This window comes from Microbacterium oxydans, from assembly GCF_000956525.1.
In the GTDB taxonomy this organism is placed as follows: domain Bacteria; phylum Actinomycetota; class Actinomycetes; order Actinomycetales; family Microbacteriaceae; genus Microbacterium; species Microbacterium oxydans_A.
This window is the reverse complement of the sequence record NZ_JYIW01000017.1, coordinates 1-112,955: the sequence shown is the minus strand read 5'-3', so window position 1 is coordinate 112,955 and position 112,955 is coordinate 1. Positions and strand designations below refer to the sequence as shown.

Genomic DNA, 112,955 nt, shown 5'->3' with positions numbered 1-112,955 from the left:
CGAGCTCAGCCTGCGCTACCCGAACGACGAAGGCAGGGCCAAGGTGCTCGCGAGCGTCGAGCGCATCGTCAGGGCCGAGGCCGCAGCATCCGGGGCGGAGCGCGAGCCGGAGATCCGTACCGACCACACGCTGCCGCCGACCATCAATGACGACGAGGCCACGGCCCGCGTGACCGCGGCACTGCAGCGTGTGCTCGGCGAGGCCGCGGTCATCGATCCGGGTATGTTCACGGGCAGCGAGGATGTCTCGTGGTTCGCCCGCGACACCGGGGCTCCCCTGGTGTTCTGGTTCTGGGGAGGCGTCGACCCGACCACGTTCGCCGAGTCGATGGCCGCCGGGACGCTCGACAAGGACATCCCGACGAACCACTCGCCGTTCTTCGCGCCCGAGATCCACCCGACGATCGAGGTCGGGGTCACCGCGCTGTCGACGGCAGCGAGGGAATTCCTGGGCTGAACCCGGCCAACCCACACCGGCACCCGCGTTCACAATTCAGCAAGAACGGCACAGTTCTGGGCTGGACTGCGCGCCAGCGGCCCCGCATCGACCGTTCTTGCTGAATTGTGAACGACCGGCGAGCGAGACGCGGCCGAACGCACGCGGGGCGGTCAGCCGCCGATCGCGTTCATCCCGCGGGCCGGCTGCAGGAACGATGGGTCGTTGATCGCGTGCCCGGGCAGCTTGCCGTGCACGCAGGACCGCAGCATGTCGGCGATCCCGTCGGAGCGCCCGCCGGGCGTCGCCCCCTCGCCGCGCAGCACGTCGATGAGGTCATACTCGGCGTTCGAGAACAGGCAGTTGCGCAGCTGTCCGTCGGCGGTCAGCCGCAGGCGGTCGCACGCCCCGCAGAACGGCGCGGTCACCGAGGCGATCACGCCGACCTCATGCGGGCCGCCGTCGATGCGCCACTTCTCGGCCGGCGCACCGCCGCGTCCTGGCACCGGCTCGAGGTCCCAGCGCTCGCCGAGCGATGCGAGGATCTCTTCGCGCGTGACCATCGTCGAGCGGTCCCAGGTGTGCCCGGCGTCGAGGGGCATCTGCTCGATGAAGCGCAACTGCGCACCCACGTCCATCGCGAACGCCACGAGGTCGACGAGCTCATCGTCGTTCACTCCGCGCATGGCGACCGCGTTGAGCTTGAGCGGTCGGAGTTCGGATGCCGCGGCCGCAGCGATCCCTTCGAGCACGTCGTCGAGCCGGTCGCGCCTGGTGAGATCCGCGAAGCGCTGGCGGTTGACCGTGTCGATGCTGATGTTCAGGCGGGTGAGCCCCGCGTCGATCAGCTCCGGCAGCTTCTTCGCGAGCGTGATGCCGTTCGTGGTCATCGCGACCTCGACGGGCCCGTCGGCTCCCTCGATCTGCGAGACGCGGCGCACGACGTCGATGATGTCGGCGCGCAGCAGCGGTTCCCCGCCGGTCAGGCGGAAGGTGCGGATGCCGAGGGATGCGGCCACCTGGGCGATCTCGACGATCTCGTCGGTCGACAGGATGCTCGTGCGAGCGAGCCATTCGTTGCCCTGCTCGGGCATGCAGTACGTGCAGCGCAGCGAGCAGCGGTCGGTGAGCGAGATGCGCAGGTCGCGGTGGACGCGGCCGTGCGTGTCGACCAGGGCGCTGGCATCGGCGGGCGGCGGTGCTGCGTGTGCGGCGCGCATGCCGATCACGACCGGTACGGCCGTCATGGCGTCCCCTCGCTGCCCGTCATCTTCCGAGACTAACCCGCGGGTCGACGGCAGGGGTCGCCAGGCCGCGACGACCGGCATATTGCCAGCGTCCGGCGGACGCGTCCGGCGCATCCGACTACGCCGCGGGGCTGTCCCGCAGGGAGTGGATCATGCTGCGCAGGATCTTCAGCGCACCCGCCTGCTCCTCGTCGGTCATCCCGGCCAGCATCCGCACCTCGACAGAGCGGACCGCAGCGCTCGCCTGCTCGCGACGCGTTCGGCCGAGTGGCGTGAGTCGGGCCGGCAGCACCTTCCCGATCGCCGCTTCGGCGGGACGCGTCACCGAGCCGTCGCGCTCCAGCGCCTGCAGCAGCACGTTCATCGACTGCCGGGTCACGAATGTGCCGCGAGCGAGCTCGGAGTTCGACAGACCCGGTCGCTGTGCCAGCAGTTCGAGGCAGGAGTAGTGCGTCACGGTCATCCCGAGCGGGCGCAGCACATCTTCCATGGCGGAGCGAAGCGCGCTCGATGCCTCCTTCAGGAGGTAGCCGAGCGAGGTCTCGAGGTCGATGCGATCTCCATCTTGACTCATGTCAGTATTCTGACATAGATTGATGCATGTCAGAAAACTGACACAAGAACAGGAGTCACACCATGCCCGTCACCGGTCCCGATTTCATCTCGCTCCAGGTCAGCGATCTCGATGCATCCCAGGCGTTCTACGAGCAGTACCTGGGCCTCGTCCGCTCGCCGGCCGGACCGCCGCACGCCGTCGTCTTCCAGACCGAACCCATCGCCTTCGCACTGCGCGACATCGTGCCGGGCACCGACCTCGCGTCCGTCGAGCGCCCCGGCATCGGCGCCGCGATCTGGCTGCACGCCACCGATGCGCAGGAGATCCACGACGCGCTGGTCGCCGACGGCCGCACCATCGTGACGGCTCCGATCGACGGCCCGTTCGGCCGCACCTTCACCTTCGCCGACCCCGACGGCTATCACGTGACGCTGCACGACCGCGCCTGAGCGCCCGTGGCCCAGGTTCGACCCCGCGGCCACGCGACAGCATCCCAAGCCCCAGACCCCAGGTCCCTAGGTCCCAGACCCGGACCCCAGGTGTCACAGATGGCCGCGTCGCCCCGCGCGAAGCGGCCAGCTACGCCCCCTCCCCTGAGGCAGGTGCCGCAGATGGGCGCCTCAGAATGCAGGATGCGGCCATCTGCGACCCCTCCCCCGGGCACCGGGCCCCAAGCACCAAGCTCCCTCCCCCCGGCTCCAGCCCAGACTCAGGCTCCCATGCCCCCAGGCCCCAGGCCCCTAGGTCCCAGGCCCAGGTGTCGCAGGCGGCCGCATCGCCCCGTGCGAAGCGGCCAGTTGCGTCCCATCCCTTGAGGCAGGTGCCGCAGATGGCCGCCTCAGAATGCAGGATGCGGCCATCTGCGACACCTGCCCGGGCACCACAGCACCACAGCACCACAGCACCACCGCACCACCGCACCCGCGACTGCATCCGGTCACCATGCAGACGTGGGGTCAGCGGGTCGGATACCTTGTCGATCCAGAAGGCAGCCCAACCACACCTCCCCGCGCACAGCCCGCAGCCCGACTAACCACCCACCGGCACGAACCGCACACCGGCGGGGTCGACGCGCAGGTGCACCTCGTCGCCCGGGGCGATCACGGCGGCATCCGTCAGCGAGACGTCGACCTGGCAGAGCTCGGTGTGCACGCGGATGCCGGCAAGCGTGGCCTCGAGCCGGGTGACCCGAGTGCGCCAGGCGTCCGCGGAGTCAGCCGACACGATGCGCACGTCTGCCGGGCCGAACACCGCCGCGAGCGCACCACCGTCGACTGCAGCGAGCGCGCGGGATGCGGCATCCGAGCTCTGCAGCCGAACCTCGCCGTTCCGCAACGCCCCGGTGTCGGCGACCCCGACGACCCGGTTGACGCCGGCGATCGAGGCGACGAATGCGGATGCCGGTGCCGCCAGCACCTCGCGCACGGGTCCGCGCTGCGTGACGCGACCCGACTCAACGATCAGCAGCCGCCCGGCGAGGGCGACGGCATCCGCCGCGTCGTGCGTGACGGCGATCGTCGTGACGGGCACCCCTGTGGTCGTGCCGGCGAGCTGGTCGCGGAGCATCCGCCGGATCTCGCCCGCCGTCGCCGGGTCGAGCGCCACGAGCGGCTCGTCGAGCAGCACCGCACGGGGTGATGCGGCGAGCGCACGAGCGATCGCGACGCGCTGTCCCTCTCCACCGGAGAGCTCGCGCGGCATCCGATCCCCCGACCCCGGCAGACCGACACGGGCGAGCCATTCGTCTGCCGCGTCGCGCGCCGCCCTGGCGTCGACGCCGGCGGCACGGGGGCCGAAGGCGACGTTCTCGCGCACGGACAGATGTGGGAAGAGCCTGGCGTCCTGTCCGAGCAGCACGATGCCTCGGCCCATCGGCGGCGTCTGCACCCGCGGTGCGATGGCCCGATCGACGACCCGCCCGTCGATCGTGATCTCGCCGGCGGTCAGCGGTTCGAGCCCTGCCAGCGCCTGCAGCAGCGTCGACTTGCCTGCGCCGCTCGGGCCCATCACGGCCACGGTCTCACCTGGCGCGACCTCGACGGTCACGTCGACCGCGAAGTGCTCGCGCTCCACCACGACGTGCGCGTGCAGCCCGCCGCTCATCGTGCGGCTCCCGGCCGCCAGCCGCGCACGAGCAGCAGCACTGCGATCGCGGTGGCGAGCAGGAGGAGCGCGAGGGCGACGGCGGCGCCCTGGGTGACGCCTGCCCCATTGAACGCCGTGTAGATCGCGAGCGGCATGGTCTGGGTGACGCCGGGTCGATTGCCGGCGAAGAGCGCCGTGGCGCCGAACTCGCCGATCGCCCGCGCGAAGCACAGCACGACCCCTGCGACGATGCCGGGAGCCGCGAGGGGCAGCGTGATGCGGCGGAGGATCGTCCAGCGTCCTGCGCCGAGCGCTGCGGCCGTGCGTTCGTAGTCGACGCCCGAGGTTCGCACGGCCCCCTCGACCGCGAGCACGAGGAACGGCAGCGCGACGAACGTCTGCGCGAGCACGACCGCCGGGGTGCTGAACGACAGCCCGAGTCCGCCGAACCAGCCTGCACGGCCGAACAGGTAGAGCAGGGCGACGCCGCCGACCATCGGGGGCAGCACGAGCGGCACGGTGACCGCCGCACGCAGCACCGCCGCGAGCCTCGGCCCCGACCGCGCGATGTACAGGGCCAGCGGCACACCGACCACGATGCACAACAGCGTCGCGATGAGGCCGGTGCCGAGCGACAGCGCGAGCGCGGAGAGCGCGGCCTCGCTCGTCACGTCGGCGAGGAACGTCGACCACTGCACGCGCGCGACGAGCGCGGTGAGCGGCAGGATCAGGAAGGCGAGTCCGATCGCGGCCGGGATCGCGAGCGCGCGCGGAGCGTAGCCGCGCCCGCCGGTGCTCACGGCTTCCCGAATCCGAAGTCCGCCAGGATGCTCTGACCGGCGTCCGAGCGCACGAACTCGACGAAAGCCGCGGCGGCATCCGGATTCCGGGCATCCGTGAGCGCTGCGATCGGGTAGTGGTTCACGACCTCGTCGGCGTGCTCCGGCACGATCACCTCGATGTCGTCTCGACCGATCACGTCGGTGGCGTAGACGAGTCCGGCATCCGCTTCGCCTGCGGCGACCTTCGTCAGCACCGCGGTCACGTTCTGTTCGAGACTGGCCGGTTCGACGGTGACGCCGGCAGCATCGAGGAGCTTCGCGGATGCCGCGCCGCACGGCACCTCGGGGGCGCACAGCACGGTGGTGACGTCGGCCAGATCCGCGAGCGTCTCCACGTTGCCCGGGTTGCCTGCCGGGACCGCGATCACGAGCGTGTTCGAGGCGAAGAGCTCGGGGTCGATCGCGGCATCCGTCACCTTCTCCATGTTCGCCTCGTCGGCGGAGGCGAACACGTCGGCGGGAGCACCCTCGAGGATCTGCGTGACGAGCGTCGAGGAGCCGTCGTAGACGCCGCTGAACTGCACGTCCGGGTTCTCGTCGGTGAACGCCGCGCCGATCTCGTCGAAGGCGCCGGACAGCGAGGCAGCCGCGTAGACCGTGAGCTCGCCGGTCAGGGTGCTCTCCGCGGCGGTCGAGGTCGCGGAAGGCGATGGTGCGGATTCCGTCGCGCCGGCGCACCCGGTGAGGGCGAGGACGGCGACGGCGAGGAGCGCGGTGGCGGATCGGCGGATCGTGCGGTGCATGGTCAGCCCTTCGGGACTTCGACGACGACCTGGGTCGCCTTGACGGATGCGGTGGCGAGTGAGCCCACCTCGAGGTGCAGCTCGCGAGCGGCCTCGGCCGACATCAGCGAGACGACGCGGTGCGGACCCGCCTGCAGATCGACCTGCGCCATCAGCCCGTCGATCTGCACCCTGGTCACGATCCCGACGAACCGGTTGCGGGCGCTGGAGAGGATGTCGTCCGCGGCCTTCGCCTCTGCGGCGAGCGCGATCGCGCGGGCGGCGAGCGCATCGCCGGGGATCTCCGCCGGCACGGCATCCGTCACCGGCAGGTGTCCCTGGTCGATCCAGCGGCGCACGGTGTCGTCGCTCACCCCGAGCAGCGCTGCGGCGCGGGCGATCCGATAGGTCTGCATAGCGCCGAGACTACCGCAGATGCGGATCCCTGCGAAGGAATCCGCCGCAACTGCGTCGCGAACAGGGTCATCCTCCCCGCGGACCTCCGCGCGGGATACGGTGTGACTCACACCAGACGCGACCGTGGGGGGACCTCGATGGCGAGACCGGATGAATCGACGGACGAGCTGTCCGAGTTCGCTGAGCTGCTGACGCATGAGCAGGAGTTCACGCGCGCTCGCGATCGGATCGCCCCTGAGGTGCGCCGCAGACGCCGACGCCGGGGCCTCATCATCACCGCGATCTGCGTCGTGCTGCTGCTGGCCGCGGCGGGCGGGTACATCGGGTGGGCGCTCACGGCGCCGGTCGATCAGCCAGCGGTGACCACCCAGGCCCCGCAGGCCCCGGCCGTCGATCCGGCTGTCATCGCGACGCCTCTGTCGGGAGCCTCGGCGATCAGCGTCGCGGGCGCAGACGCGTATCTGGGCGAGGGAGCGAGTGGGGTGTGGTCGTCGAGCGGCACTGGCGACCCCCTCCCCATCGCGAGTATCAGCAAGCTCATCACGGCGCTCGTCATCCTCGACAGGGCGCCGCTCGCCTCCGCCGACGATCCAGGCCCGACGATCACCTTCACGAAAGCCGACCACGACCTCTACGACAGGTACTACGTGCAGGGCGCGACCATCGCCCCTATGCCCACCGGCACCTCGATGTCGCTGCGTGATGCCCTGGCCGCCATGCTGATCCCCTCGGCGAGCAACTACGCGGAGGCACTGTCGTCACGGATCTTCGGATCCCAGAGCGCCTTCCTCGGTGCGACCCGCGACTGGCTCGCCGCGCACGGACTCACCGGCACCACGATCACCGAGCCCACCGGCATCAGCCCTCGCAACACGAGCACCGCAGCCGACCTCCTGGCGATCGGAAAGCTCGCCGCCGCGAATCCGGCGATCGCGCAGATCGTCGCGACCCCGTCGATCTCGCTCCCGGGGGCCGGCCAGCTGAACAACACCAACGGCCTCCTCGGCACCGCCGGGATCACGGGGATGAAGACCGGCACGCTGGGCGAGGGCACGGTCAGCCTGCTGTACACCGCGACCCTCGATGTCGGCGCCGCCGAGCCGCTCGCGGTGACCGGCGTGCTGCTCGGAGGCGCTTCGCGCGACTCGGTCAACGCCAGCGTGATCGGCGCGTTGGACAGCATCCGCAGCGGATTCCACCAGGTCTCCGTCGCGACATCCGGCCAGGAGGTCGGCACGATCTCGACGCCCTGGGGCTCGAGCGCCCGCCTCGTGATCGGACAGACCGCGTCGATCTTCACCTGGTCGGACACTCCGATCACCCTGAGCATGGACATCGCGACCCCGCCGACCTACCAGGACGGCACGGTCGTGGGCAGCGTCACCTGGACAGCCGGGCCGAACACCGTCACCGCTCCCGTGAAGATCGAGGGGAGCATCGACCACCCCTCCGAGTGGTGGCGGCTCACGCACCCGTCCGAACTCGGATCGCCGCTGGATGCCGCGGGCTGATCCCAGCTCCCCCTGATCACTGGACAGCAGGTGGCGCACAGTGCCGCATCTCGCACGAGGAAGCGGCCATCTGCGACACCCGGTCGGATGCAGGTGACGCAACCGGTCGCATCCGACGAGACGAAGCGGCCATCTGCGACACCCGGTCGGATGCAGGTGGCGCAACCGGTCGGTACGGATGCCGAGGCCGGCCGCGACCGGGCGGACGAGGATGCCGCGGGCATACGCTGAAGCCATGCAACCTCTCGTCGATCCGGCGCCGGCTCTGGAGCCGACCGAACTCGTCCGCACCGCTCGTCACGCCGTGCTCACCGGCATCGGCGAGGAGGGCCAGCGCCGCCTGAGCGCCGCACACGTCGCCGTCGTCGGCGCCGGCGGCGTCGGCTCCCCCGTACTGCTCGCGCTCGCGGCTGCCGGTGTCGGCGCGATTACCGTGATCGATGACGACGTCGTGGAGCTCACCAACCTGCAGCGGCAGCTCGCGCACCGCGTCGACGACATCGGCACTCCGAAGACCGACTCCGCGGCTCGCGCGATCACGGCCCTCGCCCCGCAGACCACCGTGACCCGGATCGCCGAGCGTCTCGACGCCGGCAACGCCGATCGTCTGTTCACCGGCGCCGATCTCGTGGTCGACACGAGCGACTCCTTCGCCACCCGCCGCGACGTGGCCGCTGCGACCGAATCGCTCGGGCTGCCGCTCGTGTGGGGCGCCGTGCAGGAATGGCACGCGCAGGCCACGGTGTTCTGGTCGCGCCCGACCGAAGGAGACCCCGTGGTGCTCACCGATCTCTTCCCGCTCGGCACCGAGGGCGAGCCGCCGAGCTGCGCGCAGGTCGGCGTGCTCGGGGCGCTGTGCGTACAGGTCGGCGGGATGCTTGCCGGCGAGGCGATCAAGCTCATCACGGGAGCGGGTGAACCGCTGCTCGGCCGCCTGGCCATGATCGACGCGCTCACCGGCCGGCAGCACGAGATCGCGATCCGGTCGGCTGCCACAGCGTCGGCATCGGCGGTGTCCGCATGAGCGGCCGCAGGACGGTCGAGGAGCAGCTCGTGCGCGTGCTCGAGGCCGTGCAGGTGCTCGAGGCCGAGACGCGTGCGATCCGGGATGCTGCGGGACGCACCCTCGCCGATCCGGCGACCGCCGCCCACGACATCCCCCTCTTCGACAACTCGGCGATGGACGGCTTCGCGGTGCGCGCAGTGGATGTCGCCGGGGCATCCGAAGAGCATCCGGTCACCCTGCGGGTCGTCGCCGACCTCCCAGCCGGTGTCGCGACCGACCCGGCCCTCGGCCAGGGCGAGGCCGCGCGCATCATGACCGGCTCACCGACCCCGACGGATGCCGACGTGATCGTGCCCTTCGAGGACACCGCCGGCGGGCTCGCCGATTCCCTCGGCGAGGTGCGGGTGCTGCGCGCGCCGGCCAAGCCCGGAGTCTTCGTGCGGCGCCGAGGCGCGGATCTGCATGCGGGAGACGAGGTCGTGCTCGCGGGCGAACGCCTCGGGGCCTTCCAGGTCGCGGCGGCCGTCGCGGCCGGCATCGCCGAGGTCACGGTGACGCGTGCGCCTCGGGTGGCCGTGGTGTCGACGGGCAGCGAGCTGCTCGCCCCCGGCGAGTCGCCTGAGCGCGGCCGCATCCCCGACTCGAACGGGCCGCTGCTCGAGCAGCTGGTGGCGGATGCCGACGCAGAGGTCGTGCTGGTCGCACGGGTCACGGACGACGCGGACGCCGTGCGGATCGTCACCGCGGAGGCCGTCGCCCTTGGCGCAGATGTGATCGTGTTCACGGGCGGCGTCAGCGCCGGCGCCTACGAGCCGGTGCGCGGCGCCTTCGACGGCGGCGGCGAGGTCGAGTTCTCCAGTGTCGCCATGCAGCCGGGCAAGCCGCAGGCCTTCGGCGTGCTGGCCTCCGGCGCGCTCGTCTTCGGCCTCCCGGGCAACCCGGTCAGCGTCGCTGTCTCGTTCGAGGTGTTCGTGCGTCCGGCGCTGCTCGCGATGCAGGGTCGCACCGGCATCCACCGAGCCATCGCCTCATTCACCGCGGATGCCGCGTGGACCACACCCCCCGGCCGTCGGCAGTACCTCCCCGCGATCGTCGACCTCGCGGCGCGCACCGTGCGCCCGGCGACCGCCGGCGGGTCGGGCTCGCACCTGGCGGGCTGCCTCGCCCGTGCGCACGCCTTCGCGATCGTGCCGGCCGAGGTCGAGGCCGTCGCCGTGGGCGACGAGATCGATGTCATGCTGGTGGGATGAGCTTCACGCATCTCGACGCCGCCGGCCACGCACACATGGTCGACGTGACGTCGAAGCAGCCGACCGTCCGCACGGCGACCGCCCGCGGCTTCGTCCGCTGCAGCGCCGACGTGATCGCCGCGCTCCGTGACGGCACCGCGCCGAAGGGTGACGTGATCGCGGTCGCCCGCATCGCCGGCATCCAGGCCGCCAAGGCGACACCGTCGCTCCTGCCGCTTGCTCACGTGATCGGCGTGCACCGGGCGAGCGTCGAGCTCGACATCGTCGACGACGGCGTGCGCATCGAGGCGACCGTCGGCACCGCCGACCGCACGGGCGTCGAGATGGAGGCGCTCACCGCCGTGTCGGTGACCGCGCTGGCGATCGTCGACATGATCAAGGGCATCGACCGTGCGGTCGTGATCGAAGACGTGCGGATCGTCGCGAAGTCGGGCGGACGCTCCGGCGACTGGGTGCGCCCTGGCGAGACCGCTCCCGAGAGCGCCCGATGATCCGGGTGCGCTACTTCGCCGCAGCGGCGGCCGCAGCGGGCACCGATGCGGAGGAGCGCGGCGAGCGCACGCTCCTCGACCTGCGGGCGGCGATCATCGCGGAGCATCCGGCCCTCGTCGACATCCTGCCCCGCTGCGCCATGATGGTCGACGGCGTCCGCACCGATGCCGACCGTCCGCTCGACGACGTGCAGCTCATCGACGTGCTGCCGCCCTTCGCCGGCGGCTGATCCCGCGCGACCTGCAGGACCGATCGCCGCGTGCAGGATCGATCCGCGGCGTGTCGTCCTGCAGGTCGCGAGATCTCCTGCGGATGGCGGGTCAGCAGGCTGCTCAGCCCCCGATGCCCTTCCACGACGTCGAGCCGTCGGATTCGAGCTGACGCTTCCACACCGGCAGGTCGCTCTTGATCGTCTCGATGACCGCGCGGCAGACCTCGAAGGCCTCGGCGCGGTGCTCGGAGGCGACGGCGATGATCACGGCCGCGTCCCCCACGGCCAGGTTGCCGACGCGGTGACTCACTGCGACCACTGCGGGCGCACCGGCACCGGCGCCCGCCGTCTCGGCGATCGTCCGCAGCGTCGCAGCGGCGTCCGGGTGCGCGCTGTATTCGAGGCCGATCACCGGCGTCTCGGCATCCGGATCGTTGTCGCGCACGCGTCCGACGAAGGTCGTGACCGCGCCGAGCCGAGGGTCTTCGACGGCCTGCAGATGCACGTCGAGGTCGAGGTGCTCTTCGCTGATCGCGGCGATTCGTACGTCGTTCATGAGTGGTCTCCGCCCGCTACCTGATCGATGATGTGCGCGGCGACGCCGAGCACGATGGGAACTCCGGATGCGACGGCGCGCGTCGACCCAGGAAGGTTCACGACGAGGGCGCCCTGGGGGTCGATGATGCCGGCGAGTCCGCGAGACAGCACCGAGAGCGGGGTGTCGGCGAGTCCGCTGCGGCGGAGTTCCTCGGCGATGCCCGGCACCTCGCGGGTGATCACCGGACGAGTGCCCTCAGGGGTCTGATCACGCGGCCCGACGCCGGTGCCGCCGGTCGTCAGGATCAGCCGCACGCCGCGTGCCGCTGCGCGGCGCAGGGCGTCGGAGACGGAGCTCACGCCATCGGGGATGATCTCGGCATCCGGGCAATGCCACCCGGCATCCCGCAGCAGCCCCACCGCGATCGGTCCGCCGCGATCCTCGCGCTCACCGGCGAACGACCGGTCGGAGACGGTGATCACACACGCGGGGAGCGACGTCATGGCTCCACCCTATGGGCTGGGATCAGGCGCCGCACCGGCTCAGTTGACGCGGACCAGCGAACGCTGCCATCCGGACGAGCCGTCCGGCGCGATCGGCGCACGATCCTCGATCTGCAGGTCGCCGTTCTTGTTGATCGCCCGCACTGCCACGTAGTGCGTGCCGGGGGTGGCATCCCACTCCATGAACCACTGCACCCAGGTGTCGTCGTTGATCGGTGCCGAGAGCGTCGCAGGCACCCAGTCGCCGTTGTCGATGCTCACCTCGACGCTCTGGATGCCGACGGACTGCGCCCATGCGACGCCGGCGATCGGGATCTTCCCGGCAGCGACGGCCTCGCCGATCTTCGGGGTGTCGACGCGCGAGGAGAACTTGATCGGCGCCTCGGCGCTGTACCCGCGGGGGGTCCAGTACGCCTCGTCGGCGGCGAAGGTCGTGACCTTGAGCTCGGTGAGCCACTTCGTCGCCGACACGTAGCCGTAGAGTCCCGGCACGACCATGCGCACCGGGAAGCCGTGCTCGAGCGGCAGCGGTTCGCCGTTCATGGCGACCGCGAGGATCGCGTCGAGGTTGTCGTCGGTCAGCGCCGAGAGCGGTGTGCTCGCGGTGTATCCGTCGACACTCTTCGAGAGCACCATGTCGGCGCCCGACTTCACGCCGGCCTTCTTCAGCACGTCTCGCAGCGGCACACCCAGCCACTTCGCGTTGCCGACGAGCTCGCCGCCGACCTCGTTCGAGACGCAGGTCAGGGTGATCGCATACTCGTCGAGCCCCATGTCGAGGATGTCCTGGAAGCTCATCTCGACCCGCTGGTCGACCATGCCGTCGATCACGAGACGCCAGGTCTCGGGGTCGATCGACGGAACGGTCAGCGCGGTGTCGACGCGATAGAAGTCCTTGTTCGGCGTGAAGAGCTTGCTGAGTCCCGGGATGTCGAGCTCGGCACCCTCGGGGACCGTGACCGTGCTGCGCGGAGACGGGATCTTCAGGGCGTCGCGGATCGACTCGACCGAGGAGACGGTCATGCTGACGGCACGAGAGGCGACGCCGACGATGACAGCGGATGCTCCGGCGATCGCGGTGAGCACGAAGAAGCGGCGGCGGTCGATGCCGGCCGGGGCAGGCGTGCCGTCCGCGGTCGTGGCCTTCGCTCCCTTGGCCTTCGCGGCCTCGGTGGGTGTGGGCTTCGTGATCGGCGGGGTTGCCGGAGCATCCGCCGTCTTGCCGCCCGACGCCGTGGCCGGGAGCACCGAACCGCGCCATGCGCGCAGGCGACGGATGAGGAGCACGAGGATGAACGATCCGACGATGGTGCCGAGCACCGGGGGCACGAAGGCGAGCGGCTGCACACCGGCGCGGGTCACGATCGCCGCGGTCGAGAGCGCACCGGCGATGACGAGCGCGATCACGCCGAGCGGCGGTCGCACCAGCTGCAGGATGCCGGCGATCGCCGAGGCGATGACCACGGCCAGACCGAGCCCCGCGAGCAGGGCGACCTTGTCGTTCTCACCGAAGGTCGCGATCGCGAACTCCTTGAACGGCTGCGGCACGATGTCGATCACGAACCCGCCCACGGCGAGGATGGGGCTGGCCGCGCGGGCGAACACCAGCGCGAAGACCTCAGCGGTGGCGAGGAAGACGGCACCGCCGATCAGGCCCGCGAGGGCTGCCCATGCGATGAACCGTTTGCCACTGCTGCGCTGCGCCATGGTCGTCTCCTCCCACACCGGTGCGGTGTGCTCGCCTCTTGTTCGGAGACGATGCCCAAACGGATGTGACGAGCTTGCCGGGGGTCGCCGAGCCTCGGTCAGAGGCGACGCGCGGTGATGGCCTCGCGGCCCTGGATCTGACGCAGCGTACGCATGCACCGCGAGCACAGGATCTCGACCCGACGCGGGTGACCTTCCCCGCAGACGCAGTCGACCGTCACGCGCCACTTCGCGGTGCGTCCGCACGGCTGGTAGCCCTCGTCATCACCGTGATCGCACTCGCAGATCTGCCGCCCACGGTCGACACCCGCGAGTTCGTCGACGCCGCGGTCGGCCTCAACCGGCACTGCTTCCTGCGTTCTCACCACCTGCCGATGCTCCCAGGGCCGCGGCGGCCTCGCAACATCGCGCTGGATCGCCGAGCGGACATCACCGCCCGGAGCGAGGCGTCAGACGCCGACGATTCGAGGAGGCGGCGGCGGGGCGAGCTGCCTCCTCGGCACGCCATGGGCCTCGCGGTGCAGGCGCTCCATGCGGGTGTCGAGTTCGGCGGCGGCCGCCGCGGCATCCGTCAGGCTGTCGACGAGGTGCGAGGGGACCTGGTTCGAGAACTTGTAGTAGATCTTGTGCTCGAGGCTGGCCCAGAAGTCCATCGCGATGGTGCGGAACTGCACCTCGACCGGCACCGACAGCGGGCCGGTGGAGAGGAACACCGGCACCTCGATGATCGCGTGCAGGCTCTTGTACCCGTTGTCCTTCGGCTCTGCGATGTAGTCCTTCACGACGCGGACGGTCACGTCGTCCTGCTGCGTCAACAGGTCGAAGAGCTGGTACACGTCTGCGACGAAGCTGCAGGTCACGCGCACACCGGCGATGTCGGTGATCTCGGCACGGATGCGGTCGAAGTCGGGCTCGTCGATCCCCTTGCGGGCGATCTTCTCGACGATGCTGTCCGGCGTCTTCAGCCGACTTTTCACGTGCTCGATCGGGTTGTATGCGTGGTCGTGCGTGAACTCGTCGCGGAGGATCGAGATCTTCGTCTCGACCTCGCGCATCCCGAATTCGTACTCGCGCAGGAACCGCTGGAACTCGTCACGCAGTTCGCGTGTCTTGCGGATGGAGTCTTCGGTGACCTGAAGGGTCGTCATGTCATCGACGGTACGGCTTCGTGATCGGAAATCGCTGTGGATCCTCGATGTGAGGGAATCGACGTGAGGATTCCGTGAGGGGTGCACCGACCGGGCGTAGGGATTCCGTAAGGATCGCGTAAGGAAGGCGTCTGTGGGGGTAGTGTCGCCGGACGTGTCAGAAGAATTCCGAGACGGCGCGGACGCCCCGCTCGCCAAGCGCATCCTGATCGGCGACCCCCTCACGAGCCAGCAGGTCGACGACCAGCTGCTCCCCAAGCGGATGGCCCTGCCGATCTTCGCCTCCGACGCGCTGAGCTCGGTCGCGTACGCGCCGCAGGAGCTCGTGATGATCCTCCTGATCGGCGGGCTCACGTTCCTGTCGTTCACGCCGCTGGTCGCTGTGGCGGTCGTCGTGCTGCTGGTCGTGGTGGTGCTCAGCTACCGCCAGCTGATCAAGGCGTACCCCTCCGGCGGTGGCGACTACGAGGTGGCTTCGAAGAACCTCGGCGAGATCCCCGGCGTGGTCGTCGCGGCAGCGCTGCTCGTGGACTACGTGCTGACCGTCGCCGTCTCCGTGGCATCCGGCGTCGACAACATCATCTCCGCGCTGCCCGGACTCGATCCGTTCCGGGTCGAGCTCGCTGTCGGCTTCGTGATCCTGATCATCATCGTGAACCTGCGCGGCGTGCGCGAGGCCTCGCTGGTCTTCGCGATCCCCACCTACGTCTTCATCGCCTCTGTCGGGTTCATGATCGTCACCGGCCTGATCCGCACGTTCCTCGGCGACGCCCCGATCGCATCGAGCGCGGACTTCTCGGTGCAGGCGGAGAACCTCAGCCAGGCCGCCGTCATCCTGCTCATCCTCCGTGCATTCTCGAGCGGATGCTCCGCCCTCACCGGCGTCGAGGCCGTGTCGAACGGCGTCCCCGCGTTCCGAGCCCCGAAGGTGCGCAACGCGCAGTCCACGCTCGTGCTCATGGGGTCGATCGCGGCGTGCCTGTTCGCCGGGCTCACCGCTCTCGCGCTCATCACCGGCGTGCACTACGCCGAGAACCCCTGCGATCTCGTCGGCTTCGACTGCACGACACCGCAGCCCAGCCTGATGGCGCAGATCGCGAGCGCGACGTTCGGCGGCGGCAGCATCCTGTTCTTCGTCGTACAGGCGGCCACCGCGTGTGTGCTGCTGCTCGCCGCGAACACGGCCTTCAACGGATTCCCCCTGCTCGGCGCGGTGCTCGCGCGCGACGGCTACGCCCCGAAGTCGCTGAACACCCGCGGCGATCGTCTCGTGTTCTCGAACGGCATGATCCTGCTCGGCATCGGCGCGATGATCGTGCTCGTCGTCTTCCAGGCACGGCTCACGACGCTGATCCAGCTGTACATCATCGGCGTCTTCGTGTCGTTCTCGCTCGGCCAGATCGGCATGGTGCGGCATTGGCGGCGCGTGCTGCGGGGCCCCACGGAGGACAGTGCTGGCTCCGGGGTGGACGGCGCCTCGGCATCCGATCGTCGTTCGGCGAAGATCGGCCTCATCATCAACTCGACCGGCGCGGTCATGACCGTGCTCGTGCTGGTGATCGTCACGATCACGAAATTCACGCACGGCGCGTACCTGGTGTTCTTCGCGATCCCCATCCTCGCCTTCCTGATGCTCGGCGTGAAGCGGTACTACCGCGATGTCGACCACGAGATCGCGATCGACGACACCACCCGATTCGGCGCGACCGGTGACGTCGCGATCGTCATGGTCAGCCGTCTGCAGAAGCCGGTGGTGAAGGCCGTCGACTACGCGGTCGCCGCCAAGCACGGCAAGACGATCGCGGTGCACGTCGCGGTCGATGCGGATGCCGCGACCGAACTGCAGCAGCAGTGGGCCGACCATCTGATGCCGATCCCGCTCGTGATCGTCGAGTCGCCGTACCGATCGTTCGCGCAGCCCGTGGCGCAGTTCATCAAGCAGTACCGCGAGAAGCACGGCTCCTCGGTCGTGACCGTCTACCTGCCGCAGTACATCGTCGGCCACTGGTGGGAGTCGTTCCTGCACAACCGTCGCGCACGCCGCATGGCCAACCAGCTCATGCTGATCCACGGCGTCTCGATCACGCTCGTGCCCTGGCTGCTCGACTCCTCCGAGCTCATCTACGGTCGACGCTCACGCCCGCTGCCCGGTCAGGAGCGCGCCGGACGCCCGGTCGTCGTGAACGGCCGGCGGGCGCACCGACCGGCCGGGCCGCCGAAGGAGTAGCCGCGGGGGCGTTGCCCCGCGGCCGCTCCCGTTCGCCAGGGGCCGCACATGGCCGCAACCCAGCGGCCGAGGCGGCCATCTGCGACCCCTCCATTCGAGCGGATGTCGCAGATGGCCGTCTCCCCCGGCCGGAAGCGGTCAACTGCGACACCAGCGGCGTGCGCCCGGATGCCGGGAGACGAGCTCGTGACACATGTCACCGGTCGCGGTGACGAGTCGACACTTCCTCGAGATGCGCGGGTCGGATGGACTGGAGTCCAGACGCGGAACCCGATCCGCCGCTCGAGAAAGAGAACAATGCGCAAGCCCTGGCGAATCGCCCTCATCACCATCGGCGCCATCGTGGCGGTGCCCGTCCTGGCCCTGGCCACGACCAGCATCGTGAACGTCGTGGCCACGAACATCGAAGCAGGGGAGATCACCCCCTACGGGCAGAAGGTGCCGGTCGACGGCAAAGAGATGAACGTGCTGGTGAGCGGCACGGGCGACGAGACGATCGTGCTGCTGCCCGGCCTCGGCACCGCAGCACCGGCGCTCGACTTCCAGCCGCTGATCGCCGAGCTCGACGACACGTACCGCGTGGTCGCGGTCGAGCCGTTCGGCACCGGACTGAGCGATCAGACCGACGTCCCGCGCACCGCCGAGAACATCACCGGCGAGATCCACGAGGCGCTGCAGCAGCTCGGCATCGACCGCTACACGCTGATGGGGCATTCGATCTCCGGCATCTACGCGCTGACCTACACGGCGGCCTATCAGGACGAGGTCACGGCCTTCATCGGCATCGACAGCAGTGTGCCCGACCAGCCGGGATCCGACGAAGCGATCCCGACGTCGGTGGTCGTCACGCTCGGGAACCTCGGCATCACCCGCATCCTCTCCGGCATGGCGGCTGACCCGTACGACGGTCTCCCCTACGACGAGGCGACCAAGACGCAGATGGCGCTGCTGACGAACCGGAACGCGTCGGCGCCGACCCTGGTCGACGAGATGGATCACACGCCCGCGAACTTCGCCGCCGTCAGCGGTGCGACCTTCCCGGCATCCCTCCCGCTGCTCCTGTTCGTGGCGACCGAGGACGCCGATGTCGATGGCTGGCTGGCGCTGCACGAGGCGCAGGCCGCGAGCGTCGACCACGGTGAGCTCATCGAGCTGGCTGGTGGCCACTACCTGCACCACACGCTCTCGGCGGAGCTCGCGCAGGGCGTGCAGACGTTCCTCGCCGGCATCCCCGGGCGCTGATCCCCGGGCTCCCGCCCCCGCGAGAGGTCATGAACCGCCGCTCTCTCGGGGGCGCGAGGGTCAGCCGGCGACGAGCACCAGCGCGAGCGTCGCGACGAGCACGGTCGGCACCGCCACGACGAGGCCCCAGAGCATGAAGCGTCCCCACTTGAGCTCGACGCCGAGCTTCACGATCCGGTGATGCCACAGCAGCGTCGCCAAGGAGGCCCACGGCGTGACGAGCGGACCGAGGTTCACGCCGATCAACAGCGCCATCAGCGCGACCGGGTCACCGGCCGCCGGCTCGAGGATCAGATACGCCGGGAGGTTGTTCACGCCGTTCGCCGTGAGCGCACCGACCGCTGCGAGACGCAGCAGCTCACCCGGGTCATGGCCGCCCGACGCGAAGGACAGCAGGAAGTCGAGGATGCCGTTGGCGTGCGCGGTCTCGACCAGCACGAACAGCGCGGCGGCGAGCCCGAGCGCCTGCCACGGCACGAGTGACAGTCGCAGCACATGCCGCCGACGCACCGCGAACAGCACGAGCATGAGCACGGCGGCGGCCGTGGCGGGGATCCACACCTCGTGGGTCACCGTGAGCAACGGAAGCAGCACGATCAGCACCCCGGTGGCACCCCAGAACAGGATGCGGTCGGATGCCGCGCCTGGCGCCGGCACGCGGTACGAGCCGAACAGGGTGCGGCGGTGCACGATCGTGAGGATCGCGACCGGGATCAGCACGCCGACGAGCGTCGGCGCCCAGCTCAGCGCGAGGAATGCTGCGGGTTCAGCGCCGATCGCCGGCGCGGCGAGCAGGTTCGTCAGGTTCGAGACCGGCAGGGCGAGGGATGCCGTGTTCGCCAACCACACCGTGGCGAGCGCGAACGGCAGCGGGGAGACGCCGATGCTCTGCGCCAGCACGACCACGACCGGGGTCACGATCACGGCCGTCGTGTCGAGCGAGAGGAACACCGTGCTCACCACGGCGAGCGCGACGACCGAGGCCCAGAGCGCGACGACGCGACCGCGTCCCCACCCGGCGAGGCGCTGTGCGAGCACGTCGAATACGGCCGCCTCACGGGCGAGCTCGGCGACGATCGTGATGGCCACCACGAAGCCCAGCACCGGCGCCGTGCGCAGCCCCAGCGCGCCGGCATCCGTCGTCGGCAGCAGCCCGCTGAGCACGCACACCGCGGCGACGACGATGAGCGCGAGGACGATCCACGTCCCCGCGCCGATCCGCCGTCGCGTCGCACCCACTCCGAGAGCATAGATCCACCGCGACCTGCTCCGGTCGCAGTTGGCGGGGCCGGCCCGTGTTCCGGTCGCAGTTCGCGCCGCTCCCCCGGCGCTCAGTGCGGCAGCAACTGCGACCGGAACGATGGAAGATGATGCGACCGGAACGAAGGAGGATGCCGCGGCGGGAGGGCACCGGCGACCGGAACCGGGGCGGACGCCGTGAGCGATCCGCATGGGTTCGGCGAGGACGCGTAGGGGAACCGTGAGGATCGACGTCACGGATGCCGTGGCGGAGTTGTATCGGATCCGTGCTCGACATCATCTACCTCGCGCTGACCCTCGCGCTCTTCGCCCTCGTCTCGCTGATCGCGACGGGGGTGGAGAAGCTGTGATCGTCTTCAGCATCATCGCCGCCGCCCTCGCGCTGGCCGCCATCGTCTACCTCGTGGTCGCCCTCGTCGCACCGGAGAGGTTCTGATGACCCCCGAGATCTGGTTCGGCATCCTGCAGCTCACGGCGGTCGTCGTCGTGCTCGTGCTCCTCTACCGCCCACTCGGCGACTACATCGCCCACGTCTACACGTCGGGCCGTGACCTGCGCCTCGAACGCGGCATCTATCGCCTGATCGGCGTCGACCCGCGCTCCGAGCAGACCTGGCGCGCCTACGCACGCAGCGTGCTGGTGTTCTCCGTCACGGGCCTCATCCTCGTCTACGCCCTGCAGCGGCTGCAGGCCTTCCTGCCGGAATCGCTCGGGCTGCCCGCCGTACCGGAGGGACTCGCGTTCAACACCGCGGCATCCTTCGTCGCCAACACCAACTGGCAGTCCTACTCGCCGGAGCAGACCATGGGCTACGTCGTGCAGCTCGCCGGCCTCACGGTGCAGAACTTCGTGTCTGCTGCGGTCGGACTCACGATCGCGATCGCACTGATCCGCGGACTCGCGCGCCGCGGATCCACGACGATCGGCAACTTCTGGGTCGACCTGTTCCGCGGACTCGGACGCCTGCTCCTACCGATCGCCCTGATCAGTGCGGTCGCACTGCTCGCCGGCGGCGTGATCCAGAACTTCGCCGGCTTCACCGACGTCACCACGATCTCGGGCGGAACGCAGACGATCCCCGGCGGCCCAGTGGCCTCGCAGGAGGCGATCAAGCTGCTCGGCACGAACGGTGGCGGCTTCTTCAACGCGAACTCCGCGCATCCCTTCGAGAACCCCACCGGATGGACGAACCTGCTCCAGGTCCTGCTGATCCTCGTCATCCCGTTCGCGCTCCCCCGCACCTTCGGGCGCATGATCGGCGACCACCGACAGGGATACGCGATCGCGGCCGTGATGGGCACGATCTTCCTGATCTCGACATTCGCCCTCTCCGCACTCGAGCTGGCCGGTCGCGGAACGGCTCCGCAACTCGCCGGAGCCGCGATGGAAGGCAAGGAGCAGCGCTTCGGCATCCTCGGCTCGACACTGTTCGGCAGTGCGAGCACGCTCACGTCGACCGGCGCGGTCAACTCCATGCACGACTCCTACACGGCACTCGGCGGCATGATGCCGATGCTGAACATGATGCTCGGCGAGGTCGCTCCCGGCGGCGTCGGTTCGGGCCTCTACGGGATGCTCGTGCTCGCGATCATCGCGGTGTTCGTCGGCGGGCTCCTGGTCGGCCGTACCCCCGAGTACCTCGGCAAGCGGATCGGCCCACGGGAGATCAAGCTCGCCAGCCTGTACATCCTGGTGGTGCCGGCGCTCGTCCTCGGTGGCACAGCGCTGAGCTTCGCGATCCCCGGCATCCGCGCCGATGTCGAGGCGACCAGCATCCTGAATCCCGGCGTGCACGGCATGAGCGAGGTGCTCTACGCGTTCACCTCGGCCGCGAACAACAACGGCTCGGCCTTCGCCGGCCTCACCGCGAACACCCCGTGGTTCAACACCGCCCTGGGGATCGCGATGCTGCTCGGCCGGTTCATCCCGATCGTGCTGGTGCTGGCCCTCGCCGGCTCCTTCGCGGCGCAGGAGCGGATCCCGGCCACGTCGGGCACGCTCCCCACCCACCGGCCGCAGTTCGTCGGCCTGCTCCTCGCCGTGACGGTCATCGTCACCGCGCTCACCTACTTCCCGGTGCTCACCCTGGGCCCGCTCGCCGAAGGACTCGTCTGACCATGACCATCACCACCGAATCGATACCGCAGCTCCCGAACGAGACGAAGGGCGTGCAGGAAGAGAAGCCGCGCACCTTCGGGTGGGCTGCGCTCGCCCAGGCTCTGCCGGGCGCGCTGCGCAAGCTCAACCCGGCGACACTCCTGCGAAACCCGGTGATGCTGCTGGTCTGGGTCGGCGCGGCATTCACGACCGTGCTCGCGATCGCCGAGCCGTTCCTCGGCGGCCCGGGTGAGTCAGGCGGCACGCCGGTCCCCGCACCGTTCACGGCCGGCATCGCGGTGTGGCTGTGGCTCACGGTGCTGTTCGCGAACCTGGCGGAGTCGGTCGCCGAAGGCCGCGGCAAGGCGCAGGCGGCAACACTCCGCAAGACCCGCACGAGCACGATGGCGCGGCGAGTGGTCGGCCCTTCGACAGGCTCAGGGACCCAGGGTGGAGGCTCAGGGACCCAAGGTGGAGGCTCAGGGACCCAGGGTGGAGGCTCAGGGCCCCAAGGAGCATGGGTCGCTGAGCTTGTCGAAGCGTCGCGGAGCGGAGCCCAGGACGGATTCGAAGCGCCCCGGACCGTCGAGGTCTCCTCGGCCGAGCTGCAGCGCGACGACGTCGTGCTCGTCGAGGCGGGCGACCTGATCCCTGGCGACGGCGACATCATCGCCGGCATCGCGACCGTCGACGAGTCGGCGATCACGGGCGAGAGCGCCCCGGTCATCCGCGAATCCGGCGGCGACCGCAGCGCTGTCACCGGCGGCACCAGGGTGCTGTCCGACCGCATCCTCGTCCGCATCACCTCGAAACCCGGCGAGACCTTCGTCGACCGGATGATCGCGCTCGTCGAGGGCGCGAGCCGACAGCGCACGCCCAACGAGATCGCCCTGAACATCCTGCTCGCGAGCCTGTCGATCGTGTTCGTGATCGTCGTGCTGGCGCTCAACCCGATCGCGTCGTACGCGGCGTCTCCCGTCAGCATCCCGGTGCTGATCGCCCTCCTCGTCTGCCTGATCCCGACCACGATCGGGGCCCTCCTCTCGGCGATCGGCATCGCCGGCATGGACCGCCTCGTGCAGCGCAACGTGCTCGCGATGTCGGGTCGTGCGGTCGAGGCCGCCGGCGACGTCACCACCCTGCTGCTCGACAAGACCGGCACGATCACCTACGGCAACCGTCGAGCGCACGAAGTGCTGCGGATGCCCGGCATCGATCCCGACGAACTCCTGCGCACCGCCGCGCTCTCGTCGCTCGCCGACCCCACCCCCGAGGGGGCCTCGATCGTCGAACTGGCGGACGCACGAGGCATCCGGGTGGAGCTTCCGAAGGATGCCGTCGTCGTGCCGTTCACAGCACAGACCCGCATGAGCGGACTCGACCTCGCGGACGGCACGCAGATCCGGAAGGGCGCGGGCTCCGCCGTGCAGGCGTGGCTCGGGCTGGACCCTTCGACAAGCTCAGGGACCCAGGGGGGCGCAGGGACCCAGGGGGGCGTAGGGATTCAGGCGGAACTCATGAGCAGGACGGATGCCGTGGCCCAGAGCGGTGGCACGCCGCTCGTCGTCGCGGTGAAGGGCCCTTCGACAAGCTCAGGGACCCAGGGCGACGCAGGGGCCCAGGGCGACGCAAGGACCGAGGGCGGGCGCGTCCTCGGCGTCGTGCACCTGAAGGACATCGTGAAGGACGGCCTGCGCGAGCGGTTCGACGAGCTGCGCAGCATGGGCATCCGCACCGTCATGATCACCGGCGACAACCCGCTCACGGCGAAGGCGATCGCCGCCGAAGCCGGTGTCGACGACTACCTCGCCGAGGCGACGCCGGAGCAGAAGCTCGAACTGATCCGTCGGGAGCAGGAGGGCGGACGCCTCGTCGCCATGACCGGCGACGGCACGAACGACGCTCCGGCGCTCGCACAGGCCGATGTCGGCGTCGCGATGAACACCGGCACCTCCGCCGCGAAGGAGGCCGGCAACATGGTCGACCTGGACTCCGACCCGACGAAGCTGATCGACATCGTCCGCATCGGCAAGCAGTTGCTGATCACGCGCGGGGCTCTCACCACGTTCTCGCTCGCGAACGACATCGCGAAGTACTTCGCCATCATCCCGGCGATGTTCATGGGGGTCTTCCCGGGCCTCGCAGTGCTCAACGTGATGCAGCTGCACTCCCCGGCATCCGCCGTCACCAGCGCGATCATCTTCAACGCGATCGTGATCGTCTTCCTCATCCCCCTCGCGCTCCGCGGCGTCGCCTACCGGCCCGCGAGCGCGAGCCAGATCCTGCAGCGCAACCTGCTGATCTACGGACTCGGCGGCGTGATCGCCCCGTTCATCGGCATCAAGCTGATCGACCTCGTCGTCAGCCTCATCCCGGGTTTCTGACGCGCTTCGACAGGCTCACCGCTTCGACAGGCTCAGCGACCCACCACCGCTTCGACAGGCTCAGCGCTTCGACAGGCTCAGCGACCCAGCGTCTGGGTCCCTGAGACCCAACGTCTGGGTCCCTGAGCCTGTCGAAGGGTCCACACACGTTCTGAAAGGTCATCATGTCCTCCACCCGCACCGCCCTCCGCACGACGGGCGTCGCCGTCCGCGCGATGCTCGTGCTCACGCTCGTCCTCGGCGTCCTGTACACACTGCTCGTCACCGGTATCGGCCAGCTGCTGCTGCCGTGGCAGGCGAACGGCTCACCGCTCGCCGACGGCAAGGGCAGCGCCCTCATCGGCCAATCCTTCACGGATGCCGACGGCACGGCACTGCCCGAGTACTTCCAGTCGCGGCCGTCCGCGGCCGGCGACGGCTACGACGGCGCCGGCTCGAGCGGCAGCAACCTCGGCCCCGAGAACGCCGACCTGATCGCGGCGATCCAGGAGCGCAAGACCGCGATCGCCGAGCGCGAGGGTGTCTCGCCCGACGACGTCCCCGCGGATGCCGTCACGGCATCCGGCTCCGGACTCGACCCGCACATCAGCGTCGCCTACGCCCTGCTGCAGGTGCCGCGTGTGGCCGATGCGCGCGGCCTCTCCGAGCAGCAGGTGCGCGCGCTCGTGGAGTCTAGGATTCAAGGGCGGGATCTGGGATTCCTCGGCGAGGAGCGCATCAACGTCGCCGAACTCAATCTCGCGCTCGATGAGCTGGAGGGCGCATGACACGAGAGCGGCGGGGCCGGCTGCGCGTCCTCCTCGGCGCGGCGCCGGGCGTCGGCAAGACCTTCGAGATGCTCGTCGAGGGACGCCGCCTGCTCGACGAGGGCCGCGACGTCATGATCGCCGTGGTCGAGACGCACGACCGCGCAGCGACCCGCGCGCAGACGGTCGGTCTGCCGGAGATCCCGCGCCGCACCGACGTGCACCGCGGAGTCCCCCTGACCGAGCTCGACCTCGACGCCGTGCTCGCCCGCCGCCCCGAGATCGCGCTCGTCGACGAGCTCGCGCACACGAACATCCCCGGCTCGCGGCATCCGAAGCGCTGGCAGGACGTCGATGCACTCCTCGACGCGGGCATCGACGTGATCACGACGGTGAACGTGCAGCACATCGAATCGCTCAACGCCGTGGTCGAGAAGATCACCGGCATCGCGCAGCAGGAGACGATCCCGGATGCCGTGGTCCGTGCGGCCGACGAGATCGAGGTCGTCGACCTGGCACCCCAGTCGCTGCGGGATCGGCTCGCTGCCGGCGTCGTGTATCCGGCGGAGCGCATCGACGCCGCGCTGTCGAACTACTTCCGGCTCGGCAACCTCACCGCACTGCGAGAACTCGCACTGCTGTGGCTCGCCGACGAGGTCGACAGCGCGCTGCGCAGCTACCGGGCCGATCACGGCATCGAGGGCGCGTGGCAGGCGCGCGAGCGCGTGGTGGTGGCGCTCACCGGCGGCCCTGAGGGCGAGACCCTGCTGCGCCGCGGCGCCCGTATCGCCGCGCGGTCCGCCGGCGGGGAGCTGCTCGCGGTGCACATCTCGACACAGGACGGCCTCAGAGACGAGACGCCTGGGGCACTGGCGGCGCAGCGGGCACTCGTCGAGTCGCTCGGCGGCAGCTACCACCAGATCATCGGCGACGACATCCCCGGCACGCTCGTCGAGTTCGCCCAGGGAGCGGATGCCACACAGCTCGTGATCGGCGTCAGCCGCCGCGGACGACTCATGGCCGCGCTCACCGGACCGGGCATCGGCTCCGAGGTCATCCGCCGCTCGGGCGACATCGACGTGCACATCGTCACCCACGCGGCGGCCGGCGGCCGAGTCGCGCTCCCCCGCATCACCGGCGGCGCCCTCGGCTGGCGACGGCAGGTGCTCGGCTTCGCGGTCGCCGTGGTGTTCGGCCCGCTGCTGTCCTGGGTGATGTTCACGTTCCGCAGTCCGGAGTCCATCACCTCAGAGGTGCTCGCCTACCAGCTGCTCGTCGTCGTGGTGGCATTGATCGGCGGCATCCGCCCTGCCGTGTTCGCGGCCGTGCTGTCAGGCATCACCCTCGATCTGCTGTTCGTCGCGCCGCTGTTCACGATCACGATCGCGCACCCGCTGCACGTCCTCGCACTCGTCCTGTACGTCGTGATCGCGATCCTGGTGAGCCTGATCGTCGACCAGGCCGCCCGCCGCGCGCGCACCGCCAAGCGCGCGACCGCGGAAGCCGAGCTGCTCGCCGCCGTGGCAGGCAACGTGCTGCGCGGAGACAACTCCGTACTCGCCCTCGTCAGCCGCACCCGCGAGGCATTCGGCCTGAGCGGTGTCCGCCTGCTGTCACCGACCGGCGAGGTGCTGGCGTGCGACGGCGAGCCCCTCGCCGACGGCCGTGCCACCAGTGTTCCGGTGGGCTCGGACGGCACGCCACGCGCGATGCTCGAACTGCACGGGGACTCGCTCGACGCTCCGGCCCGCCGTCTGCTCGACGCGATCGTGGCGCAACTCGCCGCCGCGATCGAGCACACCGATCTGCGCGAGACCGCCAAGGAGGTCGCAGCGCTCGCCGAGACCGACCAGGTGCGCAGCGCCCTGCTCTCTGCGCTGAGCCACGACCTGCGGCGTCCGCTCGCCTCGGCCGTCGCAGCGATCGGCGGCCTGCGGGGTGCGCACGAGCTCTCCGCCGATGACCGGGCCGAGCTGCTCGCGACGGCGGACGAGAGCCTCGCGACGCTGTCGACGCTCGTCACCGATCTGCTCGATGTGAGCCGGGTGCAGGCGGGGGTGCTCGCGGTGTCGTCCGCTCCGATGGATGCGACCGGCCCGATCCTCGCAGCCGTGGACGAGCTCGGCCTCGGCCCTGCAGACGTCGACCTCTCGCTCGATCCGAACCTGCCGCTGCTGCAGGCGGACGCTGTGCTGCTGCAGCGGGTGCTGGTGAACGTGCTCGCGAACGCGCACCGCTACGCGCCGGACGGCACCCGCGTGCTGATCTCGACCAGCGCCCTCGGCGAGCGCGCCGAGATCCGCATCGCCGACCGGGGAGAGGGCGTGCCGGCCGAACGCCGCGACAGCATCTTCCAGCCGTTCCAACGGTTCGGCGACACCGACAACACCACGGGACTCGGTCTGGGCCTCGCCCTGTCGCGCGGGTTCGCGGAGGGCATGGGCGGTAGCCTGACACCCGAGGACACGCCAGGCGGCGGCCTCACGATGGTCATCTCGCTGCCGCTCGCGGAGGCAGACCCCCTTCGACACGCTCAGGAATCACTGGAGGAGACGGAGTGAAGCTCCTCATCGCCGACGACGACCCGCAGATGGTGCGGGCGCTGCGCATCACGCTGTCGGCACACGGTTACGACGTCGTGGTGGCGCCGGACGGCGCCGCAGCGATCTCGGTCGCCGCGCAGACGCATCCTGATCTGATCATGCTCGACCTCGGGATGCCGCGACTCGACGGCATCGAGGTGATCCAGGCGCTGCGGGGCTGGACGACCGTTCCGATCATCGTCGTGTCTGGCCGCACCGGTTCCGCCGACAAGGTCGACGCCCTCGACGCGGGTGCCGACGACTTCGTCACCAAGCCGTTCCAGGTCGATGAACTGCTCGCGCGGCTTCGTGCCCTCTCCCGTCGGGCGGTGCCGGCAGGCGGCGAGTCGACGGTCGCATTCGGCGACGTGGTGGTCGACCTCGTCACGAAGACCGTCACGCGCGGCGGCTCGCGGGTGCATCTCACACCCACGGAATGGCGGATGCTGGAGCACCTGTCGCGGCATCCCGGCGCCCTCGTGACGCGTCAGGATCTGCTGAAGGAGATCTGGGGCAGCGAGCAGGTGGCCGACTCGGGCTACCTGCGGCTGTACATGTCGCAGCTGCGCAAGAAGCTCGAGCAGGAGCCAGGGGCGCCGGTGCACCTGCTCACCGAGTCCGGGATGGGCTACCGCCTCGTCGTCTGACGCTTCGACAGGCTCAGCGACCCACCTGGCCGGGCCCCTGAGTCCCACCTGGCTGGGTCCCTGAGCCTGTCGAAGCGCCCCACCTGCCTGGGTCCCTGAGCCCCACATGCCTGGGTCCCTGAGCCCCACATGGCTGGGTCCCTGAGCCCGTCGAAGGGCCCCACCTGGGTCCCTGAGCCCGTCGAAGGGCCCTGACTACGCGGCGACGCGACGGCGACGCAGCACCGCGATCACGCCGGCGAGCACCAGCGCGACGGCGACGATGATCGCGACGACGGCGGTGACGGTGCTCTGCGGCTCGCCGGTGAGGCGACCGACGGCGAGCCAGGCGAGGCCCCACGATGTCGCGACCGCCGGGGCGATGCGGCCGGTGAACCACGCGCTGGCGACGCCGATCACGAGCACCGCGACGAGCACGACGACGGCCCAGATCTCGGCCTGCGCCGCCCAGCTCTCGGGGGCGATCTGTGTGAGCCAGGCGCTGGCGTTGGCGACGGTCGCGATCGTGACCCAGCCGAAGTGCAAGCCGTTCGCGCCGTCGGTGAGGATGCGGTCGGCGAGGTTCTTCGCGGGGAAACGGTTGAGGAGCACGATCACGCGAGCGAGCACGGCGAGCAGCACCGCGATCATGAGCACGGTCAGCGGCAGTGTCAGGAACTGCGCTGTCACGAGCCAGAGTCCGTTCAGCACCATCGTGGCGGCGATCCATCCGCCGACTCGGCGCTGGCGCTCGTCCGCCCGCTGTGCCGGGAGCGCCTGCCACACCGTGAACGCGATCAGCCCGAGGTAGATCAGCGACCAGATCGAGAACGCCGGGCCGGCAGGGGCGAGATACGACCCCTGCGCCGAGAGCGCACCGTCCTGCAGTTCGCTCACGGAGGTGCCGCCGAAGGCACCCGAGCCGACGGCTGCGGCGATCAGCATGAACGATGCCGCTGCGATGATCACGGTCTGGCGGGCGATGTCCTGCGTCCGGGTGTCCATGTATGCGACGGTAGCACGAACTCGCTAGCCTGGTTAGCTACTTGGCGAACTCGACGGTTCACAATTCAGCAAGAACGCCGGAAGATGGCCACAGGCAGCACCTGAAGGCAGCCCCGCGCGAATCCTTGCTGAATTCTGCACAGGGAACGGCCGAGACGGCCACACCTCACGCGGCGATCGCGGCGTCGATCAGCACCTCGGCAGCACCGCGCGCCTGGACGGCGACCTGCGGGTCGGCCGAGATCGCGGCAGTGCTCTGCGCGCCCTCGGCCAGGATTGACAGCTGGGCGCCGAGCACGGTCGGGGCACCGATCTCGGCGACGAGCCCTGTCATGTACCGCTGGAACGACGCCTTGTGCTCACGGACGATCCGAGCGACCTCGCTGTTCGTGCCGCCGAGCTCGCCGAAGGCGTTGATGAACGCGCAGCCGCGGAAGCTGTCGGTGCAGAACCAGTCCTCGAGGTAGCCGTAGACGGCGAGCAGTCGAGCGCGAGGGTCGGTGCCGGCATCCACTACCGCCGCGGTCAGCGAGGTCTCCCACTCGGCATGCTTACGCGCGAGCACCGCGGTCACGATGTCGGCCTTCGCGGGGAACAGTGCGTAGAGGCGACGGAGCGACACTCCGGCCGCCGCGCGCAGCTCGTCCATGCCGACAGCCGTGTAGCCCTTGCGGTAATACAGCTCCTCGGCTGCCGCAAGGATCTGTTCACGCACCGTTTCCTCGTTCATGGTCTCAGTGTACTTGACATGAGAACGAGCGTTCTCTATGGTGGAGAAATCAGCTGAGAACGATCGTTCTCGGCAGGACCGGAAGGATCAGGATCATGGGTTACATCACCGTCGGAAACGAGAACAGCACCCCGATCGAGCTCTACTACGAAGACCAGGGAGCCGGCCAGCCCGTCGTCCTGATCCACGGCTACCCGCTCGACGGACACAGCTGGGAGCGCCAGACCCGCGAACTCCTCGCCCAGGGCTACCGCGTCATCACCTACGACCGTCGCGGCTTCGGCGGATCGTCGAAGGTCAACGTCGGCTACGACTACGACACCTTCGCGGCCGACCTCCACACCGTGCTCGAGACCCTCGACCTGCGCGACGTCGTGCTCGTCGGCTTCTCGATGGGCACCGGAGAGCTCGCCCGCTACGTCTCGAAGTACGGTCACGAGCGCGTCGCGAAGCTCGCGTTCCTCGCCTCCCTGGAGCCGTTCCTCGTGCAGCGCGACGACAACCCCGAGGGTGTGCCGCAGGAGGTCTTCGATGGCATCGAAGCAGCAGCCAAGGGCGACCGCTTCGCATGGTTCACGCAGTTCTACAACGACTTCTACAACCTCGACGAGAACCTCGGCTCGCGCATCAGCCAGGAGGCCGTGACCGGCAGCTGGAACGTCGCGATCGGCAGCGCCCCCGTCGCCGCCTCCGCCGTCGTCTCGTCGTGGATCGAGGATTTCCGTGCCGACGTCGAGGCTGTGGCAGCCGCCGCGAAGCCCACGCTGATCCTGCACGGCACGAAGGACAACATCCTCCCGATCGACGCCACCGCGCGCCGCTTCCACAAGGCGGTCCCCGCTGCGGACTACGTCGAGGTCGAGGGTGCGCCGCACGGCCTGCTCTGGACCCACGCCGACGAGGTCAACGCCGCACTGACGAGCTTCCTCAGCAAGTAAGTTCGCCAGCGCAGCATCCGCATCTCGGAGTTCTGCAGCATCTCGGACGATCCGCACCGGATCGATCCGAGATGCTGCAGTTCTCCGGAACGCGATCGGATGCCGCAGCTCAGCGCCCGACCGCGACCGCCACTGACCGGCTCGAGGTCACACCGGCCGCGTTCGCGAACTCGACGCGGTACGTGTGCGTCCCGGCTGGGCGACCGGTGACCGGTACCGCCACGCGCTGCGCGTTCGGCGTCTTCGCTTCGAGTGCTCCCTGCGTCAGCAGCACGCCGTTCTCGAACACCCGGTACGAGGTCGCGTTCGTGCCCCACCACAGGTTCGCCGTCACGGTGTAGTTCCCGTCGCGATCCCAATTGTCGTGCGACAGCACCGGCATGCCGGGCGCGGCATCCGTCACCGTCACCGTCACCGCCTGCACCGCCGTCGTGCCGCGGGAATTCACGAGCTCACCCGTGTAGACATAGGTGCCGTTCGTCTTTCCGCTCACCGGGATCCGTGCGGCCTGCGCCGAGGTGCCGCCGTACTCCAGCGGCACAGTCGAGATCAGGGTGCCGTTCTCGAACACCCGCAGCTTGGTGGCGTTCTGCCCCCACCACAGGTTCATCGTCACGGTGAAGTCGCCGTCGCGGAGTCCGGTGTCATGGCCGTTGTCGTGCGACAGCACACCGCGGGCCGGCGCGCTCGTCGCCGCGTCGCGCAGCACGAGGGCGTCGAGCGCGGTCGTCAGCGCAGCGAGCGCTCCCGCCACCGCATCCTCGCTCGGCGCGGCCGCCGCGAGCACGATGTCGGCCCGTGCGATCGCCCCGGCGAGGCCGGCAGTCGACGCCTCGACGTACTGCGCCGGATCCACGGCTGCTGCGACATCGCGCTGCGTGCGCAGCTCGGTCGTGTCGGCACCGGTGTCGGGCGCCCGCACCAGCTCGAAGTCGTCGAGCGTGCCCCATGCCCCGGCAGGCAGGGTGCTCGTGACGCGCAGGGTGGCCGTGCCGCCGTCCGCGACCTGCACGGCCTCGGTCGCCGGCGTCGACCAGACCCGCCAGCCGTCGAACGCGAACGCCGCCGGCGCTCCCGCCGAGGCGGGCGTCGACAGCGACAGGGTCGCGCGCCCGTCGGCACCCTCACCGTCGCCCTGCAGCGAGGCACGCGCGATGTACGACCCTGCCGGCAGGTCTGACGCGGTCTGCGCGAGCTCGAAGGAGAACGCGGATGCCGAGTAGAAGTGCGCCGAGTTCGTGCCGCTGCGCGGGTCGTCCCACGAGCGCAGTGTGAGCGCGGCGCCGTCGGTCGTCCACATGCTCGTGTCGGTCGCCTCGAAGCCGGGGTTCTGCAGGAAGTTCCGTGCTGAGATCGTGACGGTGGCCGACGCTGCGAGGCCGGTAGCCGTGACGCCGTCGACCGAGTATGCACCGATCCCCTCGATGTACCTGGCCGCGTCCGACCAGGTCACCGCCTGCTGCTCGGTGCTGCCGTCGTTGTAGCGCACCGTGACCTCGCCCGGCAGGCTGACGTCGTCGCCCTCGGTGAGCTGCAGCGCGACCGGCTGCACCGCCTCGACCACTCGCGGCGCTGCGGCGCCCGTCCGCACGTACGAGAAGATGTTCAGTGCATCGGATGCCGTGCCGTCGAACCCGAACAGCGCCTGGTTGTCCCACGCCGAGCCGCCGTACCAGTGGCCGGCATCCTCGGGCTCGTACTCCCCGGCGAAGCTCGATGCCCAGCCGGATCCGTCGCGCTCCCACAGCGCCGTATTGGCCTCCAGCTGCGACGGCGGACCCACCGGCAACCACGCCGGCTCCCAGTAGTACACGCCGAGCCCCGCGTCGCCCACATCGGCGACCGCCTGCACGACGGCTCGCACGGCATCCGCCTGACCCTGCACGCTCACCGGGTACTGCGTCGCCTCGCTCGGCAGGTCGATCACGTTGCCGTGCCCGTCGCCATCGTCGAGCGTGAACGCCCACGAGGTTTCGGCGACCATCACCTTCTTGCCGTAGGTGTCGGCGATGTGCTTGAGCACCGCGGTGAGGTTCGCCGGGGTGCCATGCCAGAACGGGTAGTACGACGAGGCGAACACGTCGTAGTCGACGCCTCGCCGATCGAGCTGCGCCGCGACGTTCGCGTAGAACCCCGCCCGCTCGGGGTTCGTGAAGTGCAGTGCGACGAGCGTGTCTGGGGCCTCGGCCCGCACCGCGGCGGAACCTGCGGAGAACACCTTCGCCATGTCGTCCCAGCCCGTCACCCCGGCGACGCCGTTGTTCGTCTCGTTGCCGATCTGCACCATCCGCAGGTCGACGTCCGCCGCGACGAGGCGCTGCACGGCCTCGCGGGTGAACACACCGACCTCGGTGGCGACCTCGTCGGCGGTCATCCCCGCCCAGGCCTTGGGCGCCTGCTGCTTGGCCGGGTCGGCCCAGAAGTCGGAGTAGTGGAAGTCGACGAGCACGCCGAGTCCGGCATCCGTCGCCCGCTCCGCGATCTCGATCGCGCGGTCGACGTCGACATCACCGCCGCCGTAGCCGTTGCCGTTCGCGTCGAAGGGGTCGTTCCAGACGCGCACGCGCACATCGGTGACGCCGGCGTCGGCGAGGATCTCGAACAGGTCGCCCGGCGTGCCGTCGTGGTCGCGGAACACCACACCCGACGCCTCGAGCGACAGCACCGAGGAGACGTCGACGCCGCCGATGAAGTCATCCGGCAGGTTCTCGACGCGAGGGACGGTGACCGTGGCAGCGACCGGATCGGTCACGGCCGTGCGGACGACGGATGCCGCGGGGGCGGCGCCGGTCGCCGGCGCCGCGACGCCCACGAGGGCGAACACGGTGACCGCGGCGACGGCGGTGGAGAGGAGAGAACGCGTGCGACGGTGCATGACGGCCTTTCGAGAGGCGGACGGTGGGGCGGGGGGCGGGCCCTTCGACAGGCTCAGGGACCCAAGGGGGTGGGGCCCTTCGACAGGCTCAGGGACCCAGGGGGTCAGCCCTTGACGGACCCCTGGGTGAGCCCGCCGACGATGTACTTCTGCAGCGAGAAGAACAGCGCGAGGACGGGGACGGCGGCCACCACCACGCCGGCGGCGAAGAGCCCCCAGCGTGAGGCCAACTGGTTCGACACCCACTGATACATGCCGACCGCGAGCGTCCAGTTGTCCTCGGACGTGAGGATGATCTTCGACAGGATGAAGTCGCCGAAGGCGGCGAGGAACGCCAACAGCGCGACCACCGCGAGGATCGGCACCACGAGCGGCATGATGAGCCGCCAGAAGATCTGTGCGTGCGTCGCGCCGTCGATCTTCGCCGACTCGTCGATCTCCACCGGGATCGTGTTGAAGAACCCGTACATCAGGAACGTGTTCGCCCCGAGGGCACCGCCGAGGTAGACGCAGATCAGGGCGATCTTCGAGTTGATGCCGAGGGCCGGCACGACCTCGCCGATGGTCTGCAGCATCAGGAAGATCGCGATGAATGCGAGCGCCTGCGGGAACATCTGCAGCACGAGGAGCGTGGTCAGGCTCGCCCGGCGTCCGCTGAACCGGAATCGCGAGAACGCGTAGGCACCGCACGCGCCCATCAGCACCGAACCGATCGCGGTCACGCCGCCGATCAGCAGGGTGTTGCCGAACCACACCCAGTAGCGGGATTCACCGAGTGCGATGTAGTTCGCCGGGTCGAGCGCGCTGAACAGCGAGCCGGATGCCGCGAGGCTGCCGTTCGGGTTCAGCGACGCCGACAGCACGTAGACGAGCGGGAAGGCGGCGAAGAACAGCACGACGGCGGCGAGGATGTACTTCCAGCCGACCTCGCCCCACCAGCGGCGACGACGGGCGCCGGCCCTGGCGGCATCCGCCTGGTGCGACGAACCGGTCACGATGACTCTGGTCTCACTCATCACTGGTACTCCTCGAGCTTGCGGGTCTGTCGGAAGCTCAGCGCTGAGATGAGACCGACCACGATGAAGGCGACGATCGACAGCGCACTCGCCAGGCCGTAGTCGGCCGCACCGCCCGAGACGCCGGAGACGTCGTAGATGGCGGAGACGAGGATGTCGGTCGAGCCGAGTGCGTACGGCGCCCCGGCGATCGCGGGCCCGCCGTTGTTGAAGGTGTAGATCACGGTGAAGTTGTTGAACGCCACCGCGAACGACGCGATCAGCAGCGGCGCGGTCGACACCAGCAGCAGCGGCAGCACGATCGAACGGAACCGCTGGAACTTGTTGGCTCCGTCGATCTCGGCAGCCTCGAGCGTGTCGCCGGGGAGCGACTGCAGCGCACCCGTGCAGACCAGGAACCAGTACGGATAGCTGAGCCACACGTTCACGAAGATCACCGCCCCTCGGGTGAGCCACGGGTCACCGAGCCAGTTGATCTGCGAGCCGAAGAAGAACAGGTCGTTGATGATGCCGAACTCGGCGTTGAACATGCCGCGGAACAGCAGCGCGGCCATGAACGCGGGGAACGCGTACGGGAGGATGAACAGCGCCCGCAGGAAGCGGCGCCCCTTGACCCTGGGGTCGTTGTAGACGATGGCGAGGCCGAGTCCGACGGCGAAGCTCAGCACGACCGACAGGATCGCGAACGCGAACGTCCACACGGTCACGCTCAACAGGGTGCCGGCGAGCGATGCGTCGGTGAACAGTTTCAGGAAGTTCGCGAAGCCGACGTTGACCGACCAGCCGGTGGGCAGTGCCGTGCCGTCCTCCGCGACGAACGCGCCGAGTGCGGTGGCGGTGTAGACGGTGCCGTTCTGCGTGTCGGAGATGGTCTGCGCCTCGGCATCCCACACCAGCGTCGGCTCGTAGACCGAGCCGGTCGATCCTTCTCTCGTGCGGATCGAGCCGTCGTTCGGGTCATCGGAGACCGGCACGCGGAGGTTCTTGATCGTCTCGCCGAGCGAGGTGTCGGTGAGCACGGTCGCCCTGGGCACCACGGTCCACCCCGGCACGTCGCTGGGGGCACCGGTGGCGCCGATCTCGGCATCGGATGCCGCGGCCAGCGGTGCATCCGCCGAGCCGACGCGCACATCGCCGTCTTCATCGACGATCGCGAAGCCGAGCTCATCGCCGCGCTGCACGATCGACAGCGGGTAGTCGGCCGAGCCCTCGATGCGGCGCTCGCCCTGGATGAGCGCGGCCTCGACAGCCTGTTCCTGCGTGCCGACGTGGCCGGTGCCGTAGTTCGTGAAGGCGATGTACGCGGTGTATCCGAAGATGAAGACCTGGAAGACGAGCAGGAAGATCAGCCCGGGCATCAGGTACTTCAGCGGCAGCGCGCGGCGCGTGAAGTACACCCAGTCGGCGATCACGACCAGTAGCACGACGACCCCGAGGACCACCCAGGACTGGGCGCTCCAGGCCGAGATCACGGTCATGATCCCGAAGGCGTTGACCAGCGCCATGAGGGCGAGCTTGATGAGGAAGCCCCAGCCGAGGCCGCGGAAACGGCGGGCGTGGGATTCGCGCGTCGGGGTGAGGCGCGATGACGGCGTCTGCGTCGGCGGTGCCTGGATCGTCATGTGTGCGTCCTGTCTGAGGAGCGCGGGTGGGGCGCCTCGGTCGAAGCGCCCCACCCGGCAGGGTCAACCGGCGAGCGTCGTCTCGAGATCGGCGACCATGGTGTTCCAGGTCGACGCGGGGTCGGAGCCGTTGATGATCTGCACCTGTGCGGCGTTCCACAGGTCCCAGACCGAGCCCATCTCGGGGATCGACGGCATCGGCACGCCACCCTTGGCGGATGCCACGAAGCCGGCCGTGATCGGGTCGGACGAGACCTCATCGGCGAGCGTCGACCAGGCGGGGATGCGCGGGTCGGCCTCGTACAGCGCACGCTGCGCGTCTTCCGTGCCGAGGTAGTTCACGAGGAACTCCTGGGCGAGGAGCGCGTTCTTGCTCTTGCTCGACAGGTAGAAGCCCTGCACGCCGACGAACGGCGCCGCGGGCTGGCCACCGGCGGACGGGATCGGGTTCACCGCGACGTTCACGCCCTCGAAGGCACTGATCGCCCACGGGCCCTGGATCGTGTACGGCGCCTTGCCCGACGCGAACAGCTCGTTGTTGATGTCGTAGTCGATCGTGGTCGAGATGTAGCCGGTGCCGGTCGAGCCGTTCGCACCGAGCCAGGCCGCGAAGGCCTCACCGGGTGCGCCGCCCATGCCGACCTCGCTCGTGTACGAGCCGGTGTCGTCCTGCACGAAGACGGGGGCACCGAACGAGGTCTGCAGACCGTACATCGTGTAGCCGTCACCGGTCTCGCCGGCGGTGTTGATGACGAACGGACGCTCGGTGCCGGCAGCCAGCCCCTTCGCGATCATGTCGTCCCACGTGGCAGGGGCTTCCGCGCCGACGAGGTCGACGTTCTGCACCAGCGCGATCGTCTCGAGCGAGTACGGCAGCGCGTACAGCTGGCCGTCGTAGGTCATCGCGTCGAGCGAGACGTGCTCGAACTCCGACGCCTTGTCGCCGAGGTCGATCGTGTCGACGACGCCGGCCGCGACGAGCGCGCCGAGCCAGTCGTGCGCGCCGACGGTGATGTCGGGGCCCTCGCCTGTGGGGACCTGGGCGATGAAGTCGTTGCGGAGGTCTTCGAAGTTCTTCTGCACGAGCGTGACCTTCGCGCCCGTCTCCTCCTCGAAGGCCTTGGCTGCGGACGTGATCGCGGCTTCGCGCTCGGCATCCGTCCAGATGACCAGTTCAGCGCCGTCGCCTGATGCGGCGTCGTCGCCGGTGTCGGATGCTCCGGCCGAGCATCCTGCCAGGACGACTGCCGCGACCAGCGCGAGTGCGCCGACTCCGATGTGCTTGCGCATGCGTGTTCCTCTCTTCGTGGCCGACGATGCGCTTCGCGTCATCGCGACCGGTGGTGTGGTGCTGTTCGGTTGTGCGTCACTGGGCCCACTGCTGGGTCCCTGAGCCGTTCGCTGCTGGGTCCCTGAGCCTGTCGAAGGGCCCGACCCTGGGTCCCTGAGCCATTCGCTGCTGGGTCCCTGAGCCTGTCGAAGGGCCCAACCCTGGGTCCCTGAGCCTGTCGAAGGGCCCGAAGGCCGTTCAGGTGCCGGGATGTGCGGTGCGGATGACGGCGACGCCGCCGGCCGCGATGGTCAGTGCGCCCGACAGCTCGGCGCCGGTGAGGAGCTCGGTGCCGGTGGCCTCGAGCTCGACGTCGTCGTCACGGTGGTTCACGGCGACGCGGTAGACCGCGTCGGCGCTGTGTCGCGTGATGACCTCGAGTCCTTCCGGAATGCCCGTCGCGTCGACGCCCGCGTCGACGTACACGGCGTGCAGCAGTGCGCGCATGCCCGCAGCGTCCAGCCGGGTGCCGACGTACCAGCCGGTTCCCGTGCCGTGCGCGTGCCGGGTGATCGCGGCTTCGCCCCTGCCCGGTCCGCCGGCGAAGCGTGCGACGACCTCCGCACCCTCGAGTGCGATGTCCTCCTGCCACACGTCGGCGACCACGCCCTCGTTCCCCGCCCAGCCGATGCCGTGCCTCTCGCCCTCGCGCAGCGGCAGGAACTCCTCGACCGTGAGGCCGAGCGCATCGCGCAGCGGAGCGACGAAGCCGCCCTCGTGCACCGCATCGTTCTCGTCGACGATCGCCGAGAAGAACGACACCAGCAGCGTGCCGCCGTCAGCGACGTACGCAGTCAGGTTGGCCGCATCCGCCGTGCTCAGCAGGTACTGCGCCGGCGCGACCACGAGCCGGTAGCCGGAGAGATCCTGACCGGGCAGCGCGAAGTCGACCGTGATGCCGTCGCGCCAGAGCTGCTCGTAGAAGCGGCGCACCTGCGCGGCGTGCGTGAGGTCTTCGGTCGGGCGCCACTCGAGGTCCTGCGCCCAGAACGACTCGAAGTCCCAGAGGATCGCGACCTCTGCCCGCACGGTGCTGCCCTGCAGCTCGGCGAGACGCCCGAGGTCTGCACCGAGCGCGGTGACCTCGCGGAACACCCGCGACTCGGTGCCGGCGTGCGGCAGCATCGCGGAGTGGAACTTCTCGGCGCCCGAGCGCCCTGCGCGCCACTGGAAGAACAGGATGCCGTCGGCACCGCGTCCGAGGTGGGTGAACGAGTTGCGCGCCATCTCGCCGCGGCGTTTCGCGATGTTGCGGGGCTGCCAGTTCACGGCCGAGGTGGAGTGCTCCATCAGGATCCACGGCTTGCCGCCGCCGACCGAGCGGCTGAGGTCGGCCGCGATCGCGAGGCCGATGTGGGCGTTCTCGTCGGCCGCCCAGAGGTAGTGGTCGTCCGAGACGATGTCGACCTCGCGGCCCCAGGCCCAGAGGTCCGTCGTCCAGCTCTGGTTCGCCATGAAGTTCGTGGTGACGGGCTGCGTGGCGTGGGCGCGGATCGCGTCGCGCTCGGCGATGAAGCAGGCCAGCAGCTGGTGATCGGTGAACCGTGCGAAGTCGAGGCGCTGGGCCGGGTTCACGACGCTCGGGGCGATGGCGGGTGCGCCGACGTGCTCCCATGCGGTGTAGTGCTGGCCCCAGAAGGCGGTGCCCCAGGCGGTGTTGAGCGCATCGAGCGAACCGTACTTCTGCTGCAGCCAGAGCCGGAAGGCGGCGACCGCGTTCGGGGAGTAGTCCTCGCCGACGGGAACGCCGTACTCGTTGTGGACGTGCCACAGCACGACGGCCGGATGCTTTGCGTACCGGGCAGCGAGGGCATCCGCGATCCGGACGATCGCCTCGCGGTAGGCGGGAGCCGAGTGCGAGGCCATGCCGCGCGAGCCGAAGCCCATGGTGCGACCCTCACGGTCGATCACGTGCGCATCAGGATGGTTCGCGAAGAACCAGGCCGGCGGCGAGGCGGTGGGGGTGCCGAGGTCGACGGCGATGCCGTTCGCGTGCAGCAGGTCGAGCAGGTCGTCGAGCCAGGTGAAGTCGAACTCGCCCTCGGCGGTCTCGATCAGTGCCCACGAGAAGATGCCGACGCTCACCAGGGTGACTCCGGCCTCGCGCATGAGCACGACATCCTCGTCCCAGGTCTCGCGGGACCACTGCTCGGGGTTGTAGTCGCCGCCATAGGCGATTCCACCCAGGTCTGGCCAGGCGTGAGGGACGGTCATCGGCACTCCATCGGGTCGGTGCGGTTGTGGTGCGGGTCCTGGCCGCGAGCGACTGGGACCGGTCTCAGGTTGTCATATGAACACAGACTGGGACCGGTCTCAGTTCTACCTCAGGACCGGGATGGATCACAACCGCCGTTACCGAACTGAGACCGGTCCCAGCCCCGACTACCGCTGGACGGGATCCTGTCGATAGAGTCACACCGATGAGTGACGCCAGCACGAAGCGCAAGCCGACGATCCGCCAGATCGCGGCGCAGGCAGGCGTGTCCCGCAGCACGGTCTCACGCGTGATCAACGGCGGGCACTGGGTGTCCCCCGATGCCAGACAGGCCGTGGAGGATGCGATCCTCGCCACCGGCTACACCGCCAACCACCACGCGCGCAGTCTCGCGACCGGTCGTGCGGGCTCGCTCGCCTTCCTGCTCACCGAACCGCAGCAGCTGCTGTTCGATGACCCGACCTTCGCGCTCCTGCTGCGCGGCGCCGCCGAAGCACTCGCACAGCGCTCGATGACCCTCGTGCTGCTCGTCGCCGGCACGGCGGCCGAGCGTTCGAGCGTCGCGCAGTTCCTCGGCGCCGGGCACGTCGACGGGGTGATGCTGATCTCCTCGCACGAGTCGGAGCCGCTGCTCGACCAGCTGATCGAGGTCGGCATCCCGACCGTGTGCTGCGGCGTCCCGCTCGGGCACGAACGCGACCTGTCGACCATCTCGGTCGATGAGATCGCCTCGGCGAAGACGATGGCCGCGCATCTCGCGGCGCAGGGGCACACCCGCATCGGCATGATCACGGGCCCCGACGACACCCCGGGCGGCCGCTACCGACTCGTCGGGTTCCGGGAGCAGCTCGGCGAACTGTTCGACGAGACCCTCGTCGAGGTCGGCGACTACTCGTTCGAATCGGGCCAGGCGGCGATGAACCGGATGCTCGAGCACGATGTCGACGCGGTGTTCGCGGCATCCGACCGCATGGCCGCCGGCGCGATCGCCGCGATCCGTCGTGCGGGACTCCGCGTGCCGGAGGACATCGCGGTCGCCGGCTTCGACGACTCCGGCCTCGCCGCCACCCACGAGCCGCCGATCACGACCATGCGTCAACCGTGGGAGCAGATCAGCGCGCAGATGGTCTCGGTGCTGCTCGAGGTCATCGCCGGAGCATCCCCCCGCTCGGTCATCCTCGACACCGAGCTCGTCGTGCGTGACAGCGCGTAGCGCCCGGCATCCGCTCCGCGGGGTCTCGGAGATCTGCAGCACTTCGGACTCGTAGGACCCGATCATTCCGAGATTCCGCAGATCTCCGAAGCGGCCGCCCCGCCTCAGCCGCGCATCGCGACGCCGCGGCGCCAGTAGCCCATGAACGCGACCTGCGAACGGTCGATCCCGAGGTCCTTCACGAGGTGGCGGCGCAGCGTCGTGACGACGCCGCTCTCACCGGCGATCCAGAAGTAGCGGTCGGCCGGAGCATCCTTCGCGGCGATGTCCTCGCCGAGGCCCGAATAGTCCGGGGTCTCCCAGAGCAGGTCCTCGCCCTCGACGTCGCGCACCTCGATGTTCGTGTGTGCGTCACCCAGGTGCGACAGCACCGCGGGGATCAGCTGTGCGCCGTGCGCCTGCTCCGCATCGCGCGCGAGCCAGTGCACGTCGACACCGGCCGGAGCGTCGATCGAGAGGATGTCGTCGGCAGAGGGCACCTCGATGAAGGCCGTGCCGCGAAGGTCGCGACCGGCGTCTTCGAGGATGCGGGCGATCGCAGGGGCAGCGGTCTCATCGCCGACCAGCACGACCGAGGGCGCAGCGCCCGGCGCGTACTCGGCGCCGCCGTGGTCGGTCGCGCCGCGACGCGGACCGATCAGGAAGAGCTCGGCGCCGACCGCTGCCGTGCTCGCCCAGCGCGAGGCCGGACCGGTGAGCCCAGGAGCCAGGTGCAGCACGAAGTCGACGTCGACCTCGGTGCCGGCATCCGTCACCCGCAGATCGCGGATCGAATAGGTGCGCATCGAACCGCGCTCGTTCTCCGGCACGGCCAGGTAGGAGCCCCACCAGTCGTGCGTGTCGCGATTCAGCGGGGGCAGGATGCCGGATGCCGGCGGGAAGATCAGCTTGATGCGCGCGTCGAAGACCCCGCCCGGTGTGGCGAACTCCTCGAGTTCCGCGCCGCCGAAGGTCACCCGCACGAAGTTCGGCGAGACGCGGGTCACCGCGCGCACCTCGGCTCGGGCGAGCACGTAGGTCGGACGCTCGGTCGTGGTGGTGTCAGCGGACATGATGCCTCCCGATTGGCGTGACCATCGGCTTGCCGGAGACCGGGTCGATGGTGATCTGATTGGCGAGGCCGAAGACCTCTTCGACGAGCTGCGCGGTCACGACGTCCTGCGGAGCACCGGTCGCATGCACGCGGCCCTCCTTCATCGCGACGAGCTCATCGGCGTAGCGAGCTGCCAGGTTCAGGTCGTGCAGCACCATCACGATGGTGGTGCCGCGCGAGACGCTGAGGTCGGTGAGCAGGTCGAGCACCTCGACCTGGTGTGCGACATCGAGGAAGGTGGTGGGCTCGTCGAGCAGCAGGATGTCGGTCTCCTGGGCGAGGGCCATCGCGATCCACACTCGCTGGCGCTGACCGCCCGAGAGCTCGTCGACGCTGCGGTCGGCGAGGTCGGTGATGCCCGTGGCGTCGAGCGCATCGGCGACGACCTCGTAGTCGTGGGCGCTCCAGCGGGCGAGCGTCTTCTGATGCGGGTGCCGGCCGCGACCCACCAGATCGGCGACCGCGATGCCCTCCGGTGCGAGGGGCGACTGCGGCAGCAGTCCGAGGATGCGCGCGACCTCCTTGGTCGGGCGCGCATGCACCGACTTGCCGTCGAGCACGACCTGGCCTGCGCTGGGCGAGAGCAGCCGCGCGAGCGAACGCAGCAGCGTCGACTTGCCGCATCCGTTGGCGCCGACGATCGTCGTGATCTTGCCCGGCGTGATCTGCAGGTCGAGCGTGTCGATGATGGTGCGGTCGCCGTAGGCGAGGGTGACCCCTTCGGCCGACAGGCTGTGCGAGACCGTCATAGCGATCCTCCCGAGCGGTTGGTGCGGATGAGCAGGTAGATCAGGTACGGAGCGCCGAGCACGCCGGTGACGACGCCGACCGGGTAGCGGGTGCCGAGCGCGAACTGGGCGATCAGGTCGCCACCGAGCACGAGCACCGCGCCGACGAACGCACTGGGCAGCAGCAGGTTCGCGCCGGGTCCGGTGATGCGAGATGCGATGGGTCCGGCCATGAACGCCACGAACGCGATGGGTCCGGCGGCAGCCGTCGCGAAGGCGAGCAGGGCCACCGCGCCGAGGATGAACAGCAGGCGCGTCAGATCGACGCGCACACCGAGACCGGATGCCGAGTCGTCGCCGAGCTGCAGCGCTCCGAGTGCGCGGCCCTGGGTGAGCATGAGCGGGACGACGATCGCAGCGGCGATCGCCATGGGCAGCACCCGCTCCCAGGAGGCGTTGTTCAGGCTGCCGGTGAGCCACTGCATCGCGGTCTGGATGTCCCAGTTCGCGGCGCGCGACAGCATGTACGAGATCAGGCTCTGCAACATCGCCGCGACCCCGATGCCGATCAGGATCAGGCGCGTGCCCGCGAAGCCGCCCTTGATGGAGAGCAGGTAGATCACCAGCGCCGTGACGACCGCGCCGATCAGGGCGAAGATCGAGACGACCGGACCGTTGACCGACAGCACGACGATGCCGAACACGGCTGCTGCGCCGGCACCGCTCGAGATGCCGATGATGTCGGGCGAGGCGAGCGGGTTGCGCAGCAGTGTCTGGAACGAGACGCCGGCGATGCCGAAGCCGATCCCGGTGAGGACCGCGAGGATCGCACGCGGCAGCCGCAGATCGCCGACCGTGAACGATGCGCCCGGCACCGTCTGTCCGAGGATCACGCGGATGACCTCGTCCGGCGTGTAGAACGTGTTGCCGACCATGAGGGCGACCGCGAACAGGGCGAACAGCAGGATGCCGAGGACGATCGTCGCGACGGCATGACGGCGGTGGCGCGCCCTGCGTCCGGCGATGATGGCGGCGACGCGGTCGGATGCCGACTGCTGCGGTCGGTCCAGGGCGTGCTCGGTCGTGCTCACAGCTCACGCACCTTCTGACGACGGACGATCCAGATGAAGAACGGGGCACCGATGATCGCCGTGATGATGCCGACCTGGATCTCCTCGGACGAGGGCGCGATCACACGGCCGACGATGTCGCTCGCGGTCAGCAGGGCCGCGCCGGCGAGGGCGGAGAATGGCAGCAGCCACCGGTGGTCGGTGCCGATGAGCATGCGGCAGATGTGCGGGATGACGAGTCCGACGAATCCGATCGGACCGGCGATCGCGGTCGCCGCTCCGGCGAGGATCACGGCACCGAGGGCCGACAGCAGCCGGGTGCGGAACACGTGCTCGCCGAGCCCCTTGGCCATGTCGTCACCGAGGGCGAGGGAGTTCATGCCGCGCGAGCAGAGGAAGCAGATCAGCGCGCCGAGCACGAGCACCGGGGCGGTGATCGCGATGCGCGGCCATTCGGCGCCGCCGACGCCACCGATCTGCCACGACTGGAACGTCTGCAGCAGGTCGACGCGGGGCAGCATGATGGCGCTGATGAGCGAGGCGAAGGCCGCCGAGGTCGCGGCTCCCGCCAGCGCGAGCTTCAGCGGGGTGGCGCCACCTCGGCCGAGCGAACCGACCGTGTAGACGAAGGCCGCGGCGACGGCGGCTCCCGCGATCGCGAACGCCATCTGCCCGTACGGGTTGGTCAGGCCGAAGAACGCGATGCCGAGCACGACCGCGAGCGATGCACCGTTGGAGACGCCGAGGATGCCGGGATCGGCCACCGGGTTGCGGGTGACGGCCTGCATGGTCGCGCCCGAGAGCGCGAGCGCCGCACCGACCAGCAGAGCGAGCACGGTGCGCGGGATGCGCTTGACGATCGCGGCCTGCTCGATCGTGTCGGTGTGGCCGGAGAAGGCCGCGACGATGTCGTCGAACGAGACGGCGCGCACGCCGAACGAGATCGAAAGGATGCTGAGGGCGAGCAGGAGCGCGACCCCGATGAGGAGCCAGGAGGTGCGCACCAGCGCCGGGCGCCGCAGGTCTGCGGCGCCCGGCGCGATGGCTGTTGCTGAGGTCACGATGTGCTCTCGTTCCGCCGAGGCGGAGCGGGCGATCAGTTCGCGAGCGGTGCGGCCAGCAGGGCGAGGTAGTCGCTGAGACCCCACGGGATCGACAGCGGCGACGGGTTCGCGGATGCCGCGAGCGGCGTGGAGTTGGCGAGGATCGCGATGTGCCCTGCGGCGACGGCGGGGATCTTCGACAGCAGCGGGTCGGCCTGCAGGAGGGCGACGGTCGAGTCGTCACCGTACGTGGCGATCACATCGACGTCATCGAACTTCGCCACGTCTTCCGCGCTGACCGTCAGGTCGAACTTGTCGGTGTCCGCGGTGTCCTCGACGATCGACGGCAACGGCAGGCCGAGGTTGTCGTGCAGGTAGCCGGGGCGCGTGTCGATCGCGGTGTAGTAGCCGACCTGGCTCAGGTCGGTCGGGTCGAAGTAGGCGAAGAGCACCTTCTTGTCCTTCAGGACGCTGTTCGCCTCGAGTGCGGCATCCGCATCGGCATGCAGGTCCTCGATCAGCGCCTCGCCCTGCTTCTCGAGACCGAGCGCCTTGGAGTTCATCTCGATCATGTCGTCGACCGAGGTGCCCCAGGCGACCTCGGGGAACGCGACGACCGGGGCGATCTTCGAGAGGGTGTCGTACTCCTCCTGGCTCAGGCCGGAGTATGCGGCCAGGATCACGTCGGGCTTGGTGTCGGCCACTGCCTCGTAGTCGATGCCGTCGGTCTCGTCGAAGAGCACGGGGGTGTCGGCACCCAGTTCGTCGAGCTTCTCCTCGACCCAGGGCAGCACGCCGTTGTCGTCGTCGTCGCCCCAGCTCGCCTTGCTCATGCCGACCGGCACGATGCCGAGGGCCAGCGGCACCTCGTGGTTCGCCCAGGCGACCGTCGCGACGCGCTCGGGCTTCTCGGTGATCGTGGTCTCGCCGTATGCGTGCTCGATCGTGACGGGGAAGGCGTCATCGGATGCCGGGTTGCTGCCGGCGTCGGAGGAGGAGTCGGCGGCCGGAGTCGCGCAGGCGACGAGGGTCAGTGCCAGCACTGCGGCGGTGCCGGCAGCGGCGAGAAGTCGAGAGGTGCGCACAGGCATTCCCTTCGGAGAGGTTCGGGGGGTGGCGACGCGGAGGGGCGTCTGGCTTTGGTAAGCCTGGCCTAATCTAACCCGAAGTAAGGCGAACCTCAATTCCCACGTGTTCGACTGCGACTCGTCGCTCGACTGTGAGACGGGAGCGGGGAACGCAGAAGCCGGCCGGATCCACGAGGGATCCGACCGGCTTCCGGACGATCAGTGCGCGCTCAGAGCGGGCGGATGTTCGCAGCCTGCATGCCCTTGGGGCCACGCTCAGCGTCGAATTCGACCTTCTGGTTCTCGCGGAGCTCCTTGAAGCCCGAGCCAGTGATGGCCGAGTAGTGGGCGAAGAGGTCGTCCGAGCCGTCATCCGGAGCGATGAAGCCGAAGCCCTTTTCCGCGTTGAACCATTTCACAGTGCCAGAGGCCATGTGCTTTCTTCTTTCTGTTGATCTAGCCGCTGTTGTACACGGCCTGTGCATCGCACCGGAATATCCGGTGGATACGTATGAAGACGACTTCCGAAGGGAAGGCGTCGAGATTGTGAAGGGGATCCGTGCCGAACCGATCGGCGCAGAATTCGGATCCAGATGTCGGGCCACACACGTCGCAGCAAGCGTTCGCGGGCCGGTGATGAATGACGCCCCCGGAAGGAGGCATTAGAGCAACCGTATCACGCCCTGCACCTCGGCGTCGATCGACCTCATGCAGGAAGCGCGTCAGGCCGACCCGATCACCGCCGACCGGCTCGTGTCATGCCTCGACGTCACCGCGCCAGGAACCGGTCTCGGTCCCAGTCGCCTCGATGAACTCCTTGAAGTTCTTGAGGTCCTTCTTGACCGCGTGCGAACCGACACCGACCAGCGAGCCGAGCTTCTCGACGAGGCCCTCCGGCTCCCAGTCGATCTGCACCGTGACCCTGGTCTCGGCATCCGAGAGCTTGTGGAACGTCACGACGCCCGCGTGCTCTGTCTCGCCGCCGGTGCTGTTCCAGGCGACCCGCTCATCGGGGTGCTGCTCGGTGATCTCGGCATCGAACTCGCGCGTCGCGCCCGCGACCTTCACCGTCCAATGCGTGTGGGTCTCATCGGTCTGCGTGATCGATTCGACCTCGTCGAGGAACTTCGGGAAGCTCTCGAACTGCGTCCACTGGTTGTATGCCGTGCTGACGGGGACGTCGACATCGATGGTCTCGATGATCTGCACCATGGGTGCTCCTCACTGTTCGTCGTTCGTGTCCACCCATTCAGCGCGCATCCGCGGCGGCTGGCGACGGGGTTGACATCGCTCGATGGACACCCGACTCAGCGCCCTCGGGTGCTCGCAGCGGTCTCGAACGATCGGGCGGCCAGCGCGGCTTCGGTCCTGGTGCCGACGCCGAGCTTGCGCAGCACGGACGAGACATGCACGCTCACCGTCTTCACGCTGATGAACAGCCGCTCGCCGATCTGCCTGTTGCTGAGCCCTTCGGCGATCAGCGCCAGGACCTGACGCTCGCGAGCGGTGAGGAGCGCCGACTCGTCGGCCGCCTCGGCGCGCAGGCCGGCCGCGGTCGCGAACGCGGCCACATCGCCCTGCAGCTGCACGTGACCGAGGTCGTCGGCGATCCGCTCGGCATCGGCGAGGACGGAGGCGGCAGCGACCCGATCGCCGTCGTGCACGAGCATGCGCGCTCGCTCCAACCTGGTCACGACCCGGAAGATCACCGGCACGTCGTCACCGTCGGCGATCACGATCGCCGCGTCGATGCCCGCGGCGGTCGGTTCGAGCAGTGCAGCGAGGATCGCCGACCAGGCGTCGCCCCGCAGCTGCTCGGACTGCGTCGCCCACGCATCCGCCACGGCTCGACTCGCAGCACCGACATCGTCTCCCGCAGCGCGCAGCTCGGCGATGATCGCGCCGGCCTGCAGCAGCAGCCGGCGCTGATGCAGGAGCACCGGTCCGTCGTCATCGAGCATCGCCAGGATCGCGGCGAGCGCACCGCGGAGATCACCGGCACTCTCCGCCACCGCGACCGTCATCACGACGCGGTCGTACCAGACCTGCCGCTCGACCGCCCCGGTCTCCCGGAACGCGGGGAGCCATTCGCGCAGCGCTTCGGCCGCGTCGTCTGAGCGCCCACGCCAGGCGAGCACGCGCACTCGCGTCATCGTCACGTACATGCGGAACACACGCAGCGTGCCCTGCATGAAGTCGCGGGCCAGCATCTCCTCGACCCGCGCGATCTCGCCGCGCTCGAGCAGGGGCACCACCATGTTCTGCGCCATGATCGAACCCGAGGTGCGCTCCACACCGAGTTCGCGAGCCCTCGCCAGCCCCTCCTCGGCGAGTTCGAGTGCCTCCTGGTACCTGCCGAGCAGCCCGAGCAGATCCGAGTAGTTCACGCGGTAGCGCATCTCGGCCGTGGATCCGGTGGCGAGCTCACGAGCCAGCGCGTACTCGCTGATGCCGCCCTCGACGTCGCCGAGGTGCGCGCGCGCCCCGCCGCGGACGTTCGCGGCCACCGACAGCTGGTCGTTCGACCCCGCGCGCTCGGCGAACTCGGCGGCCCGGTCGGCGATCCGGATGGCGTCCTCCCGGTCACCGGCGATCATGCGTCGGCTCGCCAACTGATTCAGCAGCTCTGCGTGGAGGGACTCGTCGCCCACATCCGCCTCGACGATCGCGAGTGCCTGCTGCAGCAACGGGATCGCCCCGGCGCGCCCCAGATTCACCAGGTACAGCGCCGTGTTGCGGAGCAGCCGGGCATGCAGCCCCGGATCGATGCGCTCTGGATCGACGGCATCGAGCGCGAGGTTCGACACCGCCAGCGCCCGCTCACCGTCTCCCGCGTTGCGCAGGATCGATCCGAGCTGATGGAGCAGCTCGAGGCGGGTCAGGCCGACGGCATCCGCGGCATCCGGCACCTGCCCCCAGAGCTCGAGCGCGAGCTCGCCGAATCGCGCCGCGCTGCCGAAGGCGTAGCGCGCCTTCGCGTGCCGCATCGCCTCGACCGCGGCGATCAGCGCCCGACGGTCGTCCTGCGCGAGCTGCCAGTGATACGCGAGCGCCGCCGCATCGGCACTCTCGGTGCCCTCGCACCGGGCTTCGAGGGTCTCGGCGTACGACCGGTGCAGTCGCGATCGTTCACCGGGAAGCAGGTCCGCGTGCACCGCCTCGCGAAGCAGCGCATGACGGAAACGGTACAGATCGTCGACGACCACCAGGATGCCGCTGCCCGCCGCCTCGCGCAGCGCCTCGTCGAGCCGCACCTCGTCCATGCCGGTGAGCCGTGTGAGCAGGGGATGCGGAATCGGACGCTCGGCGCCGGAGGCCACCTGCACCACCCGCCTTGCGTCATCGCCGAGCCGATCGAATCGCGCGAGCAGGATGTCACGCAGCCCATCGGGAAGCGGGCCGGCGGTGCACCCCGCGATCTCCTCGACGAAGAACGGCACTCCCTCGGCGCGCTCGCGCACGCGCTCGATCGCGGCGGCGCTGAGGGCGTGCCCGGTGATCTGCTCTGCCAGTGCACGAACGGCGTCGGCGTCGAGGCGCTGCAGGTCGAGACGGTCGAGCAGCCGGGCCCTGGTCGCCTCGGCGATGAACCGGCTGACGGCATCGCCGCGGCGGACGTCGTCGGAGCGGCAGCTGAGCAGCACGAGCACCCTGCCGCGGGTGAGCGTGCGCAGCAGGAAGGAGAGGATCGCGAGCGTCGACTCGTCGGCCCAGTGCAGGTCTTCCACCACCAGCACCTGTGGAGCCCGCGCGGCCGCGGCCTCGATCAGGGTGGCGATCGCGTCGCGGAGTCGCTCCGGGCTGGTGAGCTCGCGCTCGGTGGGTGCCGACGCCAGCTCGGGCAGCAGCATGCCGAGCGCCTCGGCGCCGACGCCGACGGCGGCCCGCGCCTCGTCGACACCCGTCCGCGCGACGAGCGAGCGCAGGATGCCGGTCAGCGGGCCGTACGGCGTGCGCGCCGGGCCGAGGTCGAGGCACCAGCCGACGTGCACATCGGCACGCGCGGAGATCTCCCCGCCGAACTCGCGCAGCAGCCGCGACTTGCCGATCCCGGCCTCGCCCTCGACGAGCAGCGCCGTCGGCGTACCCTCGGCCGCGCTCTCGAACGCCAGACGCACGACCGCCAGATCGGCATCGCGACCGACCATCGCCTGGCTCGGTGCGAAGGACTGCATGGATTCATGGTCCCACTCCCCTCCGACATCCGGGCCCCGCCCAGCGCCTCGGTCCGCGGTGCCGTCGTGCGCGGCGACAGCGAGACTCACCGAGCCGGGATCGGCTCGCACGGCTGCGGTGCACGGCGCTCGGCCGCGGCATCCGTCACCGCCGGACGACGCGCGCCGAGCAGTCGCCGCAGCATCCTCCGCAGCGCTCCTTCCGGACGCGGCACGATCTGATCGGCACGCTCGATCAGCACGCGACGACGCTCGGCCGCGCGGGCGATCCGCTCCTGGTCGAACGCGGTGACCTGCTGGCTGGAATACGGGTGCTCGAACATGCTGTCTCCTCGGTGAAGTGCGATATCCCCACACTCCGCTCTGAGGTCCCCGTCCGGCATCGGACGGATGCCCTATCTTCCGGGCGGCACCGCCTCAGATCACGCCGCCGCGACGGGACTACCGTTGGGAGCATGCGCATCCCCACCGCGATCCGCGCCGCCCAGCGCTCCTCCTTCCTGCAGGTGGTGAAGTCCGCCGCCGCGACGATCGCCGCGTGGCTGATCGCGGGGCTCGTGTTCCCCGGACAGCTGCCGGTGTTCGCGGCCATCGCGGCGCTGCTGGTCGTGCAGCCGAGCGTGAACCAGTCGCTGTCGAAGGCGCTGGAGCGCAGCATCGGGGTGATCGCGGGTGTGGTGATCGCCGTGGCGCTCGGGCTGCTGCTCGGCTCACCGAGCTGGATCGTGCTGCTCGCGATCGTCGTGGCGATGCTCCTGGCCTGGCTGTTCCGAGCGACGCCGGGCACCGGCAATCAGGTCGCGATCTCGGCGATGCTCGTGCTCGCCCTCGGCTCCAACAGTCCCGAATACGCCATCGCCCGGATCGGCGAGACACTCATCGGCGTCGTGATCGGCATCATCGTGAACGCGCTGATCGTGCCGCCGGTACTCGTCGCCCCCGCTCGTCGTGACCTCGGGCTGCTCGGCGCCGAGCTCGCCGCCAGCCTCGACCGGCTCGCCGCGGCCCTGCCGGAGCCGCAGACTCCCGCACGACTGCAGGAGCTCATGCTCGAGGTGCGACTGCTCCGCCCGATGAAGGATGCCGCCGAGGCGACCATCGCGACCGGCGAGGAATCGCTCACGCTGAACCCGCGGCGGTCCGTGCACCGCGACGACCTGCGGGAGATGCGCGCGCTGCTCGACCGGCTCTCACCGATCGTGACGCAGACGATCGGAATGACCAGGGCGTACTTCGACCACTACGACGACTCGATCGGCGAGGAGCCCGCGGTCGTCGCGATCGCCGAGCAGCTGCGGCGCGCAGGGCACGATGTGCGGCTGGCCGTGCAGATCGCCGACGTCACCCCGGAGCCTGAAGCGCTGACCTCGGCCATCCCGGCGTTGACCGCGCCGCTCGTGATCCGCCCGCCGTCGTCGCAGCACTGGATCCTGATCGGCTCGCTCATGGAGGACCTCCGCCGCATCCGCGGTGAGCTGCTCGACTGACCCCCCTCACTCCTCCCTCCTCTCCCTCCCTCCCCCTCCCCTCCCTCCCCTTCTCTCTGCCGAGCCACCCCTTTTCGTGCGAGCCACCCCTTTGCGGACGGCGACAACGGGGTGGCTCGCACACAACGGGGCCGCTCGGCACAAGGGCGGAATACCCTGGGGACATGGATATGACGCTCGCACAGGCACTCGGGGAGCTCGCCGCCCTCGAGGATCCGAAGATGCGTGCGGCGAACGAGAAGCGCGGCGACGACCACGGCATCAACCTCAGTCGCATGCGAGCGCTGGCGAAGCGGATCAAGACCGACCAGTCGCTCGCGCAGGAGCTGTGGAGAACCGGCGACACGGCCGCCCGACTGCTCGCGATCCTTATCTCCAAGCCGCGCGACTTCACCGCCGACGAGCTCGACGCGATGCTGCGCGAGACGCGACCGCCGAAGGTCAACGACTGGTTCGTGAACTACCTCGCCAAGAAGACGCCGCTCGCCGAAGAGCTGCGGCTCCGCTGGTTCGATGACGCTGACCCGACCGTCGCTGCCGCCGCCTGGTCGCTCACCTCGGTGCGCGTCGCCAAGACCCCGGATGGACTCGACCTCGACCACCTGCTCGACCTGATCGAGCGCGATATGAAGGATGCTCCGAGCCGCCTGCAGTGGTCGATGAACGAGACGCTCGCGCAGATCGGCATCCATCATCCGGCGCTGCGTCCGCGCGCGCTCGAGATCGGCGACCGTCTGCAGGTGCTCGCCGACTACCCCACCCCGCCCGGCTGCACCTCGCCGTTCGCACCGCTGTGGATCGGCGAGATGGTGCGCCGACTCGAGGGCTGACTAGCCTGAGGGGATGAGCACGCACATCGCAGCAGCACCCGGTCAGATCGCCCCCATCGTCCTGTTCCCGGGTGACCCGCTGCGAGCGAGATGGATCGCCGAGACGTTCCTCGACGACGCGGAGCTGTACTCCGAGACGCGCGGGATGCTGGGCTTCACCGGAACCTGGGAGGGCCACCGCGTCTCGGTGCAGGGCTCCGGCATGGGACAGCCGTCGATGGCGATCTACGCGAACGAGCTGTTCGACTCCTACGGTGTCGAGACGATCGTGCGGGTGGGCTCGTGCGGCGCGCTGACCGAGAAGCTCGCGGTGCGCGACATCATCATCGCGAACGGCGCCTGCACCGACTCCGGCATCAACCGGGTGCGCTTCAACGGACTCGACTACGCGCCCGTCGCCGACTTCCCGCTGCTGCGCGCTGCGGTCGAGGCGAGTGAGGCCGAGCCGCCGGCATCCGCCGTGCACGTGGGACTGCTGCTGTCGAGCGACCAGTTCTACAGCACGCGGCCTGAGCTCACCGAGCCGTTCGTCCAGCACGGCGTGCTCGGCGTCGAGATGGAGGCAGCCGGGCTCTACACGCTCGCGGCGTACTACGGTCGGCGCGCGCTCGCGATCTGCACGGTGTCCGACCACATCATCACCGGCGAGGAGACCACGGCGCAGGAGCGCGAACAGACCTTCGGCGACATGATCCGCATCGCACTCCGCGCCGCGACCGCGGTGTGAGCCCGATTCACGCGGAGTCGCCGTTCACAATTCAGCAAGAATTCTCGTGCGCAGGTCGAAACACCGCCTGACGAGCCACCCGACGCCGTTCTTGCTGAATTGTGAACGCCCACACGTCGAGCCCGCGCAGTAGGGGATGATCGAAGGATGCTCCTCGACGCCACCATCTCCGACGGATCCGATGCGGATGCGCTCTACCTGGCGTTCGCCGAGTGGGTCGAGTCGACCGACATCCACCTCTACCCGGCGCAGGACGAGGCGATCATCGAGATCGTCTCCGGCAACAACCTGATCCTGTCGACCCCGACCGGAACCGGCAAGTCGCTCGTGGCGGTCGGGGCGCATTTCGCCGCACTGCAGTCCGGTCGCCGCAGCTACTACACCGCACCGATCAAAGCCCTGGTGAGCGAGAAGTTCTTCGCGCTGGTCGACATCTTCGGCGCCGCGAACGTCGGCATGATCACCGGCGACTCCTCGGTCAACGGCGATGCGCCGATCATCTGCTGCACGGCCGAGATCCTCGCGAACCTGGCGCTCCGGCAGGGCACGGATGCCGACGTCGGCCAGGTCGTCATGGACGAGTTCCACTTCTACGCGGATCCCGACCGCGGGTGGGCGTGGCAGGTGCCGCTGCTCGAGCTGCCGCAGGCGCAGTTCATCCTGATGTCGGCGACCCTCGGCGACGTGACCGAGCTCGCGGCCGATCTGACCCGCCGCACCGGACGCCAGACCGCGACCGTGACAGGCGTCGAGCGCCCGGTGCCGCTGCACTTCTTCTACGAGCAGACACCCATCCACGAGACGATCGACGATCTGCTGAACACCGGCCAGGCGCCGATCTATATCGTGCACTTCTCGCAGGCCGCAGCGATGGAGCGGGCCCAGGCACTGTCGAGCTCGAAGGTCGCCACCCGAGAGCAGCGCGACCAGATCGCCGCACTGATCGCCGAGTTCCGCTTCACCACCGCGTTCGGCAAGACGCTCTCCCGCTTCCTGCGCGCCGGGATCGGCGTGCACCACGCGGGGATGCTCCCGAAGTACCGTCGCCTGGTCGAGCAGCTCGCGCAGCGGGGCCTCCTCCGGGTGATCTGCGGCACCGACACGCTCGGCGTCGGCATCAACGTGCCGATCCGCACCGTGCTGCTGACGGCGCTCACGAAGTTCGACGGCACGCGGATGCGGCAGCTCAACGCCCGCGAGTTCCACCAGATCGCCGGTCGTGCGGGGCGCGCCGGCTTCGACACCGCCGGCACCGTGGTCGCGCAGGCGCCGGAGCACGAGAGCGAGAACGTCGCCGCTGTGAAGAAGGCCGGCGACGATCCGAAGAAGAAGCGCAAGATCGTGCGCAAGAAGGCACCGGACGGATTCGTGTCGTGGGGCGAACCGTCGTTCCGCAAGCTGATCGATGCGACACCCGAGACCCTGACCTCGCACATGCAGATCACGAGCGCGATGATGCTCAACGTGATCGCCCGCGGCGGCGACGTGTTCGCGAATATGCGCTCGCTGGTATACGACAACCACGAGCCGCGGAAGCGACAGCGCGAGCTGGCGATCCGTGCGCTCGGCATCTTCCGCACACTGCGCGAATCTGGCATCGTCGAGACCTTCGACCAGGGCGGCACGACGGGCATCCGCCTGACGGTCGACCTGCAGCCCAACTTCGCGCTGAATCAGCCGCTGTCGCCGTTCGCCCTGGCGGCGTTCGAGCTGCTCGATCCCGACCCTTCGACAGGCTCAGGGACCCAGGCCGGGGTCGGAACAGGGACCCAGGCCGGGGTCGGCTCAGGGACCCAGGCCGGGGTCGGAACAGGGACCCAGGTCGGGGTCGGAACGGGGAACTACCACCTCGACATGATCTCGATCGTCGAAGCCACCCTCGACGACCCGCGCGCCGTGCTCGGCCAGCAGGAGTTCCTCGCGCGCGGCGAGGCGATCGGCGCCATGAAGGCCGAGGGGATCGAGTACGACGAGCGCATGGAGCTCGTTGAACAGGTCACCTATCCGAAGCCGCTCGATGAGCTGCTGACCGCCGCCTTCGAGACGTTCAGCGCAGCCCAGCCCTGGATCCGCGACTTCGAGCTGCATCCGAAATCCGTCGTCCGCGACATGTACGAGCGAGCCATGTCGTTCGGGGAATATGTCGCCTACTACAAGATCGCCCGCTCCGAGGGCGTCGTGCTGCGCTACCTCTCCGATGCCTACCGGGCCGCGTCGCAGACGATCCCCGAGGAGCTCAAGGACGAGGATCTGCACGACCTCATCGAGTGGCTCGGCGAGCTGGTGCGCCAGGTCGACTCGAGCCTGCTCGACGAGTGGGAGGACCTGATCGGCGGCGGAGGCGGAGCCCTGGGCTCGTCGAAGGGTGATGAGCCGATCGTGCCGCCGGCTCCGAAGCGTCTCACGAGCAATGTCAGGGCGTTCCGCACCCTGGTCCGCAACGAACTGTTCCGCCGCGTGCAGCTCGCGGCGCGCGAGGACGTGGCAACGCTCGGCGAACTCGACCAGAGCTTCGGCGCGGATGCCTGGTCCGATGCCCTCGACGGCTACTACGCCGATCACGACGAGATCCTCACCGGGGCGGATGCACGCAGCTCGAAGCTCCTGATCCTCGAGCAGGGCGCCACCGAATGGACCGCGCGTCAGATCTTCGACGACCCTGCCGGGGACCACGACTGGGGCATCTCCGCGACCATCGACCTCGCCGCCTCCGATGAGGCAGGCGAGGCCGTCGTTACCGTGACCGGCGTCGACCGGCTCTGACAGCACCCGAGGGGTCAATACACGCCGCGCATCGGCAGCAGCGCGCGGCGTGTATCGACCCCTCACCGGCGGGAAAGACCGGGGTCAGGGGAGGGCGGCACGCACCATCCGCGCCACGAGCTCGCCGTATTCGACCCCCGCGGCTGCGAACATCCGCGGCACCTGCGATGCAGCGGTGAGTCCCGGCATCGTGTTGACCTCGTTCAGCACCGGTCCTTCGTCGGTGAGGAAGAAGTCCATCCGCGCGACGCCGGCACAGCCGAGCGCGTCGAACACCGCGATCGCAGCGCGCTTGAGGGCCGAGGTCTCGGCCGCATCGAGCGCTGCCGGCACCTCGAAGCGGGCGCTGCCGTCGTACTTCGTGGCGGTGTCGAACAGTCCGGTCGCGTGGATCTCGAGCGGCGGCGCCGCCCACCGGATGCCTCCTGCCTCGCGCAGCACCGCCACATCGATCTCGCGACCCCGCACGACCTCCTCCACCAGGATCCGCGAGTCGAACCGCGCGGCCGTCCTGAGCGCAGCGAGCAGCTCCCCCTCCTCCCGCACGAGGCTCACGCCGTAGCTCGATCCGGCGGAGACCGGCTTCACGACGACCGGGCCGTCGAACTCGACGTCGCCGATGTCGGATGCCGCGACGAGGCGTCCCTTCGCAGTGCGCAGCCCCACGGCATCCGCCACCAGCTTGGTGGCCCATTTGTCCATGCCGATGGCGCCGGCTCGCAGTTCCGACCCGACCACCCGCACCCCCGCGAGTGCACACAGCGCGGCGAGCGCTCCGTCTTCACCGAGCGCGCCGTGCACCGCTGGGAAGACGACCTCGGCCCAGGCGAGCAGTGGCAGCGCCTGCGTGAGCGATGTCACCGCTGTGTCGCCTGGAGGGGTGCCGTCGGCCCGCCAGATGCCGTCCCTGTCGATCGTCACGCAGCGCACTTCGTGATCGCTCATCCGCAGTGCCGCGGCGACCGCCGAGGCGGAGGCGAGCGAGACGTCATGCTCGGCGTTCTGTCCGCCGCCGATCACCAGCACACGGACCGTCATGCGATGCTCCGCTGCACGCGGGTGCCGATGCCGGTCACGATCGTGTGCGGGATCGTCCCCGCCCACCTGGCCCACTCCTGCAGCGACGGCACCACCCCGCCCTCCGGCCCGAACACGGTCGCGAGCGCCCCCCGGGGCACCGAGACCTCACCGGTGTCGACCACGATCTGGTCCATCGACACCCGGCCGACGATCGGATGCCGCCGCCCCCCGATCTCGATGCCCGCCCCCTCCGACAGTTCGCGCGGGATGCCGTCGGCGTACCCGACCCCGATCACGGCGAGGTGGGTCGCCCGTTCCGTGACGAACACTCCCCCGTACCCGACCGCCGTGCCCGGAGGCGCGAACGCGCTCTGCACGACGGATGCCGTGAACCGGGACGCGCCGGTCAGCGCGACGCGTCCCGATGGGTCGATCCCGACGAGCCCGGCGCCGATCCGCACCATCCCGAAGTGCGTCGCCGGATCGGTGAGCGCGCCGGAGGTCGCCGCGAGGTGCACCAGCAGAGGGCCGAAGCCCGCTCGCAGCGCGGCTTCCCTCGCCTGGCGCATCCGCAGCACGGCCGGTGCGTTCGCTGCCGGATCGCCCTCATCCGCCCGCGGCAGATGGCCCATCAGCCCGACGACCTCGATCCGGTCGGCAGCGGCACGAGCGACGTCGAGCAGCTCGCGCCAGTCTCCGACCGGGCAGCCTCCGCGAGACATGCCGGTATCGACATGTACATGCACACGCACCGGCTCGACCACGTCGGCGATCAGCTCGCGCAGCTCATCGACCGACCCCACTGCGATGTCGACACGGTGCGATGCCGCCGCGCACGCGTCCGCTCCCGCAGGATTCAGCCACGACAGGATCGGCACATCGATCCCCGCGTCGCGCAACGCGACCGCCTCGGCGACATCCGTCACGCCGAGCCACGTCGCGCCGGCCGCGATCGCCGATTCCGCGACCGCGAGCGCACCGTGCCCGTAGCCGTCGGCCTTCACGACCGCCATGATCCTGACGTCTGTGCCCGCCTGCATCCGGCGCACGTTCGCGGCGACCGCATCGGGCAGCGTCAGCAGTGTCGGAGCGTGCAGCCGCGAGAGCGCCACCCGCGCCGGCTCGAGCACCCCGGTCATCGCTGCATCCTCGGGTCTTCGGTGGGGTCGGCGTACATCTCCGGGCATCCCTCGTTCACGGCGTCCGGCCGCAGCTCGTAGTGCCACGACTCGTTGCCGTAGATCTGGCAGAGGCCGTATCGCGCTCCGCGCTGGGCGAGCCAGTCGAGCGTGGGCAGCGGTCCGAGATCGACCGCCTCGCCCGAGACGTGCGCCGAGGTCGCAGCGCTGGCGACCCAGCGCGATGCCTCCTCCTCAGAGCCGTACTCCACGACCGCGTCCTGCAGCATCCGTTCCTGCAGCGCAGGCGACCGCCACCCGCTGTTCACCAGCAGCACGACGCCATCGGCCTCGGCATCCGTCGCCGCCCGCTGCAGCGCCGCGAGCAGCGCAGGGTCGAGGTTGCCGACGGCGACCCGATCGATGTCGAACACGGTCGGCTGGTCGCCGTCGCGGATCACCCCGTCGGCTTCGCTGGGTGCGAGCACTGACCCGCCGATCTCGCCCGAGGGGCCGCCCTGGGGCGCCTGGGGTCCGGAGAAGACAGCCGCTGAGGCGGCGGAGAGCGACTGCTGCACGGCGAGCGTGATGATCGCGGCCACGGCGAGCAGCACGGCGATGACGATGAGGCGTCTGACGCGATGCGGCCGTCTGGCGCGGGGGATGCTGATGGTGTTCATGTCTCCACTGCAGCGGTCCGGCCGTTGCAGCGACGTATGCCGTTTTCCATACGCTCGCGATATGTGCGGGTGCGTAGGATCGCAGCCATGCGTGTGCTGATCGTCGAGGACGAGCCCTACCTCGCCGAGGCGGTGCGCGATGGGCTGCGCCTCGAGGCCATCGCCGCCGACATCGCGAACGACGGCGACACCGCCCTCGAACTGCTCGGCATCAACGCCTACGACCTGGCCGTGCTCGACCGCGACGTGCCCGGCCCGAACGGCGACGAGATCGCGCGGTGGATCGTGGCCTCCGGCAGCGGCATCCCGATCCTCATGCTCACCGCCGCCGACCGGCTCGACGACAAGGCCTCCGGGTTCGAGATCGGCGCCGACGACTACCTCACGAAGCCCTTCGAGCTGCGCGAGCTGGTGCTGCGCCTGCGGGCCCTCGATCGGCGGCGGCAGCGCTCCCGCCCTCCGGTGCTCGAGGTGGCCGGACTGCGACTCGACCCCTTCCGCCGTGAGGTGTACCGCGACGGCCGCTATGTCGCCCTCACCCGCAAGCAGTTCGCGGTGCTCGAGGTGCTGGTCGAGGCCGGCGGCGGAGTCGTCAGCGCCGAGGAGCTGCTCGAACGGGCCTGGGACGAGAATGCCGACCCGTTCACGAACGCCGTGCGCATCACGGTGTCGTCGCTGCGCAAGCGACTGGGTGAGCCGTGGACGATCCTCACCGTTCCGGGTGTCGGCTATCGCATCGAGACGGATGCCGATGCCTAGGCGCCGCGGCATGAGCGCCCGCCTGAAGCTCACGCTCAGCTATGCGGGCATCGTGGTGGTGTCCGGCATCCTGCTGCTCGCGGCAGTCGGCCTGTTCCTGCTGCGGTACGTGCCGGACGTGCAGATCGTCGCCGACATCTTCGTACCCAACCGCTCCGACCTGCTGCGAGCCTTCGTGCCGGTCGCGTCCACCGTCATGATCGTGCTGTTGGCGGTCGGGCTCGCCGGTGGCTGGATCCTGGCCGGACGGATGCTCGCGCCGCTCGACCGCATCGGCGCGGCTGCACGGCTCGCCGCGGAGGGGTCGCTCTCGCACCGCGTCGCACTGGAGGGGCCCCGCGACGAGTTCCGCGACCTCGCTGACGTGTTCGACTCGATGCTCGAACAGCTCGAGGCGCAGGTCGCCGAGCAGCAGCGGTTCGCCGCGAACGCCTCGCACGAGCTGCGCACCCCGCTCGCGACCTCGCAGGCGCTGCTCGAGGTGGCCCGCACCGACCCCGACCGCGACGTGGATGCGCTGATCTCGCGCCTGCAGGAGGTCAATGCCAGGGCGATCGACCTCACCGAGGCGCTGCTGCTGCTCAGTCGCGCCGACCGTCGGTCGTTCGCCAGGGAATCCGTCGATCTCTCGCTCCTCGCGGAGGAAGCGGTCGAAGCGCTGCTGCCCCTCGCCGACAGACGCGGCGTGACGGTCGAGGTCTCCGGTGACGCGGCCAGCACGCGCGGTTCGACGGCACTGCTGCAGCAGCTGGCCACGAACCTCGTGCTCAACGCGATCGTGCACAACCTGCCGTTCGGCGGCCAGGTCGCCGTTCGCACGCACGCACAGCCCCATGCGCTGGCGCTCGTGGTGGAGAACACCGGGCCCGTCATCCCGGCGCATCGCGTGACGAAGCTGGTCGAGCCGTTCCAGCGGGGTGTGGAGCGGACCCGCAACGACGATCACGCCGGCGTCGGTCTCGGCCTCGCGATCGCCGACCGCATCACGACGGCGCACGGCGGCACGCTCGTGCTGACACCGCGACTCGACGGCGGGCTGATCGTGACGGTGTGGCTGCCGCTGGCGCCGCCGTCCGAGACGCTCGGCTGAAGCGCTTCCCGGGTGTGGATAACTCGAGCGCACGAGCGAGGAACCTGGCTACCGTGTTCCGGTGAGATCCAGACGCGACCCTTTCATGTTCCTGCTCGTGGCGACGTCCGTCGTCGTCCTGGCCTCGACGATCGGATGCTCCGCAGAGCCGCGCCCGCTCCCGACCGCGACGCCGCTCTTCGCGACGGAAGACGAGGCATTCGCCGCGGCGGAGGAGGTGTATCGGGAGTATCTGGACGCCGGCAACGCGCGCATTGCAGGAAAGGACTCGCCCGACCCGCAGGACTACCTCGTCGGTCAGGCCCTCGAGGCAGACATCGACGCGGTCAATTCCTTTGGTGGCCAGGGGATACGTCTCAGTGGGTCTGCGGTCATGACCTCTTTCAGTGGAGAGTCGATGGAAACTCAAGCGGTCACGGCCACAGTCTGTATCGATGCCCGCAACGTGCGGGTCATAAACACGGCAGGCGACGACGTCACGCCAGCAGCGCGCCCCGACGAATCGCTACTTCGAATCTCTTTCGTCTCAGTTGACGCTGTGCTGAGAATCGCCGACTCCGAACTCACGGACGCCGAGTCGTGCTGAAGCTACTGGCATCCCTGCTGATTTCCACAGAACTCGTGATTGCGGCCCCTCTGGGCATCTCACTCCAAAGTGGCTGCTCCCTAGAGGCCGTTCTGGCCAATCAATGCAGTACATCCGACGGCTCCTCCCTCACCGTGACCGGCGAACGCACCACGCCCGGCACCGCAGGTCCGCAGTCCCCGGACCGGACCTCGCCACAGTCCCCCACTCCGGTCGCCCCGGCTCCCGTCGATCCCGTCGCCAAGGAGCGGGCGCGGTGTCTCGAAGCGGGCAGCGGCCCGCGGGGCTGCCTGCTGACGCGGCCGTCCGAGCCCGATGCCGATCCTGTCGCCGAGACGCCACCGTCGCCGGTCATCACGATCACCGATCTCGCGGGTTTCGCCCCGGCATCCGCTCGCCCTGTCGGAGAGCCGTCGAACCTCGGAGTCGTGGGGCTCCCGACGAACTTCGTGGCGCCGGCATCCGTCCATGTGCGCGAGGGCACGCTCTTCGGACTGCCGCTTCGCGCGCGGTTCACGCCGGCCGGGTTCGACTTCGATTTCGGCGACGGCTCGTCCCTGTCGAGCACGAGTGCTGGCACGACCTGGGAGCAGCTCGGGCAGGCGCAGTTCACCCCGACCGCCACCAGCCACGTGTACCGAGAGCGGGGGATCTTCGAGGCTCGCGTCAGCGTCCGCTACACCGCCGAGATCGATCCGGGCTCCGGGTGGATCCCGCTCGAGGGTCAGCTCTCGGTCGCCGGACCCGCCCAGCAGATCCGCATCGTCGAATCGCACACCGCCCTGGTCGAGTCGTCCTGCACCGAACGGCCGCGCGCGCCCGGCTGTTGAGTCGGGGCATGAACTCATCGCGCCATCCTGCCCGACCGCCGAGCACTCCCCTCGGTGATGTACGCCTCGCACGGCCGAATCCCCCGCGAACGGCCGAGCGGAGCGCACTTCACCGCGCCGACTGACCGCGGGTCACAGCCCGAACGCCGCGCCCTCAGCGCCCGAGGGCCGCCGTCGAGGCACGAGGGATCAGCGTCGGCAGCGCGCGGGTCACGGCGCCGTCGGTGCCGCCGAGCAGGTCGAGCGCACTCGCGGCGATCTGATCGAAGGCCGTCCGCACCGAGGTGAGGGGCACCGGCAGCATGGCCGCGAGCGGGATGTCGTTGTATCCGACGACCGAGACGTCTCGGCCGACCGTGAGCCCGGCGGCGGATGCTGCTGCGACCACGCCGATCGCGAGGTTGTCGTTCGCGGCGAAGATCGCGGTCGGCCTCGTCGCGCCGCCGTCGAGCAGCGACCGCCCGGCGACGTGCCCTGACTCGATGCCGTACCCGGTCGAGATCACGCGCGCGTCTGGCAGCTCGATCCCGCCTTCGGCGAGCGCCCGCCGCGCCCCGGCGAGGCGATCACGCGCGCTCGACGTGAACCAGGGTCCGGTGATGACCGCGATCTCCTGGTGCCCGAGGTCGACGAGGTGCCTGGCGGCGAAGTATCCGCCGGCCTCGTCGTCGCCGAGCGCCGATGGGCTGACACCGTCGGTGCGCAGCGCCAGCACATGCGGCACCCCGCGCTCGCGCAGCAGGGCGGGAAGCGTGTCGTCGAGGCGGGCGGTGGCGAGCACGAGTCCGTCGACGTTCCGATCGAGCAGCGTCTCGGTGGCCCGGCGCTCCTCTGCCGGATCGTCACCGCAGGTGGCGACCACGGCGAAGGACCCTCGGGCACGAGCGGTGCGCTCGATCGCCTCGAACATGAGCGCCATGACGTGGTCGGTGAGCCGTGGCACGAGCACCCCGATGGTGCCGGTCGCGCCGCGCCGCAGGCCCGATGCGAACATGTTGCGCCGATAGCCGAGGTCGTCCGCGATCCGCCGCACGCGCTCTGCGGTCGCGGAACGCGAGGGCGGGGTTCGATCGTCGAGCACCCGGCTGACGGTGGAGATGCTGACGCCGGATGCCGCTGCGACGTCTTTCAGCGTGACGATGTGACGCTCCTGCTGCTCGTCCACGGCATCCCCCTCGACTGACTTCCGGTTCGGGTGTTGACAACCCCGACCCCTCCGAGCATACTTGCAATCGTTCCTGCAAACGTTCCCGCGAACGTTCCCACACTCTCGATGACGAGAACCTCAGCGAAGAAGCTCCAAGGAAAGGACCGATCATGACCCTCGACCTCCGCGGCCTCAACCCCGCCCCCGTCACCCCCTTCACCGAGGACGGCGCGGTCGACTACGACGCCATCCAGCGCCTCGGCTCCTGGCTCGGCTCGATCGACGGCGTCAAGAGCCTGGTCGTGCTCGGGCACGCCGGCGAGGGCACGTTCCTGACCGAAGAGGAGCAGCTCGACGTCATCCGCGCGTTCGTCGCCTCGACCGACGGCCGCATCCCCGTGATCGCCGGCATCACCAAGGAGGGCAACAAGACCGCCGCCCTCGAAGCGAAGGCAGCCGTGGATGCCGGGGCGACCGCCGGGCTCGTCTACCCCTCGCACGGCTGGCTGCGATTCGGGTACCAGCAGGGTGCACCGCAGTCGCGCTACCGCGAGATCTACGAGGAATCCGGCCTGCCGCTGATCCTCTTCCAGTACCCGGACAACACCAAGGCGACGTACGACCTCGACACCCAGCTCGAGATCGCCGGCCAGGAGGGCGTGTTCGCGACGAAGAACGGCGTCCGCAACATGCGTCGCTGGTACACCGAGATCCCGGCACTGCGAGCTGCCTACCCCGAGCTGCAGATCCTCTCGTGCCACGACGAGTACCTGCTGCCGACCATGTTCGACGTCGACGGCCTGCTCGTCGGCTACGGCAACGTCGCCCCCGAGCCGCTCATCGAGCTCATCGCCGCTGGTAAGGCGCGCGACTACGAGGCGGCGCACGCGATCCACGAGCGCCTGCTGCCCGTGACGCAGAACGTGTACCACCGCGGCTCGCACATGGAGGGCACCGTGGCCCTCAAGTGGGGCCTCGTGCAGCGCGGCATCCTCGAACACGCCACGGTCCGCACTCCGCTGCTCCCGCTGCCGGACGGAGCGGATGCCGAGATCGCGGCCGCCTTCGCGCTGGCCGACCTCGGCAAGGTCACCGCCTCCGCGTGACCTCGTGGGAGGGGCCGTCGCACGAGGCGGCCTCTCCCTCCATCTCCTTCCGCCCATGCGGCGACACCCTGCAGTCAACGACGACTCGAAGGACACGATCATGAACGAACGCACGAAAGCGCGTCACACCTCGACCACACCCGGCACTGGCTATGGGCGGGTCTCGACTGAGACGATGAAGAACATCGTCTCCTCACGCACGCAGCGTCGCCCCTTCTGGCAGCACCTGGCCCTCATCGGCCCGGCGTTCGTCGCCGGCGCCTGGCAGTTCGGCCCCGGCAACCTCACCACCGCCGTCCAGGCTGGAAGCGGGTACCAGTACGCCCTCATCTGGGTGATCGTGGTCTCGACGATCCTGATGATCTTCCTCACCGACATGGCGGTTCGACTCGGCATCAAGTCGCCGACCTCGCTCATCTCCTCGATCAAGGAGCACCTCGGGGGCTGGGTCGGCGTCGTCGCCGGCATCGGCGTCTTCCTCATCACCCTGTGCTTCTCGGTCGGCAACGCGGTCGGATCCGGCCTCGGCCTGTCGATGCTCTTCGGCGGCAGCCCGATCATGTGGACCGTCATCTGCACCGCAGCAGTGGCCGCGCTCCTGCTGCTCCGCAACGTCTACCGCGTCGTCGAGAAGGTCCTCATCGTCATCGTCGCGTTCATGGCGATCGCGTTCATCGCCTCGGCGTTCATCTCCAACCCGGACTGGGCGGCAGCAGGAGCAGGACTCCTGCCGACGTTCCCCGGCGGCGCATGGCTGCTGATCGTCGCCCTCGTCGGTACGAACTTCTCCATCAACGCCGCCTTCTACACGGCATACGGCACGAAGGAGCGCGGGCGCACCGAAGCGGACTACCGCGATGTCACGATCGTCGACACGATCCCGGGTATCGTCGCACCTGGCATCATGACCGCTCTGGTGATCGTCGTCGCGGCATCCGTCCTCGGTCAGACCGGAGAGGCAGCGCCCACCGTCGTGGCCCTCGCCGGGATCTTCGAGCCCCTCGCCGGTCCGGTCGGCTCGACCGTCTTCGCACTCGGGTTCTTCGGCGCCGCGTTCTCGTCGATGATCGCGAACGCCACCGCTGGCGGCACCATGCTCTCGGATGGCCTCGGCCGGGGTGCGTCGTCGAGCTCGCTGACCGCGAAGCTCGTGAGCGCCGGCATCCTCGTCTTCGGCATCACCGTGACCGTGATCTTCCAGGAGTCGCCGGTGCAGCTGATCGTCATCGCGCAGGCGCTGACCGTGTTCGTCGCACCGGTGCTCGCGGCGCTGATCATCATCATGGCCAACCGGGTGAAGCTCATGGGCGACATGCGCAACACCTGGTGGCAGAACGCCGCCGGCATCATCGGCCTGCTCGCCGTGCTCGGGCTGTCGGTGCGGCTGTTCCTCACCCTGATCGGGTAGCCGCCAGCCAGTCGACTGCTGCGGCCACCTGCATCGTGTGCGGCCGGAATCCCCCGATTCCGGCCGCACACTGCACGAGTGGTCGCAGAAGTGCGGGGAGCTCAGGCGACCTGCGAACCCCGCAGCGCGGCGATCTCACGGCCGTAGGCGACCGCGTCGCTCTCGGCGGCCTGCTTGAGCTCCTGCGCGGTGTCGGTGAATGCGTCGAGCGCCGGGTTCACGCCGACCAGCGTGAACGGACGCTGCACGACTCGCAGGTCGAGCCCCCAGACGTCCTCGAGCACGCGGCGCAGCCATCCGGTCGAGTGGTCCCAGCCCTCCTTCGGGGTGCCGGGAGCGTAGTTGCCGCCGAGCACGGTCACCAGCGTCGCGGGCTTGCCGCGCAGTGCGGTGCCGGTCGGATCGATGCGCGAGTCGGTGTACGCGAGGTCGAACCAGGTCTTGAAGTGCTGCGAGACGCCGTAGTTGTAGAGCGGCACGGCGAAGAGCAGTGCGTCGGCGCCGATGAGCTCGTCGGCGAAGGTCGTGGCGAGCGCACGGGCCTCGTTCTGACGCTCGGTGCGCTGCGCGGCGTCGATGAAGCCGGAGGTCACGGCGTCGGACCACGCGGTCGCCGGCACGGGATCAGCGGCCACATCGCGTCGGGTGACGGTCGAGTCGGGGTGGGATGCCGTCCACTCGGCTTCGACGAGGTCGGCGAGCGCGCGACTGGCGGACGATGCGGGCATGATGCTGGCATCCAGGCGGAACAGGGACATGACAGGCCTCTCGTTTTCGTAGTCGCTAGGTTTTTCTTAGCGACAGCGGTTAACCTAGCACGACTATGATGGACGCATGCCCGAGGTGGAGCACGAACTGCACCAGTGCGACGCGGCCGTCACGCTGGCGTTCAGCGTGCTCGGCAAACGCTGGAACGGGATGATCGTGTCATCGCTGGGCGGTGACCCCTCGACCTTCGTGGCACTGCGCCGCGCGGTCGCAGGCATCAGCGACACCGTGCTCTCGGATCGGCTCGCCGAACTCGCGGATGCCGGACTCGTCGCCCGCACGGTCGACGCCGGTCCGCCCGTCACGGTCTCCTACGCGCTCACCGAGAGCGGCCGCGGCCTGCTGCCGATCCTCGACCAGCTCGGCGCCTGGGCGTCCCTCAACCTGGAACGGCCGACTCGATGAGCGAACTGCGCCCGCGGCGCGCCTGGTGGATCCTCCTGGTGATCGGCATCCTCGCGCTCGCGACGTCGGCGTTCCTCGCCTTCAGCCCCGGGTTCCGGCTCGCCCCTCCCGTCGATTTCGGCGACACCATGCAGGTGGAGCTCGCGGCCGGCGACCACGCGATCTACGTCACGCCCTCGAACCAGTGGGGCGACATCGACTGCACCGGCACGCTCGCCGACGGCAGCGAACTGCGGCTCCGTCCCGACATGATGCAGCAGGGCCTGCTCGTGCCGAGGGCGTGGGACGCGCAGGGCAGCTTCGTCAGCACGAGCCTCGGCACGACGACCCTCACCTGCGACGGACCGGTCGACGACGCGCAGTTCACGGTCGGTCCGACCCAGGGTCTCTTCGACATCGCCGGCGCTGCGTTCGTCGGCATCCTCGGGCTCACGCTCGTGATCATCGGCATCATCCTGCGGGTGGCGCGGCGGCATCCGATCGCCTGACACGTCTGGTCGTGGCGCGCGACCTGCAGGGAGATGTGCGACCTGCAGGACGAATCGCCGTCACATCGTCCTGCACCCGGCGAATCTTCCTGCAACTCGCCCGTGACTCACCAGGGGCTGGGTTCGTAGTCCTTCAGGAACACGCCGTGGATGTCGTCGCCGGCTTCGCCGCGCACGATCGGGTCGTACACGCGGGCGGCACCGTCGACCAGGTCGAGCGGGGCGTGGAAGCCCTCCTCGGCCAGGCGTACCTTCGTGTAGTGCGGGCGCTCGTCGGTGATCCAGCCGGTGTCGACGGCGGTCATCAGGATGCCGTCGGTCTCGAGCATCTCGCCGGCACTCGTCCGGGTGAGCATGTTCAGCGCGGCCTTCGCCATGTTCGTGTGCGGATGCCCCGGCCCCTTGTAGCGGCGCGAGAACTGCCCCTCCATGGCGGACACGTTCACGACGTACTTGCGGCGGGAATCGGATGCCGCCATCGATGCGCGCAGGCGGCTGATCAGCAGGAACGGCGCCGTCGTGTTCGCCAGCTGCACCTCGAGCATCTCGAGCGGGTCGACCTGATCGATCGACTGCACCCAGCTGTTCGTGCGGTTCACGTCGGGGACCAGACCGCCGGCGTCGATCGCGGTGCCGTCGGCGTGCTTCTCGAGCGACGACGACCCTGGCGCCATCGCGAGGCGTGCGAGGTCTTCGGCGGTGAGCGCCTGGCCGCCCTGCTCGGCGACCGTGCCGCCGAGGGCTGCGACCGACAGCAGCGGATGCGAGTCGACCGAAGCCTGCAGCGCCTGCGGATGCGGGTCGACGGTGTGCCCGAAGGTCTCCATCTCGGGCAACGGACCGTCGGGGAGCGGCTGGAGCTCGGCATCCGCCAGCAGCGAATACGAGCCGGGCGAGCGCCGAACGGTCTGCGCCGCGTTGTTGATCAGGATGTCGAGCGGCCCCTGTGCTGCGACCGAGTCGGCCAGACCGATCACCTGGGCGGGGTCGCGCAGGTCGATGCCGACGACTCGGAGCCGGTGCAGCCAGTCGGCCGAGTCGGGCAGCGCCGAGAAGCGGCGGACCGCATCCCGAGGGAAGCGCGTCGTGATCGTGGTGTGCGCCCCATCGCGCAGCAGTCGCAGCGCGATGTGCATGCCGATCTTCGCGCGGCCGCCGGTGAGCAGCGCGCGCTTGCCGGTGAGGTCGGTGCGGGCGTTGCGCTTGCCGTGGCTGAAGCGGGCGCAGTCGGGGCAGAGCTGGTGGTAGAACGCGTCGACCTGCGTGTAGGGCTGCTTGCAGATGTAGCAGTTGCGTGGCTTCAACAGCTCGCCGGCGATCGGGGCGTCGACCACGCTGGTCGCGAGGTCATGGCCGCGGGTCTCGTCGTCGATGCGGTCGGGTGCGCCGGTGGCGGTGCGGGCGACGACGGCCTTGTCGGCCTCGGCGATCGCATCGCGGATCTCCTTGCGCCGCACGCGCTTCACGGCCTTGAACATCGCGGCGGTCGCGTGGCGGACGGCGACGAAGTCCGGATGCTCGTTGTCGATCCGGTGCAGCTCCGACAGCACGCGCAGGGTGGTCGCGAGGTCTTCGGGGTCGACGCCGGGTCCCGGATCCGGGGACTCGCCTCGCGGGTCCCCGGTGCCGTTTCCTGGGTCCCTGAGCTCGTCGAAGGGTCCAGGTGCGTCGGTCATTGTCCTGATTTTACGCGAGTGTCCTGGGGGTTCGGTGCGCGTCGATGCATCCTCGACGAGCTGCTGCAGACCTGTCCCTCCGGCCCGCGGGCGCGCAGACTGTCCTCATGACCACTCCCGACCCGCACCTGCTCGGCCCAGGACTCCTGCCGACGCCGTTCACCGCCGATGAGATCCGCGACAGCACCGGCCGCGGCACGACGATCCGGCTGCTCCTCGAGGGACCGGACGGCCCGCTCGGCGAGCATGTCAACCACTACAGGGAGACGGATGCCGATGGTGCGACGCTCGACCGCTGGGCCGCCGCCGATCCGAAGGAGGTCGTGTCGCACCGGGTGACCTGGGCGGAGCTGCAAGGTCACGCCGCATTCGATGCCGCGACGACGAGCGTGTCGACGGTCTCGCTGTCGTCGCCGCTCGGCGAGCTGACGTGCCGGCGGTATGAGACCGAGGACGGGGTGTTCTGGTTCTCGATCGCGCATCCGGGGATGCCGGTGCAGTACGAGTCGGACGGCATGCGGACCACGGTGCTGTCGATCACTCCGGACTGAGTGGCGGCACCTCGGAGATCTGCGGGATTCAGGATGCTGTGGCGCACCGGCATCCGAGATGATGCAGATCTCCGAGGCCCTGCAGCCTCAGTGCCCGGCGCCGCTGACCACCACGAACTCGTTCGGCACGACGTCGAGGGTCGTGTCGGCGACCACCTCGCCGGAGTGCAGGTCGACCGCGAGGATGCGGTTGCTCGCCGGCTCGGTCACGTACGCGAGATCACCCACGACCCGCAGTCCGGGGTGCGGCTGCTGCCACTCGCTCGGGCTCTCCCAGGGCTCGATCACGTTCCAGGACTCCTGCACTGCGCCCGTCTCGTCGAGCACGTTCAGCGTGCCGTCCGACCCGAGCACGATGATGTCGTCGTGCGCGTCGCGGCCGACGCCGCGCCAGGTGTATTCGACTCCCTCTGGCAGGTCGACGACCGACAGGGTCTGCGCATCCGTGTCGATCAGGGCGAGCTGCGACAGCAGGTAGCCCTCGGCGTCGGGGTCGGCGTTGTAGTCGGCGACCGCGATGGCGCTCGTCTCGCTGACGTAGGCGTTGCCGGAGCGGCCGTAGGCGTCGGGCGCGGCGAGCTTCGTGAACACGCCGTCTGCGAACAGCAGCACGCCGTCCTCGCAGCCGAACATCACGACCTCGCCCCGCAGCGCGCCTTCGCCGTGCACGCTCGGGCACTGCTCGTTGCGGGCGATCTCGGCACCTGCCGCATCGAGCAGCCGAACGCCGGTGCGGGCATCCGAGGTGCCGATCGTCGACAGCGTGGTGCCGTCGGACAGCTCGATCGCGACACCGTGGTGCGCGGCCTCCGAGGTGATCGTGTCGTACTCGGGCAGCTCGCCGGTGCCGACCGCATCCGTGTCGAACACCCGCACGTCACCGGTGTCGTCGTCGAACAGCGCGGTGCGTCCCTCGTGCGGGGTGACGTGGCCGGCGGCCGTGGCCTCGAACACCTCGCCGGTGAACTCGACCGTGTCGCTCGCGAGTCCGGTGTCGAGCAGATGGAAGCCGTCGGCCGCAGTGACGAACACGTGGCCGTCGTGGTCGCCGGCGCTGTTCACGCGCAGGAAGCCGTCGAGCTCCACCTGGTCGATCTCGTCGAGCGTCTCGCCGTCGAGCACGAGCACGCCGCCGTCGTAGCTGATCGCGACGCGGGTGTCTCCCTCGTGCGCTGCGTGATCGGCCGTGGCGTCGGAGGGGTCGGATGCCGGTGGCGCGGCGCTCGCGCAGCCGACGAGCGCGAACGCGGCGACTGCGCCGATGGCGCCGACCGCGAGGCGGGTGCGTGCAGGTTTCTTCATGGGGTTCTCTCTCTTCAGGGGTGAGGGTGCGCGGATGCGCGCGACGGATGCTCCGTCGAGGTGGAGGTCAGCCGACCTGCTGCACGAACCAGGGGTCGAGGTCGGTGAAGGTGCGGGTGAGCCGGAGGTCGTCGGTGTGGTCGAGTTCGTACACGGCTCCGGCGGCGGGGTCGCTGAGGTACGCAGACTGCGCGTCGACGATCAGCTGCAGGCGGTCGAGGGATGCCGGGTCGGCGATGGATGCTGCGACGAGCGGCTCGGTGCGGGCGAGTACCGCGCCGTCCCGCCCGAGGATCAGGGCGCGCCCCTCGGCATCCACCGCGATGGTGCGACTCTCGTCGTCTCCGAGTGCGACCGCGCGACGCAGCGGCACCTCTGAGGCGAGGAGCGTCCAGGTTCGCTGCCGCACGTCGAGCAGCCAGGCGCCCTGCTCCCCCGCCACTCCGGCGAGGTCGGGGCGGCCGGTCCGACCGGCGAGGTCGGCGGCCATCGGCGCACCGGGCGGGGCGGGGATGGCCTCACCCGCGACCACGCCGCCGACCTCGCGGGTGAACAGCACTGCTCCATCGGCACACGCGAAGACCGCGCCGACGCGGGTGATGTCGGCGTCCGAGACGTCGGCGCACGGCACCGCGGCGCCGGTGATCGGGTCGCCGGAGCCGTCGTGCACCTCGATCGCGCCACCGCTCGGCACGAGCAGGTGCCCGGCGAAGGCGAGCACCGGCCCGTCCGCAGCGATGTCGAGGCGAACGGCGTGCTCGAGCGAGAGGTCGTCGTGCGGGAGCACGACCACCTCGCCTTCGAACTGCACGGTCGCGGACTGCTCGCCGCCGCGCACGCTGCCTCCGTCGCCGTCGATCGAGCCGAGCGGGCCGGCGTCGCCCAGGAAGGAGTGTGTGTGGTCGCCGTGCGGCACGGTCCAGCGCGCGGTGTCGATCACGTCGACGGCCGAGTCGTGCGCCACGAAGAGCAGGCGGCCGTCGCTGTCGATGCGCTCGACGCCGCCGCTCGCCTCGGCGAGGGCCGTGCGTTCCTCGGTCGCGAGGTCGAGCAGGGTGAGGGCGCCATCGGCATCCGCGATCACCAGGGCACGCGCCGGGGCTGCGACCTCGGCGGCATCGCCCGCGCCGACGTCGTGGGCGTCGGTCGTCGGCTCCGCTGCGGGGGCAGGGCGGGCATCTGATGCGCAGGCGGTCACGCCGAACATGGCGAGGAGCAGGACGGCGTGGACCGGAAGGAGGCGGGATCGGGGAGAGCTCATAGGTTTCACACCTTATTGATAATGATTCTCAGAATCAACTCGGTGGTGTGAACGTGTGTGCATGCGAGGGCGGGTTCGCGACCTGCGCGCGGCTGGCCCGAACGTCGGCACCCCGGCGTAGGGTCTCACCATGAGCAGCGCATACGGAGCACACCGCGGAGTCGTCCCCTCGTACCTGCTCGCGCGTCTCGCCGAGTCGGGTCGGTTCCCGAAGGCGGCGGCCGCCGCGAGGCAGACCCTGACCGCAGGCCGCCCACCGTTCCGGGCGCGCCTCGACCTCTCGATCGACGAGAACGGCGACCTCGTGGCGCAGCTCTCCGATGCACCGAACCGCACCATCAGCGACGCGGCGAACACGCAGACGCTGCCGGGTGTCGTGGTGCGTACCGAAGACGACGTCCCGGTCCCCGACGAGGCCGCGAACCAGGCGTTCGACGGGCTCGGCGCCACGTTCGAACTGCTGCTCACGGCGTTCGGCCGCAACTCGCTCGACGATGCCGGCGCCCCACTCGATGCCACCGTGCACTACGGGGTCGACTACGACAACGCCTTCTGGGACGGCGAGCGCATGGTCTTCGGCGACGGCGACGGCGAGGTCTTCCAGCACTTCACCGCGTCGACCACGGTGATCGGCCACGAGCTCGCGCACGGCGTCGTGCAGCACACCGCCAACCTCGAGTACCAGGGACAACCGGGCGCACTGAACGAGTCCATCGCCGACGTGTTCGGTGCACTCACCGAGCAGTACCTGCTGGGGCAGACCGCCGCGCAGGCCACCTGGCTGATCGGCGCCGAGATCTTCACGGAGGCCGTCCAGGGCGCTGCGCTGCGCTCGATGATCGCCCCTGGCACGGCGTACGACGACGACGAGCTCGGCAAGGATCCGCAGCCGGCCCACATGAGCGACTTCGTCCGCACGACCGAAGACAACGGCGGCGTGCACATCAACTCCGGCATCCCGAACCGCGCGTTCGCCCTGTTCGCGATCGACCTCGGCGGCAACGCCTGGGAGGGCGCAGGAACCGTCTGGTACCGCGCCCTGACCGGCGGGCTCTCGAGCACCGCGACGTTCACCGAGTTCGCCGACGCGACGGTGGCCGCGGCATCCGCGATCGACGATGCGACCGGAAGGGCCGCTCGACGCGCGTGGACGACCGTGGGAGTCTATGACGATGAGCGAGTCCCCTCCACCGACTGACGCAGACGTCGTCATCGCGGTGGTGCGCACCGGCGGTATCGCCGGCATCCGTCGTCGCTGGCGGGTCGAGGCCGAGCCCGCAACCGCCGATCAGTGGATCACGCTCATCGAGAGCTGCCCGTGGGATGACGACACGGATGCCGCGACCGGCGCCGACCGCTTCGTGTGGAGCATCCGCGTGCGAACCCCGTCCGAGCGCCGCGAACGCGAACTGCCGGACTCCGCGCTCGACGGACCGTGGCTCGCCCTGGTGCAGGCCGTGCGCGACGCGTCGAGCCCGGCGGCCTGACCCGGCATCCGATCAATCCCGTGTGAATCCCGCCCGAGCCGACGAGCGCGGGGTCACAATGGAGCCCATGGGACTGTTCCAGCATCGACCCGAAGAAGAAGAGAACCAGTGGACGCTGCCCTCCGAACCCCTCGAGCGCTCCGAGGCGGAGGTGCTCAGCACCGCACCGGTGGTCGACCCGCTCGCGCTGGGACTCGGATCGGGTGACGCGATCAGCTCGGTCGTCTTCCCGGTCGCGCCGCCGGCTCCTGCAGCATTCTCGGTCGAGGACCGCCAGCCCGAGGAACTCGAGGACTGACGCGGGTCGCCCCGGGGCGTCCGGCTCGGCCATGTGCGCTTCCCTCGGCCGGATGCCGCGGATTCGGCCGAGCGACGCGTACCCGGCCGAGCGAAACGCGGGGGCTGCGGGCGCACGCGGGTCAGGCGCGGCACCCCGCCGCGGCTACGGTTGAGGGATGACGATCACCGCCGCCGCAGACGGCTCAGCACTGGGCAACCCGGGCCCGAACGGCTGGGCCTGGTACATCGACGACGACAACTGGGCTGCCGGCGGATCGCCGCACGGCACCAACAACCAGGGTGAGCTGCAGGCCGTGCTCGAGCTGCTCAAGGCCACCGCGGTGTCGGACGACAAGCTGCACATCTGGTGCGACAGCCGCTATGTGATCGACTCGGTGACGAAGTGGATGCCGGGGTGGAAGCGCCGCGGCTGGCGCAAGTCCGACGGTGGCCCCGTGCTCAACCGCGACCTGCTCGAGGGCATCGACGAGGCCATGCGCGGACGCACCGTCGAGTTCTCCTGGGTCAAGGGGCACGCGGGCGACGACCTGAACGAGGCCGCCGACGAGCGCGCGAACGCCGCCGCGACCGCGTACAAGAACAAGCAGGAGCCGCGACGCGGACCCGGATTCACGCGGGGAGCGACGGATGCCGCCGCGGCCGCCCCGTCAGCATCCGCACCCGCACCTGCGCCGGCAGCATCCGCACCGCAGCCGACTCCGGCGAGCCGGCCCGCGCAGCTGTGGGCCGACCCGTCCGACCTGCTCGACGGCCTCGACTCCCCGGCATCCGACGAGCGCGTCGAACTGCGGCTCGCCCTCTCCGGCGATGAGCTCGCACGTCTGCGGGATCTCGCTGAGGCCCAGGGCGTCTCGCTCGAAGAGGCGCTCCGCCGCCTGATCTGACCCCGCCCCGCGCGACCTGCAGGACGAAACGCGACCTGCAGGACGAAACGCCGACGATCGGCCCTGCACCCCGCGAGATCTCCTGCAGGTCGGCATACCCGGCGCGCGTACACTCGCACCATGTCTTCTGCCGCACGCACGATCGGCCGCGTCTTCCTGGGGTCAGCCCTGGTCTTCGCCGGCGTCTCGCACCTCACCTTCGCCCGCCGCGAGTTCCAGGCGCAGGTGCCCGAGTCGGTGCCCCTCGACCCCGACGTGACCGTGCTCGCATCGGGCGCCGTCGAGATCGGCCTCGGGTCCGCGCTGCTCTTCGCGAAGCGCCGACGCCGCACGGTCGGCACGATCGCCGCACTGTTCTTCGTCGCGGTGTTCCCCGGCAACCTCGCCCAGTGGATGCACCACCGCGACGGCTTCGGACTCGACACCGACATGAAACGCTTCGTCCGGCTGTTCTTCCAGCCCGTGCTCGTCGCCCTCGCGCTGTGGTCGACGCGCAACGCACGCCGCTGACCTCGACCGTGCCCTCGAAGCTGAGGCCGACGCCGAGCAGGCGTCCGTAGACTCGGCTGATGGGATGGACGGCGATGCGACGGTGAAGGCGCGTACCGTCTTCGGCCTGCTCCGCCTCAGCGCGGCCGCACTGTGCCTCGTCGCCCTGATCCACCGCCTGGCCTGGGGACTCGCATCGAACACGATCGCCAGCCAGAACTTCTTCGCGTATCTGACCAACCAATCGAACATCCTCTTCGTCGGGTTGCTGGTCGCCGCGGGTGTCATCGCGCTGCGGCGCGACCGCGATCCGCGCTGGCTCACCGTCGCGCTCGCGCTGGTGCTGACCTGGACGATCACCGCCGGACTCGTGTTCGCCCTGCTCGTGTGGCAGGCGGGCCTGCGCGGCATCCGCATCGACGTGCCCTGGTCCGATCAGGTGCTGCACTTCTGGCTGCCCGCGTGCACCGTGATCGCCTGGGCGCTCGCGCCCGGACACCGCCGCGTGCCGTGGCGCGTGATCCCGGCGGCCCTCGCCTATCCCCTGCTCTGGGGTGCGTTCACGATGGTCCGAGGGCCGATCATCGGCTGGTACCCGTACTACTTCCTCGACCCGCGGCAGGTGAGCGGCCCGGTCGAGTTCCTGACCTCGTCAGGCATCGCGCTGGCCACGTTCGCGGTGGTCGCGACAGCGCTCGTGGGGATCAGTCGGATGCCGGAACCGAAGCGGATGCGGCATCCGCAGCGTGCGCCGGAACCGGCTGCCGCACCGGCGAACAGTCCTGAACGATCCCGCGTCGGCGCCGGTCAGGCGTAGGGCGCCAGCGACGCGAGCGCGGCCTCGACCGCATCCGCGTCGTCGAGTTCGGCGAATTCCTCGGCAGCCGCGCCGCCGACGATGCCCACGAGCACGTTCTCGCCGGTCGCCGGGCGCAGGTTCACCCAGGTGCGGATCAGCGCATCGCCCCCGACCGTGTGCCAGAGCGCGGCATCCGATTCGCCGAAGGGCTCGTCGAATCGCAGCCAGATCGTCTCGATCGCCCCCATGCCCAGCGCGGTGATCGCACCCCGGTTGGCGAACGGGAGCGGTGGGTCGAAGTCGATGCCGCGCTGCTGCAGCACGCCGAGCGGCACGGTCAGCACGACACGGTCGAACGACAGCGCCTCGCCGGTTCCGAGCCGGACGCTGACGCCGGTGTCGTCGTAGGCGAGTCCGGCGACGGGCGAGGACAGTCCGACCTTGACGCCGTCGAGGGCCTGCTCGACGAAGGGCGCGAGTGGGTCTCGTGCACCCTTCTGGTCGCCGAACGCGAGTGCCGGCGGGAACCAGCTGGAGAGCTGATCGGCATCGGCGCCTGCATGCGTGGCGAGGAACGAGAGCAGGGCGGCGGTGGCCGGGTCGGCGGGGTCGGCGCCGGCGGCGGTCAGGGCATCGGCGAGCGTGGAGTCCTCCGGCGCGGCCTGCGCGGCGGTGATCGCAGCCTGCAGCGGCTCCGCGCTGACGGGGTCGATGTCGCCGTCGGGTGCGAGCCACCGGGCACCGGCGAGATCGACGATGCCGACGTCGGTGCCGCTGAGGCGGTCGAGCAGGTCGGCATCCGCGTCACCGAACAGCCAGGCGCCGAGCTGCACCGCCATCGGCCAGGAGTCGTCGGAGACCGAGTGCACGCGGCCACCGACGCGGTCGCGGCCCTCGAAGACGGTGACCTCCATGCCGGCGGAGACCAGCTGGGCGGCGGCCGTCGCGCCGGCGAGCCCGGCACCGACCACCGCGATCCGCTCGCCGCGATCGGCCGCGTCGCGGATCTCGTCGACGACGCGCTCGCCCGAGCGGATCGCGCCGCGCATCGTGCCGGGCTCCTCCTCGTCCGTGGCCTCGCCCGCGAAGAAGAGCCGGTCGCTCACCGGGGTCGCGAGTGCCGTGCGGGTGCCGGCGATCACGCCGACCGGCGTGAAGCTCGCAGCGCCCATGGCGAAGGGATCAGTGCTCCAGGTGCTGCGCACGGTCGCCGCAGGCACGGGAACGCCGTCGCCGTGATCCGGCGTGCGCGTCGGGGTCGGCGTGGGCGAAGGTCCGGGCGTCGGCTCGGGGGTGCACGACGCGAGCAGCACCGAGACAGCCCCGGCGCCGGCGCCCAGAAGCAGAGTGCGGCGAGTGATCCTCATCGTTCCGCCACTGTATCTCGCTGCGCCGTCCGGTGCCCGACAGCAGGGTGTGCACAATGCAGCAAGAACGGTGTCCGCACACGCAGAATCGGCCGGTTCCGAGGGGAACCGACCGATTCTTGCTGAATTGTGAACGGTGAGCGCGTGAGCCCGACGGGTCAGACCGTGAGCAGCTCGCGCTCGAGGCGGGCGTACGAGGACTCCATGCCGTCGGCCATGCCGGTGGCGAGGATCATGTCGCGCGTCTCCTTGTCGGGGTACTCGATGTACAGCGTGATGAGGGTCGCGCCGTCCTCCTCGTACAGGTTGAGGTCGTTCAGCGTCTCGACCGGCATCCCGGTCATCCGCTCGGTCTGCACCGAACGCCGGGGCGCATCGATCAGCAGCGCCTCTCCCTCGAAGCCGAACGGCTGCCCCTCGGTGTCGCCCACCGGCGCCCACGAGGTGCGGTACGTCTGGCCGACCTCGGTGGCGACGACGCACTCCGTCATCTCCCAGCCCTCCGGGCCGAGCAGCCACTGCTTCATGAGCTCTGGCTCATTGTGGGCGCGCCAGACCAGTTCGCGGGGACCCTCGACCAGCCGAGTGATGCGCACGTGCACGTCGTCGAGCAGCTCGACCTGCGTGCCCTTGCCCTGCGCGTAGTCGCGGAGGTCCTGCAGCACGGCGTCGAGCTGGCTCATCGCGAGCGTGATGCCCTCGACCTGGCCCATCGACACGACCTGCTCGATGGCCTCGACGGACGGGAAGTGGCTCGTCGTCACCATGCGGGTGCCGTCGGCCGTCGATTCGAAGGCGAACGTCATGCGCTGCGCGGGGAAGCCGTCGAGCGGCTCGCCCTGCTCATCCACGAAGGAGTCGAGCACCTCGAACCCGCTCGGCTCGTCGATCGAGAGGAACTCCCACGATCCGGAGGAGCGCTCGCCGCGCGGACCGTTCATCGTGTAGACGGCACGGCCGCCGACCGTGTGGTCCCAGCTGGTGAACGTCGCCGGCCATCCGGGAGGTCCCCAGAAGCGCTCGAGCTGGCGCGGGTCGCTGTAGGCGCTCCACACCCGGTCGACGGGCGCCGCGAAATCGGCGATGACCGTCATGGTCAAGTTGTCGGTGTCGGTGATGACTTCGGTGACAGGCATTGTCAGTCTCCTTGTTCAGTACGCGGGTCAGTGGTGTCGTCGTGGGTGGCCGCCGGCTCAGCCAGCAGGTCGTCGAGTCGGGCGATGCGAGACCGCCACAGCTATGGCGCACAGACTCGACGAGATGCATGAGGACGGCGGCAGCTACACGTTGTTCGCAGACGACGTCGGACTTGTGGTCGCGACTGGTCGAGAACTGAACTCGATGCCAGTGCGGCTTCCCGCCAGAGTGCACAAGAACGAGGCGATTCACTTCGAGACGAACCCACCGGTGATGATGAGGCCGACAGAGACAACGGGTTTGCTCGAGGTATCGATTTGGTACACCCTGACTGGGAGGGCCGAACCGTTCGTGCGGCGAGTCGACTACGCGACGGAATCCGCTTAGCGAGTAGTACCGCGCCGATACGGAAACTCGCGAGCGAGCGTCAGGTCGCCTCGACGGGCATCGGAAGTTCGCTTTACATCGGACTTAGTCCGATTTCATCGCGATTCCGACATGGATGTGATTCGCGTCTTGAGATCGGACCAGTCGCTTTCCATCGGACTACCCGCGGCTGGACTGGACTGAGTCCGGTCTAAAGCAAAGCGCTGGGGCCGCCTCAGCTCGGATTGGCGATGAAGCCAGTTGGGATCGCGGGGAAAGTCAGATTGCAAGGCGGACTCATGCACGACGGCGGCCGAAGCGGCAAACTCTGGACCCGAATACGGGCGGGATGGTGGTTGGCAGAACGTGCGCCGAACCCCATACACCACCCGTTTCGGTGCCCTACGGTTTCGGCAGGGGGTTACGGCGGGGCGACGCTCGGCGTGTCACGCTTCCCAAGCACCACCACAGGTACCCGGCCGCAAACGATCGTTTCTGGTGACTTCCGAGGTCGACCCGCTGCCAGGCCGGTCAACGTCCAGTAGAGGCCGGGCCGCCAAGAAACCCCTCAGCGACAACGTCTCAATCGGTGCTCCATGGAGGCAAAGACCGAACTCAGCCCTCGAAGGGAAGCGTGGGGACACCGCGCACCCCCGGTTGCGCGCGGAATAGGGCTCCCGCGCTCGCATCACGTCTCGGAAGATCCTGCTGCGAGGTCGTGATGTACAGGTCTTCGAGCTGAGCGCCGCCGAACGCGCAAGCGCTGACGTGCGGGGTGGGCAGCTCGATGCGCGCGTCCTGCCGACCGTCGGGACCGATCCGGATAACCTCCCCTGCGCCCCACATCGCGACCCATACGCCACCGTCAGCATCTGCAGCGATGCCGTCGGGCAGGCCCTCACTCGTGCTGAGGTCGGCGAACGGCTCTCGCTCCGCCAGGACTCCGCCCACCAGGCGTAGCCGATCGATGCGGCGGGTGGCGGTGTCGACGTAGAACATTGCTTCGCTCAGCGGATCGGCGACGAGCCCATTGGAGATGCTGATTCCGTCAGCCAGAACACTCACCGCTCCCGAGGGATCGAGTCGAAACAGATATCCGACCGCGCCGGGGCCCGCCGTGCCGCAGAGGAACGAGCCGTCCGTCGCGCAGGCGCCATCGTTCATGCGCAGCCGCGAGTCGTCGAATGCGCGGATCTCGCGCTCCAGCCGGAGATCGGCGTCTGCCAGAACGAAACCGTCCTTGACGGCGATCACCCATCCGCCACCCGCACGCGGTCGCAGAGCCGCCGCCCAGGGGCCGATGCGCACGATGCTCGGGGCTGCGTCATGAACCGGGTCGAGTCGGAGGACCGCACCGTCGATCATGTCGACCCACCGGAGAGAATCGTCGCGAGTGTCCCAGACCGGCCCTTCGCCGTGGGCGCAGAGCGCCTCGGTGACCTGCTCTACCGGGATCAATAGCTCGCCCGACCGCCGCTGATGTCGTAGACCGCCCCTGTCGAGAAGCTACAGGCATCCGATGCGAGCCAAGCGACAAGCTCGGCCACCTCGACGGCGCGCCCCAGCCGCCGCATCGGGATCTTCTCCACGAGCGTCGCGAGCACATCGGGGTGCGTGGTGGCGTTCATCGGCGTCTCGATCACCGCGGGGGCGATCGCATTCACGAGCACTCCGGTTGTGGCGAGCTCCTTGCCCAGCGCCTTGGTCAGTCCGATGACGGCCGCCTTCGACGCGGAGTAGGCGGTGAGGCGCGGGTTGCCCTCCATGCCGGCGATGCTCGCGATGTTCACGATGCGCCCCCACCCCTGCGCCACCATGCCGGGGACCACGGCTTGGCAAGTGTGGAAGGTACCGGTCAGGTTGACCGCGATCGTGCGATCCCAGTCAGCTTCGCTCACGTCGACGAAGTCCAGGTTCGGTCCCACCACTCCGGCGCTGTTCACAAGCACGTCGAACGGCCCGTGCTCGGTGACGAAGCGGTCCACCTCCTCGCGCCGCGTCACGTCGACCTGCCCGTCGGCTCCGTCCGCGCGATCGATCGTGCTCACCGCATATCCGGCGCTTATCAGCCGGTGTGCGCAGGCTTCACCGAGCCCGCTCGCCCCACCGGTCACCAGAGCTTTGCGCATCTCATCCTCATCCCCGCGTCCGCCCTCCAGACCTCACACTCCGCAGTGGAGCAAGATGGTCTCGAGATGTTGGAACGCCATAGTTCCAAAATATGGAATACCAATCTGATAGATTGAACATTAGCAGGGAGTCCGATGACAGAAACAGATCAAGGTCCCGTCGGCGCGGAACGTGTCCTGACGGTGCTGATGGAACTCGCGAAGGCCCCGGAGGGTCTGAGCCTGGATGAGCTGACGAAGCGCGTCGAGGCCACGAAGCCGACGGTCCACCGCGCATTGGCCTCGCTCACACGCGTGGGATTGGCGAACCGCCTCGAGCGCGGTCGCTACGTGCTCGGTGACGAGTTCCTCCGCCTCGCCTTCCTCCACCAGGACCGTCGCCTCGACAGCGCGCGCATGGAGCCCCTGCTCGACGCGCTCACCGCCGAGTTCGGGGAGAGCACCCACTACGCCGTCCTCGATAAGGACGAAGTGGTCTACCGCGCCAAGCGCGATCCAGCAGAGGGCGCTGTCCGGCTCACCTCCACGGTCGGCGGACGGAACCCGGCCTATCGCACCGGCGTGGGCAAGGTGCTGCTGGCATGGAGCCTCGATGCTCCGGGGGCGGCTGCCGCCTGGGCGCGCACGCACGAACTCCGCCCCCGCACCGAGACGACGATCACCGATCCCGCACTGTTCGTGCAGACCCTCGAAGAGGTGCGCGCGCAGGGCTACGCGGTCGACGACCAGGAGAACGAGCTCGGGGTGAACTGCATCGCCCTCCCGGTCTTCCTCGATTCCCCGCTCGTACCCAGCGGCGCCCTCTCGGTGAGTGCGCTGTCGTTCCGCACACCGCTGCCCGAGCTGGTGGCGGGACTCGAACGGATCAGGTCCATCGCCGACGCACACGATGTGCGCACGCGACTGCAGACGACCGGCTCATAGCGACCCGGCGCTTACAAGAGAGGCACACGCCAACATGCGATTCATCAGAGTGGGAGACCCGGGACTCGAGCGACCCGGCGTCGAGGTCGGCGATGGACGATTCGTGGACATCTCGGATGTCGTGGATGACATCGACGGCGCGTTTCTCGCCTCCGATCGGATCGACGAGGTGCGCACGCTCGTCGCCGAGCGCGTCGGCACCGGTGCTGTGCAGTCCCTCGAAGGGCTCCGCCTGGGCGCGCCGTTCGCCCGCCCGCACCAGATCCTGTGCATCGGGCTCAACTACCGCGACCACGCCGAGGAGACGGGCCAGCCGGTGCCCGATGAGCCGATCCTGTTCACCAAGGCCCCGAACACGCTGATCGGCCCCAACGACGACGTGCAGATCCCGCGCACCTCCACCAAGACCGACTGGGAGGTCGAGCTGGGCGTCGTGATCGGCCGCCGGGCCAGCTACCTCGAGAGCGAGGAAGAGGCCGAGGCGTGCATCGCGGGCTACGTCACCGTGAACGACGTGAGCGAGCGCGCCTTCCAGATCGAACGAGGCGGCCAGTGGTCCAAGGGCAAGTCCTGCCCGACCTTCAACCCCGCCGGCCCCTACCTGGTGACACCGGACGAGGTCGGCGACGTGCTCGATCTCGGCCTGTGGCTGGATGTCGACGGCGATCGCAAGCAGAACAGCTCGACGGCCCAGATGATCTTCAGCCCCGCCTTCATCGTCAAGTACCTCAGCCAGTTCCTCACCCTGGAACCCGGCGACCTGATCAACACCGGCACCCCGCCCGGCGTGGGCATGGGCTTCACCCCCGCCCAGTTCCTGCGCGGGGGTGAAGAGATCCGTCTCGGGATCTCCGGCCTCGGCGAGCAGCGGCAGCGCGTCCTCGCCTGACGCCGCGGCGGGGGCCCGGCCTCACGTGTGCGTGAAGCCGGTGACCCCCGCTCCTCCCCAGACGATGGCCCGAGGGCTCGCGGCGTATTCGTGCACGGTCAGCGCGCTCAGGGCGACCGCGTGCGAGTTGCGCGTGCCGAACATGGCGGTCGGCGCCCCGGTGCGGGGGTTCCCTGCCGTCGAGGCGATGGTGTTGCCGGAGACGGTGATGTTCTCGGCGCCCCCGACGAAGATGCCGAACCGGGGCGGATCCTCGATGTAGTTGTCCTTCACGAGGTGACCGTGGTGGGGCTTGCTCGCTCCGCCCTCGTAGTCGTCGCGGAGGTTCTCGATCATGATCCCGGCCGCGGCCGACGGCCATCCCAGCACGCTGCGGTCGAGGCAGGGGCGGACGATGGAGTTGCGCTCGATGACGGAATCCACGCTCCCGACCGGTCCCTCGTTGTACTGAGGGTCGTTGGCCACCCAGATGCCCCAGTAGGCGAGGTCGAACATCTCGTTCGCGTGCACGTAGGCACTGCTCGTGCGCAGCCGCACGCCGAGACCCCGCAATTCGTGGAAGACGTTGTACTGCACGTCGGCGCCCGGAGCGCTGAACGACCGGTTGAACATCTGATCCCCCGCCACCGTGCCCGACGGCATCGCGGCCAAAGACGCGCTCACCGGCCCGCCGGCCAGGCTGTCGCCGGTCACCGCCACGACGGTCGTCTCACCGCGCACGGTACCCGTGGCCGTGTTGACGATCTGCACCGCGTCGCCCGGAGCGAGCTGCATGGCACCACTTCCGAGCACGATTGTCGTCCCGGACACCGACGTCGCCGCACGCGAGGTGCTGTAGATGTTGATGCCATCGTCGTGCAGCGACTCGAAGGTGTTGCCGAAGATGCGCGGACCAACCCTCCCGCCGTGGTTGTGCACCCCGTCGGCGTTCGCACTGATCCATCGGTTCGACCCGGGCTTACGCGTCACGACGGAGTCGCGGATGACGGTGCCGTCGGAGTCGCTCGGGATGAATGCGGCACCGGGCGATGCGTACATCGTGACCGATGCGACTGTGACGCCGGTGCAGCGATAGATCGCGATGCCGTGCCAATTGCCGCGGAAACCGGTGACGAAGCCGTCACCGAGCGTCATCGCGCCCATCTGCGGGCGATGATCCGGCGCGATCGTGAGCCGCCAACGCCCCGAGGGCAACACGGTGCCGGTATGCGTGTACGAGAACGTGATCTGCGGCCCGCGCTTCATCAGCCCCGTGGTCGCGTCGCGCAGCGTGCCGTAGTTCGACGCAGGGAACAGCGCCGCGTCGGCGAGCGTCGGATATCCGCCCATCAACTGCAGATCGACGGTTCCTGCCACCGCGTCGATGGCGGTGATCGTTCCCTGCGTGAACGGCACGATCGCATAATCGATCGTGAAGCCCTCCACGCGAACGGTCGAGGAGCGGGCGATGCTGAGTGCGCCCGCATACGGCGTCGTCACGAGCAGGGTCGTAGACGATCCGTAGAGCGCGAGGCGGGCCACGCCGTCGATCTCGAGCGCGTACCAAGATGCGGTGGAGACCCGATTGATCCGGTAGACGGCCGAGGAGAAGACGACGGATGCCGTTCTGGTCGACCCGCCGCCAGTCCATGACGCCGCAGCGGCGATGGCTGCTCGAATCGCGGGAGCACTGTCGGATGCCCCTCCTGGCGATGCCCCGTAGTCATCCACCGCGAAGATGTGATGCGTGCCGGATGCCGGCGGGACTCCCGCTGATGCCAGCGACGGCACGGCGACACCAGCGGCCGCGCCGGCCAGGACTCCGGCGGCACCGATCATGAATGCGCGACGATCGAACTCGACCATTTCTCTCTCCTCCTCATTGAGGGACGTTCACAGTGGAGCACATGAGTCAACGGTTGCGCAACTATTGTCGACGATCCCTACCCTTATCCTGGTAGTCACTTGACAGATGCACCCGACGTGGTCGATGGTAAGTGAACAACCGGTTGATCAACCGTTGCACCCGACAGGAGCTTCAACGATGAAATCCAGACGCATTCTTGTGTCCGCCCTCGCCGGCACGGCTGTGCTGGGGCTTGCCCTCACTTCATGTGGAACCGCCTCCGAGCCCGCGGAGTCCGGCCCCGTCACGATCAGCATCGGCGACGTGCCCGGCGCAGATCAGCCGGAGCTCCGCGCCCTTGTCGAAGACCAGGTCAAGGCGTTCGAGAAGGAGAATCCCGACATCACCATCGAGCTCAGCGAGAGCAAGTGGGATGCCACCGGGTTCCAGGCGATGGTGGCCGGCGGCACCATGCCGACCCTGCTCGGCGTGCCCTTCACGGAACCTGCCACGCTGATGCGCAACGGCCAGATCGCCGATATCACGGATGCACTGGACAAGATCGGCTTCACGGACACCCTCAACCCGACCGTCATGCAGGTCGTCACCGATGGCGACGACCGCCTCTACGGAGTGCCGCTCGATGTCTACTCGGTCGGCCTCGCCTACAACCGCGCATTGTTCGAGGCCGCCGGCCTCGACCCCGAGCAGGGGCCGAAGACCTGGGACGAGGTGCGCGAGTATGCCAACAAGATCTCCGACGCGACCGGAGTCGCTGGTTACTCGACCTATTCGATCGAGCACGTGGGCGGCTGGATGACGACGGCCGGCGCCTACAGCTTCGGCGCCACGCTCTCGAATGAGGAAGGCACCGAGGCGACGCTCGACGAGCCGGGGATGGTGGACTACCTCGACCTCGTGAGCGACATGCGCTGGGAGGACAAGTCGATGGGAAGCAAGTTCCTCTACGGATTCAACGACCTGATCCAGGACTTCGCCGCCGGCAAGGTCGGCATGTTCCTCAGCGTCTCGCAGCACTTCCCCGCTGCGGTCCAGCAGTTCGGCATGAACCCCGACGACTACGGCTTCACGGCGATTCCGGAGCAGGACGGCATCCAGCGCACGCTGCTCGGTGGCGCCGTCGAGGTGTTCAACCCCCGCGCGACCCAGGCCGAGATCGAAGCCGGACTCCGCTGGATCGAGTTCAACAACTTCCGCGCCTACACGGACAAGGACGTCGCGGTGGAAACCGTCAAGAAGAACGTGGCCGCCGGCAGCCTGATCGGCGTTCCCGGACTGTCGCCGCTCGACCCCGCCGTGCGCAAGGAGTACGACTCCTGGGTCAGCGAGTACTACAACGTCCCGATCGACCAGTTCAGCGGATACCGCGACGTGATGGACGAGCAGGAGCTCGTGCCGGAACCGACCAGCCAGCCCCAGCAGGTCTACGGCGAACTGGACACCGTGCTGCAGAAGGTTCTCAACGAACCGAATCAGGACATCGCAGCGCTGCTCACGGCGGCCCAGGATGCTGTGAACACCAAGCTCGCGCGATAGCAGTCACCGGTCGGCGGCGCCCCGCAGCGCCGCCGACCTCACTACCGGAGAAGCAGCCATGCCCCCCACCTCGAGCGCCACCCTGGCCCCGGACACCTCGCCCGCACGCGAGACCGAGGCCCGCAGCCCCCGGCCCGTCCCCCGACGACGCCCGTCGATCGTGCGCTGGTACCGACGCGGCGGGTTGGTCCCCGTGCTGTTCGCGATCCCCGGCATCCTCGCCTTCACCTACTTCTCCTGGGGCCCGATCGTGTCGGGCGCGATCATGGGGTTCCAACGCACCAACCTGATCGACGACGCGACCTGGGTGGGGCTCACGAACTTCACGTACGTCCTGTCCGATCCCGTGCTCCCACAGGCGGTCGGCAACACCGTCTACTTCGCCGTGCTGGGCATGCTGTTCGGATTCCCGGCGCCCCTGGTCCTCGCGGTCTACATGGCCGAGCTGCGTCGCAGTCGGGCACTCTTCAATACGCTCGCGTACCTTCCCGTCGTCATCCCGCCGATCGTCGCGATCCTGCTGTGGAAGTACTTCTACGACCCCTCGGCCGACGGACTCTTCAACCAGATCCTCGGCGCCGTCGGCATCGGACCGCTCCCCTGGCTCAACGCGAGCGCGAGCGCGATGCCATCGATCGTGCTCGAAGTGATCTGGGCGACCGCCGGCGGCACCGCCATCATCTACCTCGCCGCGATCACCTCCGTGAAACCGGAGCTCTACGAAGCGGCCGAGATCGACGGCAGCGGCATCTGGCGACGCATCTGGCACGTCACCCTGCCCCAGCTGCGCGGCGTGATCCTCGCGCTCGTCCTGCTGCAGCTGATCGGCACACTCCAGGTGTTCACGGAGCCCTATGTCTTCACCGGCGGTGGCCCCGACAACGCGACCGTCACGGTGCTCATGCTCATCTACAGCTACGCCTTCCAGTACGGCGACTACGGCGCGGCGACCGCGCTGTCGTTCCTGCTGGCGATCGCACTCGCCATCGTCTCGGTCGTGTACCTGCTCGCCACCCGGAAGTGGAGCCGCTCATGACCGACACCCGCCTGATCACCGTCACTCCGCGCCGTGCGCGCCGCAGGGCGACTGAGGCCCCGGAACGTTCCGCGATCTCGGATGCCGACCGACGCCGCCCGAGCGTCAAGGCGACGATGACGACGCTGCAGGTCGCGTTCTTCTCGTTCCTCGTCATCGCCGGGGTCGGACCGATCCTGTGGCTCGCGAAAGCCGCACTCTCCACGACGCAGGACACGATCTCACAGCCGTTCGCGTGGTTCCCCAGCGGCATCCAGTGGGGCAACCTCGCCGCCGCGTGGGAGCAGATCCAGGTCGGTCGCTACCTCGCCAACACCGCCGTGATGGCCCTGGGCTCGACCATCTCCACGGTCGTCGTCACCGCATCGCTCGCCTACGTGATCAGCATCCTCCGCCCCCGGTGGGCGAAGTTCCTCTCCGGAGCGATCCTGGTGACATTGTTCGTCCCGGGCGTGATCTCCCTCGTGCCGCTGTATCTGACCGTCGTCGACGTGCCCCTCGTGGGAGTGTCGCTGATCGACACCTACTGGGCCGTCTGGCTGCCGGCCGCAGCCAACGCGTTCACCGTGCTCATCGTCACGCGCTTCTTCGATGAGATCCCGCGCGAGATCATCGAAGCCGCCCGCGTCGACGGTGTGGGCCCGCTGCGCATGTTCTTCATCATCGTGCTGCCGTTCTCGAAGTCGATCCTCGGGGTGATCGCCGTGCTGACGATCCTCAATTCGTGGAAGGACTTCCTGTGGCCGATGCTGGTGCTGCCGGGCAGCGAGCTGCAGCCGATCTCGGTGGCTCTGGCGCGCATCGCCGGCAAGACCGACCTGAGTCTGCAGATGTCGGCGATGCTGCTCGGACTGCTCATCCCGATCGCCGTGTTCCTCATCTTCCAGCGGCAGATCCTGAAAGGTGTCAGCATGTCTGGTGGGATCAAGGGATGACGGGAACGGAACGAGATGGGTAAGAAGGGTGTGACCCTCAAAGATGTGGCCGCCGTGGCCGGGGTGTCGACATCGATCGTCTCCCGCGTCCTCAACGGCGGTGGGCGCGTCTCGCCGAAGACGAGAGAGGCGATCCTCGAAGCAGCACAGCGGCTCGAGTTCCGCCCGAACGCGCTGGCACAGTACTTCGCCCTCGGGCGCAGCTTCACGGTGGGGCTTCTGACCGAGAACTCCACGGGTATCTTCTCGATGCCCGTGATCGCCGGTATCGCGAGCGAGCTCAGCCGCCACGACGTCGCGGCCATGATGTACGACGACGGTCGCGAAGGCGCGGCGAGGGCCGAGAACATCAAGAAGCTGCGCGCCCGCCATGTCGACGGCGTGATCGTGGTCGGCGACGGCAACGAGATCCCGCTGCGCTCCGTCACGGCGGACTTCGACGTGCCGGTCGTGTACGCGCACGGCATCACCGACACCGACAGCGATGAGGTCGTCGTCCCCGATGACCTCATGGCCGGTCGTTTGGCTGCCGAGCACCTGCTCGCGCAGGGGCGGAAGAACATCGCCTACATCACGGCCCACCGTGCCTCCGATGCGGTCGGGAACCGCCTGCAGGGTGCCGATGCCGTCTTGCAGGCCGCCGGCGTGCCGGTGGCCGAGAGTCGTCGCGAGTTCGGCGACTGGTCGGGGGCGTGGGGCTACCGCGCGGCGGAACGCCTGCATCAGGCGGATCCGACCATCGACGGCATCGTGTGCGGGAACGACCTCATCGCGCTCGGCGCCGCTCGCTACCTGGTGGGGAAAGGCATCCGTGTTCCGGAGGACGTCGCTCTCGTCGGCCACGACAACTGGGTCAAGTACTCCGACTCCGAGGCGCGATTCCTCACCACCGTCGACCCACGCCTGGTCGATGTGGGAGTCGCGGCAACCGATCTGCTCGTACGCATGATCAACGAGAAGCCAACAGACGAGAGCATGCGCCGCGTGCCGTGCGAGCTCGTGCTCGGGTACTCGTCGGGTGCGAAGGGCGCCCCCGACGAGCAGCAGCTTCCGTTCGTCTAAGCACCGCGCTCGGATCGCTCATCGGGCGGGAAGACGGTGACGGCGCTGTCCCGCGTCACGAGCCAGGCGTCGCCGCGCCGGTCGACTCGCGTCTGCTCGAGCGAGACGTCGGTGGCGCCGCCCACGAACACCGCGGCGGATGCCCGCTGCTCCATGTCGTTGTCGCGCAGCACGATGCGGGCGTGCGCGCGGCCGGGAGCCGGCCCGTCGGAACCGTCGAACAGCTCGATCATGACGGTCGCGGCGGAGTGCGGCCAGGACTGCAGCGACACGTCGGACGGCGTCGCGCGGAAGGTGTTCCCGGCCACCACCACGTCTCGCGACCCGAGCGGTCCTTCCGACCACCCGGGGTCGTTGGCGATCCAGAGGCCGCATCCTGAGAGGTTCTCGAAGCGGCAGTCCTCGATGACGCCTTCGCTGGCTTTCAGCCGCACGCCGATGCCACGGAAGTCGTGGAAGCGCGTCCCGGCGATGCGGAAGCCGGGCAGGGCGTTGGACCGGTTGTACACGACCGCCCCGACCTCGACCGATGAAGGGAGATCGCGGTCGACGATCACGAGCCTCGGCTCGGATGCGACGAGTTCGCTGACCTCGACCTCGGCGAGCACGGCTCCGGTGGGGGCATCCACCAGCTGCAGCAGGTCGCCCTGCCGGACGGGTCCGTCGCCCTCGAGCACGAGCGTGCGATCGGCCAGACCGGAGAGGGTCAGCGCGTGCACGTAGAGATTGACGCCGTCGTCGTGCATGCCCTCGAAACGGCAACCCGTGATCAGCGGACCGTGACGACCGCCCTGGCAGTGCACCGCGTCGGCGTTGCTGCTGATCCAGCGTGTCGAGCCCGGCCGGCGCGCGACCGTCACCTCTTGCAGCACGGTGCCCGACGATTCGTGCGCGAGGATCGCGGCGCAGGGGGCCGCGTGGATCGTCACCGACCTCACCGTCACTCTGTCGGATTCCTGCACCCGGACGCCGTGCCGGTCGCCGCGGTGGCCGACGACGAAACCGTCTCCCACCTCGATGTGCGACATCCAGCCGCGATCGCTGGGTTCGACGGTCACCAGGAAGCCCCCGCCCTCATCGGGCTCGGTGGCGTACTCGATCATGAACGTCTGGCGAGAGTCGGGCTTGAGCCCGCCTGTACGCGGATCGCGCAGGGTGCCGTACCCGGTGCCCGCGAACAGCACGCGGTCCGAGAAGTCCGGATAGCCCCGCGCGGGGACGAATCGGAAGCGCGATTCCGCGGGGTCCACGTGCGTGATCAGCCCCTGTGTGAACGACGGCGCCGCGTAGTCGAGGACGAAGCCGTCGAGCACCACATCGGTAGACCGCCGGATGGTGAAGGCTTCGCGATGCGGGTCGGTGAACAGCAGCTCCGCCCGCGGGCCGGTGAGCGTCACCCGGGCGGCGTCGCTGATGATGATCGCCGCACCGGCGTCCCCGTCATCGGCGGGATCGATCCGATGCACCCCGTCCGCGAGCTCGATCACCGCGGTGCGCGCGTCATCCGCGGATGTCCACTCGCACGCGTCACGGATCGCTGCACGCAGCGTCGCGCCGCCGTCATCCGCGACCGGCACCCGCCCGTTCCACACGCTTCCGCCTCCCGTCTCGCTCACCATTCGACGTAGCTCCCGTCTCGTGGATCGCTCCACCACAGCTCGATCGACGGCGCGACCTCGACCGCGCGTTCCCGCACGAGCTGCTCATCGATATCGAGCCCGAGGCCGACGCCCTGCGGCACCGGGAGATAGCCGTCCACCGGCATCCAGTCTTCCCTGTTGCGCACATAGGCGTGCTCTTCGCCGTCGAGAAGCGCCGTGAAGTCGATCACGGTCTCCTGCACCGCCGCGTTCGGTGTCGCCGCATCCACCTGGATGCACGCCGCGAACGCGACGAGACCGAGGGGGCAGTGCGGCGCCAGCTGCGCATCGAACACTTCGGCGAGAGCACCGATGCGCACCACCTCGGATATCCCGCCGGCGTGCGCGAGGTCCGGCTGCGCGAAGGCGATGCCCGCCCGCAGCACCGGATCGAACTCGGTGCGCGAATACAGACGCTCACCGGTGGCGATCGGGGTCGACGTGCTGCGCACGAGCTCTCCGATGTGTGCGGAATGCTCGGGTCGCAGGGGCTCCTCGACGAACGCCAGCCCCACGTGCTCGGTGCGCGCGAGGAATCGCCGCGACTGCGGGATCGAGAACCGGCCATGCAGATCGACCGCGATGTCGACCTCGTCGCCGATGGTCGCGCGCAGCTCCTCCAGCTCGTCGACCAGGCGCCGCATGGTGCCCTCCGTGTCGACGAAGCGGGTGGGCATCGTGGGGGCGACCTTGACCATGGTGTATCCCTCGGCGGCGAGCGCGCGAGCGCGCACCGGATCGCCGATGCGTCCATCGACGTTCGCGTGACCGTAGAGCCGCACACCGGAGCGCACCGCGCCGCCCAGCAGCTCGTGCACGGGCACGCCGAGCCGTTTGCCCGCGAGATCCCACAGCGCCTGATCGATTCCGGAGACCGCGGAGGACATCACCGGACCGCCTCGGTAGAAGCCGCCCCGCGTGAGCACCTGCCAGTGCGCCGTGATCCGTCGCGGATCCTGACCGACCAGGTAGTCGGACATCTGCCGCACGACTGCGGCGACCGGCCCGACCCAGGTCTCGAGGGTGGCCTCGCCCCATCCGACCAGATCGGTGTCGGTGCCGATGCGCACCAGAAGTCGCCGGTCGGTGAGGATGAACGATTCGACCGCACTGATCTTCACGGTTCAGCCCGCCGCTTCGACGACAGGCACAGGCTCGATCTCGTGCTCGGCGACGAACCCCAGGAGGTGTCGCGCGCGATCCGTGCTGACGGGAACCGCTCGCCCAGGGAAGACACGCTGCCGCGGAATGCCGGGCGCATAGGCCTCCAGCAGCTCCTCCGTGTCGAACGGCACCAGTGTCTGCGGCGCCGCCAGCTGCACGACGACGGCCCCGTCGATGTCGGCCTCCAGGCTGCGCGCGACCGCCGTCGCCGCATCGCGCACGTCGAGGTACGACCAGCCGAGCTTCACACCCTGCACGGGGTCGCGGGTCCACTCCTCGCCGACGACGCGCAGGGCATCCGCGTCGTCGACCCAGGGGAAGCGCAGTGCCACGATCGACATGCCCCAGTGGCTGGCGACCATCCGCGCCGTGAGCTCGTCGGAGTACTTCGACAGCGAGTACCACTCGTCGTGGACGGTCGGGAGCGACTCGTCGATCGGGTAGTAGGCGGGAAGGACATCGTGATGGTTCCCCGGAACGCCGGTCGCCTGGATGCTGCTGGCGATGACCGCACGGCGGATGCCTCGCTGCGCCGCCTGCACCAGCACGTTGAAGGTCGAGACGACGTTCGTGGTGTACACCTCGTACGGCGTGCCGTGCTCCCAATGCGGGACCGCAGCCAGGTGCACGAGCGCGTCGACGCCGTCGAGCGCCGCGGCGACATCCGCCTCGTTCGTCGCGTCGCCGACACGCAGCTCGGCGTCGTCGGCAGTGAGCGCGCGGAACCGCGGGGCGAGAGCGACGACCCGCCATCCGTCGGCACGGAGCCGCGCTACCGTGGCCCGGCCGATGCGGCCGTCCGCGCCGGTCACCAGCACGGTACGGGGAGTGTTCGTCATCTTCGACCTCGGTCCTTCAGGTTGGTAAACCGGTTGCTCATCACCGTAGCAAACACTGTAGATCGAAATCAAAGGCCTGGATACTTGTTTTCCTCTGCGCAGAGCAAACGTTGACTCACTCCCCGCTATGACGCGGTGAGACGCACGACGAGAGACCACTCCGCCGTTCCACCCGGCCCCACTCGGAGCACCCGATCGGCGGCAGAGGCCGCGTCGACGGAGTCGTACCATCCGGTGGACGGCTCGAAGGCGACCACGTCCTCGGTCGCGAACCGGGAGCGGTCGAGCCAGACACCCAGCGTCCGCACCGCGCGCCCTTCCCACTCGAGTCGGAGCGAGGCGCCATCCCGGCGATCGATGCGTGCCCACCGCGGCCGCTCCTCCGGATCCGTGTAGTACTTGGCGGATGCCCCCTTCGGCATCGGAGCGTTCACCCGCTCGCCCGGATCACCTGGCGCGGGTACGGCGGTCGGAGCCGAGACGTCCCACAGCGGCTTCGCGGCGTCGAGGCGGATCCGGTCACCCGCCTCTCGGAGGAACAGCGGATGCGCCGCCCACAGGATGTCCGCCCCCGCCGGTCCCGCCTTGACCCGGTAGGACAGGGTGAGCGTGCCGTCCGCCTCGAGCCCGATCCCGCGTTCGAAGGTCGCGTCCACGGAGGGCAGATGCGTCGACAATGCCCCGTCGGGGCTCTCCTCCCAGGCGCGATTCCAGGCATCGCCGTGGTCCGGGGCGATCAGGCCCGTCGTCGTGCGGGATCGATCGATGGTCGGGATACACTCGTCCCACCCGCACATCTCCGCATCCTCGAACGCCGTCGCAGGATCCCCGAGTACGGGGCGCCCGTCGCCCTGCGCCAACCACTCCCGGCCGGTGCGATCACGCAGCGAGACGAGCTTGGCTCCGCGACCGGGCACGACGACCACAGACGTCCCTCCGGCGGAGCAGCGAAGCGCCGCGATACCGCGCCACTGCACCCGCTCCTCCCTCATGACGGCAGCGCCATGCCGGTGGGCCACCACCCCAGCTCCGACAGTCGACGCGCGACCGCTCGGGCGACGACCGCGTCTCCTGCCGCATTCAGGTGCACGTCGTCACTGCGCAGCTGCGCCGCGGTCGTGCCGTCGGAGGTCGGCGCCGCCTCGCGGAAGGCTGCACTCAGGTCGACGAAGTGATCGCCGAAAGTCTGGGCGAGCGTCGCGTTCAGCCCGTCGACGAGCGCGGCCCCCTCGGAGCCGACCGGTTCGAACGATGCCGCGTGCACACCCAGCACGACGCACCGCGCCGCCGGGCGGTTCGCCTGCAGCTCAGCGACGATCGCGGCGACGTCGCGCGTAACGACCGGTCCAGGGTTGTTGCGCCCGCACCAGATGACGAACACCGCGGGCGCGGAGAAGACCGGCGCCTCAGCACGGAAGTCGAGCACCGCGTCCGCCGCGGGAGCGGTGCTGTCGGACGCGAACTCCCACCCCTCGAGTGCGGCCCCGCCGACGCGGTGGGTGAGGAGGCCCGGACGACCGGCCAGCGTTCCCGACACCGCGATGTCGGCCATCCCGGCGTCGATGTGGTGACGGAAGTCTCCGGACGGGCCCACCGGCGTCAGCGGGACTCGACCCTCCTGCGCGGCCCCCGCCGCGGAGAACGTCATCCCGATCGCCCCGAGGCGCACCGCGATCTCGGTCGACGTCTGCCCGGCATGCGCGACCCGTTCGATCCCCCAACCGGCAGCCTCCGCGAGCAGCTCCGGCCAGGTGCCGTGCTCGGTCAGCGAATCGCCGATCACGATGAGTGCGGAGCCGCCTCGGCGCCCGCTCATTCATCCACCGCCGGGGCGAGCATCGTCAGCAGCGCGTCCGCGATGAACTCGCCGGTCAGACGATGCCCGCGGTCATCGGGGTGGTTGATCCCGTTCGCGAGCAGCGTCCAGTACGGGAGCCCTTCGTCGCGAAGCCTCTCCCAACGCGCGGACACGTCGATCAGCGGAACGCCAGAGCGCGCGGCATAGTCGCGCACGAAACGGACGTAGAGGCGCCCGTCATCGGTCTGCTCCGAACCGTTCATGGCCGAGCGCATCGCGAACGTCGGCGTCAGCAGCACCGCCTCGCTGCCTGCGGAGCGCAGCCGCGACAGGAGCTCGTCGTAGGCGGGCTCCCACTGCGCGGGGTCGAGGTAGGAATCGTTCAGGAACTCCACGACGGTGACGTGGGGCGCGGCCTCCGTCACCCGGTTCCAGTCGCACGAGCCGTCGCTGTCATCCAGCCACTGCACCGAACGCGAACCACCGGTCGCGGCATACGAGACCTGCACCTGAGGATGCTCGTCCCGCACCCGGCCTCCGGCGATCGCACGGAAGGTCGACTCCTCGGTCGAAGCATCCCCTCCCTCGGTGATCGAGTCGCCCAGGAACAGCAGCCGGAGAGACTCTCCGTCGTTCAGGACCCGCGCCGCACGCGGCAGGGCGCCCGTCATCACCGCGGGCAGGGGCCGCCGCGGAGCGCGCGGGGCGTACGCCGCCGCGGCCCCGTCACTGAAGGCGTCGACCAGGAGGTTCTCCTCGACGACCCCTCCCGCGGCAGGGCGAGGAGGGTGCGGGTTCGTCAGGTGCGAGACGCCACGCAGCAGGACCTTCTCCCCTGAGTCCCCCCGGACGATGCTGTCAATCCGCAGCAGGGAGTAGCGATAGTCGATCGACACGGGCAACGGAGCCGCGTCGACGGTCGGCAGACAGATCGTGCCGAAGACCGCGTCGACGACGTAGTCGACCCCCTCGCACAGCAGGGCCCCACCGGCGCGGATGACGACGGATGCCAGGTCGAGTGCGGAGGGCGCAGGAGTTCCAGGCTGACCACGGAAGGGGACGAGGATGCCGCGCGGCACGTAGCGCCCGGTCCACACGTCGTCCGAGTACGGCGGGAGCTGCGCGGCCTCCCCCTCGACGATCCGGATCTCGGCCGGTCCGCACGGCGGGCGCGATGAGGTGGTGTCGGTCATATGTCATCCCTTCGACCAGGAAAGTCTCGCATATTCAAACTATCGGTGCTACCTTCCGATTATTTGAACAAGGCAACGGTGCCGCAGGGTCGCGTCGCCACGACGAGGGAGGCAGTCCATGAACGACGCAGAACAGAAGATGACTCGCCGCACGCTGCTCATCGGCACCGCGGTCGGCGCTGGCAGCCTCGCTGTCATCGGCGGATCCGCATCCCCCGCGGCGGCAACGGGCGCCACGAGAGCCGGCCCCGTCCGCACCGGGGGAGCCGGCCACCGCAAGGACTTCCCGGTCTCGGCACGAGGTGCCGCACCCGGCGCGGCAGACAGCGGTCCGGCGATACGGCAGACCATCGCGGATGCCGCAGCCTGGACGGCCGCATCCTCCCAGAACACCGCGCGCGTACTGTTCGACCGCGGCGTCTACCGCATCGGCGACGACGGCACGCCCTCGTGGTACGCCCTCGAACTCACCGAGACAGCGCGCATCGAACTGCTCGGCAATGGGACCGAGCTGCTCATGCTCGACCCGCACAAGGGCGGCATCGCCATCACTCGATCGACCGGGATCACGGTCACCGGCCTCACACTCGACTACGAGACGCCGCCCTTCACGCAGGGGATCATCCGTGCGGTCGATCCGACAGCCGGCACCTTCCAGCTCGAGCTCCTGGCCGGGTTCCCGTCCCTCACCGACCGGACGCTGTTCGCCGGGGCCGGATACGGCACACTGCACGACGCCGCGAGCGGACGCTTCAAGCGAGGGGTCCAGTCGACCTTCTCCGTCTCCTACCCCGCTGCGGCCGACGCCGACGGTCGCTGGACGTTCACCGTCGACCCGGCGCATCGGGGGCGGATGTCCGACATCGCCGTCGGAGACGGCTTCGCCACCGGATACCGCGGTGACCGCAACGCCATCGCCCTTCACCAGTCCGCCGACACGACGCTGAAGGATCTGATCATCCACGCCGGCCCCGGAGCCGCCGTCATCTCGAACAACTCGGAGGCGACCGTGCTGCGCCGCACCATGGTCGACGTGCGGGCCGGCTCCGGCCGCTGGGTCAGTGTGAACGCCGACGGGTATCACCATCACGGCGGGCGCCGAGGGCCGACGGTCGTCGGCAACCGTTTCGCGCGGCTGCACGACGACGGCATGAACGTCTACTCGCAGTTGCGTGCGCTCCAGTCCCTCAGCGAGGGCGGCAAGAAGCTCCACCTCGCGGGAGGTTCTGCCGAAGTCGCCATCGGAGACACTCTCCAGATCGTGCAGTCGAGCGACGGCACCGTGCGCGGCACGGCCCGCGTGACGGCTGTCGACGGAGATCCGCGCGCTGCGACTCCCCTGGTCGTCACGATCGCGGCCGCCGTGTCCGGCGCGGTGGCGGGCGATCACGTCTTCAACCGCTCGTACTCCGGTTCGGGCTTCGTGATCACCGGCAACGTCATCGAGGAGTCGCGCGGGCTGGGTGTGCGGATGAAGGCCAGCAACGGAGTGATCACCGACAACCGGATGAGCGACCTCACCAACTGGGCCATCTGGATCGCGAACGACACGGCCTATGGCGAAGGGCCTATCGGCTCCGAGAACCTCGTCGTCAGCGGCAACCAGATCCGTCGGGTCTGCCTTGACCAGACGCTCGTGCCGTGGCCCACCTCGGCAGCCGCGATCATGCTCCAGCACTTCACCTCGACCTACACGGTGGGGGCGTCGCGCGTGCATCGCAACATCGCGATCTCCGACAACACCATCGAGGACGCTCCGCGATTCGGGGTCTATCTCGGCGCCGGAACCAACGTGACGGCGGCGAAGACCAAGATCAGCGTGACGGCCGGCAACCCGAGGACGGATCAGCCCAGCGCCCATTTCGGTCTGGAAAACCTCAAGAACGGGCTGGTGATGCACGCCACAATTTCCGACCAGCAGTCTCCACCTCGCGCCGCAGTGTGGCGCGGACCCCGACTCGAGAACACGACGGTGCTTCAGGTCCCGGGCGCCTGAGCAGTCGGCAACAGCCGTCCGCACCGTGTCGCGCTCGGGACTGAGGCGGGAGGCCCTGGCCACCGCCGCCCTGGCCAGGTGGCACGGATCCATCAAGCCCGCGAAGGCGGGATGTCAGGAGGCAAACCCATGGCTGAGTAGTCTCCGAAATCCCGCCTTCGCGTTTCACTCGATGTCGCCCCAGCCCGATTCCGACAGCGGGGGGGGTACGGCATCAGCGGCCGGCCGGCATCTGCTGGCCAGCGACGCGGTGCACTCGACTGTGCGGCAGGGGCTCGCCCCTCAGACATCCTTCGACGAGAACAGCGGCAGAGCGTCGAGAGTGTTCCGCGTCGTCGTGTCGGCGGTCGTCCGCAGGTGCTGCTTCCAATATGTCGTTGCGGGAGCGACGAACACATCCGCGGCCTGCCCGCCGACGAGAACGATGTACCGATACCGACCGGCGTCGATGTCGCCGATGACGCGTTCGATCGTGGCTTCCCAGCCGGCCCCCCTGAGATGAGTGATGTTGCCGTCGTGGTCCTTGCGGACCGCCATTACCTGAAGCGTCACAGCATCCCCCTCTGTCGGATGCGTCATCTTGCACGACAACCGCCTCGCGCGCAAAATCCCGACGGCCGAGATCGTTCGACCGGTAGCCGTCGCGAGCGTCCGGGCACGCAACAGGGGCGAGGTCGAATCGACCCCGCCCCCTGCATCCCGCGCAGTCAGTTCTTGAACGCGTCCTTGACGTTCTCGCCGGCCTGCTTCACGTCGGCCTTGGCCTGGTCGGCCTTGCCCTCGGCGACGAGCTTGTCGTTGTCGGTGACGTTGCCGATGGCTTCCTTCGCCTTGCCGGCGATGTCCTGCGCTGCGTTCTTGATCTTGTCGTCCAGTCCCATGATGGTTCCCTTTCGTGATGGTGGTTCCTGACGGCGGAACCGCTCCGCCGTCGCATCGTCTGGCCGGCCCCGGCCGACGACACGTGTGTCTGGTCCGCTCAGCGGCGGGCCTTCTCGATGCCCTTGCGGACTCGCTCGGCTGCCTTCTCGGCGGCCTTGCGGCGGCGCTTGCGCTCCTTCGGGTCGTTCCACATCCGCACCAGCTGGTGGCGGACTGACTCGCCCTGGTTGACCTGGACTCTCGACGCGCGAGCGCCCACTGCGAAGGCGACGAACGCGATGGCGCCGATGATGATGATCTTGTTCCGCATGATGCTCCCTGTCGGTCGAGGTCGGGTCGGACTCAGGAGAGTCGACGCTGGTCGTGGGCGAGCCGCGCTCGCAGTCCCGTGTGGATCGAGACGTACGCGGCCGTGTCGCGGCCCGTGAGGGTGGCGAGGTTGGTCAGCAGCGTGTCGAGGTGATCGACGAGCTCGCGCGGGTCGGTGTTCTGCCGCGGCGTGACCGCGACGTGCAGCACCGGCTCGTTGCGGACGTCGTTGGCCGTGACGCTGGTCGAGAGGATCTCGTCGCGTCCGGTCAGCGAGTTCTTCACGGCATCCGAGACGAACGACTCCGTGACCGTCACCCGGCCGAGCGTGTTCTGCGATCCCGACGACCGCAGTGCGGTGCGCGAGCGGCGTCCCGAGACGCTGGTGAGGGCGAGGATCAGCAGGATGATGACCACGACGATCGCAGCCACCGCGCCGATGCCGATCCAGGAGGCGGTGCCGCCGGCGATGGCGGTCGCGCCGATCGCCTGGTCGAGCCACGACTCGGAGTCCTTGCCTGCCGCCGACCAGACGTCGGCGGCGGTCGGCCAGCTCATGATGAGGATGCCGAGGGCCCCGAGGCCGAGGAACAGCAGCCCGATGATGAGCAGCAGCACGCGGTTCAGCGCGCGGTTCGTGGCGTTCACAGGTCGTCGTCCTTCTCGATCGCGCGTTCGATCCGAACGCGGGTGCGGATGCTGCTGGTGAGGCGGTACGTCTGCAGCTCCTGCTCGGCGAGCGACTGCACGGTCGCCTTCTCGAGCGGGACGCCTGCGCCGGGGCGCATGGTGACGTCGACGCTGCGGTGTCCGACGCCGACCGTGATGTCATCCCTCGGGATGCCGGTCTCGTCGGCGATGTGCTGCGCGAGCGCACTCGCGATCACGCCGTTGTCGACGACGACCGCGCGGCCGCCGGCCTCGAGCACCTGCTTCGACAGTCGACCGGGGGTGACGGCCAGCCAGATGAAGACCAGACCGATCACGGCCAGCACGATGCTGCCTGCGATCACGAGGCCGACAGGCTGGGTCGGCAGACCGACGAGCCATCCCGCTGCCGCCGCCGGACCGAGCAGGAGCGCGGGCTGCGCGGCGAGGCTCAGCACGATCTCGAGACCGATGTAGGCGAGGGCGAGGATGAGGAGGATGACCGCGACGAACATCGCGACGGTGCGCGGTGAGTGGGTCTCGCGTCGGATGACGCGACGAAGTGCCGGGGTGGTCATCGCACTCGTCTCCTTTCAGGGATGATGGCGCCGGTGATGGTGATGGCGATGCGGGTCACGTCTCGGCCGAGGAGGCCGGTGAGACGCTGCTGCAACTGTTCCTGCAGCGCACTCGCCCGCTCGAGCACCGGGACGGTGCGGGCGATCTCGGCGGTGTCGCTGAGATCGGGGACGGGGAGCGGCGTGGAGATCCGCAGGGCGAGCCCTGCGCCGCGTTCGATGACGTCGACCTTCACATCGCTTCTGGGTACGCCGATCAGAGTCGCGGATGCCTGCTCCGCGACCGTGCGATAGACGCGTTCCTTCACGTCGACGCGGCCAGGGATGGATTCCCCGTCGGTGGCGGCCATGGACCGGCCGCCACCGACGATCACGCTCTGGTCGGTGCGCATCAGGAGGTTCGCCGCCCGGTGATGACGTCAGCGAGTCCGCGGACGTCGAGCTTGCCGGACGCGACGCGACCGACGGCCGCACCGATCCCTGCGAAGAGCGCCATGAGGATGAATCCCCAGAAGCCGAACAGCAGGGCTGCGAGGGCGAGGAGTGCGCCGATCAGGGCGCCGGTGGTGGTGGGGGTCATGAGACTCGCGACTCCTCAGCGTCCTGGTTGTTGTCCTGGCCGGGGACGTGCACGTCGTTGACCTCGACGTTGACCTCGACGACCTCGAGTCCGACGAGGCGGGTGATCGCTCCGGCGACCGCAGCGCGGACGTTGTTGGCGACCTCCTGGATCGGAGCCGGGTACTCGACCACGATGGTCAGGTCAGCAGCGGCCTGGGTCTCGCCGACCTCGACCTTGACGCCCTGCGCGAGGTCGGTCGCGTTGATCACGTCGCGGATGGCACCGAAGGCGCGTGCTCCGCCGCCACCGAGTGCGTAGACGCCGGCGACCTCACGAGCGGCGATACCGGCGACCTTGGCCACCACGCCCTCGGCGATCGTCGTGGTGCCTGCGGCTTCGACGTCGGTGGGGATCCGCGACGACGAGAACGAGGCGGTGCGGTCCACGCGCGGGGCGGGCGCTGCCGGCTTCGCGGCTGCAGCGGTGTCGGGCAGCCCCTTCTCGGCGGGGGTGGTGGGGGCGGTGTTCTGGTCCTGCGTTGCCATGACGAGTCCTCTCACTTCTGTGACCGGCCCTGGCCCCGTTGGGCTTCGACCGGGAGCGATGACGTCGCTCACAGGTAAGACGGGCAGACCTCCCGATTCGTCACAAAAAAGTTCTGGAGATGCGTTCCGGATGATTCATCCACGTGAATCCATCTCCTCGTTCCGGGCGTAGGGTTGAAGGAAGGACGGACCGTCCGAGAAGATCTCCCGGCACCGTGACCGCCCGGAAGTGGAGTCACTCGTGGCTCAGTACGACGTCTCGAACCGCTCAGCGATCGTGACGGGAGCAGGCAGCGGAATCGGACGCTCGACCGCACTCCTCCTCGCCCGGAACGGCGCATCCGTCGTCGTGAACGACCTGAACGCCGAGAACGCGCAGGCCGTCGTCGACGAGATCCGCGCAGCGGGCGGTGTCGCAGAGGCATCCGTCGGCGATGCGACCGACGTGGCGTGGATCGCATCCTCCGTCGAACTCGCGAACACCCTCGCACCGCTGCGCATCGGCGTGAACAACGCGGGCATCGGCGGAGCATCCGCACCCACCGCCGAATACCCGGACGACGCATGGGACAAGGTCATCTCGATCAACCTCAACGCCGTGTTCCGCAACATGAAGGCGCAGATCCCCTCGATCCTCGCGAACGGCGGCGGCGCGGTCGTCAACATCGCGTCGATCCTCGGCAGCGTCGGCTTCGCGAACTCGCCCGCCTACGTCGCCGCGAAGCACGCGGTGGTCGGCATGACGAAGTCCGCAGCACTGGAGTACTCGGCGCAGGGCGTGCGCGTCAACTCGGTTGGCCCCGGCTTCATCGACACTCCGCTGCTCGCCTCGATGGATGCCGCAGCCCGCGAATTCCTCGTGTCGAAGCACCCGATCGGACGCCTCGGCCAGGCCGACGAGGTCGCGAACCTGATCGCGTTCCTCGCGAGCGACGCCGCCAGCTTCATCACCGGCAGCTACCACCTCGTCGACGGCGGCTACACGGCCCCCTGACTCCGCCGCTTCGCGCTGCCTCGCTCGCGCTGCCTCGCCTCGCGCTGCCTCGCGCTGCCTAGCCTCGCCTCGCGCTGCTTCTGCCTCGCCTCGCGCTGCTGCCTCGCCTCGCCTCGCGCTGCTTCTGCCTCGCCTCGTCGCTGATCGCCGAACGGCCCCTTTGTGTGCGAACGGCCCCCTTGAGTGCGTCATATAAGGGGGCCGCTCGCACAAAGAGGGGCCGCTCGGCGGAAGGAGCGGATGCGGAAGGAGCGGATGCGGGAGGAGCGGGACGGATGCGGAAGGAGCGGCTACGCCTTCGGGCGGCGCCCCTCGAGCACACCGGCGAGCAGCACCGCGACGAGGGCAGCGGCTGGTGCGACGATCAGCCCAGCGCGGAGGCTCTCGGTCTCGGCGATGAAGCCCACGAACGGCGGCGACAGCAGGAAGCCGAGCCGCAGCAGCCACGACACGATCGTGAGGCCGACGCCTGGGCGCAGCCCCGGGAGGTCGTCCGCCGCGTGCATCGCGGCCGGGATCAGCGTCGCGATGCCGAAGCCGACCGCCGCGAATCCGGCGATCGTGCCAGGCACGCTGGGGAAGATGAGCGCGAGCGTCATGCCGACGGCGGCGATCAGTCCACCGACGCGGGCGACCGCACGCTGCCCGAAGCGGTCGGTCATGCCGTCGCCGAGCATCCGTCCGATGAACTGCGCGCCGACCAGGGCGATGAAGCCGAGCGGGGCGATCGCAGCTTCGGCGCCGAGCGATTCGCCGAGGTACAGCGTCGCCCAGGAGTTGCCGGCGTCTTCGGCGACGGCGCCGGCCATCGCGATGAGCGTCAGCGCGATCAGGATCATCACGAGGCGAGGACTCACGGCACGGCGCAGGGCGCCCTTCAGCTCGGCGGGTTCGGCGGTGGCCTCGGCATCCGCCTCCGAGTCGTCATCGTCGCGACCAGGCAGGCAGAAGCGCAGTGCGACCAGGGCGACGATCGCGAACACCACGGTCGAGATGCCGAGGTGCACGCCGAGTGGCAGTCGGAGCGCGATCGCGGCGGCCGCCATGCCGCCACCGAGCACGGCGCCGATCGACCAGATCGCGTGGAAGCCGTTGATGATCGAGCGCCCGTATCGACGCTGCACGCGCAGACCGTGGGCGTTCTGCGCGACGTCGGTGATGGCATCGGATGCTCCGCCGACGAGCAGCGCGACGGCGAACAGCAGGCCGGACGGCGCGAGCGCTGCCGCGAGCAGGCCGAGTGCCGTGAACACCGTGCCGAACACGGCCATGCGCCCTGAGCCGAATCGGCGGATCAGGACCGCAGCGAGGAGTCCGGCTGCGATCGCGCCTGCGGGGAACGCAGCGATCGCGAGACCGTAGCCGACGTTGTCGAGGCCGAGCGCCGACTTGATCTCGGGGTAGCGCGGCAGGATGTTCGCGAACAGTGCCCCGTTCGTCAGGAAGAGCGCCGAGACGGCGATGCGCGCGCGACGTGTCGCCCGATCGGGCGCGGATCGTCGAATCGATTCGGCGGTAGTCATAGCAACGATCGTACGGGGCATCCGAGCATGCTCGCGACCACGTCGCGCACTCGGGCGAGCCGCACTGATGCGCTACCCGCGCGCATACCCGAAAGCAACCCCGTATCCGTTCGGAAGCTCACCGGCCTACGCTCGACCCATGACGGATCTCACCCAGCCAACCGGCCGCGAAGATGCACTGCGCGCGATCCCGCGCGACGACGGCAGCGCCCCGCGCGCGCTCGTGCTCGGGGCCACCGGCTACATCGGCGGTCGCCTCACCCCGCGCCTGCTCAACGCCGGGTACCGGGTGCGCGTGCTGGCGCGCGATGCGGCTCGCGCAGCATCCTTCCCCTGGGGTTCGGAGTGCGAGATCGTCGAGGGATCGGCGGATGACCCGGACGCCGTGGCCGAGGCCATGGACGACGTCGACGTGGTCTACTACCTGATCCACTCGATGTCGGCGGGCAAGGGCTTCGAGGAGAGCGACGAGCTCGCCGCGAACACCGTGGCCGAGGCTGCGAAGGCGGCCGGCGTGCATCGCCTCGTCTACCTGGGCGGGCTGCATCCGGATGACGCGAAGCTGTCGCCGCACCTGCGCTCACGCGTGCAGGTGGGAGAGACGTTCCTCGCCTCCGGGGTGCCGACGCTCGTGCTGCAGGCCGGTGTCGTGATCGGCTCGGGCTCGGCGTCGTTCGAGATGATCCGCCACCTGACCGACGTGCTGCCGTACATGCCTGCGCCGAAGTGGGTGCGCAACCGCATCCAGCCGATCGCCGTGCGCGATGTGCTGCACTATCTGCTCGGCGCCGCCAGGGTCGACGCCGACGTGAACCGCGCGGTCGACATCGGTGGGCCCGACGTGCTGCGCTACGGCCAGATGATGAACGGCTACGCCGTCGAGGCGGGGCTACCGCAGCGGGCGATCGCCGCACTGCCGGTGCTGACGCCTGGGCTCGCCTCGCACTGGGTGAATCTGGTGACGCCGGTGCCGCGGTCGATCGCGCGTCCGTTGGTCGCCTCGCTGCAGAACGAGTGCGTCGTGAAGGATCATGCAGTCGACGAGCTGATCCCGCAGCCGGAGGACGGCCTGACCCCGTATCGCCGAGCCGTCGCGCTCGCACTCGGACGCCTCGACGCCGACACGATCGAGACGAGCTGGCAGGATGCCGAGGTCTCCGGCGCGCCGAGCGATCCGCTGCCGAGCGACCCCGACTGGGCCGGACGCACCGTGTTCACCGACAAGCGGGCACTGAAGACGACGGCATCCGTCGACAAGCTGTGGAGCGTGCTGCTGGGCATCGGCGGCGACAACGGCTGGTACTCGTCGCGCTGGCTGTGGACGATCCGCGGGTGGATGGACCGCCTCGTCGGTGGCGTCGGGCTGCAGCGCGGTCGTCGCAGCCGCAGCGCCGCGCGTGTCGGCGATGCGATCGACTTCTGGCGGGTCGAGGCCGTCGAGACGTCAGATGCGGGCAACCTGCTCCGGCTGCGCGCCGAGATGAAGGTGCCGGGCGCTGCGTGGCTCGAGCTGCGGGCGATCCCCGACGGATCAGGCGCGCGGTACGAGCAGCGGGCGGTCTTCTTCCCGAGCGGACTCAGCGGACGGCTGTACTGGCTGGCTGTGCTGCCGTTCCACGGCTTCATCTTCGCGGGGATGGCGGCGAAGATCACCGCCACGGCCGAGGGCGTGCAGAAGGTCAAGCCCACGGAGGAGCCGGTGGATGCGGAGACGGTGACCCCCTGACCCTGGGCCCCTGGGCCCTTGGGCTTGTCGAAGGGCCCTGGTTCCCTGAGCTTGTCGAAGGGCCCTGGTTCCCTGAGCTTGTCGAAGGGCCCCTGGTTCCCTGAGCTTGTCGAAGGGCCCCTGGTTCCCTGAGCTTGTCGAAGGGCCTTGGTCCCGCAGCGGGCCGCGTCCCTGATCCTGTCGCCACCCCCTCCGCCGAGAGGTCGAAACGCGCCGCGAACGTGTGCTCAGGCGCGGCATGTCTTGACCTCTCGACATGATGGCGCGGCGCGACAGCACCGAACCCGCCGGGTCCCCCGAGCATGTCGAAACGTCCCGAGCGTGGTGAAGCGTCCCGAACATGCCGCATCCCGAGCATGCCGCATCATCCTGCCGCCAACCCCTCCGTCGAGAGGTCGATACGCGCCGCGAGCGTGCGCTCGGGCGCGGCGTGTTTCGACCTCTCGACATGATGGCGCGACGCGGCCGCGGCCGAACGACACCGAACCCGCTGGGGTCCCGAGCGTGTCGAAGCGTCCCGAGCATGCCGCATCCCGAGCATGCCGCATCCCGAGCATGCCGCGTCATCCTGCCGCCAACCCTCCGTCGAGAGGTCGAAACGCGCCGCGAGCGTGCGCTCGGGCGCGGCGTGTTTTGACCCCTCACCGGGAGGGGAGGGCGCGGCGCACCGCGAGGGCGCGGCTCAGCGCGGGCCGCGGCGGCCGACGCCGGAGAACACCGAGTGCAGCAGCGGGAGCGCCGAGACGCAGACGAGCGTGACGCCGAGCGGGGGGATCGTCGGCACGAGCAATGCGCCGCCGACGAGCATCGCAGCGAACAGCACGCCGGATCCGATACGGCGGGCGATCCCCTCGAGGCGGTCGAGGCGACGCTCGAGCCGAGAGGTGTCGAACGACACGGTGCCGTCGTTGACGCGGTCGATCACGTCGTCGATGCGCTGCGGGAGACGCATCATGACCCCGGCGGCGTCCACGGCCCGCGACGCGACGGCCTGCACGACGTTGCCGGTCTCGGCGCGGAGCAGGCGGCCGGCGTAGGGCTCGGCGGCATCCCACACGTTGAACGAGGGGTCGAGCCCACTGCACATGCCAGAGGTCAGCGACACCGCGCGGATGAGCAGCAGCATGTTCTCGGGCAGCTGCAGCGGGAGCGACCGGACCATGTCGCCGAACTCGTCGGCGAAGTCGCGGAACTCCCGCGGGTCGACCTTGCTGAGTTCGGCGAAGCCCATGCCGCCGAAGCGTGCGAACAGGGCCGTGAGCGCACGTTCGAGTTCGGCGGTGTCGGCGGATGGCAGCAGCACGCCGATCTCCTGCGCTGCGGCGACGAGTCCGCGGCTGTCGCGCCCGGCGACCGCGATCAGCAGGGTGCGCAGGCCGTCGCGCAGGCTGTCCGGCACTTCGGCCATCATGCCGAAGTCGATGAACGTCAGGCGGAAGTTCCGCGGCTGACCCCCTGACGCCGCCCTCACCTGGCCCGCTGACCCCGCGCTCACCTGACCCACTGACGCCGCCCCCACCTGGGTCCCTGAGCCTGTCGAAGGGCCGGGCACCGGCGTCACGAAGATGTTCCCCGGATGCGGATCGGCGTGCACGAAGCTGTGCGTGAACACCTGGTCGAACATGACCTCGGCGAAGACCTCGGCGACCTCGGCCGGGTCGATGCCGGCGGCGTGCAGTGCGTCGGTGTCGTTGATCTTGATCGCGGTGACGTCCGACAGTGTGAGCACACGGCGGGTCGAGCGCTCCCACACGATCTCGGGGGTGTCGACGCGCGGATCGTCGGCGAAGTTCTCGCGGAACCGCTCGGCGCTGGCGGCCTCGTGCAGGTAGTCGATCTCTTCGAGGCTGGTCTCGGCGAACTCCTCGACGAGTCCAGGCGCATCGACCCGGTCGGCGACGAGCCGCACGCGGGTGAGCCATTTCGCGACCCGACGGAGGGCGGCGAGGTCGACCGCGACGATCTCGTCGATGCCAGGACGCTGCACCTTCACGATGACGTTCCCGAGCCCGGTGTCGGCGGCGTCGATGGCGGAGAGCCTGGCGCGATGCGCTTGACCGAGGGATGCCGCTGCCACCGGATTCTCGTCGAACCAGGCGTAGGCCCGGTCGAGCGGGAGTCCGAGTTCGGCTTCGGCGGCGGCGCGGATCGCCGCGTACGGCACGGGCGGGACCTCGTCCTGCAGCCCTTCGAGCTCAGCGGTGATCTCGGGCGGCAGCACGTCGAGGCGCGATGACATGAACTGCCCGACCTTGATCATCAGACCGCCGAGGTCGATCGCGAGCGCGTGGAACCGGCGTGCGAACCTCTGCATGCGCGGTCCACGCGTGCGCTCGGCGATCGAACTCATCCCGAGGCGCGGGAGCACCAGTTCGAACCACCAGATCTTGGCGAGCTCGCGGGATGCGAACGCCAGGATGCGTCGGTATCGGGCGCGATGGGCGCCCTGCGCCGCGGCATCCGTCATCTGCTGGGTCCTTCTTCGTGGGTCCGATCAGTCCTGAGCGAGGATCGAGTAGAGCTTACGTCGCGCGTCGTCGAGCACGTCGATCGCGCTCTGCACCTGCTCGGGCGTCCCGGTGCGTCCGACCTGTGCGGCGGCTCCGGCGAGGTCGACCCCGGCCTTGGGCAGCGCACTGAAACGCGGGTCGTTGCGGTGGCCGTCCTTGCCTGCGGTCGGCTCCCACGGGGCCTTCGTCTCGGACGACTCGGCGGCGACGGCACGACCGGCCTCGGTGAGCGAGTAGGTCTTGCGACCGTTCTGCTCCTCGGCTGCGATGAGGCCTTCGTCGGCCAGCAGCTGCAGGGTCGGGTACACCGATCCGGCGCTGGGCTTCCAGGAGCCGCCGCTGCGCTCGGCGATCTCGTTGATGATCTGGTAGCCGTGCATCGGCTGCTCGGCGAGCAGCGAGAGCACTGCCGTGCGAACGTCGCCGCGGGCCATGCGGGACCCGCCGCTCGGACGCTGCTGGTCGAAGCTCTTGCGGAACTGATCGACGATGTCGTAGATCGCGCCGGCCGGACCGTTCGCGCCTCCGAAGAGGTTGCCGAGGTTGTTGGCGCCGTCGTTGCTGCCGGTGCCGCCGAAGGGGAATGCGTTGTTCATGATGACCTCCTGGGTCTGTGGTGAACGATACTCAACGATATATCGTTCACCCTGGAGGTTGGGTGGGAATTCCGCAGCCGTTTCCGGTGTGCAGGATCAGCGCGGGAGCGTCAGGATCTCGGCGCCCGTCTCGGTCACGGCGATCGTGTGCTCGGTGTGGGCGGTGCGGCATCCGGTCGCGCTGCGGAGCGTCCAGCCGTCGTCATCCGTCACCAGTTCGGCGGTGTCGGCCATGACCCAGGGCTCGAGCGCGAGCAGCAACCCCGGACGCAGGATGTAGCCGCGACCAGGACGGCCGTCGTTCGCGACGTGCGGATCCTGGTGCATGGTCGAGCCGATGCCGTGGCCGCCGAACTCCATGTTGATGGGGTAGCCGGCCTGGCGCAGCACCGTGCCGATCGCGCGCGAGAGGTCGCCGATGCGGGCGCCGGGCTTCACCGCGGCGATGGCTGCCGCCAGCGCGCGCTCGGTCGTCTCGATGAGGGCGAGATCCTCGGGCGCCTGCGTCTCGCCGACGATGAAGCTGATCGCCGCATCGGCCGAGATGCCGTGCAGCGTGACGGCGAGGTCGAGCGTGAGCAGGTCGCCGTCCGCGAGTGCGTAGTCGTGCGGCAGACCGTGCAGCACTGCATCGTTCACGGCGGTGCAGATGTAGTGGCCGAAGGGTCCGCGCCCGAAGGACGGGGCGTAGTCGACGTAGCAGGATTCGGCACCTGCATCCGTGATCATCTGCTGCGCCCACCGGTCGATGTCGAGCAGGTTCACGCCGACGACCGCACGCTCCTTCAGGGTGTGCAGAATGGTGCCGACGAGCGCGCCGGTGTCCTTCGCTCTGGTCAGTTCGTCGGGGGTGAGGATCTCGATCATGGTTCTCTCCGTGGCATCCAATAACTATCCCGGTAATACTATCCCGGGATTAGTATGGGCATCATGATGGTCCGGATGCCGCTGACTGCCGCCGAGCTCGAGCGGGGCGAACGCCTCGGCGCGCTGCTGCGGCGCGCACGCGGCGAGCGGTCGATGCTGGCCGTCGCGCTCGATGCCGGCGTCTCGCCGGAGACGCTGCGCAAGATCGAGTCCGGTCGCGTCGCGACGCCCGCCTTCTCGACGATCGCCGCGATCGCCGATGTGCTCGGGATCTCGCTCGACAGCGTGTGGGCCGAGATCGAGCCCGTCCGTTCGACTGCGAGCGCGCAGGTCGCGTCGTAGCCGCCGCCGTTTCCGCCTGCGTTTCGAAGGAGTTCCTCGGATGCCTCACGCCCTGGTGACCGGCAGCTCGCGCGGCATCGGTCGCGCGATCGCGCAGACGCTCGCACGTCGCGGGGACCGTGTCGTGGTGCACTATGCGAGTGACCGCGCTGCCGCCGAGGAGACGCTCGCGTCGCTCGAGGGGTCAGGACACGCCGTGGTGGGTGGCGACATCGGTTCGCCGACGGAGGCGCAGCGCGTGGTCGTCGAGGCGATCGCCGCGGTCGGGTCGCTCGACATCCTCGTGAACAACGCGGCTGAGCGGCTGACTCGGCCAAATGCGCTTCCCTCGGCCGGATTCCTGGAATCCGGCAGAGGGAAGCGCACATGTCCGAACGAGGCGCACGAAGCGGATGCTCCTCAGCGCCGCCAGATCGCGACGACGCCTGCTCCGACGACGGCCAGCACGGCCGCGCCGACGAAGAGCCAGGCGAAGCCGCCGGTGACGGCATCCGCTGTCGTGGCACCGCCGGCTTCGAGCGCAGCCGTGCGCAGTCCGGCGATCGTGCCGAGCACGGCGAGTCCGACGGCGCCGCCGATCTGCTGACTCGTGTTGATGAGTCCGCCCGCGAGTCCCGCTTCGCCGCCGTCGACGCCCTCGACCGCGAGCTGCGTCGTCGCGACGAATGCGCCGCCGAGGCCGATGCCGATCAGCAGCGTCGGTCCGAGCAGGTGGACGAGGAATGCGGCATCCGAGGGTGCGAACGCGAGCCAGACGAGGCCGCCGGCGAGCACGAGCAGCGAGCCGATCAGCACCGGACGGCTGCCGAGACGCGCGATCACGGCTGGTACTGAGCCCGCGACGAGCACGAGCGCCCCGGCGAGGGGGAGCTGCGAGAGGCCGGCGGCGAGCGCGTCGTAGCCGAGCACGGCCTGCATGAAGACCGAGAGTGCGAAGAACAGCGCGACCATCGCGGCCCCGGCGAGCAGCATGACGACGTTGCCGAGCGCGAGGGTGCGGTTGCGGAACACCGACAGCGGCACGAGCGGTTCGGGGCTGCGGCGCTCGATCATGACGAAGGCGAAGCCGAGGGTGACGGCGGCGACGAACAGCACGATCGGCAGCGGATGCAGGAAGCCGAGCTGCTCGACGGCGCTGAACGCACCGACCAGGGCGACGAGGGCGGCGGTCACGGTGATGGCTCCGGCGGCGTCGAGTCGCCCCTGTGAGCGGATGCCGTCGCGTGTGATGAGCAGCGGGATCGCGATGAGCACGATCGCACCGACCGGCACGTTGACGAAGAACACCGACTGCCAGCCGAGGGTCGCGGTGAGCACTCCGCCGAGCAGGACGCCCGCGGCGGAGCCGATGCCGGCGACCGCTCCCCAGACTCCGAGGGCCTTGGTGCGCTCGGTGTTGTCGGGGAAGAGCTGGGTGAGCAGCGCGAGGGCGGCTGGAGCGAGCAGCGCGGCGGATGCCCCCTGCAGCGCGCGGGCGGCGAGCAGCATCTCACTCGAGATCGAGAGGCCGGCGATGGCGGATGCCGCGACGAACCCGGCCGTGCCGATCAGGAACACCCGACGGTGGCCGTAGCGGTCGGCGAGGCGGCCGCCGAGGAGCAGGAGTCCGCCGAACGCGAGGACGTATGCGGTGATGACCCAGGCGAGGGCGAGGGTGTCCATGCCGAGCTGGCGCCCGAGCACGGGGAGGGCGATGTTGACGATCGAGGCGTCGAGCACGACGAGGAACTGGGCGAGGGCGAGGATGCCGAGGGCGAGCCAGCGGCGCGTACTGCGCGGGGCGGATGGCGTGGTGGTCTGGGCTCGCCTGGAGCTCTGGGTCGGCGTGGTGCGGGTTGGCGTGGTCATGATGATTCCTTTCGATGATTAATGAGTGATTACTCACTCACTCTTTTGGGTATGAAGAAGCGGATACCTTCCCGCCTCGGTTCAATCGGGGTGGGTGATCCCCGTGGTGAGCAGGGCGGCCCACTGTTCCGGGCGCCCGTCGAGCCGGGTCGTGACGATGAGGTGGCAGAGCTGGCCGTAGGCGATGAATCGCTGCACCGCTTCATCGCTGCCGCCGGAGCGGGTCTGAGCGAACGTGGCCACCCGGCCGAGACCCGCGCGAAGGGCCGCACCGATCTCCGGGATGTCGGCGACCGATTGCGCGTGCACCTGCAGCATCAGCAGCGCTCGGTCCGAGATGAGGTGCGCGTAGGCGTCGCCCATCGAGTCCAGGATGCCGTCGGCGGTCTGGTCGGTGGCAGCATCCGCGCCCTCTTCGAGCGCGGCGATGATCGCGTCGAAGCATGCCTCGAGCGCGGCGATGAACAGCGCCTCTTTGCCTGAATAGAGCTTGAAGACGTAGGCGGGCGAGATCTTCGCCGCACCCGCGACGTCGGCCACGGTGGTGCCGTGGTAGCCGCCTCGGGCGAACTCGGTCAGTGCGGCAGAGGCGACGAGTGGTCGCCTCGCATCGGCCGTGGAGAGGATCGAGCTTCGCGTGGTGGACATATGAGTGACCGTACACTCACTCTTGGTATATGGCAACGGTTTATCGGCTCCAGAGTCATCACGGGCCGCGATCCGCGATCCGCTCAGGCGGCGATCCACTCGCGCGCCGACCCATTCATGCCCCATTCACTCATTCAGGCGGCGATGTCGAGTCGTGCGCGTCCGCCGAGGCGTGGTGCACGTTCGGGGTCGACGTAGCTGGGTGGGATGAACCAGACCCGCGCTGCGACGCCTGTGCCGTCGATGTGGATGCCCCACCCGTTGTCATGGATGCGGTGATGACACGTCTCACACAGCAGCACCCCGTTGGACAGGTCCGTCGGTCCGGCGTCTCGCTGCCACCACCGGATGTGGTGTGCTTTCGTCATCCCCGGTGGGAGCCCGCACATCGCACACCCACCATCACGTTCCACGAGCGCGAGACGTTGCGCCTTCGTGAACAACCGTCGCTCCCGCCCCCAATCGAGGACCTCGCTGTCCCCGCCGAGGACCCAGGGGATCACCCCACCCCCGGCCGCGATCCGCCTGGCCGCCCCGACACTGAGCGGCTGATCAACCCCATCGATCGACGCCGCCCCGACACCCGAGTCCAGATCATCCAGGC

At 69.3% G+C, this 112,955-nt stretch carries 109 protein-coding genes and 1 pseudogene (1 of these 110 running past the window's edge); 48 read left to right on the top strand and 62 right to left on the bottom strand.

Features of this window, described 5'->3' with window-relative positions; translation table 11 throughout:
- Positions 1–457, top strand: partial view of an amidohydrolase gene (locus RS83_RS02990; RefSeq protein ID WP_045278025.1) — the 3' portion only. It extends 758 nt beyond the left edge of the window; 457 of the gene's 1,215 nt are visible here — the last part of the coding sequence; its start codon lies beyond the left edge, outside the window; the stop codon is at positions 455–457.
- 152 nt (positions 458–609) lie between these two features.
- On the opposite strand, the gene moaA is transcribed toward RS83_RS02990, so the two are convergent.
- Together moaA and RS83_RS02980 are read right to left on the bottom strand one after the other, a co-directional pair.
- Positions 610–1,683 (bottom strand): GTP 3',8-cyclase MoaA, encoded by a 1,074-nt coding sequence (moaA, locus tag RS83_RS02985; RefSeq protein WP_045278024.1) that lies wholly within the window; start codon positions 1,681–1,683, stop codon positions 610–612.
- A 118-nt stretch (positions 1,684–1,801) separates the two neighbouring features.
- Positions 1,802–2,257 carry a MarR family winged helix-turn-helix transcriptional regulator gene (locus RS83_RS02980; RefSeq protein ID WP_045278023.1) on the bottom strand — a complete coding sequence of 152 codons (456 nt, stop codon included), beginning with the start codon at positions 2,255–2,257 and terminating at the stop codon, positions 1,802–1,804.
- Between the two features lie 62 nt (positions 2,258–2,319).
- Between RS83_RS02980 and RS83_RS02975 the strand changes: the two genes are divergently transcribed.
- Positions 2,320–2,688, top strand: coding sequence for a VOC family protein (locus RS83_RS02975; RefSeq protein WP_045278022.1), 369 nt, complete (start codon positions 2,320–2,322; stop codon positions 2,686–2,688).
- A 580-nt stretch (positions 2,689–3,268) separates the two neighbouring features.
- Here the strand turns inward: RS83_RS02975 and RS83_RS02970 are convergent.
- From RS83_RS02970 to RS83_RS02955, 4 genes are read right to left on the bottom strand one after another with little or no spacing between them, the layout of a single operon-like run.
- Positions 3,269–4,342: an ABC transporter ATP-binding protein gene (locus RS83_RS02970; protein WP_052678773.1), complete on the bottom strand. Its 1,074-nt coding sequence runs from the start codon at positions 4,340–4,342 to the stop codon at positions 3,269–3,271.
- A complete protein-coding gene (modB, locus tag RS83_RS02965; RefSeq protein WP_045278021.1) occupies positions 4,339–5,124 on the bottom strand; it encodes a molybdate ABC transporter permease subunit in 786 nt (261 codons plus the stop codon). Before modB ends, RS83_RS02970 begins: the two co-directional genes overlap by 4 nt.
- Positions 5,121–5,909, bottom strand: a complete 789-nt coding sequence (gene modA / locus RS83_RS02960) for a molybdate ABC transporter substrate-binding protein (protein WP_045278020.1) — start codon at positions 5,907–5,909, stop codon at positions 5,121–5,123. Before modA ends, modB begins: the two co-directional genes overlap by 4 nt.
- Before the next feature lie 2 nt (positions 5,910–5,911).
- Entirely contained in the window at positions 5,912–6,304 is a 393-nt protein-coding gene (locus tag RS83_RS02955; RefSeq protein WP_045278019.1) for a TOBE domain-containing protein, read from the bottom strand.
- Between the two features lie 138 nt (positions 6,305–6,442).
- On the opposite strand from RS83_RS02955, the gene RS83_RS02950 reads away from it, so the two are divergent.
- The 6 genes from RS83_RS02950 (at position 6,443) to RS83_RS02930 (ending at position 10,793) form a co-directional block, all read left to right on the top strand.
- A complete protein-coding gene (locus tag RS83_RS02950) occupies positions 6,443–7,816 on the top strand; it encodes a serine hydrolase (protein WP_045278018.1) in 1,374 nt (457 codons plus the stop codon).
- Positions 7,817–7,909: 93 nt separating this feature from the next.
- Positions 7,910–8,047 carry a hypothetical protein gene (locus RS83_RS18650; protein ID WP_156153092.1) on the top strand — a complete coding sequence of 46 codons (138 nt, stop codon included), beginning with the start codon at positions 7,910–7,912 and terminating at the stop codon, positions 8,045–8,047.
- Positions 8,048–8,051: 4 nt separating this feature from the next.
- Complete coding sequence (locus tag RS83_RS02945; RefSeq protein ID WP_045278017.1) at positions 8,052–8,840, top strand: HesA/MoeB/ThiF family protein; 789 nt, start codon at positions 8,052–8,054, stop codon at positions 8,838–8,840.
- Positions 8,837–10,072, top strand: a complete 1,236-nt coding sequence (gene glp / locus RS83_RS02940) for a gephyrin-like molybdotransferase Glp (RefSeq protein WP_045278016.1) — start codon at positions 8,837–8,839, stop codon at positions 10,070–10,072. The genes RS83_RS02945 and glp overlap by 4 nt, the downstream gene beginning before the upstream one ends.
- A complete protein-coding gene (gene moaC / locus RS83_RS02935) occupies positions 10,069–10,563 on the top strand; it encodes a cyclic pyranopterin monophosphate synthase MoaC (protein ID WP_045278015.1) in 495 nt (164 codons plus the stop codon). Before glp ends, moaC begins: the two co-directional genes overlap by 4 nt.
- Positions 10,560–10,793 carry a MoaD/ThiS family protein gene (locus RS83_RS02930; protein ID WP_045278014.1) on the top strand — a complete coding sequence of 78 codons (234 nt, stop codon included), beginning with the start codon at positions 10,560–10,562 and terminating at the stop codon, positions 10,791–10,793. The genes moaC and RS83_RS02930 overlap by 4 nt, the downstream gene beginning before the upstream one ends.
- A gap of 103 nt (positions 10,794–10,896) precedes the next feature.
- Here the strand turns inward: RS83_RS02930 and RS83_RS02925 are convergent, their stop codons facing one another.
- From RS83_RS02925 to RS83_RS02905, 5 genes are all read right to left on the bottom strand, one after another.
- Positions 10,897–11,331, bottom strand: coding sequence for a molybdenum cofactor biosynthesis protein MoaE (locus tag RS83_RS02925; protein WP_045278013.1), 435 nt, complete (start codon positions 11,329–11,331; stop codon positions 10,897–10,899).
- Complete coding sequence (locus RS83_RS02920) at positions 11,328–11,816, bottom strand: MogA/MoaB family molybdenum cofactor biosynthesis protein (RefSeq protein WP_045278012.1); 489 nt, start codon at positions 11,814–11,816, stop codon at positions 11,328–11,330. The genes RS83_RS02925 and RS83_RS02920 overlap by 4 nt, the downstream gene beginning before the upstream one ends.
- A 39-nt stretch (positions 11,817–11,855) precedes the next feature.
- Positions 11,856–13,523, bottom strand: coding sequence for a molybdopterin-dependent oxidoreductase (locus RS83_RS02915; protein WP_045278011.1), 1,668 nt, complete (start codon positions 13,521–13,523; stop codon positions 11,856–11,858).
- A 98-nt stretch (positions 13,524–13,621) separates the two neighbouring features.
- Positions 13,622–13,891, bottom strand: coding sequence for a hypothetical protein (locus RS83_RS02910; protein ID WP_156153091.1), 270 nt, complete (start codon positions 13,889–13,891; stop codon positions 13,622–13,624).
- An 81-nt stretch (positions 13,892–13,972) separates the two neighbouring features.
- Positions 13,973–14,671: a GTP pyrophosphokinase gene (locus RS83_RS02905; RefSeq protein WP_045278009.1), complete on the bottom strand. Its 699-nt coding sequence runs from the start codon at positions 14,669–14,671 to the stop codon at positions 13,973–13,975.
- Positions 14,672–14,813: 142 nt separating this feature from the next.
- On the opposite strand from RS83_RS02905, the gene RS83_RS02900 reads away from it, so the two are divergent.
- Entirely contained in the window at positions 14,814–16,898 is a 2,085-nt protein-coding gene (locus RS83_RS02900; RefSeq protein ID WP_045278008.1) for an APC family permease, read from the top strand.
- 297 nt (positions 16,899–17,195) lie between these two features.
- Positions 17,196–18,140, top strand: coding sequence for an alpha/beta fold hydrolase (locus tag RS83_RS02895; RefSeq protein ID WP_045278007.1), 945 nt, complete (start codon positions 17,196–17,198; stop codon positions 18,138–18,140).
- Positions 18,141–18,200: 60 nt separating this feature from the next.
- Here the strand turns inward: RS83_RS02895 and RS83_RS02890 are convergent, their stop codons facing one another.
- The gene (locus tag RS83_RS02890; RefSeq protein WP_230115675.1) at positions 18,201–19,379 is read right to left on the bottom strand and encodes an SLC13 family permease; all 1,179 of its coding nucleotides are present in this window, start codon (positions 19,377–19,379) and stop codon (positions 18,201–18,203) included.
- Between the two features lie 367 nt (positions 19,380–19,746).
- Here RS83_RS02890 and RS83_RS18645 point away from each other — a divergent pair, with 367 nt between their 5' ends.
- From RS83_RS18645 to RS83_RS02860, 6 genes are all read left to right on the top strand, one after another.
- On the top strand, positions 19,747–19,836 hold the full coding sequence (locus tag RS83_RS18645) for a potassium-transporting ATPase subunit F (RefSeq protein ID WP_045278006.1): 90 nt from the start codon (positions 19,747–19,749) through the stop codon (positions 19,834–19,836).
- Complete coding sequence (kdpA, locus tag RS83_RS02880) at positions 19,836–21,515, top strand: potassium-transporting ATPase subunit KdpA (RefSeq protein ID WP_045278005.1); 1,680 nt, start codon at positions 19,836–19,838, stop codon at positions 21,513–21,515. The genes RS83_RS18645 and kdpA overlap by 1 nt, the downstream gene beginning before the upstream one ends.
- 2 nt (positions 21,516–21,517) lie before the next feature.
- Complete coding sequence (gene kdpB, locus RS83_RS02875) at positions 21,518–23,881, top strand: potassium-transporting ATPase subunit KdpB (RefSeq protein WP_419760964.1); 2,364 nt, start codon at positions 21,518–21,520, stop codon at positions 23,879–23,881.
- Between the two features lie 164 nt (positions 23,882–24,045).
- Positions 24,046–24,648, top strand: coding sequence for a K(+)-transporting ATPase subunit C (gene kdpC, locus RS83_RS02870; protein WP_045278004.1), 603 nt, complete (start codon positions 24,046–24,048; stop codon positions 24,646–24,648).
- The gene (locus tag RS83_RS02865; protein WP_045278003.1) at positions 24,645–27,188 is read left to right on the top strand and encodes an ATP-binding protein; all 2,544 of its coding nucleotides are present in this window, start codon (positions 24,645–24,647) and stop codon (positions 27,186–27,188) included. Before kdpC ends, RS83_RS02865 begins: the two co-directional genes overlap by 4 nt.
- Entirely contained in the window at positions 27,185–27,856 is a 672-nt protein-coding gene (locus RS83_RS02860) for a response regulator (protein ID WP_045278002.1), read from the top strand. The genes RS83_RS02865 and RS83_RS02860 overlap by 4 nt, the downstream gene beginning before the upstream one ends.
- A 195-nt stretch (positions 27,857–28,051) precedes the next feature.
- Here the strand turns inward: RS83_RS02860 and RS83_RS02855 are convergent, their stop codons facing one another.
- Complete coding sequence (locus RS83_RS02855; RefSeq protein WP_045278001.1) at positions 28,052–28,840, bottom strand: tryptophan-rich sensory protein; 789 nt, start codon at positions 28,838–28,840, stop codon at positions 28,052–28,054.
- A 166-nt stretch (positions 28,841–29,006) separates the two neighbouring features.
- Positions 29,007–29,570 (bottom strand): TetR/AcrR family transcriptional regulator, encoded by a 564-nt coding sequence (locus RS83_RS02850; RefSeq protein ID WP_045278000.1) that lies wholly within the window; start codon positions 29,568–29,570, stop codon positions 29,007–29,009.
- A 95-nt stretch (positions 29,571–29,665) separates the two neighbouring features.
- Between RS83_RS02850 and RS83_RS02845 the strand changes: the two genes are divergently transcribed.
- The gene (locus RS83_RS02845) at positions 29,666–30,508 is read left to right on the top strand and encodes an alpha/beta fold hydrolase (protein WP_045277999.1); all 843 of its coding nucleotides are present in this window, start codon (positions 29,666–29,668) and stop codon (positions 30,506–30,508) included.
- A gap of 109 nt (positions 30,509–30,617) precedes the next feature.
- Here the strand turns inward: RS83_RS02845 and RS83_RS02840 are convergent, their stop codons facing one another.
- From RS83_RS02840 to RS83_RS02820, 5 genes are all read right to left on the bottom strand, one after another.
- A complete protein-coding gene (locus RS83_RS02840) occupies positions 30,618–33,383 on the bottom strand; it encodes a glycosyl hydrolase 53 family protein (protein ID WP_045277998.1) in 2,766 nt (921 codons plus the stop codon).
- A 104-nt stretch (positions 33,384–33,487) separates the two neighbouring features.
- Positions 33,488–34,399, bottom strand: coding sequence for a sugar ABC transporter permease (locus tag RS83_RS02835; RefSeq protein ID WP_045277997.1), 912 nt, complete (start codon positions 34,397–34,399; stop codon positions 33,488–33,490).
- Positions 34,399–36,021: an ABC transporter permease subunit gene (locus RS83_RS02830; RefSeq protein ID WP_045277996.1), complete on the bottom strand. Its 1,623-nt coding sequence runs from the start codon at positions 36,019–36,021 to the stop codon at positions 34,399–34,401. Before RS83_RS02830 ends, RS83_RS02835 begins: the two co-directional genes overlap by 1 nt.
- A gap of 63 nt (positions 36,022–36,084) precedes the next feature.
- A complete protein-coding gene (locus RS83_RS02825) occupies positions 36,085–37,311 on the bottom strand; it encodes a sugar ABC transporter substrate-binding protein (protein WP_045277995.1) in 1,227 nt (408 codons plus the stop codon).
- Between the two features lie 238 nt (positions 37,312–37,549).
- Positions 37,550–39,565, bottom strand: coding sequence for a beta-galactosidase (locus RS83_RS02820; RefSeq protein WP_045277994.1), 2,016 nt, complete (start codon positions 39,563–39,565; stop codon positions 37,550–37,552).
- A gap of 206 nt (positions 39,566–39,771) precedes the next feature.
- On the opposite strand from RS83_RS02820, the gene RS83_RS02815 reads away from it, so the two are divergent.
- Complete coding sequence (locus RS83_RS02815) at positions 39,772–40,779, top strand: LacI family DNA-binding transcriptional regulator (protein WP_045277993.1); 1,008 nt, start codon at positions 39,772–39,774, stop codon at positions 40,777–40,779.
- A gap of 104 nt (positions 40,780–40,883) precedes the next feature.
- Here the strand turns inward: RS83_RS02815 and RS83_RS02810 are convergent, their stop codons facing one another.
- From RS83_RS02810 to RS83_RS02770, 9 genes are all read right to left on the bottom strand, one after another.
- Positions 40,884–41,831: a siderophore-interacting protein gene (locus RS83_RS02810; protein ID WP_045277992.1), complete on the bottom strand. Its 948-nt coding sequence runs from the start codon at positions 41,829–41,831 to the stop codon at positions 40,884–40,886.
- Complete coding sequence (locus tag RS83_RS02805; RefSeq protein ID WP_045277991.1) at positions 41,821–42,621, bottom strand: ABC transporter ATP-binding protein; 801 nt, start codon at positions 42,619–42,621, stop codon at positions 41,821–41,823. The genes RS83_RS02810 and RS83_RS02805 overlap by 11 nt, the downstream gene beginning before the upstream one ends.
- Positions 42,618–43,691, bottom strand: a complete 1,074-nt coding sequence (locus RS83_RS02800; RefSeq protein ID WP_156153090.1) for a FecCD family ABC transporter permease — start codon at positions 43,689–43,691, stop codon at positions 42,618–42,620. Before RS83_RS02800 ends, RS83_RS02805 begins: the two co-directional genes overlap by 4 nt.
- Positions 43,688–44,731, bottom strand: a complete 1,044-nt coding sequence (locus RS83_RS02795) for a FecCD family ABC transporter permease (RefSeq protein ID WP_045277990.1) — start codon at positions 44,729–44,731, stop codon at positions 43,688–43,690. Before RS83_RS02795 ends, RS83_RS02800 begins: the two co-directional genes overlap by 4 nt.
- Positions 44,732–44,766: 35 nt before the next feature.
- Positions 44,767–45,798, bottom strand: a complete 1,032-nt coding sequence (locus RS83_RS02790; RefSeq protein WP_045278041.1) for an iron-siderophore ABC transporter substrate-binding protein — start codon at positions 45,796–45,798, stop codon at positions 44,767–44,769.
- 212 nt (positions 45,799–46,010) lie between these two features.
- Positions 46,011–46,214 carry a cold-shock protein gene (locus tag RS83_RS02785; RefSeq protein ID WP_045277989.1) on the bottom strand — a complete coding sequence of 68 codons (204 nt, stop codon included), beginning with the start codon at positions 46,212–46,214 and terminating at the stop codon, positions 46,011–46,013.
- A gap of 322 nt (positions 46,215–46,536) precedes the next feature.
- Complete coding sequence (locus RS83_RS02780) at positions 46,537–46,992, bottom strand: SRPBCC family protein (RefSeq protein ID WP_045277988.1); 456 nt, start codon at positions 46,990–46,992, stop codon at positions 46,537–46,539.
- 95 nt (positions 46,993–47,087) lie between these two features.
- Complete coding sequence (locus tag RS83_RS02775; protein WP_156153089.1) at positions 47,088–49,955, bottom strand: helix-turn-helix transcriptional regulator; 2,868 nt, start codon at positions 49,953–49,955, stop codon at positions 47,088–47,090.
- 86 nt (positions 49,956–50,041) lie between these two features.
- Positions 50,042–50,278 (bottom strand): hypothetical protein, encoded by a 237-nt coding sequence (locus tag RS83_RS02770; protein WP_045277986.1) that lies wholly within the window; start codon positions 50,276–50,278, stop codon positions 50,042–50,044.
- Positions 50,279–50,410: 132 nt separating this feature from the next.
- Here RS83_RS02770 and RS83_RS02765 point away from each other — a divergent pair, with 132 nt between their 5' ends.
- The 4 genes from RS83_RS02765 to RS83_RS02750 all read left to right on the top strand — a co-directional run bounded on the left by RS83_RS02765 (position 50,411) and on the right by RS83_RS02750 (position 55,762).
- Positions 50,411–51,442, top strand: coding sequence for an FUSC family protein (locus RS83_RS02765; protein WP_045277985.1), 1,032 nt, complete (start codon positions 50,411–50,413; stop codon positions 51,440–51,442).
- Positions 51,443–51,606: 164 nt separating this feature from the next.
- Positions 51,607–52,272 carry a DNA alkylation repair protein gene (locus RS83_RS02760; RefSeq protein WP_045277984.1) on the top strand — a complete coding sequence of 222 codons (666 nt, stop codon included), beginning with the start codon at positions 51,607–51,609 and terminating at the stop codon, positions 52,270–52,272.
- Between the two features lie 13 nt (positions 52,273–52,285).
- Entirely contained in the window at positions 52,286–52,999 is a 714-nt protein-coding gene (deoD, locus tag RS83_RS02755) for a purine-nucleoside phosphorylase (RefSeq protein WP_045277983.1), read from the top strand.
- 147 nt (positions 53,000–53,146) lie between these two features.
- The gene (locus RS83_RS02750) at positions 53,147–55,762 is read left to right on the top strand and encodes a DEAD/DEAH box helicase (protein ID WP_045277982.1); all 2,616 of its coding nucleotides are present in this window, start codon (positions 53,147–53,149) and stop codon (positions 55,760–55,762) included.
- 84 nt (positions 55,763–55,846) lie between these two features.
- Here RS83_RS02750 and RS83_RS02745 read toward each other — a convergent pair whose 3' ends face one another.
- The 3 genes from RS83_RS02745 to RS83_RS02735 are packed head-to-tail and all read right to left on the bottom strand — an operon-like array spanning position 55,847 to position 58,580.
- Positions 55,847–56,800: a D-alanine--D-alanine ligase family protein gene (locus RS83_RS02745; protein WP_045277981.1), complete on the bottom strand. Its 954-nt coding sequence runs from the start codon at positions 56,798–56,800 to the stop codon at positions 55,847–55,849.
- Positions 56,797–57,921, bottom strand: coding sequence for an alanine racemase (gene alr, locus RS83_RS02740; protein WP_045277980.1), 1,125 nt, complete (start codon positions 57,919–57,921; stop codon positions 56,797–56,799). Before alr ends, RS83_RS02745 begins: the two co-directional genes overlap by 4 nt.
- Positions 57,918–58,580 (bottom strand): M15 family metallopeptidase, encoded by a 663-nt coding sequence (locus RS83_RS02735; protein WP_045277979.1) that lies wholly within the window; start codon positions 58,578–58,580, stop codon positions 57,918–57,920. The genes alr and RS83_RS02735 overlap by 4 nt, the downstream gene beginning before the upstream one ends.
- 87 nt (positions 58,581–58,667) lie before the next feature.
- On the opposite strand from RS83_RS02735, the gene RS83_RS02730 reads away from it, so the two are divergent.
- The 4 genes from RS83_RS02730 to RS83_RS02715 all read left to right on the top strand — a co-directional run bounded on the left by RS83_RS02730 (position 58,668) and on the right by RS83_RS02715 (position 61,845).
- The gene (locus RS83_RS02730; RefSeq protein ID WP_045277978.1) at positions 58,668–59,339 is read left to right on the top strand and encodes a response regulator transcription factor; all 672 of its coding nucleotides are present in this window, start codon (positions 58,668–58,670) and stop codon (positions 59,337–59,339) included.
- Positions 59,340–59,349: 10 nt separating this feature from the next.
- Complete coding sequence (locus RS83_RS02725) at positions 59,350–60,429, top strand: sensor histidine kinase (RefSeq protein ID WP_052678771.1); 1,080 nt, start codon at positions 59,350–59,352, stop codon at positions 60,427–60,429.
- 85 nt (positions 60,430–60,514) lie between these two features.
- Positions 60,515–61,015, top strand: coding sequence for a hypothetical protein (locus tag RS83_RS02720; RefSeq protein WP_045277977.1), 501 nt, complete (start codon positions 60,515–60,517; stop codon positions 61,013–61,015).
- Positions 61,016–61,149: 134 nt separating this feature from the next.
- A complete protein-coding gene (locus tag RS83_RS02715; protein WP_231587710.1) occupies positions 61,150–61,845 on the top strand; it encodes a hypothetical protein in 696 nt (231 codons plus the stop codon).
- 154 nt (positions 61,846–61,999) lie between these two features.
- Here RS83_RS02715 and RS83_RS02710 read toward each other — a convergent pair whose 3' ends face one another.
- Positions 62,000–63,010, bottom strand: coding sequence for a LacI family DNA-binding transcriptional regulator (locus RS83_RS02710; RefSeq protein WP_045277976.1), 1,011 nt, complete (start codon positions 63,008–63,010; stop codon positions 62,000–62,002).
- Positions 63,011–63,162: 152 nt separating this feature from the next.
- On the opposite strand from RS83_RS02710, the gene RS83_RS02705 reads away from it, so the two are divergent.
- Together RS83_RS02705 and RS83_RS02700 are read left to right on the top strand one after the other, a co-directional pair.
- Positions 63,163–64,098, top strand: coding sequence for a dihydrodipicolinate synthase family protein (locus tag RS83_RS02705; RefSeq protein WP_197072051.1), 936 nt, complete (start codon positions 63,163–63,165; stop codon positions 64,096–64,098).
- Between the two features lie 175 nt (positions 64,099–64,273).
- The gene (locus tag RS83_RS02700) at positions 64,274–65,506 is read left to right on the top strand and encodes an Nramp family divalent metal transporter (RefSeq protein WP_045278038.1); all 1,233 of its coding nucleotides are present in this window, start codon (positions 64,274–64,276) and stop codon (positions 65,504–65,506) included.
- A gap of 101 nt (positions 65,507–65,607) precedes the next feature.
- Here RS83_RS02700 and RS83_RS02695 read toward each other — a convergent pair whose 3' ends face one another.
- Positions 65,608–66,264, bottom strand: a complete 657-nt coding sequence (locus tag RS83_RS02695) for an FMN-dependent NADH-azoreductase (protein ID WP_045277974.1) — start codon at positions 66,262–66,264, stop codon at positions 65,608–65,610.
- A 76-nt stretch (positions 66,265–66,340) separates the two neighbouring features.
- On the opposite strand from RS83_RS02695, the gene RS83_RS02690 reads away from it, so the two are divergent.
- Together RS83_RS02690 and RS83_RS02685 are read left to right on the top strand one after the other, a co-directional pair.
- Positions 66,341–66,679 carry a winged helix-turn-helix transcriptional regulator gene (locus tag RS83_RS02690; protein ID WP_045277973.1) on the top strand — a complete coding sequence of 113 codons (339 nt, stop codon included), beginning with the start codon at positions 66,341–66,343 and terminating at the stop codon, positions 66,677–66,679.
- Complete coding sequence (locus RS83_RS02685) at positions 66,676–67,167, top strand: hypothetical protein (protein WP_045277972.1); 492 nt, start codon at positions 66,676–66,678, stop codon at positions 67,165–67,167. The genes RS83_RS02690 and RS83_RS02685 overlap by 4 nt, the downstream gene beginning before the upstream one ends.
- 107 nt (positions 67,168–67,274) lie before the next feature.
- Here the strand turns inward: RS83_RS02685 and RS83_RS02680 are convergent, their stop codons facing one another.
- The gene (locus RS83_RS02680) at positions 67,275–68,843 is read right to left on the bottom strand and encodes an SDR family NAD(P)-dependent oxidoreductase (RefSeq protein ID WP_231587709.1); all 1,569 of its coding nucleotides are present in this window, start codon (positions 68,841–68,843) and stop codon (positions 67,275–67,277) included.
- A gap of 107 nt (positions 68,844–68,950) precedes the next feature.
- On the opposite strand from RS83_RS02680, the gene RS83_RS02675 reads away from it, so the two are divergent.
- Entirely contained in the window at positions 68,951–69,394 is a 444-nt protein-coding gene (locus RS83_RS02675; RefSeq protein ID WP_045277971.1) for a hypothetical protein, read from the top strand.
- A gap of 87 nt (positions 69,395–69,481) precedes the next feature.
- On the opposite strand, the gene RS83_RS02670 is transcribed toward RS83_RS02675, so the two are convergent.
- Positions 69,482–70,696, bottom strand: a complete 1,215-nt coding sequence (locus RS83_RS02670) for a hypothetical protein (RefSeq protein ID WP_045277970.1) — start codon at positions 70,694–70,696, stop codon at positions 69,482–69,484.
- A 67-nt stretch (positions 70,697–70,763) separates the two neighbouring features.
- Positions 70,764–71,957 carry a hypothetical protein gene (locus RS83_RS02665; RefSeq protein WP_052678768.1) on the bottom strand — a complete coding sequence of 398 codons (1,194 nt, stop codon included), beginning with the start codon at positions 71,955–71,957 and terminating at the stop codon, positions 70,764–70,766.
- Positions 71,958–72,087: 130 nt separating this feature from the next.
- Here RS83_RS02665 and RS83_RS02660 point away from each other — a divergent pair, with 130 nt between their 5' ends.
- The 6 genes from RS83_RS02660 to RS83_RS02635 all read left to right on the top strand — a co-directional run bounded on the left by RS83_RS02660 (position 72,088) and on the right by RS83_RS02635 (position 75,934).
- Positions 72,088–73,155, top strand: a complete 1,068-nt coding sequence (locus tag RS83_RS02660; RefSeq protein ID WP_045277969.1) for a M4 family metallopeptidase — start codon at positions 72,088–72,090, stop codon at positions 73,153–73,155.
- Entirely contained in the window at positions 73,130–73,444 is a 315-nt protein-coding gene (locus tag RS83_RS02655; RefSeq protein ID WP_045278035.1) for a protealysin inhibitor emfourin, read from the top strand. Before RS83_RS02660 ends, RS83_RS02655 begins: the two co-directional genes overlap by 26 nt.
- 67 nt (positions 73,445–73,511) lie before the next feature.
- Positions 73,512–73,742: a hypothetical protein gene (locus tag RS83_RS02650; RefSeq protein ID WP_045277968.1), complete on the top strand. Its 231-nt coding sequence runs from the start codon at positions 73,512–73,514 to the stop codon at positions 73,740–73,742.
- A gap of 157 nt (positions 73,743–73,899) precedes the next feature.
- Positions 73,900–74,628, top strand: coding sequence for a ribonuclease H family protein (locus tag RS83_RS02645; RefSeq protein WP_045277967.1), 729 nt, complete (start codon positions 73,900–73,902; stop codon positions 74,626–74,628).
- Between the two features lie 120 nt (positions 74,629–74,748).
- Positions 74,749–75,138 (top strand): DoxX family membrane protein, encoded by a 390-nt coding sequence (locus RS83_RS02640; RefSeq protein WP_045277966.1) that lies wholly within the window; start codon positions 74,749–74,751, stop codon positions 75,136–75,138.
- Between the two features lie 64 nt (positions 75,139–75,202).
- A complete protein-coding gene (locus tag RS83_RS02635) occupies positions 75,203–75,934 on the top strand; it encodes a Pr6Pr family membrane protein (RefSeq protein WP_045277965.1) in 732 nt (243 codons plus the stop codon).
- Here RS83_RS02635 and RS83_RS02630 read toward each other — a convergent pair.
- The 4 genes from RS83_RS02630 to RS83_RS02610 form a co-directional block, all read right to left on the bottom strand.
- Positions 75,925–77,283, bottom strand: a complete 1,359-nt coding sequence (locus RS83_RS02630) for a flavin monoamine oxidase family protein (RefSeq protein ID WP_045277964.1) — start codon at positions 77,281–77,283, stop codon at positions 75,925–75,927. The two genes, RS83_RS02635 and RS83_RS02630, sit on opposite strands and share 10 nt — an antisense overlap.
- A 158-nt stretch (positions 77,284–77,441) precedes the next feature.
- Positions 77,442–78,419 (bottom strand): SRPBCC family protein, encoded by a 978-nt coding sequence (locus RS83_RS02625; RefSeq protein ID WP_045277963.1) that lies wholly within the window; start codon positions 78,417–78,419, stop codon positions 77,442–77,444.
- A gap of 982 nt (positions 78,420–79,401) precedes the next feature.
- The gene (locus tag RS83_RS02615) at positions 79,402–80,244 is read right to left on the bottom strand and encodes an SMP-30/gluconolactonase/LRE family protein (RefSeq protein WP_082071485.1); all 843 of its coding nucleotides are present in this window, start codon (positions 80,242–80,244) and stop codon (positions 79,402–79,404) included.
- Complete coding sequence (locus RS83_RS02610) at positions 80,241–80,915, bottom strand: SDR family oxidoreductase (protein ID WP_045277961.1); 675 nt, start codon at positions 80,913–80,915, stop codon at positions 80,241–80,243. Before RS83_RS02610 ends, RS83_RS02615 begins: the two co-directional genes overlap by 4 nt.
- Positions 80,916–81,050: 135 nt before the next feature.
- Here RS83_RS02610 and RS83_RS02605 point away from each other — a divergent pair, with 135 nt between their 5' ends.
- Both RS83_RS02605 and RS83_RS02600 read left to right on the top strand, forming a co-directional pair.
- On the top strand, positions 81,051–81,839 hold the full coding sequence (locus RS83_RS02605; protein ID WP_045277960.1) for an IclR family transcriptional regulator: 789 nt from the start codon (positions 81,051–81,053) through the stop codon (positions 81,837–81,839).
- Positions 81,840–81,873: 34 nt separating this feature from the next.
- Entirely contained in the window at positions 81,874–82,728 is an 855-nt protein-coding gene (locus tag RS83_RS02600) for a fumarylacetoacetate hydrolase family protein (protein WP_045277959.1), read from the top strand.
- Between the two features lie 21 nt (positions 82,729–82,749).
- Here the strand turns inward: RS83_RS02600 and RS83_RS02595 are convergent, their stop codons facing one another.
- On the bottom strand, positions 82,750–84,573 hold the full coding sequence (locus RS83_RS02595) for a hypothetical protein (RefSeq protein ID WP_045277958.1): 1,824 nt from the start codon (positions 84,571–84,573) through the stop codon (positions 82,750–82,752).
- A gap of 178 nt (positions 84,574–84,751) precedes the next feature.
- On the opposite strand from RS83_RS02595, the gene RS83_RS02590 reads away from it, so the two are divergent.
- The 4 genes from RS83_RS02590 to RS83_RS02575 are packed head-to-tail and all read left to right on the top strand — an operon-like array spanning position 84,752 to position 89,143.
- Positions 84,752–86,110 (top strand): ABC transporter substrate-binding protein, encoded by a 1,359-nt coding sequence (locus tag RS83_RS02590; RefSeq protein ID WP_045277957.1) that lies wholly within the window; start codon positions 84,752–84,754, stop codon positions 86,108–86,110.
- A 58-nt stretch (positions 86,111–86,168) separates the two neighbouring features.
- Positions 86,169–87,146 carry a carbohydrate ABC transporter permease gene (locus RS83_RS02585; RefSeq protein WP_045277956.1) on the top strand — a complete coding sequence of 326 codons (978 nt, stop codon included), beginning with the start codon at positions 86,169–86,171 and terminating at the stop codon, positions 87,144–87,146.
- The gene (locus RS83_RS02580) at positions 87,143–88,081 is read left to right on the top strand and encodes a carbohydrate ABC transporter permease (RefSeq protein WP_045277955.1); all 939 of its coding nucleotides are present in this window, start codon (positions 87,143–87,145) and stop codon (positions 88,079–88,081) included. The genes RS83_RS02585 and RS83_RS02580 overlap by 4 nt, the downstream gene beginning before the upstream one ends.
- A gap of 15 nt (positions 88,082–88,096) precedes the next feature.
- Complete coding sequence (locus RS83_RS02575) at positions 88,097–89,143, top strand: LacI family DNA-binding transcriptional regulator (RefSeq protein WP_045277954.1); 1,047 nt, start codon at positions 88,097–88,099, stop codon at positions 89,141–89,143.
- On the opposite strand, the gene RS83_RS02570 is transcribed toward RS83_RS02575, so the two are convergent.
- The 6 genes from RS83_RS02570 to RS83_RS02545 form a co-directional block, all read right to left on the bottom strand.
- The gene (locus tag RS83_RS02570; protein WP_156153088.1) at positions 89,140–90,735 is read right to left on the bottom strand and encodes a right-handed parallel beta-helix repeat-containing protein; all 1,596 of its coding nucleotides are present in this window, start codon (positions 90,733–90,735) and stop codon (positions 89,140–89,142) included. The two genes, RS83_RS02575 and RS83_RS02570, sit on opposite strands and share 4 nt — an antisense overlap.
- A 20-nt stretch (positions 90,736–90,755) precedes the next feature.
- Entirely contained in the window at positions 90,756–91,904 is a 1,149-nt protein-coding gene (dgoD, locus tag RS83_RS02565; RefSeq protein ID WP_045277952.1) for a galactonate dehydratase, read from the bottom strand.
- Between the two features lie 3 nt (positions 91,905–91,907).
- The gene (locus RS83_RS02560; RefSeq protein ID WP_045277951.1) at positions 91,908–92,786 is read right to left on the bottom strand and encodes an NAD-dependent epimerase/dehydratase family protein; all 879 of its coding nucleotides are present in this window, start codon (positions 92,784–92,786) and stop codon (positions 91,908–91,910) included.
- Between the two features lie 125 nt (positions 92,787–92,911).
- Positions 92,912–93,763 carry a hypothetical protein gene (locus tag RS83_RS02555; protein ID WP_156153087.1) on the bottom strand — a complete coding sequence of 284 codons (852 nt, stop codon included), beginning with the start codon at positions 93,761–93,763 and terminating at the stop codon, positions 92,912–92,914.
- Positions 93,764–93,774: 11 nt separating this feature from the next.
- On the bottom strand, positions 93,775–94,602 hold the full coding sequence (locus tag RS83_RS02550; RefSeq protein ID WP_045277949.1) for a hypothetical protein: 828 nt from the start codon (positions 94,600–94,602) through the stop codon (positions 93,775–93,777).
- Positions 94,599–95,777 (bottom strand): SGNH/GDSL hydrolase family protein, encoded by a 1,179-nt coding sequence (locus RS83_RS02545; RefSeq protein WP_045277948.1) that lies wholly within the window; start codon positions 95,775–95,777, stop codon positions 94,599–94,601. Before RS83_RS02545 ends, RS83_RS02550 begins: the two co-directional genes overlap by 4 nt.
- Positions 95,778–95,895: 118 nt before the next feature.
- Here RS83_RS02545 and RS83_RS02540 point away from each other — a divergent pair, with 118 nt between their 5' ends.
- Positions 95,896–97,773, top strand: a complete 1,878-nt coding sequence (locus RS83_RS02540; protein WP_045277947.1) for a right-handed parallel beta-helix repeat-containing protein — start codon at positions 95,896–95,898, stop codon at positions 97,771–97,773.
- A 282-nt stretch (positions 97,774–98,055) separates the two neighbouring features.
- Here the strand turns inward: RS83_RS02540 and RS83_RS02535 are convergent, their stop codons facing one another.
- From RS83_RS02535 to RS83_RS02500, 8 genes are all read right to left on the bottom strand, one after another.
- On the bottom strand, positions 98,056–98,325 hold the full coding sequence (locus tag RS83_RS02535; protein ID WP_197072050.1) for a DUF3892 domain-containing protein: 270 nt from the start codon (positions 98,323–98,325) through the stop codon (positions 98,056–98,058).
- 155 nt (positions 98,326–98,480) lie between these two features.
- Positions 98,481–98,654, bottom strand: coding sequence for a CsbD family protein (locus RS83_RS02530; RefSeq protein ID WP_045277945.1), 174 nt, complete (start codon positions 98,652–98,654; stop codon positions 98,481–98,483).
- Between the two features lie 98 nt (positions 98,655–98,752).
- A complete protein-coding gene (locus tag RS83_RS02525) occupies positions 98,753–98,965 on the bottom strand; it encodes a hypothetical protein (RefSeq protein WP_045277944.1) in 213 nt (70 codons plus the stop codon).
- A gap of 32 nt (positions 98,966–98,997) precedes the next feature.
- Entirely contained in the window at positions 98,998–99,612 is a 615-nt protein-coding gene (locus tag RS83_RS02520; RefSeq protein ID WP_045277943.1) for a hypothetical protein, read from the bottom strand.
- Positions 99,609–100,190, bottom strand: coding sequence for a DUF6286 domain-containing protein (locus tag RS83_RS02515; protein ID WP_045277942.1), 582 nt, complete (start codon positions 100,188–100,190; stop codon positions 99,609–99,611). Before RS83_RS02515 ends, RS83_RS02520 begins: the two co-directional genes overlap by 4 nt.
- Positions 100,187–100,582 (bottom strand): hypothetical protein, encoded by a 396-nt coding sequence (locus tag RS83_RS02510; protein ID WP_045277941.1) that lies wholly within the window; start codon positions 100,580–100,582, stop codon positions 100,187–100,189. Before RS83_RS02510 ends, RS83_RS02515 begins: the two co-directional genes overlap by 4 nt.
- A complete protein-coding gene (locus RS83_RS02505; protein WP_045277940.1) occupies positions 100,582–100,770 on the bottom strand; it encodes a DUF2273 domain-containing protein in 189 nt (62 codons plus the stop codon). The genes RS83_RS02510 and RS83_RS02505 overlap by 1 nt, the downstream gene beginning before the upstream one ends.
- Positions 100,767–101,297, bottom strand: coding sequence for an Asp23/Gls24 family envelope stress response protein (locus RS83_RS02500; protein WP_082071482.1), 531 nt, complete (start codon positions 101,295–101,297; stop codon positions 100,767–100,769). The genes RS83_RS02505 and RS83_RS02500 overlap by 4 nt, the downstream gene beginning before the upstream one ends.
- Before the next feature lie 241 nt (positions 101,298–101,538).
- Between RS83_RS02500 and RS83_RS02495 the strand changes: the two genes are divergently transcribed.
- Positions 101,539–102,291, top strand: coding sequence for an SDR family NAD(P)-dependent oxidoreductase (locus tag RS83_RS02495; RefSeq protein ID WP_045277939.1), 753 nt, complete (start codon positions 101,539–101,541; stop codon positions 102,289–102,291).
- A gap of 290 nt (positions 102,292–102,581) precedes the next feature.
- Here the strand turns inward: RS83_RS02495 and RS83_RS02490 are convergent, their stop codons facing one another.
- On the bottom strand, positions 102,582–103,814 hold the full coding sequence (locus tag RS83_RS02490) for an MFS transporter (protein ID WP_045277938.1): 1,233 nt from the start codon (positions 103,812–103,814) through the stop codon (positions 102,582–102,584).
- A 139-nt stretch (positions 103,815–103,953) separates the two neighbouring features.
- On the opposite strand from RS83_RS02490, the gene RS83_RS02485 reads away from it, so the two are divergent.
- Entirely contained in the window at positions 103,954–105,540 is a 1,587-nt protein-coding gene (locus tag RS83_RS02485) for an SDR family oxidoreductase (RefSeq protein WP_045277937.1), read from the top strand.
- Positions 105,541–106,222: 682 nt separating this feature from the next.
- On the opposite strand, the gene RS83_RS02480 is transcribed toward RS83_RS02485, so the two are convergent.
- The 3 genes from RS83_RS02480 to map all read right to left on the bottom strand — a co-directional run bounded on the left by RS83_RS02480 (position 106,223) and on the right by map (position 109,513).
- The gene (locus tag RS83_RS02480; RefSeq protein ID WP_045277936.1) at positions 106,223–108,007 is read right to left on the bottom strand and encodes an ABC1 kinase family protein; all 1,785 of its coding nucleotides are present in this window, start codon (positions 108,005–108,007) and stop codon (positions 106,223–106,225) included.
- Positions 108,008–108,034: 27 nt separating this feature from the next.
- Entirely contained in the window at positions 108,035–108,646 is a 612-nt protein-coding gene (locus tag RS83_RS02475; RefSeq protein ID WP_045277935.1) for a PadR family transcriptional regulator, read from the bottom strand.
- Positions 108,647–108,742: 96 nt separating this feature from the next.
- Positions 108,743–109,513: a type I methionyl aminopeptidase gene (map, locus tag RS83_RS02470; RefSeq protein ID WP_045277934.1), complete on the bottom strand. Its 771-nt coding sequence runs from the start codon at positions 109,511–109,513 to the stop codon at positions 108,743–108,745.
- 66 nt (positions 109,514–109,579) lie between these two features.
- Between map and RS83_RS02465 the strand changes: the two genes are divergently transcribed.
- Together RS83_RS02465 and RS83_RS19200 are read left to right on the top strand one after the other, a co-directional pair.
- The gene (locus RS83_RS02465) at positions 109,580–109,855 is read left to right on the top strand and encodes a helix-turn-helix domain-containing protein (protein ID WP_045278032.1); all 276 of its coding nucleotides are present in this window, start codon (positions 109,580–109,582) and stop codon (positions 109,853–109,855) included.
- Positions 109,773–110,144, top strand: a pseudogene (locus RS83_RS19200) (SDR family NAD(P)-dependent oxidoreductase); the annotation flags it as partial. The gene RS83_RS02465 and the pseudogene RS83_RS19200, both read left to right, overlap by 83 nt.
- 110 nt (positions 110,145–110,254) lie before the next feature.
- Here RS83_RS19200 and RS83_RS02460 read toward each other — a convergent pair.
- From RS83_RS02460 to RS83_RS19050, 3 genes are all read right to left on the bottom strand, one after another.
- Positions 110,255–111,703 (bottom strand): MFS transporter, encoded by a 1,449-nt coding sequence (locus RS83_RS02460; protein ID WP_082071481.1) that lies wholly within the window; start codon positions 111,701–111,703, stop codon positions 110,255–110,257.
- Positions 111,704–111,784: 81 nt separating this feature from the next.
- Positions 111,785–112,351: a TetR/AcrR family transcriptional regulator gene (locus tag RS83_RS02455; RefSeq protein WP_045277933.1), complete on the bottom strand. Its 567-nt coding sequence runs from the start codon at positions 112,349–112,351 to the stop codon at positions 111,785–111,787.
- Between the two features lie 134 nt (positions 112,352–112,485).
- A complete protein-coding gene (locus RS83_RS19050; protein WP_269429873.1) occupies positions 112,486–112,740 on the bottom strand; it encodes an HNH endonuclease in 255 nt (84 codons plus the stop codon).
- Positions 112,741–112,955: the final 215 nt, after the last annotated feature.

Excerpts from the sequence above, each read along its gene's own strand:
- moaA (WP_045278024.1), bottom strand. The coding sequence starts at position 1,683 with ATGACGGCCGTACCGGTCGTGATCGGCATGCGCGCCGCACACGCAGCA.
- RS83_RS02980 (WP_045278023.1), bottom strand. The coding sequence starts at position 2,257 with ATGAGTCAAGATGGAGATCGCATCGACCTCGAGACCTCGCTCGGCTAC.
- RS83_RS02975 (WP_045278022.1), top strand. The coding sequence starts at position 2,320 with ATGCCCGTCACCGGTCCCGATTTCATCTCGCTCCAGGTCAGCGATCTC.
- RS83_RS02970 (WP_052678773.1), bottom strand. The coding sequence starts at position 4,342 with ATGAGCGGCGGGCTGCACGCGCACGTCGTGGTGGAGCGCGAGCACTTC.
- modA (WP_045278020.1), bottom strand. The coding sequence starts at position 5,909 with ATGCACCGCACGATCCGCCGATCCGCCACCGCGCTCCTCGCCGTCGCC.
- RS83_RS02955 (WP_045278019.1), bottom strand. The coding sequence starts at position 6,304 with ATGCAGACCTATCGGATCGCCCGCGCCGCAGCGCTGCTCGGGGTGAGC.
- RS83_RS02950 (WP_045278018.1), top strand. The coding sequence starts at position 6,443 with ATGGCGAGACCGGATGAATCGACGGACGAGCTGTCCGAGTTCGCTGAG.
- RS83_RS02945 (WP_045278017.1), top strand. The coding sequence starts at position 8,052 with ATGCAACCTCTCGTCGATCCGGCGCCGGCTCTGGAGCCGACCGAACTC.
- glp (WP_045278016.1), top strand. The coding sequence starts at position 8,837 with ATGAGCGGCCGCAGGACGGTCGAGGAGCAGCTCGTGCGCGTGCTCGAG.
- moaC (WP_045278015.1), top strand. The coding sequence starts at position 10,069 with ATGAGCTTCACGCATCTCGACGCCGCCGGCCACGCACACATGGTCGAC.
- RS83_RS02930 (WP_045278014.1), top strand. The coding sequence starts at position 10,560 with ATGATCCGGGTGCGCTACTTCGCCGCAGCGGCGGCCGCAGCGGGCACC.
- RS83_RS02925 (WP_045278013.1), bottom strand. The coding sequence starts at position 11,331 with ATGAACGACGTACGAATCGCCGCGATCAGCGAAGAGCACCTCGACCTC.
- RS83_RS02920 (WP_045278012.1), bottom strand. The coding sequence starts at position 11,816 with ATGACGTCGCTCCCCGCGTGTGTGATCACCGTCTCCGACCGGTCGTTC.
- RS83_RS02915 (WP_045278011.1), bottom strand. The coding sequence starts at position 13,523 with ATGGCGCAGCGCAGCAGTGGCAAACGGTTCATCGCATGGGCAGCCCTC.
- RS83_RS02905 (WP_045278009.1), bottom strand. The coding sequence starts at position 14,671 with ATGACGACCCTTCAGGTCACCGAAGACTCCATCCGCAAGACACGCGAA.
- RS83_RS02895 (WP_045278007.1), top strand. The coding sequence starts at position 17,196 with ATGCGCAAGCCCTGGCGAATCGCCCTCATCACCATCGGCGCCATCGTG.
- kdpA (WP_045278005.1), top strand. The coding sequence starts at position 19,836 with ATGACCCCCGAGATCTGGTTCGGCATCCTGCAGCTCACGGCGGTCGTC.
- kdpB (WP_419760964.1), top strand. The coding sequence starts at position 21,518 with ATGACCATCACCACCGAATCGATACCGCAGCTCCCGAACGAGACGAAG.
- kdpC (WP_045278004.1), top strand. The coding sequence starts at position 24,046 with ATGTCCTCCACCCGCACCGCCCTCCGCACGACGGGCGTCGCCGTCCGC.
- RS83_RS02865 (WP_045278003.1), top strand. The coding sequence starts at position 24,645 with ATGACACGAGAGCGGCGGGGCCGGCTGCGCGTCCTCCTCGGCGCGGCG.
- RS83_RS02855 (WP_045278001.1), bottom strand. The coding sequence starts at position 28,840 with ATGGACACCCGGACGCAGGACATCGCCCGCCAGACCGTGATCATCGCA.
- RS83_RS02850 (WP_045278000.1), bottom strand. The coding sequence starts at position 29,570 with ATGAACGAGGAAACGGTGCGTGAACAGATCCTTGCGGCAGCCGAGGAG.
- RS83_RS02845 (WP_045277999.1), top strand. The coding sequence starts at position 29,666 with ATGGGTTACATCACCGTCGGAAACGAGAACAGCACCCCGATCGAGCTC.
- RS83_RS02840 (WP_045277998.1), bottom strand. The coding sequence starts at position 33,383 with ATGCACCGTCGCACGCGTTCTCTCCTCTCCACCGCCGTCGCCGCGGTC.
- RS83_RS02835 (WP_045277997.1), bottom strand. The coding sequence starts at position 34,399 with ATGAGTGAGACCAGAGTCATCGTGACCGGTTCGTCGCACCAGGCGGAT.
- RS83_RS02830 (WP_045277996.1), bottom strand. The coding sequence starts at position 36,021 with ATGACGATCCAGGCACCGCCGACGCAGACGCCGTCATCGCGCCTCACC.
- RS83_RS02825 (WP_045277995.1), bottom strand. The coding sequence starts at position 37,311 with ATGCGCAAGCACATCGGAGTCGGCGCACTCGCGCTGGTCGCGGCAGTC.
- RS83_RS02820 (WP_045277994.1), bottom strand. The coding sequence starts at position 39,565 with ATGACCGTCCCTCACGCCTGGCCAGACCTGGGTGGAATCGCCTATGGC.
- RS83_RS02815 (WP_045277993.1), top strand. The coding sequence starts at position 39,772 with ATGAGTGACGCCAGCACGAAGCGCAAGCCGACGATCCGCCAGATCGCG.
- RS83_RS02810 (WP_045277992.1), bottom strand. The coding sequence starts at position 41,831 with ATGTCCGCTGACACCACCACGACCGAGCGTCCGACCTACGTGCTCGCC.
- RS83_RS02805 (WP_045277991.1), bottom strand. The coding sequence starts at position 42,621 with ATGACGGTCTCGCACAGCCTGTCGGCCGAAGGGGTCACCCTCGCCTAC.
- RS83_RS02785 (WP_045277989.1), bottom strand. The coding sequence starts at position 46,214 with ATGGCCTCTGGCACTGTGAAATGGTTCAACGCGGAAAAGGGCTTCGGC.
- RS83_RS02780 (WP_045277988.1), bottom strand. The coding sequence starts at position 46,992 with ATGGTGCAGATCATCGAGACCATCGATGTCGACGTCCCCGTCAGCACG.
- RS83_RS02775 (WP_156153089.1), bottom strand. The coding sequence starts at position 49,955 with ATGCAGTCCTTCGCACCGAGCCAGGCGATGGTCGGTCGCGATGCCGAT.
- RS83_RS02770 (WP_045277986.1), bottom strand. The coding sequence starts at position 50,278 with ATGTTCGAGCACCCGTATTCCAGCCAGCAGGTCACCGCGTTCGACCAG.
- RS83_RS02765 (WP_045277985.1), top strand. The coding sequence starts at position 50,411 with ATGCGCATCCCCACCGCGATCCGCGCCGCCCAGCGCTCCTCCTTCCTG.
- RS83_RS02760 (WP_045277984.1), top strand. The coding sequence starts at position 51,607 with ATGGATATGACGCTCGCACAGGCACTCGGGGAGCTCGCCGCCCTCGAG.
- deoD (WP_045277983.1), top strand. The coding sequence starts at position 52,286 with ATGAGCACGCACATCGCAGCAGCACCCGGTCAGATCGCCCCCATCGTC.
- RS83_RS02750 (WP_045277982.1), top strand. The coding sequence starts at position 53,147 with ATGCTCCTCGACGCCACCATCTCCGACGGATCCGATGCGGATGCGCTC.
- RS83_RS02745 (WP_045277981.1), bottom strand. The coding sequence starts at position 56,800 with ATGACGGTCCGTGTGCTGGTGATCGGCGGCGGACAGAACGCCGAGCAT.
- alr (WP_045277980.1), bottom strand. The coding sequence starts at position 57,921 with ATGACCGGGGTGCTCGAGCCGGCGCGGGTGGCGCTCTCGCGGCTGCAC.
- RS83_RS02735 (WP_045277979.1), bottom strand. The coding sequence starts at position 58,580 with ATGAACACCATCAGCATCCCCCGCGCCAGACGGCCGCATCGCGTCAGA.
- RS83_RS02730 (WP_045277978.1), top strand. The coding sequence starts at position 58,668 with ATGCGTGTGCTGATCGTCGAGGACGAGCCCTACCTCGCCGAGGCGGTG.
- RS83_RS02725 (WP_052678771.1), top strand. The coding sequence starts at position 59,350 with ATGAGCGCCCGCCTGAAGCTCACGCTCAGCTATGCGGGCATCGTGGTG.
- RS83_RS02720 (WP_045277977.1), top strand. The coding sequence starts at position 60,515 with ATGTTCCTGCTCGTGGCGACGTCCGTCGTCGTCCTGGCCTCGACGATC.
- RS83_RS02705 (WP_197072051.1), top strand. The coding sequence starts at position 63,163 with ATGACCCTCGACCTCCGCGGCCTCAACCCCGCCCCCGTCACCCCCTTC.
- RS83_RS02700 (WP_045278038.1), top strand. The coding sequence starts at position 64,274 with ATGAAGAACATCGTCTCCTCACGCACGCAGCGTCGCCCCTTCTGGCAG.
- RS83_RS02695 (WP_045277974.1), bottom strand. The coding sequence starts at position 66,264 with ATGTCCCTGTTCCGCCTGGATGCCAGCATCATGCCCGCATCGTCCGCC.
- RS83_RS02690 (WP_045277973.1), top strand. The coding sequence starts at position 66,341 with ATGCCCGAGGTGGAGCACGAACTGCACCAGTGCGACGCGGCCGTCACG.
- RS83_RS02685 (WP_045277972.1), top strand. The coding sequence starts at position 66,676 with ATGAGCGAACTGCGCCCGCGGCGCGCCTGGTGGATCCTCCTGGTGATC.
- RS83_RS02680 (WP_231587709.1), bottom strand. The coding sequence starts at position 68,843 with ATGACCGACGCACCTGGACCCTTCGACGAGCTCAGGGACCCAGGAAAC.
- RS83_RS02675 (WP_045277971.1), top strand. The coding sequence starts at position 68,951 with ATGACCACTCCCGACCCGCACCTGCTCGGCCCAGGACTCCTGCCGACG.
- RS83_RS02670 (WP_045277970.1), bottom strand. The coding sequence starts at position 70,696 with ATGAAGAAACCTGCACGCACCCGCCTCGCGGTCGGCGCCATCGGCGCA.
- RS83_RS02665 (WP_052678768.1), bottom strand. The coding sequence starts at position 71,957 with ATGAGCTCTCCCCGATCCCGCCTCCTTCCGGTCCACGCCGTCCTGCTC.
- RS83_RS02660 (WP_045277969.1), top strand. The coding sequence starts at position 72,088 with ATGAGCAGCGCATACGGAGCACACCGCGGAGTCGTCCCCTCGTACCTG.
- RS83_RS02655 (WP_045278035.1), top strand. The coding sequence starts at position 73,130 with ATGAGCGAGTCCCCTCCACCGACTGACGCAGACGTCGTCATCGCGGTG.
- RS83_RS02650 (WP_045277968.1), top strand. The coding sequence starts at position 73,512 with ATGGGACTGTTCCAGCATCGACCCGAAGAAGAAGAGAACCAGTGGACG.
- RS83_RS02645 (WP_045277967.1), top strand. The coding sequence starts at position 73,900 with ATGACGATCACCGCCGCCGCAGACGGCTCAGCACTGGGCAACCCGGGC.
- RS83_RS02640 (WP_045277966.1), top strand. The coding sequence starts at position 74,749 with ATGTCTTCTGCCGCACGCACGATCGGCCGCGTCTTCCTGGGGTCAGCC.
- RS83_RS02635 (WP_045277965.1), top strand. The coding sequence starts at position 75,203 with ATGGACGGCGATGCGACGGTGAAGGCGCGTACCGTCTTCGGCCTGCTC.
- RS83_RS02630 (WP_045277964.1), bottom strand. The coding sequence starts at position 77,283 with ATGAGGATCACTCGCCGCACTCTGCTTCTGGGCGCCGGCGCCGGGGCT.
- RS83_RS02625 (WP_045277963.1), bottom strand. The coding sequence starts at position 78,419 with ATGCCTGTCACCGAAGTCATCACCGACACCGACAACTTGACCATGACG.
- RS83_RS02610 (WP_045277961.1), bottom strand. The coding sequence starts at position 80,915 with ATGCGCAAAGCTCTGGTGACCGGTGGGGCGAGCGGGCTCGGTGAAGCC.
- RS83_RS02605 (WP_045277960.1), top strand. The coding sequence starts at position 81,051 with ATGACAGAAACAGATCAAGGTCCCGTCGGCGCGGAACGTGTCCTGACG.
- RS83_RS02600 (WP_045277959.1), top strand. The coding sequence starts at position 81,874 with ATGCGATTCATCAGAGTGGGAGACCCGGGACTCGAGCGACCCGGCGTC.
- RS83_RS02595 (WP_045277958.1), bottom strand. The coding sequence starts at position 84,573 with ATGGTCGAGTTCGATCGTCGCGCATTCATGATCGGTGCCGCCGGAGTC.
- RS83_RS02590 (WP_045277957.1), top strand. The coding sequence starts at position 84,752 with ATGAAATCCAGACGCATTCTTGTGTCCGCCCTCGCCGGCACGGCTGTG.
- RS83_RS02585 (WP_045277956.1), top strand. The coding sequence starts at position 86,169 with ATGCCCCCCACCTCGAGCGCCACCCTGGCCCCGGACACCTCGCCCGCA.
- RS83_RS02580 (WP_045277955.1), top strand. The coding sequence starts at position 87,143 with ATGACCGACACCCGCCTGATCACCGTCACTCCGCGCCGTGCGCGCCGC.
- RS83_RS02575 (WP_045277954.1), top strand. The coding sequence starts at position 88,097 with ATGGGTAAGAAGGGTGTGACCCTCAAAGATGTGGCCGCCGTGGCCGGG.
- RS83_RS02560 (WP_045277951.1), bottom strand. The coding sequence starts at position 92,786 with ATGACGAACACTCCCCGTACCGTGCTGGTGACCGGCGCGGACGGCCGC.
- RS83_RS02550 (WP_045277949.1), bottom strand. The coding sequence starts at position 94,602 with ATGAGCGGGCGCCGAGGCGGCTCCGCACTCATCGTGATCGGCGATTCG.
- RS83_RS02545 (WP_045277948.1), bottom strand. The coding sequence starts at position 95,777 with ATGACCGACACCACCTCATCGCGCCCGCCGTGCGGACCGGCCGAGATC.
- RS83_RS02540 (WP_045277947.1), top strand. The coding sequence starts at position 95,896 with ATGAACGACGCAGAACAGAAGATGACTCGCCGCACGCTGCTCATCGGC.
- RS83_RS02530 (WP_045277945.1), bottom strand. The coding sequence starts at position 98,654 with ATGGGACTGGACGACAAGATCAAGAACGCAGCGCAGGACATCGCCGGC.
- RS83_RS02525 (WP_045277944.1), bottom strand. The coding sequence starts at position 98,965 with ATGCGGAACAAGATCATCATCATCGGCGCCATCGCGTTCGTCGCCTTC.
- RS83_RS02515 (WP_045277942.1), bottom strand. The coding sequence starts at position 100,190 with ATGACCACCCCGGCACTTCGTCGCGTCATCCGACGCGAGACCCACTCA.
- RS83_RS02510 (WP_045277941.1), bottom strand. The coding sequence starts at position 100,582 with ATGCGCACCGACCAGAGCGTGATCGTCGGTGGCGGCCGGTCCATGGCC.
- RS83_RS02505 (WP_045277940.1), bottom strand. The coding sequence starts at position 100,770 with ATGACCCCCACCACCACCGGCGCCCTGATCGGCGCACTCCTCGCCCTC.
- RS83_RS02500 (WP_082071482.1), bottom strand. The coding sequence starts at position 101,297 with ATGGCAACGCAGGACCAGAACACCGCCCCCACCACCCCCGCCGAGAAG.
- RS83_RS02490 (WP_045277938.1), bottom strand. The coding sequence starts at position 103,814 with ATGACTACCGCCGAATCGATTCGACGATCCGCGCCCGATCGGGCGACA.
- RS83_RS02485 (WP_045277937.1), top strand. The coding sequence starts at position 103,954 with ATGACGGATCTCACCCAGCCAACCGGCCGCGAAGATGCACTGCGCGCG.
- RS83_RS02480 (WP_045277936.1), bottom strand. The coding sequence starts at position 108,007 with ATGACGGATGCCGCGGCGCAGGGCGCCCATCGCGCCCGATACCGACGC.
- RS83_RS02475 (WP_045277935.1), bottom strand. The coding sequence starts at position 108,646 with ATGAACAACGCATTCCCCTTCGGCGGCACCGGCAGCAACGACGGCGCC.
- map (WP_045277934.1), bottom strand. The coding sequence starts at position 109,513 with ATGATCGAGATCCTCACCCCCGACGAACTGACCAGAGCGAAGGACACC.
- RS83_RS02465 (WP_045278032.1), top strand. The coding sequence starts at position 109,580 with ATGGTCCGGATGCCGCTGACTGCCGCCGAGCTCGAGCGGGGCGAACGC.
- RS83_RS02460 (WP_082071481.1), bottom strand. The coding sequence starts at position 111,703 with ATGACCACGCCAACCCGCACCACGCCGACCCAGAGCTCCAGGCGAGCC.
- RS83_RS02455 (WP_045277933.1), bottom strand. The coding sequence starts at position 112,351 with ATGTCCACCACGCGAAGCTCGATCCTCTCCACGGCCGATGCGAGGCGA.
- RS83_RS19050 (WP_269429873.1), bottom strand. The coding sequence starts at position 112,740 with ATGTGCGGGCTCCCACCGGGGATGACGAAAGCACACCACATCCGGTGG.